Source organism: Streptomyces griseomycini (assembly GCF_014203535.1).
Taxonomy (GTDB): domain Bacteria; phylum Actinomycetota; class Actinomycetes; order Streptomycetales; family Streptomycetaceae; genus Streptomyces; species Streptomyces griseomycini.
Genome location: NZ_JACHJI010000003.1, coordinates 1 through 103608 on the forward strand (window position 1 = coordinate 1; position 103608 = coordinate 103608).

Here is a 103608-nt window from a genome sequence, read left to right on the forward strand (position 1 = left end):
ATCAGATCTTTCCGACCCGATTTCCTCGGTGCTTTCCAGGTTCCCGCTTCCGCGTTTCCCTTTCCGGCGCTTCCGACTCTATCAGATCCTTTCGGGCCTGACTCCCCGTCAGAGGGGGCTGCCTTCCCGGCCGTTGGGCCGTTCCGACGTTTCAAACCTTAGCGATCCGTTCGGCGCTTCTCAAATCGGAGCCACTCGGATCCGTTCGAGCCGCCGCGTCCCGTGCGAATGGAATTTCGGCATGCCGAAATCGACCCGTCCGGGAGATCGTGCTGGTGGTTTGAGTGCCGCTACCGCGGCGGAGGTGCTGTCGCAGAACCGTTACGGCTCCGCGGCAACCCGAAGAACCTTACGGATCGGGCAGGGGGGTGTCAAGCGCCCCCTGTCAAGATCTTTACGGCCGGTCGGGTCCCCGCCGTCAGTCCAGGTCGGAGAGGCGCCCGCCGGCGTCCGGCTGGGCGTGCTCCACCCTGCGCAGGAGACGGGTGAGCACCTCGCCCAGGGCCACCCGCTCCTCCGGGGAGAGGTCCTGGAGGAGGTCCGCCTCGAAGACGGTGGCCATGCGCATGGCCTCCAGCCACTTCTCGCGGCCGGCCGGGGTCAGCTCCACGATCACCCGAACGCGGTTGGTCTCGTCCCTCTCCCGGGTGACCAGGCCCTCGGTGACCATGCGGTCGATCCGGTGGGTCATGGCGGCCGGGGTCAGGCCGAGGCGCTTGGCCAGGTCGCTGGGGCCCATGCGGTAGGGGGCGCCGGAGAGGACGAGGGCCTTGAGGACCTCCCAGTCGGCGTTGGTGATGCCGAGGTCGGCCGTCTGGCGTCCGTAGGCGACGTTCATCCGGCGGTTCAGGCGGGACAGCGCGTTGACGATCTTCTCGACCTGGGGGTCGAGGTCCTGGAACTCGCGCTGGTAAGCGGCGATCTGCTCTTCGAGTGTCGGCTCGCTGAGGCCGGGGGTGTCACCCATGGCCGCAGTATGGCATGCCCCTTCTTTGCCTTGAAGTCCTTCGCTATGTACTCTTTAGCATCGAACTTTAGCTTCTAAGTCTTCACTCCTAACTACTGAGAGAGGTGAACGTGACCAGGGCGATGGGCGCTGCGATGCGCCGGATCCACGTGGGCAACGCACTCAGCGCTTTCGGGCTCGGCTTCACGGTCCCGTACCTGTACGTCTACGTGGCGCAGGTGCGGGGGCTGGGGGCCGTGACGGCGGGTCTCGTGCTCGCCGTCTTCGCTGTGGCCGCGCTGATCGTGCTGCCGTTCGCCGGGCGGGCGATCGTCCGGCGCGGCCCGCTGCCGGTCCTGCTCGCCGCCCTGGTCACGGCCGCGATCGGCGCGCTGAGCCTGGGACTGGCGAGTACTGCCGCGACCGTACTGCTGTCGGCGGCGACGCTCGGCGCCGGGCAGGCCGTGATGCAGCCGGCGCTCGCGACGATGATCGTCGACTGCTCCACCGCCGGAACCCGGTCGCGGGCGTTCGCCATGCAGTTCTTCCTGCAGAACCTCGGGCTCGGCGTCGGCGGTCTGATCGGCGGGCACCTCGTGGACACCACGGAAGCCGCGTCCTTCACTCTGCTGTTCTCGATCGAGGCGGCGATGTTCCTGCTGCTCGTCGTGGTGATGGCGACGGTGCGGATGCCGCGTGCGCCGCACGTCGAGGGCGCTCCGGCGCAGTCGGCCAGGGGCAGCTGGAAGGAGCTGCTGGGCAACCGGGCCATGGTGCAGCTGTGCGTGCTGGGCTTCGTGCTGTTCTTCGCCTGCTACGGGCAGTTCGAGTCGGGGCTGAGCGCGTACGGGGTCGAGGCCGCCGGGATCTCGACGTCCACGCTGGGGACGGCACTGGCGGCGAACACCCTGGTGATCGTGGTCGCGCAGTTCGCGGTGCTGCGGCTCGTCGAGCGGCGCAGGCGCACGCGCGTGATCGCGTCCGTGGGGCTGATCTGGGCCGTGGCGTGGGCCATCGCCGCGTACGCGGGGCTCGGGAACGGCAGCCAGGCGATGGCGACCGCCGCCTTCGTCTCCACGTACGCGCTGTTCGGGCTCGGGGAGGCGATGCTGTCGCCGACGCTCGCGCCGCTGGTCGCCGATCTCGCGCCGACCGGCATGGCCGGGCAGTACAACTCGGCGTTCGCCCTGGTGAAGCAGCTCGCGCTGGCCGTCGGTCCGGCGGTGGGCGGGCCGATGGGCGCCTCGCTGCACGGTCCGTACGTCGTGACCTTCCTGCTGGTCTCGCTGGGGATCAGCGTGCTGGCGGTCCGGCTGGGACGGCAGCTCACCGACGTGCAGGACCATCCGGCGGCGGTGCGGAGCCGCGTGGTGGCGCAGGGGGGCACGGCGGGCCAGGCACCGGCGCACGTCTGACGTACGCGCCGGGACCCCTCACGGTGAGCCGTGGGGGGTCTTCGGCTTCCGGGCACCGGGGTCCTTCGGCAGCGCGAACTCGCACCAGACCGCCTTGCCGCCGTCCTCGGTGCGTCTGCTGCCCCAGTGGGAGGCGATCGTCGCGACGATCGCGATGCCCCGGCCTGACTCGTCGCCGGGCTCCGCGCGGCGGCGCCTCGGCAGGTGGTCGTCCCCGTCGGTGACCTCGATGGTCAGTCGCCGGTCGGTGCGGCGCAGCCGCAGCCGCATGGGGGGTGTGCCGTGCTGGAGGGAGTTGGCGACCAGCTCGCTCGCGGCCAGGACGCCCAGGTCGTGCAGGTCGGGAGGGAAGCGCCAGCTGGTCAGCACGCCGGAGGCGAAGGCACGCGCGCGTGGGGCCGCTTCGACGCCGCCGAGGAGTTCCAGGGCGGCGTTGCGGAACAGTTCGCTCTCCGGGCCCCTGCGGGCGGGGTGCTGGAGGACCAGCACGGCGACGTCGTCGTCGTGGTCCGGGGTCACTCCGGCCGAGCGGACCAGGCGGTCGCAGACGACCTGGGGGGTGCCGGTGGCTCCGGCCAGGGCGCGCTCCAGGGCGGCGATGCCCTCGTCCAGGTCCTCGTTGCGGCGCTCGACCAGGCCGTCCGTGTAGAGGACGGCGGTGGAGCCGGGGCCGAGGGGGATCGAACCGGAGGAGTGCATCCAGCCGCCGGTGCCGAGCGGGGGGCCGGTCGGCTCGTCGGCGCGCCGGACGGTGCCGTTCTCGTCGCGGACCAGGATGGGCAGGTGGCCGGCGGAGGCGTACACCAGGTGGCCCTCGTTGGGATCGTGGACGGCGTACGCGCAGGTGGCGATCTGGTTGGCGTCGATCTCCGTGGCCAGGCCGTCGAGGAGCTGGAGGACCTCGTGCGGGGGGAGGTCGAGCCGGGCGTAGGCGCGGACGGCCGTGCGGAGCTGGCCCATGACCGCGGCGGCCCGCACGCCCCGGCCCATGACGTCGCCGATGACCAGGGCGGTGCGGCCGCCGCCGAGGGTGATCACGTCGTACCAGTCGCCACCGACGGCCGCCTCGGTGCCGCCGGGGTGGTAGGTGGCGGCGATGCGCAGGTCGTCGGGTTCCTCGAGCTCCTGGGGGAGGAGGGAGCGCTGGAGGGTGACGGCGGTCTCGCGCTGGCGGCGTTCGCTGGCGCGCAGGCGTGCGGCGGCCTCGGCGTGGTCGGTGACGTCGGTGGCGAAGACGAGCACGCCGCGGCCGCCGTCCTCCCCTTCGGTGACCGGGGTGCAGGTGAAGGTGTAGGAGCGGCCGTCGGGGGCCTTGCGGGACTTGACCGTGCGGGGCTTGCCGCTGCGCAGGACCTGGTCGAGGAGGGGCAGCAGGCCGAGTGCGTCGAGCTCCGGGAGGGCTTCGCGCGCGGGGGCGCCGGTCGGGCGGTCGCCGAAGGCCGCCGTGTAGGCGTCGTTGACGTAGGCGATGCGGTGGTCGGGGCCGTGGACCAGGGCGACGAGGGAGGGGACGTGGTCCAGGACCTCGCGCACCCTCAGCTCGTCGACGACCGGCACGGACCGCGTGTCGTCGGTGAGCTGCTCGGCACGGGCCGCGGGTACGGAGCTCTCTCCCCGCCGGTCCGGGGAGACCGCGTGCTCGGTCCGCGCTGCGGCGCGGCGCTGCGTTCCGGGGAGCCGGGCGCTCCAGCGCGTGAAGTTCACGAATCCTTGCCTCGTGTAGTTGTCGGCGGCCGGGAACCGGGACCGGCCGGGGTCCCGGGGCCGCACCGGGACGGGCTGCGGCCCGCCCGCGGTGGTGGACCAGTCTGGCAGGGTGCCGACCGGGCCGACATCCGTCAGACGTCGGGCAGGCGGACGGAGTTCCTGGGTCCGGTCAGGACGACCCCTTCGGGTCGTGCGGGGGGTCTTGAGGAGGCTTTCCCCCGGCCGCCAGTTCGAACTCCGCCCGCGGGTGTTCGAGTGATCCCAGGGAGACGATCTCCCGTTTGAAGAGCCCGGCGAGGGTCCATTCGGCGGCCACGCGCGCCTTGCGGTTGAAGGTGGGGACCCGGCTGAGGTGGTAGGTGCGGTGCATGAACCACGCGGGGTAACCCTTGAGCTTGCGCCCGTAGACCTGGGCGACGCCCTTGTGCAGGCCCAGGGAGGCGACGGACCCGGCGTACTTGTGGGCGTACGTCTCGAGGGGTTCGCCGCGCAGGGAGTGCGCGATGTTGTCGCCGAGGACCCTGGCCTGGCGCAGGGCGTGCTGGGCGTTGGGCGCGCACTCCCGGCCGGGCTCGTCCGCGGTGACGTCGGGGACGGCGGCGGCGTCTCCCGCCGCCCACGCGTGCGGGGCGCCCTCGACCGCCAGTTCGGCGGTGCACTTCAGCCGCCCGCGCCCGTTCAGCGGCAGGTCGGTGGCGGCGAGGACGGGATGCGGTTTGACGCCCGCCGTCCACACGACCGTGCGGGTGGGGAAGCGGGAGCCGTCGCTGAGCACGGCGAGCCGGTCCGCGCAGGACTCCAGACGGGTCTCGAGGCGTACGTCGATGTTGCGGCGGCGCAGTTCGGTGACCGTGTAGCGGCCCATCTCCTCGCCGACCTCGGGCAGGATGCGGTCCGAGGCCTCGACGAGGATCCACTTCATGTCCTCGGGCCGGAGGTTGTGGTAGTACCGCGTGGCGTAGCGGGCCATGTCCTCCAGCTCGCCGAGCGCCTCGACGCCGGCGTACCCGCCGCCGACGAAGACGAAGGTGAGGGCGGCGTCGCGGAGGGCCGGGTCGCGGGTGGAGGAGGCGATGTCCATCTGCTCGAGGACGTGGTTGCGCAGCCCGATGGCCTCCTCGACGGTCTTGAAGCCGATGCCGTGGTCGGCGAGGCCGGGGACCGGCAGCGTGCGCGACACGGAACCGGGCGCGAGCACCAGCTCGTCGTACGCGAGCCGCCGCCCCCCGGTGCCCTCCTCCTCGGTGGCGAGGGTCGTGATGGTCGCCGTGCGCTTCGCGTGGTCGACGGCGGTGGCCTCGCCGATGACGACGTGGCACCGGCCGAGGACACGGCGCAGCGGTACGACGACGTGCCGAGGGGAAATGGCACCGGCGGCCGCTTCGGGGAGGAAGGGCTGGTACGTCATGTACGGATCCGGGGTGACGACCGTGATCTCGGCCTCGCCCCGTCCGAGTTCGCGTTTGAGCTTCCGCTGCAGGCGCAGGGCCGTGTACATCCCGACGTAGCCGCCGCCGACAACGAGAATGCGCGCACGTTCCTTCACCATCCCATGACGCACCCGCCGCTTGCGTTTGTCCACAGCCCCGACGCATTGTGTGACCGGAGTTCCGGGCGCCCGGGGTCGGCCGATCCGCCGCCCGTGGACCGGATCCGGGCAGGTCAGAGAGGACGGGCCGGGCACCGTCCGCGGTCGCATAAGGGACGTATGCGACCCGTACTCCGATCGGGGGGCGCTCCGTGCGGAACGTACCTCTTCTGAATTGACCCCCTCTCAACTATGTTCGTGTCGACGGGGTGCAGGGGGATGCGCTCATCGAATCCGCGACGAGCGGGTTCGGCAGCCGGGTTCGTCCCGCACGCTCCGGCCATCGATGACGGGGAGAAGTCTCCGGGGGGAGACGTCATTACCGGGGGAACACACATGCATGTTCAGGACTCTCATTGGTCTTCCGCGTCCACTGTCGCGACCGGCGCCGCGATGAGCGCGCCCGCGGGCGACGGACGCACGGGCGGCGCGCGCACGACACCGCTGCGCGTGGACGCCCAGCGCAATCTGGAGCACGTGCTGCGTGCCGCGCGCGAGGTCTTCGGCGAGCTGGGCTACGGCGCGCCGATGGAGGACGTGGCACGCCGGGCACGGGTCGGCGTGGGCACGGTGTACCGGCGCTTCCCGAGCAAGGACGTCCTGGTCCGGCGGATCGCCGAGGAGGAGACCTCCCGGCTGACCGACCAGGCGCGCGCGGCGCTCGGCCAGGAGGACGAGCCGTGGTCGGCGCTGTCCCGCTTCCTGCGCACGTCGGTCGCCTCCGGCGCCGGGCGGCTGCTGCCGCCGCAGGTGCTGCGGGTGGGCGTGGCGGAGGAGCACGGTCTGCCGGACCACGCGCGCGTGCCGCAGCAGCGGGCCCAGCCGGCCGCGGGTGAGCTGCGGCTGGTCTCCGAGGAGCCGGCGGCCGCCGCGCCCGAGGACGACGCCGGCGCGGCGCAGCTCCTCGACGTGGTGGGCCAGCTGGTGGAGCGGGCCCGTGCCGCGGGTGAACTCCGTCCCGACGTGTCGGTGTCGGACGTCCTCCTGGTGATCGCCACGGCCGCGCCCTCCCTGCCGGACGCGGCCCAGCAGGCGGCGGCTTCGGCCCGCCTGCTGGACATCCTGCTGGAGGGGCTGCGCTCGCGGCCGGCGTAGGCCGGTTCCGCCTGGGCCGGTGCGGTGGCACAGGTGCGGCGAGGTGGGCGACCCGGCGTCGGCCGGTTGCCCGGGGCGGTGCGTGACCCGGCGTTCCCCCGGTACCCGGCGTTGGTGCGGGCCGGGGGCGGGTCGCGCAGCCCGGCGCCGACGGGTTGCCGCCGCGCCCACCCGTGCCGCTCCGGGCGGCACGAATGCCCCCGGCGGAACGGCAGCCCGCGGTTGAGCGACAGCCGCGCGCCATCCGGCACCCGACGGCGGCGGTGGGCGCGGGCCGGTCGCCCCGGGCGGCACGAATGCCCCCGGTGGAACGGCAGCCCGCGGTGGGGCGGCACGCGAAGGCGGCGGTGGGCGGTCGGCGCCCGCGCACGGCGGGAAGGGGACGGGGCGGGGGTGTCCGCCCGCAGCGGCCTTCGCGTCGGCACCGGCACCTCCACCGAGTCACCGATCCCGCGCCGGACCGGGGACGGACACCCCCGACGCGGCACCGGCCCACGACGCACCACAGGCTTCACGCACCCCCACCGGAGCCGCCCCCGAACCCCGCTGGCCCGCCGCGGGCGTCCGCTCAGCCCGCCTACGCCCGCCGTCCGCCCGCACCCGCTCCCAACGCCCCCCGCTGCGGCGCGATCCCTCCCGGCACCGCCCGCTGCCGGGCCGGCGTTCCCGTCCAGCACGTTCCCCTGCGCGCCAGCAAGCGTCGCAGCCACAGTTCCAGCGCGACCAGCTCCGCCAGTCCGTCCAGCGGCAGCGGTTCCCCTTCCGCCGCTCGCCGCAGCGCCTTCCGCACCACCCGTGCCTCGACCAGTCCCGCCTCCGCCAGCAGCGGCGTGTCGAACAAGGCCATCAGCCCGTCCGCCGCCACCCTCAGCCCCGTCCGCGCCGCGGCCGCCGCGGTGGCCCGGGGCGTCGGCGCCCCCCACCCGGCCGGCAGCTCCCGCACGCCCGCCCCCTCCAGCACCGACCGCAGGATCGACGCCCGCGCCCCCGGCTGCACCCGCAGCGCCTCCGGCAGCGCCCGGCACGCCCGCACGACCTGGTTGTCGAGGAACGGCGCGTGCAGCCGCTGGAACCGGATCTCGGCGGCCTGCTCCAGCACCCGCAGGTCCGCCGCGTGCCGGGCCAGCGCCGCCCGCGCCCGGAAGTCACCGGGCCGCTGCCCCGGCCCCACCTCGGACCGCCGCGTCGACGCCTGCAGGCGAACCGATACTTCAGCCAGCGCCTCACCGGTCAGCCACCGTGCCGCAGGCCCGGGTCTGCCCCAGGTCAGCGCGGCCAGCGAGGCGTCCCCCGCACCCCCGAGGCCGTCATCGTCCAGCCGCCGGCGCAGCAGCCGCTCCGCGAGGCTCTCCAGCCCCGTCCGGTACGGCGTGCGCGCCAGCCGACGGGCCGCCGCGTACACGCGCGCGGGAACCATCACGGAACCGTCCGCCTTGGCCAGCGCGGCGACCGGCCGCACGAGGTGCCGCCGCTTGCGGTCCATCAGCAGGTCGGCGAGGCGCGCCGGATGCGCGTCCAGCACCTGCCGCGCCCCGTACCCCGTGAAGTGGTCCGCACTGCCCGCCGCCAGCCGGGCCCGGTGCCGCGCGACCGACACCAGCGAGGGCCCCGGCTCGTCGGTCAGCGGACCGTCCAGATCGACGTAGGGGAGGGTCTCCTCCCCGCCCGTGACCACCACGTGGTGCAGCCGGGGGTTCGCCGCCAGCACCCCGGCCCGCTCCAGCTCGTCGTCGGCCCTGCCCCCGCCCGCGCCGCCCGCCGTCACGAGGTCGTTGAAGGTGACGGCCAGCAGCCGCTCCCCCGCCCCCGTGCCGTGTCCCAGCACGGTCCCCGGTCTCCCGGGCAGCCCCGCCGCCAGCAGCGCCAGCGTCCCGGACGCCGGTCCCCCGGACAGGTCGGCCCCGATCCCCGGCACCGGCATCCCGCGCGCCGCGCGCCGCTCGGCGGGTCCCATCCCCGGGACGGGCCCGGGGTCGATGTCCGCGCCCGGAACGTGCCGGGGCGCGGCCAGCCGTGTCCGCACGGCCTCGACCAGCGCGTCCCGCACCGCGTCCACCGCCCGGCCGGGGTCGGCGGGGGGCGCCGCGACCGCGAGCGAGGCGACGGGCTCGTACCCGGCGACCTCGCGCGCCCCCGCGCGCAGGATCAGCGCGTGTCCCGGGGGGATGCGCTTCACGCCGTCGTACGGGGTCGAGTCGTGCAGCGCGGCCGGTACGTCCGGCGCGGCGAGCAGCGCGGCGAGGTGCCCGAAGTCGAGGTTGGCCTCGACGAGGTCGGCGAGCGGCAGCGCGGCGGTCGCGTACGCCGTGCCGCCCTCCCAGGGGGTGTAGAACACCGGCCGGGCGCCCGCGAGGTCGCCGCAGACGGTGATGCGGCGGCCCACCTGGACGACGGCGGTGTAGCTGCCCGGCCAGGCGGTGAGGTGGCGCAGTGCTCCGCCGCGCGCGGCGAACAGCGCGACGCGCAGCTGCTCGTCGGAGGCGCCGCAGGTGCCGAGGACGGCGATCCTGGTGCGGTCGTCGGCCGTGACCACGCGGACCTCGTCGGGGCGCCAGTCGCCGACCGCCCACAGCGGGTCGGGGTCACCCCACAACGGCTGGGAGCCCACGGGCTGCAGGGTCTCGCCGTCGGTCCCGGTGGCGCCGGCGGAGCCGAACCCCACGGCTCCCGCGGCGGTGCTGCTCCATCCCACCAACCACCGCATCGACGCCTCCACGGGCTGTGGACAACCAGTGCACGGTACGAACCGGTTCCCCATGCTGCCATGAAGGAGGCGCTCACGAGGCGTGCCGGAGCCGTGTGTGCTCCGTCGAATGCGCCCCGGCGGATACACCACCCCGGGACGGGCGCCCGAACCGCCACGAAGAGATCGCCGGGCGCCGTCGAGCGTCGCCGTGCGATCACCCACACCGTTACGACGCGAATGCGCCCCCGCAGCGCGCCCCCAGAACCTCCAACGCGCCCCCAACTACCTTGGTAGATGCGGTGAAAACCCGGGAAGGAGGAGGTCGGGTTTCAGCCAAATCGGTGCACCGGGCGCCGCCCCGAACACGCTCCGTACAGGCTCTGCGCACCGCCGTGCGGTCGCGCGGTCCGGGAGGCGGGGCACGCCTCCCGGACCGTTCCGCCGCCCGCGGGGATGAAGGCGGCGGTGTCCCCCAGCCCGCTGGATCCAGTACAGCGGGCCGACCCACGCGGACCATGGAATCGCTCCCGCGGTGGCCGGAGAAGAGCGCACGCACGGGCGCACGGCCACACACCGGGAGCACGCCGCAACTGCGCGTATCGGACCCGCACTTCAGTACGGACCACAATCCCGCCATCCGGAAGAATGCCCCTTAACGCTTGGGATGCGGCGAACTACGCTGGGTTTACGAATGCCGCGTGGTTATGCCAGCGCGGCGGCCGTCTGTGTCGAGGGGTGGCTCATGTCCAGGGAGCAACGCGGGCCGAACGAAAAGCTCGGCGCCGTTCTCGCCCTCGCGGGAATCTCCAACGCGGGCCTCGCGCGACGCGTCAACGACCTCGGCGCGCAACGGGGACTGACGCTTCGCTACGACAAGACGTCGGTGGCGCGCTGGGTGTCGAAGGGGATGGTGCCGCAGGGCGCGGCTCCGCACCTGATCGCCGCCGCCATCGGCCAGAAGCTGGGCCGCCCGGTGCCGCTCCACGAGATCGGACTGGCCGACGCGGACCCCGCGCCCGAAGTGGGCCTCGCCTTCCCCCGGGACGTCGGACAGGCCGTGAAGTCCGCGACGGAGCTGTACCGGCTGGACCTCGCCGGCCGCAGAGCGGGATCCGGCGGCATCTGGCAGTCGCTGGCCGGTTCCTTCGCCGTCAGCGCGTACGCGACGCCCGCCTCGCGATGGCTGATAACCCCGGCCGACAGCTCGGTGGCGCGCGAGGTGAACCCGTCCGAGGGCCCCGGTGCACCGATCAAAGTCGGCCACAGCGACGTGCGGAAACTGCGGGAGGCCGCCGAGGACGCCCGCCGCTGGGACTCCAAGTACGGCGGCGGGGACTGGCGTTCGTCGATGGTCCCCGAATGCCTGCGGGTCGAGGCGGCCCCGCTGCTGCTCGGCTCCTACTCCGACGACGTCGGCCGCTCGCTCTTCGGCGCCGCCGCCGAACTCACCCGCCTCGCGGGCTGGATGGCCTTCGACACCGGCCAGCAGGAGGCCGCCCAGCGCTACTACATCCAGGCCCTGCGCCTGGCCCGCGCCGCGGCGGACGTGCCGCTGGGGGGCTACGTCCTGGCGTCCATGTCCCTCCAGGCGACCTACCGCGGCTTCGGCGACGAGGGCGTGGACCTCGCCCAGGCCGCACTGGAGCGCAACCGGGGCCTGGCCACCGCCCGCACCATGAGCTTCTTCCGCCTCGTCGAGGCACGCGCGCACGCACGCGCGGGAGACGCCCAGGCCGCCGGCGCCGCCCTGAAGGCGGCGGAGGGCTGGCTGGAACGTTCCCGCCCCGGCGACAGCGACCCGTCCTGGCTCGGCTTCTACGGCTACGACCGGTTCGCCGCCGACGCCGCCGAGTGCTACCGCGACCTCAAGGCACCCCGCCAGGTCCGCCGCTTCACCGAGCAGGCGCTGTCGAAGCCGACGGAGGAGTTCGTGCGCTCGCACGGCCTGCGGCTGGTCGTCTCGGCGGTCGCCGAACTGGAGTCGGGCAACCTGGACGCCGCCTGCGAACAGGGCGTGCGCGCGGTGGAGGTGGCCGGCCGCATCTCGTCGGCCCGCACCACCGAGTACGTCAGGGACCTCCTGCACCGTCTGGAGCCCTACGGCGACGAGCCCCGCGTGGTCGAGCTGCGCGAGCGCGCCCGGCCGCTCCTGATGGCCCCGGCCGGGTGACACCGCGGGTTTGAAGCCGTTGTCAGTGGCGCAGTGCACTATCGGAGCCGGGAGGTGGTGCAGGTGCGGCGGGCGTACGACTGCGACGTGCTGGTGATCGGTGGCGGGATCGTCGGGCTGTCGACGGCGTACGCGATCACCCGCGCGGCGCCGGGCACGCGGGTCACCGTGCTGGAGAAGGAACCCGGCCCCGCCCGGCACCAGACGGGCCGCAACAGCGGCGTCATCCACAGCGGCGTCTACTACCGCCCCGGCTCGCTCAAGGCCCGGTACGCGGTGCGCGGCGCCGCCGAGATGGTCAAGTTCTGCGCGGAGTACGACGTCCCGCACGCCGTGACGGGCAAGCTGATCGTCGCCACGACCCGCGACGAGCTGCCGCGCCTGCACGCCCTGGCCCAGCGCGGCCGGGAGAACGGCCTCGCGGTCCGCGAACTGGGCGCCGCGCAGATCGCGGAGCACGAGCCGGAGGCCGAGGGCCTGGCGGCCGTCCACGTGGGCACCACCGGCGTCTGCGACTTCACCGCCGTGGCCCGGCACCTGGCCGAGGCATCGGGCGCGGAGATCCGCTGTGCGGCGCGGGTCACCCGCGTCGACCGCCGGCCCGACCGCGGAGTCGCCGTCCGCACCGCCACCGGTGACGTCGTGCGCGGCCGGGTGCTGGTGAACTGCGCCGGGCTGCACTGCGACGAGATCGCCCGCCTCACGGGCGACGAGCCGGACGTGCGGATCGTGCCGTTCCGGGGCGAGTACTACGAGCTGGCCCGGCCGGAACTGGTCCGGGGCCTGGTCTACCCGGTGCCCGACCCGGCGTTCCCCTTCCTCGGCGTCCACCTCACGCGCGGCGTCGACGGCGGCGTCCACGTCGGCCCCAACGCGGTGCCGGCCCTGGCGCGCGAGGGCTACGACCGGCGCACGGTGCGTCCGCGCGAGCTGGCGGCGACCCTGGCCTGGCCGGGCTCCTGGCAGCTGGCCCGCCGCCACTGGCGGTACGGCGCCGGAGAACTGCACCGCTCCCTGTCCAAGGCCGCCTTCACCCGGGCGGTGCGCCGGCTCCTGCCCGCGGTGCGGGAGGAGGACCTGGTTCCGGCACCGGCCGGGGTGCGCGCCCAGGCGGTGCTGCGGGACGGCACCCTGGTCGACGACTTCCTGATCCAGGGGGCCCCACGGGCGGTCCACGTGCTCAACGCCCCCTCACCTGCGGCGACGGCTTCCCTGCCGATCGGGCGGGAGGTCGCGCGGCGGGCGCTGGCGGAGCTGGCGGAGCAGGGGCGGTGAAGCGCACGGCGGCCGCCCGCCGTGCGCCCGTAAAATCGACAGCACTGTGTCTGACTCCGTGAACACCCCCGAAGCCCCGCACTCCGCCGCCCCGCACCCCGCGCACGCGCCCGGTGCGTCGATCCGCCGTACCCGGGCCAAGGGGGAGCCGCGGTTCCCGGACGGGCCGAAGGCCGACCCCGCCGGGTCGCACTTCGAGCGCCGCATCCGGAGTTTCCAGCCGCGCCGCAGCCGGGTGACCGCCGGGCAGGCGGACGCGCTGCAGCGGCTGTGGCCCGAGTGGGGCTTCGACATCGACGGCCGGCGCCGGCTCGACCTCACGGAGTTCTTCGGCAACGACAACCCGGTGGTCCTGGAGATCGGCTTCGGCATGGGCGAGGCCACCGCGCAGATGGCCGCCGCGGACCCGGCCACCAACATCCTCGCCGTCGACGTCCACACCCCCGGCCAGGGCAACCTCCTCAACCTCGCCGACCAGCAGGGCCTGACCAACGTCCGCGTCGGCAACGGCGACGCGATCATCCTGCTGCGCGAGATGCTCGCCCCCGACTGTCTCGACGGGCTGCGCGTCTACTTCCCGGACCCGTGGCCCAAGAAGCGGCACCACAAGCGGCGGCTGATCCAGCCCGCGTTCCTCTCCCTGGCCGCGACCCGGCTGAGGCCGGGCGCGGTGCTGCACTGCGCCACCGACTGGGAGCCGTACGCCGAGCAGATGCTCGAGGTGCTGACCGCCCACCCCGACTTCGAGAACACCCGGGCCGACGGCGGTTTCGCGCCGCGTCCCGAGTTCCGGCCGCTGACCCGTTTCGAGGGCCAGGGACTGGACAAGGGCCATGTCGTGAACGACCTGCTCTTCCGCCGCGTACAGCACGACGACCGAACCGGAACACTCCCCTCCGATCAGCCCTCCACCGGCGCCTGAGTCCACTTCGCGCTCCTGTGGGCAGCGCCCCCGTCTCGTTAGGGTCCCTTCCGTGGCCAGCAGCCCTCCCTGCCCGACGTGTCCCGGCGGGCCCCCGGAGCCCGGTGCTGCGCTCCGGCACGCGCACTGGTGGCGGCGGCCCTGGGTGCGCTACGGAGCACCGGCCTCCCTGCTCGCGCTGTCGGGGCTGGTCATCCTCGCGCTGGTGCGCGAGGAGACCGGCACGGAGGGGTTCCTGGTCGGGCTGGGGCTCGCGGTGCTCCCCGTGCCGCTGCTCGTGGCCGCCTTCCGGTGGCTGGACCGGGTGGAGCCGGGGCCCTGGCGGAACCTGCTGTTCTCCTTCGCCTGGGGCGCCTGCGCGGCGGCGCTCATGGCGATCGTGGCCAACAGTTTCGCCACGCAGTGGATAGCGACGGCCACGGCCGACCCGTCGAGCGCGGACACGCTCGGCGCGACCGTCATAGCGCCCGTCGTGGAGGAGACCGCGAAGGCCGTCGCCGTGCTGCTGGTCTTCCTCTTCCGCAGACGCGACTTCACCGGGATCCTCGACGGCGTGGTGATAGCCGGGGTCACCGCCACCGGCTTCGCGTTCACGGAGAACATCCTCTACCTCGGCACCGCCTTCGGCACCGACCAGCTGACCGGTGACAGCGGCGTCGCCTCGGTCACCGCGGCGACCTTCTTCGTCCGCATCGTCATGTCGCCGTTCGCGCACCCGCTGTTCACCGTGCTCACCGGCATCGGGTTCGGGATCTCCGCGCTCTCCGCGCAGCGGCAGCGGGTCCGGCGGGTGCTGCTGCCGCTCGCCGGGCTGCTGCTCGCGATGGGCATGCACGCGCTGTGGAACGGCTCCACGGCGCTGGGCGACTACGGGTTCCTCGTCGTGTACCTGGCGTTCATGGTGCCTGCCTTCGGCGTGCTGACCTGGCTGGTGGTGTGGACGCGGCAGCGCGAGCTGCGGACGGTGCGGGCGGAGCTGCCGGCGTACGCCGTGGCCGGCTGGCTGACGCCGGTGGAGCCGTTCGCCCTGGGCTCGATGCGCGCCCGGCGCGTCGCCCGGCGGTACGCCCGCCGGCACGGGGGGAAGGAGGTGGCGCGGGCGGTGGCGCAGTACGAGGCGTACGCGACCTCGCTGGCGTTCCTGCGGCACCGGGGGCGTGCGGGGCGTGCGGGCGCGGACTTCGTGGTGCGGGAACGGGAACTGCTGGAGGAGCTGTGGTGCCGGCGGGCCGCGGCGCGGCCGGCCCTGGAGCACGCGGCCCGCGCCACCGCGCCCCCGCTGCCGGTGGCCGCGGCGCCCTGGCCGGTGCACGGCTACGGGCAGGGGCACGGCTACGGGTACGGGCAGGGGCACGGCTACGGGTACGGGCAGGGGCACGGTTATGGGCAGGGGTACGGCGGGCCCTACCCGGCCTACGGTCCGCAGCCGTATCCGTCCTCTCCGTACCCGTATCCCGGTGGGGGCGCGCGGTGACGCCCGCGGCGCCGGGGAGGCCGGCCCCGGGAACACCTGACCGGCAGCCCTGACGTCGGGGGGGGCGCCGTCGGGACTGCCGGGGTTCAGAGGGCGGCGGGTCTCAGGGGGTGAGGCCCTTGTCGCGCAGCCACGCCAGCGGGTCGACGCCGGAGGAGGAGCCGTCGGGGTGGACCTCCAGGTGGAGGTGGGCCCCGGTGGAGTTGCCGGTGGAGCCGACGCGGCCGATCACGTCGCCGGTGTTGACCTTCTGGCCGACGCTGACGCTGACGGAGGACTGGTGGGCGTACCAGATCTCGGTGCCGTCCTCGAGGGTCAGCACGGTCTTGTAGCCGTAGGAGCCGTCCCACCCGGCGAACGTGATCGTGCCGGTGTGGACCGCCTTGATCAGCGTGCCCGTGGGCGCGGCGAAGTCGAGGCCGGTGTGGTAGCCGGAGGACCAGTAGGCGCCGGCCTGGCCGAAGGTCGAGCTGAGGGTGTACGAGGAGGTCGGCAGCGCGTACTGCTTGGCCAGCTCGGCGAGGCGCTCGGCCTCGGCCTTCTTCCTGGCCTCCTCCTCCGCCTTCTTCTTCGCGGCCTCGGCCTTGGCCTTGGCCTCCTTCTCCGCCTTGGCGGCGGCCTCGGCGGCCGCCTTCTCGGCAGCGGCGGCGGCCTCCGCCGCGGCCTTGCTCTCGGCCTGGCCCTGCTGCTGCTCGACCTGCGCCATGATCCGGGCGCGCAGCGCCTCACCGGCGCCGGCGGTGCCCTGCTCGGCGTCGGCGGTGGTCACGCCGATGCCGCTGAGCGGGGTGGCGGAACCGGCGGGCTCCTCCTCGTCGGAGATGAGGGAGCCCACGTTGGGGAGGTCGGGCATGGAGATCGAGACCGGCGGCTTGCCGGTCTGGGCGCTGGCCATGCCGCCCGCGCCCACCGCGGCGATGACGCCGACGCCCAGGACCGTGGAGCTGCGGGCGAGCCCTCCGCCGCGCTGCTTGGCGACGCGGTGCCGGCCGCGCACCGGGCGGACGGACTCCGCGGTGGGGTTCCACTCCTCGAAGGGGCCCTCGTCGCCGCGGGCACCGCCGTAGACGAAGGTGTCGCCGTCGCGCTGGCTCGGCATGAAGGGGGCTTCGGGGGCAGGCCGGTTGGACGCCACGTGGGCGTACTCCTTTCCTTCCTTCACCGCCTACCGGGTTAGCTGACGGGTTCGGAGCAGGAAGGTCTCCTACGCGCGTATACGAGCCGTGCTTCCACGGCTGCATCCACGCGATTCACCCCATGGTGGTGGTTCCCCGGTTCCCTTGCGGGATTCGGCGCGTGCGCACGGAGCCGACTTCTGTGACGGCTGGGACGACCGCGCTGCGTTATCGAACGTTAATAGACGCGAGGGCCGGATTCCAAGCCGTTCCGCTTGATCATTCACGATTTCCGCATGGACTTAACCGCCAGGAGCGGTCGAAACCGGGCGAGTTGACCCGTCCTCAGGCACGCACCGTTTCCTGACGTTGTGTCAGTTGTTATGCGCAGAGAGGCGGACCGGTCACGTTCGGTGAAGGGGTGCGTGAAGAGGCGCGTGAGGGGAAAAGCACCGAGGGCCGGAACCCTTTCGGGTTCCGGCCCTCGGCCTTCAGTAGCGGGGACAGGATTTGAACCTGCGACCTCTGGGTTATGAGCCCAGCGAGCTACCGAGCTGCTCCACCCCGCGTCGGTATGACACCAGTGTACGCCATGCGCGGGGCCCGCAGCACACCCCTTCCCGCCGCCCCTCCTCAGCGGCCGATCAGGTGGCCGTTCGGCGCCTGGGCCCGCCCCTCGTGCTCCGGCAGGACGACGACGGTGGCGCCCCCGCCGGCCAGCACCCCGCTGCCGTCGGCGCCCGGCACGAAGGTGTCCGGCTCGCGCCAGGCCGTGACCACCCTCCGCACCCCCGCGTCCAGGATCAGCCGGGCACAGGGCGCCGGCCGGGACGCGCGCCGGGCGCAGGGCTCCAGGCTGGAGTACACGGTGGCGGTCGTGAGCCGGGGGTCCGTGGGGTCGACCTTGGCGAGCGCCGCCTCCTCCGCGTGCACCACCGGATCCCCGGCCTCCCGGGAGTGGCCCCGCGCCAGCTCCGTGCCGTCGGCCGCGACCACCACCGCGCCCACGCTGAACGCCGTCCCGGACGGCGGGCACAGGGCCGCGAGGTCGCAGGCGAGGGCCAGCCAGTGGTGGTCGGCGGCGGAGGGCAGCGCACCGGTGCCGGGCGCGGTGGGCTCGTAGCGCATCAGGACGACGTCGCCGACGGCGCGGGTCTCGAGCAGCCGCAGCCGGCCGCCCTGGTAGGTGCCGGGGCCGAAGAGGCGGGGGGCGTCCGGGTCGCCGACGAAGAGCGGGGCGAGGACCAGCTGGAGCTCGTCGGCGAGGCCCTGGGTGAGGAGCTGGGTGTGGATCCGGCCGCCGCCCTCGACCATGAGCCGCCGGACCCCGCGCACGGCGTGCAGGTGCTCCAGGAGCCGCCGCCAGTCGAGCTCGGGGCCGAGCGGGACGACGTCGGCCGCGAGACCGTGGGCACGGGCCCGCTCGGCGCCCTCGTCGGTCGTGTAGAGGACCTTCTCGCCGCCGGTGTGCCAGAACCGCGCCGCCGGGTCCAGGTCGCCGGAGCCGCTGACGGTGACCTTGAGCGGATACTCGGGCCTGCCCCGGGCGACGCGGCCGGCCCGCCGCTCGGGCGAGTTGACCAGCAGGCGCGGGTTGTCGGCACGGATCGTGCCGGCGCCGACCAGGATCGCGTCCGCCGATGCCCGCACCTCGTCGACCCGGTCGAAGTCGGCCGGGCCGGACAGCAGCAGCCGCTCGGGGCCGGTGTCGTCCAGGTAACCGTCCAGGGAGACTGCGGCGGACAGCAGGACGTACGGGTGGGGCATCGGCGTACTCCAAGCGGGGCGGGACGGTGGGGCGGGACGCGCGGTGTGCGGTCGGCTCAAGTCTGACAACAGGCCCGGCGTGCTCGGCGGCGGTGGGCGTCCGCGTGGGCCGGGGCGAGCCGTGCGCCATCCGGTGCGGTCCCCGTCTCCGGCCGCCGCACCGGGCGCCGCGGCGGTCCGCGTACGGCCCGGACCCCGCCCTGGATGGGTGTCGGGACCGATGGCCGAGGACAGCGGCGACGGACGATGCTGGGGCATTCGGACCGGTCGGGTGCCGACATCGGAATACGGGCAAACTCCCTTCGTACCGAGCCGAGTTCGGCAGTCCGGCGATGCGCCTCTCACACCCTCGTGCCACAGGAACGACACCGGCGTGCTGCCACCGGCCGGGAAGGAGGAGCCGTGCCCCAGTCCGACGACGAGCGTCTCGTCGACCTCGCGGCCCGACTCGAGCGGGAGGACCGCCGTTTCGCCCGCTCGCTGTCCGCCGGACGTCCCGCCCGCCCCCGCGAGTACCGGCGCTCGCGCGCCTGGTGGGTACTGGGGATCGGGGTCACCATGCTGATCGCGGGGGTGGTCGTCGCCGACGGACTGCTCATCGCGGCGGGACTGGTCCTGAGCGGAATCGCCGTCCAGCTGCTCGACCCGGACCGGCGGCGGACGCGCGGCCCCCGCCGCCGTCCCCCGCGCTGAACCCCCGTCACCGCGCCCGCAGCACCCCGTCACCGCTCCCCGGCCGCCGACCGCCGGTCGCCCGTCACCTGCCGCCCCCCTGGCCGGCACCCCGGGAACCGGCTCCCGAAGCCACGCGGAGCGGAAAATGGGACCATACGCTCGGCCCACGCCTCGCATGCCGGGACATCCGACCGCCTTCCCGCCGGTCTGCGGCGGGGAGACCGGAAGGGAAGCGTCAGCATGATCGAGTGGGTGACCCTCGGCACCGGACCGAAGCCGGTCCCCCGGCCCGTCGCCACGCCGCTGGTGTGGGCCGGCGCCTTCGCCGGCGCGCCGGCGCTGGTGGCGCTGCTCAACGCGATCGTGGGCACCGGCCGCCCCGGCCCCGCCCTGATCGCCCTGTCCCTGCTGGCCGCCGCCCTCGGCGTGTGCGCCCGGTTCGCCGCGGCCCCGGGCACGGCCGTGCTGTGCTGGCTGTTCCTCAACGGCTTCGCCGTCCCGCCCGCGGGCACCCTCTCCTGGGCCGGCCCCCGCGACACCTTCTGGCTCGCCTGCCTGCTCACCGCCGCCCTCGTCGGCACGGCCGTCTCCCGCCTGGCCCACGCCCGCGCGGCCCACCACCGCCTCACCCCGGCCGCCCGCACGCCGCTCGCGGAGCCGGACGAGTGGCCGCACGCCTCCTGACCGGAGCGGCGTGTCCTCCGCCGCCGAGCCGTCGACCGGGCGATTCCCCCCGCTCGCGGAGATGCGTCACGCCACCCCGCCCGACACGGCGACCACGGGACGACGACGTTCGCTTTCGCGCCGGGTGCCGTCCTGCTGCGGTACGCCGACGGACCGGTCGAACAGCGGGACACCGACGTCGACGACGCGGTACGGGGACTCACCGAGCTGGACCTTCCCACGGCCGAGCCCCTGGACCACCTGCTCGACACCGTCCTGGACCACCCCGTCCGGGGCGTCCGCGAGGACGACATCGCCCTCCTCGCCACCCGCCGGAGCTCCCCGGGGCGGCACGGCCGCACCCGCGCCCGGAACGGGTCGGCGCCCGGGCCGACCGAAGTCGGCCCGGGCGCCGCGTAGCGGGTCGGAGGGCACGAAGCCCGCCCGCTGTCCGTAGGCCCTGTGGGACTCGAACCCACAACCAATGGATTAAAAGTCCACTGCTCTGCCAATTGAGCTAAGGGCCCCTGGCGATGTCGCCTACCCGAGCATAGCCGGACGTGGCCGGGTCTCCGATCGGGTATCGGGGAGCCGGGCCCGGACGTGTCCCCGCGGGAACGCGGAAGGGCCCGCGCGACAGGTGTCGCGCGGGCCCTTCCGGTCGGTCGGTGAAACCGCGTCAGCCGTTGCGCTTCCAGCGCGGCTTGTCCTCGCGGCGGCCGAAGGAGCCGCCGCCGCGGTGGTCGTCACGACGGCCGTACGGGCGGTCGTGGCCGCTGGAGCGGAAGCCCGGGCGGTCGCCCTGACGGTCGCGGTTGAAGGGACGGTCGCTGCCCCGGTGGCCACCGCGCTCGTCCCGGCGGAAGCCGCCCCGGTCGCGGTCCCGGTCGCGGTTGAAGCCGCCCCGGTCGTCCCGGCGCTCGAAGGAACGCCCACCGCGCTCACGGTCACGGTCACGGTCGAAGGAACGCCCGCCCCGGTCACCCCGGTCGTCGCGGCGGAAGCCGCCCCGGTCGCCCCGGTCGTCCCGGCGGAAACCGCCCCGGTCGCCGTCACGGCGCTCGAAGCCGCGGTCACGGTCGAAGGAACGCCCGCCCCGGTCGCCCCGGTCACCCCGGTCGTCGCGGCGGAAGCCGCCCCGGTCGCGGTCCCGGTCGCGGTTGAAGCCGCCCCGGTCGTCCCGGCGCTCGAAGGAGCGCCCGCCGCGCTCACGGTCGCGGTCGCCCCGGTCGTCGCGACGGAAGCCGCCGCGGTCCCCGCGCTCGTCCCGGCGCTCGCGCCGCTCGTACGGCGCCGGAGCCTCCGCGCGCTCCACGCGCTCGGCCCGCTCGACGTCCCGCGCCGACGGCTGCTCCGGCAGCGAGACCTCGGCCTCGGCCGCCACCGCGGCGGCCGCCTCGGCCACCACCGCCTCGGGGTCGTCGCCCCGCTCGCGCGCCACCCGGGCCAGCAGCCGGTCCGCCTCCTCGCGCAGCTCGGCCGCACGGCGCTGCGCCCGCTCCAGCTCCTTGGTGAGCTGGGCGACCTCGCGCTCGGCCTGCTGCGCCGCGTTGCCCGCGGACTCGGCCTGCACCTCGGTCATCGACCGGGCGCCGGTGATCTCGGCGACCTCCGGGTCGAAGGCCGCCCCGCCCTGGATGATGTGGCGCGTGGCGTCGACGCCCGCGTCCTCCATCAGCCGGAAGATCTGGCGCCGCTGGTGCGGCAGGGAGAGGGAGACGACCGTGCCGGTGCGGCCCGCGCGCGCCGTGCGGCCGGCGCGGTGCAGGTAGTCCTTGTGGTCGCCGGCCGGGTCCACGTTCAGGACGAGGTCGATGCCGTCGACGTGGATGCCGCGGGCCGCGACGTCCGTCGCCACCAGGACGTTCACGTACCCGTCCTTGAAGTCCGCCAGCGTCCGGGTCCGGGCGCCCTGGGTCATGCCGCCGTGCAGCGCGTCGGCCTTCACCCCGGCGTCCCGCAGCTGCTCGGCGACGCGGTCGGCGCCCAGCTGGGTGCGGACGAAGATGATGGTGCGGCCCTTGCGGGAGGCGATGGCCGCCGTGACCGGCGCCTTGTCCTTGGGCTTCACGACGAGGATGTGGTGCGACATGGTCGTCACCGCGCCCTGCGCCGCGTCGACCTCGTGCGACACCGGGTCGTTCAGGTAGCGGTCGACGAGGGTCTTGATCTCGTTCTCCATCGTCGCGGAGAACAGCATCCGCTGGCCGCCCGCCGGAACCTGGTCCAGCAGCTCGGTGACCTCGGGCAGGAAGCCCAGGTCGGACATCTGGTCGGCCTCGTCGAGGACGGCGATCTCCACGTTCTCCAGGGAGCAGGCGCCGCGGTTGATGATGTCGCGCAGCCGGCCCGGCGTGGCGACCAGGACGTCGACGCCGCGCTCGAGGGCGTAGATCTGGTTGCCCATGGACGTGCCGCCGCAGACGACCTTCATCCTCAGGCCGAGGACGTCGCCGTACGGCTGGAGCGCGTCGGCGACCTGCATGGCGAGCTCGCGCGTCGGCGTCAGGATGACGGCGCGCGGCTTGTGCTTCTCGGTCCGGCCGCCGGCGAGCTGGGCCAGCGTCGGCAGACCGAAGGAGAGGGTCTTGCCGGAGCCGGTGCGGCCGCGGCCGAGGATGTCCTTGCCGGCCAGGGCGTCCGGGATGGTCGCCGCCTGGATCGGGAAGGGGGTGGTCACGCCGTTCTGCGCGAGCTTGCGCACGACGCCCTCGGGCAGGCCGAGGTCGGCGAAGGTGGTCTCGGGGGTCGCCTCGTGGGCGAGGTCGGCGTCCTCGGTGTTCTCGGGCACGACGACGTGATCAGTACTGGCGATGGGCATACGAATGCGAAACCTTCCGGAGTCTCTTCGGCACGCGCCCGTCAACTCCGTGATTCGCGATTCGCAATACGACCGCCTCGATGCGGTCCACCACGGCAAGGGAGAGAGTACGCGCCACACGGCGCGCTCTGCGATGGCGCCGGGCAAATAGGATCAAACGATCTGCCACCATACGCACCCCGACCCCCCGAAAGCAAACCGGTTCCTCACAGCGGGAACGATCCGCAGGTCAGAGCGGTGATCCCGGAACGAGCCGACCGCGACGGCGGGCGGGCGCGCAGGACGGCGGTGGAGAGTACCTAGACCGGCGCCCCCGCTTCCGGCGCCGGCTCCCGCTGTGCCAACTGCGGCTGGGGCGGCTCGTGCGCCGAGGAGGACGGCTCCGCCTCCGTCGGCTCCGGCGGCGCCGACGGCTCGGGCGGCGCCTGCGTGGGCTCCGGATCGGGCGACCGGCTGGGCGCCGGCGGCACGGGCCGGTCGTCCGGCACCGGCTCGGCGGGCTCGCCCGGTCCGTCGGCGGCCGGCGCGGACCGGCTCGCCCCCGCCGAGGGCGACTCCCCGGCGGGCGCCGGCTTCCCCGCCCCGCCCTTCTTCCCCCGGCCCTTGCGCCCCCCGGCCCGGTCGCCGCCGCGCTCGCCGTCGGCCGCCGCGGCACCGTGGCCCGCGCCGCCGCCGGACACCGCGGGTCCCCCGTCCGGCGCCTCACCGCCCGGCCGCGCCGCGGAGCGCGACGGCTCGGCGCTCCCGCCCGCGTCGCCCTCACCCACGCTCATGCAACCGGCGGCGGCGACGACGGCCACCACCGTGGCGGCCAGGCGGGCGGGTACGTACAAGGGGCGCACGGGGCCACCTCCGGTCGGAGTGCTGGGACGACATGCCCAACTCCCGTCAGCCGCAGGAGGACACGCGGACGGCCTATCCGTAGCCGAGAGCGTGCAGCCGGGCGTCGTCGATCCCGAAGTGGTGCGCGATCTCGTGCACCACCGTGATCTCCGTCTCCGCGACCACGTCCTCCCGCGACTCGCACATCCGCAGCGTCGGACCCCGGTAGATCGTGATCCGGTCCGGCAGCACCCCGGCGTACCACTCGCCCCGCTCCGTCAGCGGGGTCCCCTCGTACAACCCGAGCAGCTCCGGATCGTCCGCCGGCGGCTCGTCCTCCACGAACACCGCCACGTTGTCCATCAACCGCGTCAGCTCCGGCGGAATCCGGTCCAGCGCCTCGGCGACCAGCTCCTCGAACATCTCGCGCGTCATCTCCAGCACAGAGCCATTCTCGGGCACGAACCGTCCGTACGAGATGCGTCGGAGCGCCGCATATCCGGCCGCGCACCTGGGCATACGGGACCAATGGCCCGCGTCCCCTCCGCAGTCCTGACCGTCCCGCACCGCCTCCGAAGGGTCCTGCGCGCCTCCGCCCGCCGCCACCGCACCCGCCGCCGGCCCACCCCCGCGGCCCTCGCCCCCGCCCCGCGGTCCCGGCCCCTGACCCGCGCCCTCGGGCTCGTCACCGTGGTGGTCCTCGGCGCCTGGCTCGGTCTCCTCGTCGTCGGCGACGTCCGCGTCCCCGTCGGCCCCATGAACACCACCATGACCCTGCGCCCCTCCCTCACCGGCGGCACCAAGATCAACCTCTCCCCCCTGGGCGCCCTCCAGCTGGAGAGCCACACCGCCCCCGTCCGCCTGGACGTCAACATCGACCAGCTCGACCCCGACCGCTCCCAGGCCCTCGTCAACCACCCCGAACGGCTCTCCGGCCTCCAGGACGAAGTCGCCCGCGACATCGCCCACGGCACCGCGGACCTCGCCGTGCGCTCCGGCGTCGCCGTCGTCACCGGCGCCACCGCGCTCGGCCTCGCCGTCTACCGCCGCCCCCGCCGGGCCCTCGCCGCCGGCGGCCTCGCCCTCGCCCTCCTGGCCGCGTCCGGCGGCACCGCCTACGCCACCTGGAACCCGGACTCCGTCCTCGAGCCCAAGTTCTCCGGCCTGCTCTCCTCCGCCCCCTCGCTCGTCGGCAACGCCCGCAGCATCGTCACCGAGTTCGACGTCTACCAGAAGGAACTGGCACGCCTGGTCACCAACGTGACCAAGCTCTACGACGCCACCTCCACCCTCCCCGCCTACCAGCCCGACCCGACCACCATCCGGGTCCTGCACGTCTCCGACATCCACCTCAACCCGGCCAGCTGGAAGATCATCGCCTCGCTGGTGGAGCAGTACCGGGTGGACGTGATCGTCGACTCCGGCGACACCATGGACCACGGCACGGCCGCCGAGAACGGCTTCCTGGACCCCGTCGAGGACCTCGGCGCCCCCTACGTCTGGGTCCGCGGCAACCACGACTCCCTCGTCACCCAGCGCTATCTCGAACGCATGAAGAACGTCCACGTCCTGGACGACGGCCGGGCCGTCACCCTCGCCGGCCTGCGCTTCGCCGGCATCGGCGACCCCCAGTTCACCCCCGACCGCTCCAGGACGTCCGGCGCCGAACAGTCCCAGGAACTCGCGGGCGCCCGCCTCGCCTCCGCCCTGCGCGACCAGCGCGCCGCCGGCACCCCGGTCGACGTGGCCGTCGCCCACGAGCCGTCCGCGGCCCGCGAGGTCGACGGCACCGTGCCCCTGGTCCTGGCCGGACACCTCCACCACGAGGAGATGGAGGTCATGCGGTACGGCACCCGCCTCCGCGTCGAAGGCTCCACCGGCGGCAGCGGCCTGCGCGCCGTCGAAGGCGAGTACCCCGACCCGATCGAGACCTCGATCCTCTACTTCGACCGCGACACCCGCCGCCTCCAGGCCTGGGACTCCATCGAGCTCGGCGGCCTGGGCCTGACGACGGCGGAGGTCAGCCGCCACCTCCCGAAGGAGAACCAGCCCGGCGCGACCCCGTCCCCGGCCCCCTCGACCCCCTCCTCCGCCACCCCTTCGACGACCTCTCCGTAAACCGTTTTGGCGAACGCTCCCGACACCACGTATGCTTCTCACGTCCCCGACGCGCTGAGGAAGCGCCCAGGTGGGCCGATAGCCCTCATCGTCTAGCGGCCTAGGACGCCGCCCTTTCAAGGCGGTAGCACGGGTTCGAATCCCGTTGGGGGCACGCACCACCCTGTGCGACACTGTCGTACGACACGCTTGGTCCTGTGGAGCAGTTTGGAGTGCTCGCCACCCTGTCAAGGTGGAGGCCGCGGGTTCAAATCCCGTCAGGACCGCTGGTGTTTCACGTGAAACATCGCGGCTGGGTAGCTCAGTTGGTACGAGCGTCCGCCTGAAAAGCGGAAGGTCGCCGGTTCGACCCCGGCCCCAGCCACAGCAGAGGCCCCGATCCCTGGATCGGGGCCTTGTTGGTGTGTGGTGCCGGGCGGCGGTGCCGGTGACAAAAGCGTTCGCCAGAAATTTCTCGAGAATGAGATCCTGGATCCCGTATGTCCACACATCCCGCCCCCGCCCCCGCCCTCGGCGCCCTCGCCTCCCGCCTGGCCGAACTGTCGCTGCGTGACGCGCACCGGCTCGGGCGCAGGCTGGAGGGTGCGCGCAAGATCCGCAAGCCGGAGGCACGGGCCGCCGTGCTCGCCGAGATCGAGGCGGAGGCCGCCCGGGCCGAGGAGCGGATGGCCGAGCGGCGGATCCGTGTGCCCGAGGTCCGCTACCCCGAGCAGCTGCCGGTCAGCCAGAAGAAGGACGCGATCGCCGAGGCCATCCGTGATCACCAGGTGGTGATCGTCGCGGGTGAGACCGGTTCCGGCAAGACGACGCAGATCCCGAAGATCTGTCTGGAGCTGGGCCGGGGCGTCCGGGGCATGATCGGGCACACCCAGCCCCGCCGTATCGCCGCCCGTACGGTGGCCGAGCGGGTGGCGGAGGAGCTGGAGACGCCGCTGGGCGAGGCCGTCGGCTGGAAGGTCCGTTTCACCGACCAGGTGAACCCGGACGCCACCTTCATCAAGCTGATGACCGACGGCATCCTGCTCGCCGAGATCCAGACCGACCGCGAGCTGCGCGCCTACGACACGATCATCATCGACGAGGCGCACGAGCGGTCCCTGAACATCGACTTCCTGCTCGGCTACCTCGCGCAGCTGCTGCCGAAGCGCCCGGACCTGAAGGTCGTCATCACCTCGGCGACGATCGACCCGGAGCGCTTCTCCCGGCACTTCGGCGACGCCCCGATCATCGAGGTGAGCGGTCGTACGTACCCGGTGGAGGTCCGGTACCGCCCGCTGCTGGAGGAGGACTCGGAGGACGCCGACCGGGACCAGATCACCGCGATCACGGACGCCGTCGAGGAGCTGATGGCGGAGGGGCCCGGCGACATCCTGGTCTTCCTGTCCGGGGAGCGGGAGATCCGGGACACGGCGGACGCGCTGACGAAGAAGCAGTACAGGTCCACCGAGGTGCTGCCGCTGTACGCCCGGCTGTCGCACGCCGAGCAGCACCGGGTCTTCCAGCGGCACAGCGGCCGGCGGATCGTCCTGGCGACCAACGTCGCCGAGACCTCGCTGACGGTGCCGGGCATCAAGTACGTCATCGACCCCGGTTTCGCCCGCATCTCGCGCTACAGCCACCGCACGAAGGTGCAGCGCCTGCCGATCGAGCCGGTCTCGCAGGCGAGCGCGAACCAGCGCAAGGGCCGCTGCGGCCGTACGTCGGACGGCATCTGCATCCGTCTCTACAGCGAGGAGGACTTCCTCGCGCGGCCGGAGTTCACGGACGCGGAGATCCTGCGGACGAACCTGGCCTCCGTCATCCTGCAGATGACCGCGGCCGGCCTGGGCGACATCGAGAAGTTCCCGTTCATCGACCCGCCGGACCACCGCAACATCCGTGACGGCGTGCAGTTGCTGCAGGAGCTGGGCGCGCTCGACGCGACGCAGAAGGATCCCCGCAAGCGGCTGACGCAGACCGGCCGGAAGCTGGCCCAGCTGCCGGTGGACCCGCGGCTGGCCCGGATGGTGCTGGAGGCGGACCGGAACGGCTGTGTGCGCGAGGTCATGGTCATCGCCGCGGCGCTGTCCATCCAGGACCCGCGCGAGCGGCCCGCCGACAAGCAGACGCAGGCCGACCAGCAGCACGCCCGCTTCCGGGACGAGACGAGCGACTTCCTCGCCTACCTCAACCTGTGGCGCTACGTGCGGGAGCAGCAGAAGGAACGCGGCTCGTCCTCGTTCCGGCGCATGTGCAAGCAGGAGTACCTGAACTTCCTGCGCATCCGCGAGTGGCAGGACATCTACACGCAGCTGCGCACGGTCGCCAAGCAGATGGGGATCCACCTCAACGACCAGGACGCCCCCGCCGACCGCATCCACGTCTCCCTCCTGGCCGGTCTGCTGTCGCACATCGGCATGAAGGACGTGAAGGAGTCCAAGGACTCCGGTCCGGGCGGCCGCAAGGACGGCGGCCGGAACGAGTACCTGGGGGCCCGCAACGCCAAGTTCGCGATCTTCCCGGGTTCGGCGCTGTTCAAGAAGCCCCCGCGCTTCGTGATGTCGGCCGAGCTCGTCGAGACGTCCCGGCTGTGGGCCCGGGTCAACGCGAAGATCGAGCCGGAGTGGGTCGAGCCGCTCGCCGAGCACCTCCTGAAGCGCACGTACAGCGAGCCGCACTGGGAGAAGGACCAGGCGGCGGTGATGGCGTACGAGAAGGTGACGCTGTACGGCGTCCCGATCGTCGCGCAGCGCAAGGTGAACTACGGACGGATCGACCCGGAGGTCTCCCGGGAGCTGTTCATCCGCAACGCGCTGGTCGAGGGCGACTGGCGCACGCACCACAAGTTCTTCGCCGACAACCGCCGACTCCTCACCGAGGTGGAGGAGTTGGAGCACCGGGCCCGGCGCCGGGACATCCTCGTCGACGACGAGACGCTGTTCGACTTCTACGACCAGCGGATCCCGGAGCACGTGGTCTCGGGCGCCCACTTCGACTCCTGGTGGAAGCGCAAGCGGCACGAGCAGCCGGACTTCCTGGACTTCGAGCGGGAGATGCTGATCCGCGAGTCGGCGGAGGCGGTCACCAAGGCCGACTACCCCGACTCCTGGCGGCAGGGCCCGCTGAAGTTCCGGGTGACGTACCAGTTCGAGCCGGGGGCGGACGCCGACGGCGTGACCGTCCACATCCCGCTCCAGGTGCTCAACCAGGTCACCGACGAGGGCTTCGACTGGCAGATCCCGGGCCTGCGGGAGGAGGTCGTCACGGAGCTGATCCGCTCCCTGCCGAAGCCGATCCGCCGCAACTACGTGCCGGCGCCGAACTACGCGAAGGCGTTCCTGGAGAGGGCGGTGCCCCTTCAGGAGCCGCTGACCACGACGATGGCGCGTGAACTGAAGCGCATGGTGGGGGTTCCCTTCGAGGCGGAGGACTTCGACTGGTCGAAGGTCCCCGACCACCTGAAGATCACTTTCCGGATCGTCGACGAGCGGCGCCGCAAGCTCGCCGAGGACAAGGACCTCGAGGCGCTGAAGCTGCGGCTGAAGCCGAAGGCCCGCAAGGCCCTTTCGCAGGCGGCCGCCGCGACGGCGGAGCGCCGGGGCGGTGAGTCCCTGGAGCGCAGGGGCCTGACGGAGTGGACGATCGGCACGCTCACGCGCGTGTTCGAGACGCGCCGGGCCGGTCAGCCGGTGAAGGCGTACCCGGCGCTGGTCGACGACGGGGACACGGTCTCCGTGCGCCTCTTCGACACGGAGGCCGAGCAGGCGGAGGCGATGTGGAAGGGCACGCGCCGGCTGATCCTGCTGGGGATCCCGGTGAACCCCGCGAAGTTCGCGTCCGAGAAGTTGTCGAACGCGCAGAAGCTCGCGCTGTCCGCGAATCCGCACGGTTCCGTCCAGGCCCTGTTCGACGACTGCGCGACGGCCGCGGCGGACCGGCTGATCGCGGACTTCGGCGGGCCGGTGTGGGACGAGGAGTCGTACCGGAAGCTGTACGACAAGGTGCGCGCGGAGATCGTCGACACGACCGTCCGTGCGGTGGGCCAGGTGCAGCAGGTGCTGGCCGCCTGGCAGGCCTGTGAGCGCCGTCTGAAGGCCGTGCGCAGCCCGGCGCTGCTGCCGAACCTGCAGGACGTGCGGAAGCAGTTGGACGCGCTGGTGCGGCCGGGCTTCGTGACGGAGGCGGGCCTGCGCCGGCTGCCGGACCTGATGCGTTATCTGGTGGCCGCGGACCGCCGTCTGCAGCAGATGCCGACGAACGTCCAGCGGGACACGACCCGCATGGCGAAGGTCCACGAGATGCAGGACGAGTACGCGTGGCTGCTGGAGCAGCTGCCGCAGGGCCGGCCGGTCCCCTCGTCGGTGCGTGACATCCGCTGGATGATCGAGGAGCTGCGGGTCAGCTACTTCGCCCACGCGCTGGGGACGGCGTACCCGGTCTCGGACAAGCGGATCGTGAAGGCGATCGACGCGGCGGCGCCGTGACGGAAAAGGCACGGAGGGTGAGTTCGACCTGGCGGCCTCCCCTCCTGTACAGTCTCTTCTCGCAGCGCAACGCAGGAATCGCACTGCGAAACCTGGTCCTGTGGAGCAGTTTGGAGTGCTCGCCACCCTGTCAAGGTGGAGGCCGCGGGTTCAAATCCCGTCAGGACCGCAACAACCGGAAGACCCGCACCCGCAAGGGACCGCGGGTCTTCCGCGTCGAGGAGGCCCGTCCCTCAGGGGGCGGGCCTTCCGCATGTCCTGGGGCCTTCCGCGCCGCCGGGCTTCCCCCCGCGCGCTCCGGCGCGCCTCGAGGCGCCGTGCGCCCTTCCGGGGACCCTCCAGGCCCGCCGGGCCCCCTCCCGGGCCTCCGGGCGGTCTTGACGGGCTGACGTTCCGTCGGTACCCCAGGAACCAGGGTTCCTCTCCGTGTGGCCGTGGAGGTGGCGTGTGGGGGCATCGGCCAGGCACGAGACACGGGCGCTGCTCCGCGCGAACCTGTCGGCCGCGTCGTCGTACCGGCACCTGACCCGCCACTGTCCGATCTGCCATCACCTGCTGCGGCTGGCGCTGGACTCGGCGCCGCCCTCCGCCGCGCCCGTCGAGGACGGGTGCGCCACCGACCCCCCCTCGGACGAGCCCGGCCCCAAGGCGCGCTCCCTTTAGCGCATATGCCTCGGCGTCAACAAGCCGACTGGTATGTGACGGGTGTCACCGTATGAGTTTTGGGAAGTGCGGTACTTACGCCCTTCCTACAACAGGTCAATTTAATATGTGCAATTGCACTACCCGGAGGGGCCCGCGCCACCACCCGCGCAGGTGCCCCACAACGACCCCCCGGCGTACCCACGACCGGCGCACAAAAAGATCGCGCTGGACCCGGCGGAGTCCAGCGCGATCGACGACGCACCCTTGTTCAGTTGCCCGGAGAGCTCTGATCTGCTTGGGCGAGGGGCCTGTTGGGGCAGTCCCCGCGTCGCTTGGAGCTAGGGTTTCGGGCGTTCGGGCCAGTTGGGGGACCAGCCGGTTCGCCCGGATTGTTCAGTTGTTCAGGCCTCGCTGCGCTGCTGCGGGATGCCCGCGAGCAGTGCGCGGACTTCGGCCTCGCGGTAGCGGCGGTGCCCGCCGAGCGTGCGGATCGACGTGAGCTTGCCGGCCTTCGCCCAGCGCGTGACCGTCTTCGGGTCGACGCGGAACATGGTGGCGACCTCAGCCGGGGTCAGCAGCGGCTCGGCATCAGGGGTGCGAGCGGTCATGAGCGGCCTCCTCGGGAGAACCGAACCTTCTCGGTTCTTTCCTCTAAATTCTGCACCTTGACCCGCGTTGCCCGAAATGGCGGACGCGAGTCGAGTCGGTTATAGGACGAACGGCTTGTCCTCGGCACTACAACTACACCATCTGTCCAGCCGCGTCGGCCAAACCGATGGAATTGCCCTCCCAGGTGTTCATCAGCCGCGGAAGCCGATGGACCATGCCATAGCGGACAGTCACGCCGCTGTGACGATCAGTCACAGCGGCGATCAGGAGGCACCGGACCCCCCAAAGCGTGCAATGCTGAGATTCCGCCCACAATGGAGCACAGTAGGGCGGAGGAGTCCTCCCCGGACTCCTTGTCCTATTTTGGCATGAGGGTGGGCAAGGGGCGCAAGGGCCGCGTACGTGCGGTCCGTCACGCTTGACGCGCTTGGGGCATACGTGCAAATCGGCGCCTACGTCCGTTGTGGGGTCCGTGTTGACGGAACCTCAGGGCGAAGACAAAACCCCAAGAAGGGCGTTTGGTCAAACGTCAGTTCGCCGAGCGCAGGTCCCGCACCGACCGCCACCGCTCCACCAGCCGCAGGTACGCGGCGCCGGCTCCCTCGCCGTCGCCGCGGCGCAGCGCCGCGATCCCCTCGGCCACGTCCGCCGCCGAGTGGTCGTCCTCCAGCGCGCCGGTCGGCAGGGCGTGCACCAGGCCGCCGTAGTCCAGCTCGACCAGTGAGCGCGGGTGGAACTCCTCCAGCCAGCGCCCGACGTCGACGAGGCCGTCGATCAGCAGCCCCTCCGCCACGGCGTCGCGCAGCGCCCGCAGCCCCCGCGCGACCCGCCGCCGGGCCTGGACCATGGGCGTCCGGTAGCGCAGGACGGGCGCCTCGTCGACGGAGCCCTCGGCGTACTCGCGCTCCTCGTCCGCGAACAGCACGAACCAGTTGATCGGCACCTGCCAGGTGGCGGTGCGGATCCAGGGCCGGGCGTCGGGGTGGTCGGCCAGCCAGCGCTCGTAGTCCTGGGCCGCCTGGCCGCGCACGACCGGGGGCAGGAGCGCGTCGAGGACCGGCGGGGGGAAGTCCTCGGCGAGCTCGTCCAGCGCCTGCCAGCCGCGCAGCCGGGTGCGCCAGGGGCAAACGCACACCACGCCGTCGACCTCCAGCACGAACGCGTCGTCGCTCTCGTGCACCGGCACCGGTACGGGCGGCGTGGACGCCAGGTCGGCCAGGGCCCGGCGGAGTTCGTCCTGGTAGGAGGGGCGGTCGGGGCGGCGGGCGTAGCGGGCCCAGTGGTCGCGCTCCGGCTCGGGGAAGGCGGCCAGCGGTTCGTACACGCGCAGGTAGGTCGCGTAGGGGACGATCACCGAGGTCACCTTGGGCACGCCTGCTCCCTCCCCCGCGGACCGTCGGCAAAACCTGCGGGTCCCGCTCGCGGACACGCGGGAAAACCATGCAAATCGTCGCACGGCGGTACTCCGGTCGGAGGTGATCCTGGCCACGGTGCACCCTACGGGCGCGTCAGGCTCTAATCTCGTGCTCACAGTCCCCGCCACCCGTACGGGAGGCTGCTCCCACCCCGCCGCTACTTACTCAGGAGTCACCACAGTGACCGACGTATCTGACGGCGTCCTGCACACCCTGTTCCGCTCGGAGCAGGGGGGTCATGAGCAAGTCGTGCTCTGTCAGGACCGCGCCAGCGGCCTCAAGGCCGTGATCGCCATCCACTCCACCGCCCTGGGCCCCGCCCTCGGCGGTACGCGCTTCTACCCGTACGCGACCGAGGAGGAGGCCGTCGCCGACGCGCTGAACCTCGCGCGCGGGATGTCGTACAAGAACGCCATGGCCGGTCTCGACCACGGCGGCGGCAAGGCCGTGATCATCGGCGATCCGGAGCAGATCAAGACCGAGGAGCTGCTCCTCGCCTACGGCCGGTTCGTCGCCTCGCTCGGCGGCCGGTACGTCACCGCCTGCGACGTCGGCACCTACGTGGCCGACATGGACGTCGTGGCCCGCGAGTGCCGCTGGACCACCGGCCGCTCCCCCGAGAACGGCGGCGCCGGCGACTCCTCGGTGCTCACCTCCTTCGGCGTCTACCAGGGCATGCGGGCGGCCGCCCAGCACCTGTGGGGCGACCCGTCGCTGCGCGACCGCAGGGTCGGCGTCGCGGGTGTCGGCAAGGTCGGCCACCACCTGGTGGAGCACCTGCGGGCCGAGGGCGCCGAGGTCGTGATCACCGATGTGCGCGAGGACGCCGTGCGGCGGATCCTCGACCGGCACCCCGAGGGCGTCTCGGCGGTCGCCGACACCGAGGCGCTGATCCGGACCGAGGGCCTGGACGTCTACGCCCCGTGCGCGCTGGGCGGGGCGCTGAACGACGACACCGTGCCGGTGCTGACCGCCAAGGTGGTCTGCGGCGCCGCCAACAACCAGCTCGCCCACCCGGGCGTGGAGAAGGACCTCGCCGACCGCGGGATCCTCTACGCGCCGGACTACGTGGTGAACGCCGGCGGGGTCATCCAGGTCGCCGACGAGCTGCACGGCTTCGACTTCGACCGGTGCAAGGCGAAGGCGGCGAAGATCTTCGACACCACGCTCGCCATATTCGCACGTGCGAAGGTGGACGGGATCCCGCCGGCCGCCGCGGCCGACCGGATCGCCGAGCAGCGGATGGCGGAGGCGCGCCCTGTGGCATGACGCCCGGGCGGCAGGATGGTGTGCGCGGGCGCCCGGCACGGGCGCCCGCCCGCGTTCGGCCGGTACCGGCCGGGGGGCACTTGGAGAGAACTCTCACTTCTTCCGGCGGGTCGACCGCCGATAAGTGGTTAGAATCGCGTTTGACCAGCGAGGACGGGACGTCTCGAAGGTCTGGGCGCGGGCCCGTCATGCGGGCGACGTACCGTATGGGCGCGGGCTCAGGTACCGTGGAAGCTCTACGGACCGGACTCTCCTCGCAGAGTCCGTTCCGGACCATGAACGCGTGTCAAGACTCTGGGGCCGTCGAGCCCCGTCGTTGAGGGGGTCGAGCCATGGGGCGCGGCCGGGCCAAGGCCAAGCAGACGAAGGTCGCCCGCCAGCTGAAGTACAACAGCGGTGGGACGGACCTCGCACGCCTGGCCGAGGAGCTGGGCGCATCGACGTCGAACCAGTCGCCGAACGGCGACCACTTCGAGGCCGATGAGCAAGACGACGACCTGTACGCACGGTACGCCGACCTCTACGAGGACGACGACGAGGACGAGGACGGCCAGTCCTCGCAACAGCGTCGCGGCGCTTGACCTTGCACTGAAGCATCAGCCCGGTCGGTGACGGAAGTCCCCGACCGGGTTTCATGCTGCCCGCCCGTCCTGCGCGCGGGCAGCACGCCCCGGTGTCCGGTGCTCAGCTCGCGTAGTCGCCCACGAGGGCCGCGCCGGTCGTGTGCTCGCCGCGGGCGGTGACCTCGCCGGCCACCCAGGCGTCCACCCCGCGGTCGGCCAGCGTGGCCAGCGCCACGTCGGCGGACTCCTGCGGCACGATCGCGATCATGCCGACGCCCATGTTGAGGGTCTTCTCCAGCTCCAGGCGCTCGACCGAACCGGTCCTGCCGACGAGGTCGAAGACCGGTGCCGGGGTCCAGGTGGAGCGGTCGACGACCGCGTGCAGCCCGTCCGGGACGACCCGGGCCAGGTTGGCCGCGAGACCGCCGCCGGTGACGTGGCTGAAGGCGTGCACCTCGGTGGTGCGGATCAGGGCCAGGCAGTCCAGCGAGTAGATCTTGGTGGGCTCGAGCAGTTCCTCGCCGAGGGTGCGGCCCAGTTCGTCGATCCGGCCGTCGAGGGCGAGTCCGGCCCGCTCCAGCAGCACGTGCCGGACGAGGGAGTACCCGTTCGAGTGAAGACCGGAGGACGCCATGGCGATCACCGCGTCGCCCTCGCGGATGCGGTCCGCACCGAGCAGCCGGTCGGCCTCCACGACGCCCGTACCGGCGCCGGCGACGTCGAAGTCGTCCGGACCCAGCAGACCCGGGTGTTCGGCCGTCTCCCCGCCGACCAGGGCGCATCCGGCCAGCACACAGCCCTCGGCGATGCCCTTGACGATCGCGGCGACGCGCTCGGGGTGGACCTTGCCGACGCAGATGTAGTCGGTCATGAACAGCGGCTCGGCGCCGCACACCACGATGTCGTCCATGACCATGGCGACCAGGTCGTGGCCGATGGTGTCGTAGACGCCCATCTGCCGGGCGATGTCGACCTTGGTGCCGACGCCGTCCGTGGCGGAGGCGAGCAGCGGACGGTCGTAGTCCTTCAGGGCGGAGGCGTCGAAGAGGCCGGCGAAGCCGCCGAGGCCGCCGAGGACCTCGGGGCGCCGCGTCTTCCTCACCCACTCCTTCATGAGCTCGACGGCGCGGTCGCCCGCCTCGATGTCGACGCCCGCCGCTGCGTAGCTGGCACCAGTGTTCTGGGACATGACTGTGAGAGCCTTCGTGTCGTCCGTCAGGGCTTACGGGCGGCGGATCGCGTCGACCGCGGCCGGGGCGGCGGTGCCGGCGGCCAGTTCGGTCTCCAGGAGCTGCTTGCCGAGGAGCTCGGGGTCGGGCAGCTCCATCGGGTACTCGCCGTCGAAGCAGGCACGGCACAGGTTCGGCTTGGCGATGGTGGTCGCCTCGATCATGCCGTCGAGGGAGATGTACGCCAGGGAGTCGGCGCCCAGCGAGGTGCCGATCTCGTCGATGGTCATGCCGTTGGCGATGAGCTCGGCGCGGGTGGCGAAGTCGATGCCGAAGAAGCAGGGCCACTTCACGGGCGGCGAGGAGATCCGGATGTGGACCTCGGCGGCGCCCGCCTCGCGGAGCATGCGGACCAGGGCGCGCTGGGTGTTGCCGCGCACGATCGAGTCGTCGACGACGACCAGGCGCTTGCCCTTGATGACTTCCTTGAGCGGGTTCAGCTTCAGGCGGATGCCGAGCTGCCGGATGGTCTGCGAGGGCTGGATGAACGTCCGCCCGACGTACGCGTTCTTGACCAGGCCGGCGCCGAAGGGGATGCCGGACGCCTCCGCGTAGCCGATGGCGGCCGGGGTGCCGGACTCGGGGGTCGGTATGACCAGGTCGGCCTCGACCGGGGCCTCCTCGGCGAGGCGGCGGCCCATCTCGACGCGCGAGAGGTACACGTTCCGGCCGGCGATGTCGGTGTCCGGGCGGGCCAGGTACACGTACTCGAAGACACAGCCCTTGGGCTTCGCTTCCGCGAATCGGGAGGTGCGCAGCCCGTTCTCGTCGATGGCGACGAACTCGCCCGGCTCGATCTCGCGGACGAAGCTGGCGCCCGTGATGTCGAGTGCGGCGGTCTCGGAGGCGACCACCCAGCCGCGCTCCAGGCGGCCGAGGACCAGCGGGCGGATGCCCTGCGGGTCGCGGGCCGCGTAGAGGGTGTTCTCGTCCATGAAGACGAGGCTGAAGGCGCCCCTGACCTTCGGGAGGACGACGTGCGCGGCCTGCTCGACCGTCACCGGTTCGCCGTCGGCGGCGCGCTGGCCGGCCAGCAGGGCGGTGATCAGGTCGGTGTCGTTGGTGGCCGCCACCTTCGGGGCGCGGCCGTTCTCCTTGGGGAGCTCGGCGACCATCTCGGCGAGCTGCGCCGTGTTGACCAGGTTGCCGTTGTGGCCGAGCGCGATGGATCCGTGCGCGGTGGCGCGGAACGTCGGCTGGGCGTTCTCCCACACGGAGGCACCGGTGGTCGAGTAGCGGGCGTGTCCGACCGCGATGTGACCCTGGAGCGAACCGAGCGAGGTCTCGTCGAAGACCTGGGAAACGAGGCCCATGTCCTTGAAGACGAGGATCTGGGAGCCGTTGCTGACCGCGATACCCGCGGATTCCTGACCCCGATGCTGGAGGGCGTAGAGCCCGAAGTACGTGAGCTTGGCGACCTCTTCTCCCGGAGCCCAGACACCGAAGACGCCGCAGGCGTCCTGGGGGCCCTTCTCTCCGGGGAGCAGGTCGTGGTTGAGTCGTCCGTCACCACGTGGCACGTCATCGAGTGTAGGCGAGATCGCCCACTGGTCCGAATGCGGGATGGGGCTCCGGCCGTGGCTCAGTCCTCGGCGACGGCGCGGACCTCGGTCCCGTTTTCGCTGGTCAGCGTGAGCGTGCGGTGGTCGACGGAGTAGGTGAGCGTGCCGTCGAAGAGCTGCAGCAGGGCCTTCTCCGCGTCCATGAGTGAGTCTTCGCACATCATCCGGGTCGTCGAGGGCGTGCCGAGGGTGACGCGGCCGTCGCGCACGGTGGCTCCGGCGTTCACCTGGTTGCAGCCGAGGCTGCCGGAGACGGTGCCCTCCTCGTCGTCGAAGGTGAGGTGGGCGCGGCCGTCGACGGCGGGGGTGGTGACGGTCCACCTGGTGCCGGCCAGCGGGGTGTCCTCGGCCTTGCTGAGGCGGACGGTGTCGCCGGCGTCGGTGGTGAGGGTGAGGCGGTCGCCGTCGACCTCGGCCTTCAGGGCTCCGTCACCGAGGGTGCGGGCGAAGGCGCGTTCGAGGTCCATGACCTCCTCGGAGCAGGCCCTCAGGGTGGTGTCCCTGTCGCCGAGCCGGATCCGGTCGCCGTCGAAGGAGACACGGCCGCTGAACCGGTTGCAGCCGTAGCTGCCCTCGGCCCGGCCGCTGTCGTCGAGGGCGAGGTGCGCGCCGTCGGGCGCGCGGTGGGTGGTGCCGTCCGCGGTGACGCTGTCGACGCTCCAGCGGACGCCGGTGACCGGCTGCTCCGCCTCGGCCGACCCGCTGCCCGCACCCGCCTTCTCGCTGCCGCAGGCCGCCGCGAGCGGGACGAGCACGGCGACGGCCGCCAGGGTCGTCATGCGCTGCTTGTACCTCTGTGTGTACATGTCCGTTCGACGGGGAGGGGGAGCGATCGGTTCCCCCGGTTCCGGCTCGCCCCGTCAGGGGGCGGACGGCTCACCCCATCAGGGGCAGGTACGGCCCGAGGTCCGCCCGTTCCCCGCCGGCGCTGACCTTGGCGTCGGCCACGGCGTCCGGCCAGGCCACCCGTCCGGTGGCCAACCGGATCCAGGTCAGCGGGTCGGTCTCGACGACGTTGGGCGGGGTGCCGCGGGTGTGCCGCGGCCCCTGGACGCACTGCACGACCGCGTACGGCGGAACCCGCACCTCCGTCGAGCCGCCGGGCACCTTCGCGGCGAGGGCGTCGGCCAGCAGCCGGGTGCAGGCGGCGAGGGCCTGGCGGTCGTACGGGATGTCCAGGCCGGGCACGGCGGCGTTCAGGTCGTCGGTGTGGACGACGAGTTCGACGGTGCGGGTGACCAGGTAGTCGGCGAGGGCGACGGCGCCGGTCCGGGTGGCGAGGAGGCGGGTGCCGGGGGCGGAGGCCACGCGCTCGGTGAAGCGTTCGGCGGTGCGCGCGAACAGGGCGTCGAGGTCGGGGTGCGCGGCGGCCAGCTCGCGGGCGTCGTCGGCGATGCCGCTCGCGCGGGCGGCGGTGGCGAACGGCCAGTCGAGGAGGGCGAGCCCGGCCCCGGCCGGCTCGTCGCGCTCCAGGTTGCGGCTGACGGTCTCCACCGCCGTGGTCACGTGCGCGGCCAGTTCCCGGACCGTCCAGTCCCCGAGTCGGGTGGGGAGGGCGAGCTGCTCCGGTGTGAGGGTGCGGACGGCCGACCGCACGTTCCCGAACTGGGCCAGGACGGCGGCGCGGATCTTGGCGGGGTCGTAGGTGCGGGTGCGCTTCTTGGCCGGTGGCATGACGGCAGCCTATGCGGGAGTGGTCGGCGCCGGTTCCGGCACGTCGAACACCTCGCCGTTGCGCGGTACGCCGATGCCGCGCCAGGTGAACGGGACACCGCGCGCGGTGTCCGGGTCGGGGCCGTCCACCAGCTGGAAGTGCAGGTGCGGCTCGGTGGGGTTGCCGGAGTCGCCGACGCGGGCGATGACCTGGCCGGCACGCCGAAGGCCGGGCAGGAACCGCTGCGCCGGGCGAGCGGCCACAGCGGGCTGGACCCGGGGCGGGCACCCGGCTCGGGCTCGGCGACGACGTCGATGGCGAAGGTCTGGCCGTAGGCGTGGGTGCCGTGGCTCGGGGTGCGGTCGGCGGGGCTGTTCAGCGCGGACCAGCGGCCGGTGACGGGCGGGGCGACCCGCACGGGCTCCCGCGCCGTGCGGGGGCCGTCCGGGGCGCCGCCCCACCGGTGGGCCGCGACGAGCAGGGCGTAGGCCAGGACGACTCGAGGGCGGCGACCCGTTGCTCGAGTTCTTCCACCCCTCCGGGATCACGGAAGTACGTAATTACGTGCAACCCTCGGACCCGGAAACGACGGAGCCCCCGCCCGGCGGACCGGGCGGGGGCTCCGTGCGGAGGACGCCGGACGCTTACGCCAGCAGCGCCGGGATCGTCTCCTCGTGGGCCGTGCGGAGCTCCTCCAGGGTCAGCGCGAACTCGCCCTGGACCTCGACCACGTCTCCGTCGACGACGCCGATGCGGGTGGCCGGGAGGCCGCGCGCGCCGCACATGTCGGTGAAGCGGACCTCCTCCGAGCGCGGCACGGCGACGATCGCGCGGCCGGCCGACTCGGAGAACAGGAAGGTGAAGGCGTCGAGCCCGTCGGGGACGACCAGACGCGCGCCCTTCCCCCCGAGCAGCGCCGACTCGACGACCGCCTGGACCAGACCGCCGTCGGACAGGTCGTGCGCGGAGTCGATCATGCCGTCGCGGGAGGCGGAGATCAGGATCTCGGCCAGCAGCCGCTCGCGCTCCAGGTCGACCTCGGGCGGCAGCCCGCCGAGGTGGTCGTGGACGACCTGGGACCAGGCCGAGCCGCCGAACTCCTCGCGCGTGTCGCCGAGGAGGTAGAGCAGCTGGCCCTCCTCCTGGAAGGCGACCGGGGTGCGGCGGGCCACGTCGTCGATGACGCCGAGGACGGCCACGACCGGGGTGGGGTGGATGGCGGCCTCGCCCGTCTGGTTGTAGAGCGAGACGTTGCCGCCGGTCACCGGGGTGCCGAGCTGCTTGCAGCCGTCCGCCAGGCCGCGCACGGCTTCCGCGAACTGCCACATGACCGCCGGGTCCTCGGGCGAGCCGAAGTTCAGGCAGTCGGAGACGGCGAGCGGCTTGGCGCCGGTCGTCGCCACGTTCCGGTACGCCTCGGCGAGGGCCAGCTGCGCGCCCGCGTACGGGTCGAGCTTGGCGTACCGGCCGTTGCCGTCGGTGGCGATCGCGACGCCGAGGCCGGACGCCTCGTCGATGCGGATCATGCCGGAGTCCTCGGGCTGGGCGAGGACGGTGTTGCCCTGCACGAAGTGGTCGTACTGCTGGGTGATCCACCGCTTGGACGCCTGGTTGGGCGAGCCGACCAGCTTCAGGACCTGGTCCTTCAGCTCCTCGCCCGTCTCCGGGCGGGGCAGCTTGTTCGCGTCGTCCGCCTGGAGCTCGTCCTGCCAGGACGGGCGGGCGTACGGGCGCTCGTAGACCGGGCCGTCGTGGGCGACCGTGCGCGGGTCGACGTCGACGATCTTGCCGCCGTGCCAGTAGATCTCCAGGCGGTCGCCGTCGGTCACCTCGCCGATGACGGTGGCGATGACGTCCCACTTGTCGCAGATCTCGAGGAAGCGCTCGACCTTCTCCGGCTCCACGACCGCGCACATGCGCTCCTGCGACTCGCTCATGAGGATTTCCTCGGGAGAGAGGGTCGAGTCGCGCAGGGGGACGTCGTCCAGCGTCACGCGCATGCCGCCGGAGCCGTTGGAGGCCAGCTCGGAGGTGGCGCAGGACAGGCCGGCCGCGCCCAGGTCCTGGATGCCGACGACCAGCTTCTCCTTGAATGCCTCCAGGGTGCACTCGATGAGGAGCTTCTCCTGGAAGGGGTCGCCGACCTGGACGGCGGGGCGCTTGGAGGGCTTGGCGTCGTCGAAGGTCTCGGAGGCCAGGATCGAGGCGCCGCCGATGCCGTCGCCACCGGTCCGGGCCCCGTACAGGATGACCTTGTTGCCGGCGCCGGAGGCCTTGGCGAGGTGGATGTCCTCGTGCCGCATCACGCCGATGGCACCGGCGTTGACCAGCGGGTTGCCCTGGTAGCAGGCGTCGAAGACGACCTCGCCGCCGATGTTGGGCAGGCCCAGGCAGTTGCCGTAGCCGCCGATGCCGGCGACGACGCCGGGGAGCACCCGCTTGGTGTCGGGGTGGTCCGCGGCGCCGAAGCGGAGCGGGTCCACGACGGCGACCGGGCGGGCGCCCATGGCGATGATGTCGCGGACGATGCCGCCGACGCCGGTGGCCGCGCCCTGGTAGGGCTCGACGTACGACGGGTGGTTGTGCGACTCGACCTTGAAGGTGACCGCGTAGCCCTGGCCGACGTCGACCACACCGGCGTTCTCGCCGATGCCGACGAGCAGGGCGTCGGACTCGGGGGCCTTCTCGCCGAACTGGCGGAGGTGGACCTTGGAGGACTTGTACGAGCAGTGCTCGGACCACATCACCGAGTACATGGCGAGTTCGGCGCCGGTGGGGCGGCGGCCGAGGATCTCGACGATCCGCTCGTACTCGTCCTTCTTCAGGCCGAGTTCGGCCCAGGGCAGCTCGACGTCGGGGGTCGCGGCCGCGTGCTCGACCGTGTCCAGAGGCGTCCGGCTCATGCGTTGACCAGCTTCTTGAGGATCGAGGTGAAGAACGGCAGGCCGTCGGTACGGCCCGTACCGATCAGCGGCTCCACGGCGTGCTCGGGGTGCGGCATCAGGCCGACGACGTTGCCCGCCTCGTTGGTGATGCCGGCGATGTCGTTGAGCGAGCCGTTCGGGTTGAAGTCCAGGTAGCGGAAGGCGACGCGGCCCTCGGCCTCCAGTTCGTCCAGCGTGCGCCGGTCGGCGACGTAGCGGCCGTCCATGTTCTTCAGCGGGATGTGGATCTCCTGGCCGGCCGTGTAGTCGGTGGTCCAGGCGGTGTCCGCGTTCTCCACCCGCAGCTTCTGGTCGCGGCAGATGAAGTGCAGGTGGTCGTTGCCCAGCATGCCGCCGGGGAGCAGGTGCGCCTCGGTGAGGATCTGGAAGCCGTTGCAGATGCCGAGGACCGGCATGCCGGCCTTGGCCTGGTCGATGACGGTGTCCATCACCGGCGAGAAGCGGGCGATGGCCCCGGCGCGCAGGTAGTCGCCGTAGGAGAAACCGCCGCACAGCACCACGGCGTCGACCTGCTTGAGGTCCTTGTCCTTGTGCCAGAGCGCCACGGGTTCGGCGCCGGCGACGCGGATCGCGCGCTGGGTGTCCCGGTCGTCGAGACTGCCCGGGAAAGTGACGACGCCAATACGAGCGGTCACTTCACGGCCTCCGTGACTTCCGCCGCTTCCTCGACCCGGACGGTGAAGTCCTCGATCACGGTGTTGGCGAGGAAGGATTCCGCAAGATCATGGATGCGGGCGAGGGCGGCCTCGTCGACCGGCCCGTCAACTTCCAGTTCGAAACGCTTTCCCTGACGGACGTCCGAGATCCCCTCGAAACCGAGCCGCGGCAGTGCGCGCTGCACCGCCTGGCCCTGGGGGTCGAGGATCTCCGGCTTGAGCATGACGTCGACTACGACGCGTGCCACTGGCACTCCCGGTGTGTGGTGCTGAGCAGGTTCCTTCAGACTACCCGCACAAAATTTCTACGCGAGTAGAGTTGGAGGAATCTACGTGAGCCCGATCACGATGCGGTATCGCGGGGAGTCGTCAGGGAAAAGATCCGGGAAAGATCCGCGCCCACGCGCACATCCCTATTGCGCCGCGGACACGCGGACAGATTTAGTCGGTCTCCACATTGCATTGCCGGGCACTGTACAAATGAATTGCCAATAGCAGATACTTTGCCCGATTACAGGCGAACAGACGGCATCTCGGTGACGTCCCGGCACGTCATCACGGACGTCCGGACCGAAGATGCCGCACGAAGGGACCGATATTCGTGGCGCAGAAGGTCGTGGTCACTCTCTTTGACGACATCGACGGCTCGGAAGCGGCGGAGACGATCGCCTTCGGACTCGACGGCAAGTCGTACGAGATCGACCTGAATGAAGCCAATGCCAGCAGACTGCGGAAGGCGCTCGCGCCGTACGTGGAGGCCGGCCGCAAGCGGGCGCGCTCGGGCAGGGCGTACCGGCAGACGGAGGTCGCCCCCGACCCGGCGGCCGTGCGCGCCTGGGCCCAGGCGAACCGGATGGAGGTCCCGGCGCGCGGGCGGATCCCGAAGAGGGTGTACGAGGCGTTCGCCGCGGCGCGGTGAGGGCGGACGGCGAGCCGGACGGCCGGTCACCCGCCCCGCGGCACAACCGACTTGCGCGACACCCCGGGTGATCAGCTAAAGTCTGGAGCACGCCGCCGGGCGAGGCCGAAAGGCCCAGCTCGCGGAGGCATGCGGGTGTAGTTCAGTAGCAGAACATCCCCCTTCCAGGGGGAAGGCGCAGTGTGCAATTCCTGTCACCCGCTCTGCACCGTCGTACGGATCACTCGTGGGGGAGCCCCCTGCTCGAGCTTGTCGAGAGCTCGGGGGAGGATCAGGTAGGCTGGTGCTTGCACCGATCGGTGAGAGCCGGTCGGGGGCGATGCGGACGTAGCTCAGTTGGTAGAGCGCAACCTTGCCAAGGTTGAGGTCGCGAGTTCGAGCCTCGTCGTCCGCTCGGGAGGAAGGCCCCGGTCCATCGGACCGGGGCCTTCTCGTGTGTGCTCCGAGCGTCCGCTCCCGGCCGTCTGACATTTGTCATGTCCGGTGGTGACAGCGCGCACTGCCGCCCGGTCCGCGGTGCGGCGATGATCGGATCATGCAAGCAAACGGGCACGAGCACGTGATAGAGGTCACCGACCTGCGACGTGTGTACGGGGACGGGTTCGAGGCGGTGCGCGGGATCGACTTCTCCGTGCGCCAGGGGGAGATCTTCGCCCTGCTGGGCACCAACGGCGCCGGCAAGACGTCGACGGTCGAACTGCTGGAGGGCCTCGCCGCACCGTCCGGCGGACGGGTGCGCGTCCTCGGGCACGACCCGCACAACGAGCGGGCCGCCGTCCGCCCCCGCACCGGCGTGATGCTCCAGGAGGGTGGTTTCCCCTCCGAGCTGACCGTCGCGGAGACCGCGCGGATGTGGGCCGGATGCGTCAGCGGGGCGCGCCCGCCGCGGGAGGTGCTGGCGCTGGTCGGGCTGGAGAAGAAGTCCGACGTGCGGGTGAAGCAGCTCTCCGGGGGCGAACGGCGGCGCCTGGACCTTGCGCTCGCCCTGCTCGGCGACCCCGAGGTGCTCTTCCTGGACGAGCCCACCACCGGACTCGACGCCGAAGGGCGCCGGGACACGTGGGAGTTGGTGAGCGCGCTGCGCGACCGCGGTACGACGGTGCTGCTGACCACCCACTACCTGGAAGAGGCCGAGAACCTCGCCGACCGGCTCGCGATCCTGCACGAGGGACGCATCGCCGCCACCGGCACCCCGGCCGAGGTGACGGCCGCGCAGCCGTCCCGGATCAGCTTCGAACTGCCCGCGGGCTACTTCGTCGGCGACCTGCCGCCGCTCGACGAACTGGGCGTGTGCGAGCACGAGACGGACGGACGGCTGGTCCGGCTGCGGACCCGTGAGCTGCAGCGCGCGGCCACGAGGCTGCTGGTGTGGGCCGAGACGGCCGGAGTGGAACTGCGCGGACTGGACGTACGGTCCGCGTCGCTGGAGGAGGCGTTCCTGGGCATCGCCCGGGAGGCGTCCGCCGCCGAGGGACGGGAGTACGCGGCATGAGCGGGACGGTCACCACGTCGGAGGGGACGCGCGGCACGGGCACGGCGGCCACGACGCCCCTGGGCCGCATGGGGGCCCTCGCCCGGGCCGAGATGACGCTGCTGGGGCGGAGCCGGGGCACCCTCTTCGCCGCGCTGTTCGTGCCGCTGGTGCTGCCGGTCAGCGTGCGCTCGGCGGCCGGGGAGATGGACCTCGACGAGGCCGGGCTCACCATCGGCGCGGTGGTCCTGCCGTCCGCGGTCGGCTTCTCGCTGCTGTTCGCCGTCTACGCGTCGCTCATCGGCGTCTTCGTCGCCCGGCGCGAGGAACTCGTCCTCAAGCGGCTGCGTACCGGTGAGTTGAGGGACGCCGAGATCCTGGCCGGCTCGGCTCTGCCGGCCGCCGTGACCGGACTCGTGCAGTCGCTGCTGCTGGCCGTCGGCTGCGTGGTGCTGCTGGACATGGCGGCTCCGTCGGCGGTCCACCTGGCGGTGCTGGGGCTGCTGCTGGGGCTGGTGATGTGCACGGCGCTCGCCGCCGTCACCGCGAGCTTCACCCGGACCACCGAGAGCGCCCAGGTCACCTCGATGCCGCTGCTGCTGGTCTCCATGCTGGGCTCCGGGATGATGATCCCCCTGGAGGTCCTCCCCGACCGGCTCGCCTCCTTCTGCGAACTGCTGCCGCTCACCCCCGTCATGACCCTGGTGCGCGGTGGCTTCACCGGCGACCTGTCGGCGGGTGAGACGCTGGGGGCCGTGGCGACGGCGGTGGCCTGGACCCTGCTGTCGGTGTACGCCGTGCAGCGGTGGTTCCGCTGGGAGCCGAGGCGCTGACGCAGGGAAGGGCAGGGGGCTCGGGGACATGGGCAGACCGGGTGGCTGGTGGGGGCGCAAGAGCACGCCCGCGAAGGTCGAGACGTACACGCGGTGGTCGTTCCACTCACTCGCGCTGGTCGAGCTCCTGGTGGCCGGCGGGCCGGTGATCGGACAGGTGGGGCCGCGGCTGGCGGCCCTGCTGCTGCTCATGACGGCGGTGCACAGCGTGGTCTGCGGCGTGACCGCCTCACGCGCCCTGGACTGGCTGCGCGGACGGCGCGAGCAGCCCGTCCGGACGCTGTGGACGCTCGGCGCCACCACCGCTGCGGTGGCCGTCGCCTCGCTCGTCGTCGCCGAGCACGGACCGTCCGGCGAGGACGCCGACGGCGCGGCCGGCGGGGTCTTCTCGATCGTGGTGATCTTCGGCGTCGGCGCGGCCGTGCTCGGCGTCCGCGGCCGGCGCCGGGTGTTCGCCACCGTGGCGGGCTTCGCGGCGGGCGCGGGAGCGATCGCGGTCCCCCTCGGCCTGCCCTGGCCCGTCGCCCTGGTCACCGCCCTGTTCGTCCTGGCCGGCAGCGGGTTCTTCGCCTTCCTCTCCCTCTTCTCCGTCTGGCTGCTCAACGCCTTCTACGAGCTGGACGAGGCCCGCGAGACCCGCGCCCAGCTCGCCGTCGCCGAGGAACGGCTCAGGTTCGGACGGGACCTGCACGACGTGATGGGGCGCAACCTCGCCGTGATCGCGCTGAAGAGCGAGCTGGCCGTCCAACTCGCCCAGCGGGAACGGCCGGAGGCCGTGACGCAGATGGTCGAGGTGCAGCGGTTGGCGCACGAGGCGCAGCGGGAGGTGCGCGAGGTGGTGCGCGGCTACCGCGAGGCCGACCTCGCCGGCGAGCTCGCGGGCGCGCAGGGCGTGCTGACCGCCGCCGGCATCGACTGCACCGTCACCGGCCCCGTGGCCGGGCTGCCCGCGCCGGTGCAGTCCGCGCTCGGGTGGGTGGTGCGCGAGGCGGCCACGAACGTCCTGCGGCACGGGGACGCACAGCGGTGCACGGTGGGACTGCGGATGCGTGAGGGGCGTGTGGTGCTGACGGTGGAGAACGACGGGGTGCCGCAGACCGGTGGTCCGGGCCGGGGGGCCGGGCTCGTCGGGCTGCGCGAGCGGCTGGCGGAGATCGGGGGGACGCTGCGGGCCGGGCCCACCGGGGACGGGCGGTTCCTGCTGACCGCCGAGGTCCCGCTGCCGTCGCACTCCGGCGAGGCCCCTCCCGCCGCGCTCACGACCGCGCCCGCCCCCCTTCCCGTGAGTTCCCGTGAGTGAGGTCACACCATGACGACACCCCCGCCCGTGCGGCTGCTGCTGGCCGACGACGAGCACCTGATCCGGGGGGCGCTCGCCACGCTGCTGTCGCTGGAGGACGACCTGGTGGTCGTCGCCGAGGCCGCGACCGGGCCGGAGGCACTGGCGATGGCGCGGGCGCACACGCCCGACGTCGCCGTCCTGGACCTGCAGATGCCCGGCGCGGACGGTGTGAAGGTCGCCACGTCCCTGCGGGCCGAACTGCCCGGCTGCCGGGTGCTGATCGTGACCAGTCACGGGCGGCCGGGGCACCTGAAGCGGGCGCTCGCGGCGGGTGTGCGCGGGTTCGTCCCCAAGACCGTCAGCGCGCAGCGCCTCGCGGAGATCATCCGCACGGTGCATGCCGGAAACCGTTACGTGGACCCCGAGTTGGCCGCCGACGCGATCGCCGCCGGGGACTCCCCGCTGACCGCGCGCGAGGCCGAGGTGCTGGAACTCGCGGCGGACGGGGCGCCCGTGGCGGAGATCGCGGAGCGGGCCGCGCTGTCCCAGGGGACCGTGCGCAACTACCTCTCCTCGGCCGTCTCGAAGCTCGGCGCGGAGAACCGGCACGCCGCGGTGCGTCTCGCCCGCGAGCGAGGTTGGGTATAGTGGCTTCCGCGCCACGGCGCAACGCGGACGTAGCTCAGTTGGTAGAGCGCAACCTTGCCAAGGTTGAGGTCGCGAGTTCGAGCCTCGTCGTCCGCTCAGGATCAAGGCCCCGGTCATCGACCGGGGCCTTCGTCGTGTGGCCGCCGTACGACGGCCGCGCGGCCGTCGTGCGGCCACGCGGCGGGCGCTCAGCTCCAGGCGGTGCCCGTCAGCCGCTCGTACGCCTCCACGTACTTGGCCCGGGTCGCGTCCACGACCCGCTGCGGCAGCGGCGGCGGGGGCTGCTCGCCGCCCCGGTCCCAGCCGGACTCGGCGGACGTCAGCCAGTCCCGCACGTACTGCTTGTCGTACGACGGCTGCGCGCGGCCCGGCTGCCACTGCTCGGCCGGCCAGAAGCGGGAGGAGTCCGGGGTGAGCACCTCGTCCGCGATGACCAGGGCGTCACCGTCGAAGCCGAACTCGAACTTGGTGTCCGCGAGGATGATCCCCCGGTCCCGGGCGATGTCGCGGGCGCGGGAGTAGGCGGCGAGGGTCGCCTGGCGCAGCCGGGCCGCGGTGTCCGCGCCGACCTGGCGGGCGACCTCCTCGTAGGAGACGTTCTCGTCGTGCTCGCCGACGGCGGCCTTGGTGGCCGGGGTGAAGATCGGGGCGGGCAGCTCCGAGCCGTCCACCAGGCCCTCGGGGAGGGCGAGGCCGCAGACCGTGCGGGACTCCTGGTACTCGGCGAGGCCCGAGCCGGTGAGGTAGCCGCGGGCCACGCACTCCACCGGGACCATGTCCAGGGACTTGCAGACGAGGGTGCGGCCCGCCCAGTCGTCCGGGGCGCCGGCCGGGACGTCGGTGCTCAGGACGTGGTGCGGGAGCAGGTCGGCGAGCTGGTCGAACCACCACAGGGAGAGCTGGGTGAGGATCCGGCCCTTGTCGGGGATCTCGGTCGGCAGCACCCAGTCGTAGGCGGAGATGCGGTCGCTGGCGATCATCACGAGGTCGCCCGCCTCGTTCCGGTACAGCTCGCGCACCTTTCCGGTGTGCAGGTGCACCAGGCCCGGGACCTGGATCGGTTCGGGCTTTTCGACGAATCCGGACACGGTTCCTCCCCGTGGTTCTGTCCAATGACTCGATTCTCCCGTATGGGGCGAACGGTCTCGGCCAGGGGTCGGTGCGGGTGCGCCGTCCGGTTCAGTCCCTCTTGCAGATGCGGTCGAGGAGGTTGGCGGTGGCGCGCTGGACGCGGGGGTCGACGTGGCCGGGACGGTCCAGGGCCGGGGACCAGGCGAAGGTGCCGGAGGCGAACACCCAGGCGCCGGAGGGGGCCCGGTAGAGGGACGTCTCCTGGTGGCGCCGGGCGCCCCCGCGGTCGGTGTACCGGGAGTGGGCGAGCAGGACGCGCTCCTCGTGCTCGGGCAGCGGGGTGCGCGGGAAGTAGCGGTCGGCCTCGCCCGCGACCATGCCCTCGAGGGCGTCGCCCTCGTGCGCGCCGGTCCCCTCCCACATCCAGTGGTCGGCGTTGCGGACGATCAGCGGGTGCGGCTCGGGGACGTGGCCGCCGTACTGGATGCCGAGCAGCTGCTGCTCGGCGCGGTCGGTCTCCCGCCACAGCGCCGGCCTGCCCGGGCCCCGGCGCTTGCGGCAGGTCAGCAGGCGGTCGGGGCCGGACGGGGAGGGGGCGAGCTCGACCTGCCAGTACAGGGTGTTGGCGGAGAGGAAGACCAGGGACGTGCCGTGCTCGCGGGCGCGTTCCACGGCGTCGCGCATGGGCTTGGACCAGTACTCGTCGTGGCCCGGGAAGACCAGCCCCCGGTAGCGGGTGGGGTCGACGCGGCCGGCGTGCAGGTCGCGGGCGTCGGCGTAGGCGAGGTCGTAGCCGTAGTGCTCGGCCCAGCGGATGACGTCGTAGGCGTGCCCGACGTGCAGCGGGAGGCCGGCGCCGGCGTACGGGCGGTCGAAGGAGACGGTGGTGGCGGCGTCGGCCTCGCCGAGCAGGCGGCCCTCCTCGTCCCAGGCGTGGTACAGGCTGGCGCCGGTGCGGCCGTCCTCCGGGTAGAGGTTGTACGCCTGCCAGGTGATGTCGGGCAGCACCAGGAGCAGGTCGGCGGGGCGGTCGTCGCGGACCGTGAACGGGACGTGCGAGCGGTAGCCGTCGGCCGTGGTGAGGACGGCGACGTACGCGCCGACGCTCCAGTACGACGGGATCGGTAACCGCCAGGACAGCCACCAGTGGTGGCAGGAGACGGTGCGGTCGGCGGTGAGCGGCGGGGGCTGCACGATGCCGGAGAGGCGGGGGCTGGACGTGATCTTGGTGGCGCCGTCGCCGCCGTAGTGGCCGATGCGGTAGACGTCGACGCCGAACTCCTGGGGCGGGTCGACGGTGATGTGGAAGTCGAGGGACTCGCCGGGGGCGACGGCGCCGGCGGAGGCGAAGCCCTTGATCTGGCGGTGCACGTCGTCGGCGGCGCGGGGGCCGCCGGAGGAGCGCGGGGCGGGGACCCTGGGCGCGCCCTGCCTCGGGAGGCGGGCGGTGGACGCGGGCGGCTCCGGGTCCACGTACCAGGGGACGACCTGGCCGGTGTCGCCGAAGTACGTCTCGCTGCCGCGCAGCCACGGGAGGGGGCCCTGCCCGAAGGGATCGTTCACGGCGTGCGCCAGTGCTCCCGACTCCCAGCGACGGATCCGCTCCGAACCCATGATCGCTCCCCTCCCTCGTGCCCCCGTGGCGGTGCGGTGCGCGGTGCCGTTCGGCCGTCGTCCGACGGGTGGCGCCTGCCGCCAGTTATGTGCTTGTCGTATGTCACACGCCCTTGCCAGGCCATGCGAACGGTCCCAGCACATCACATTACGCACGCACTCCGTCACCGTTCGTCTGGAATTGACCGAAAGCGGAAGGGTGGGATCCGGGCGGGGCGGGCGGTGGGCGGGCGGCCGCCCGCTCAGACGAGCCGTACCGGCTTCTCCGGACGTATCCCCTGCCGGGCCAGCCACAGGCGCAGGGCCGTGGGGTCGCCGTCCTCGATCAGGGCCAGGACCTGGGGGGACAGGTCCGCGACCCGTTCACCGCCGACGAGCAGGGCCGGGCCGTCGAGCCAGTCCAGGCCGGGGACGGCGCCCGCCGTGTCCACCGCCGCGCAGCAGACCATCGCGGTGATGTGGTCGGCGAGAAGTTCACGGGCGGTCCGCGGGGGCTGGAGGGGGAAGAGGGGGAGGGCCCGGTCGTCCCAGAGGGGGACGGGGTCGTGGGCGCCGGGGGAGGCGGCGCTCCCGGAGGAGGCGGTGGCGGACGGGGCGGGGCGCGGGGCGGCCGCCGCCTCCTCCCGGGCCAGCTCGGCGCTCAGCCGGGCGGCCAGGGCGGCGCTGCGGGCGGTGGTGCCGGCCAGGTCCTCGTCCTCCGGGGTCGGTTCGTCCTCCGGGGTCGGTTCGCCCGCCGGAGCCGAGTCGGTCTCCGGGGCCGGTGCGGGATCGGTGCGTGGGGGTGGCGCCGTCGGCCGGGTCGGGTCGGTGGGGGCGGGCGGCGCGGCGGTCGGGGCCGGGGCCGTCAGGTGGTCGAGGACGCGGGAGAGGGTCGGACCGTCGGGACCCGAGGTGCCGCCGTCGGCGGCGGGGCGTACGCGCAGGGCGTCCAGGACCCGGTGGAGGCGGGCGGCGTCGGTGCGCCACTTGCGGTCCACGACCTCCTCCGGATAGTCGGCCCAGTGGACCGGCGACCAGTCCGGACCGGGCTCCGCGGGGCCGCCGTGGAAGAGGCGGGCGGCCAGGAGGGAGGCGGCCTCGTCCACCGCGCCGGGCTCTTCGAGCAGGTCGCAGGCGGGACGCTCGCCGAGGCGGGAGGTGAAGCCCTCGGCCAGCCGGTCCCGGCGGGAGAGCTCGGTGAGCGCCGCCACCACCCCGGCGTTGAGCCGCGAGGGCCAGCGGCCCATCCGCCAGGCGGGCAACGCCACCCGGGTGAGCAGCCGGTCCCAGCCCGCGTACGCCAGGCCCACCTGTTCCTGGGCGACGATGCGCAGCCCGTAGTCCACGGCCTGTGCGCGCTCGGCCGCGGCGGCGGCGACCCCGCGCTCCATCTCGGCGGCGTGCCCCCGGCAGCCGCGCAGCAGCGCCCGGGCGACCCAGCCGACGCCCGCGAGCACCCCGCGGAAGACCGGCCCCCGGCGGGACGCCGAGGCCACGGCCACCGCCGCGTCCAGGCCCCGCACGAAACGCCGGGCGGCCGCTATGTCCGGGTGCGCCGACGGTCCCGTACCGGCGACGACCGGGGCGAGGACCGCGCGCAGCTCGCCCACGCGCATCCACCACAGGAACGGGGAGCCGATCACCAGCACGGGCGCGGCGGTGCTCGGGTGCGGGTGCCGTCCCGCACCCGCTATGTCGCCGTGCTCCTCGACGGGCGGCGGACCGTGGGCCGGATGGGTGCGGTCCTCCAGCCAGCTGTCGCAGTCCGGGGTGAGCGCTATCGCGGACGGTGCGGGGACGTCGAGGCGGTCGGCGAGGTCGCGCACCATCCGGTACAGGTCCGGGGCCACCTCCTCGGTGATCTCCACCGTCGGACTCATCGCGGGCCGGGCCCGGGCGACGACCAGGGCGACACCGGCGGCGGCGAGCAGGACGAGCACCGCGACCGGGGTGAGGACCCAGCGGGCGAGGTCCCAGCCGGTGCCCGGGAGATGGCCGGTGGGACCGCCGACGAGCAGGATCACGGCACCGGCGGCCGGCAGCACGGCACCGGCCAGCGCCCGGCTGCGGAGGCGCAGCACCGCGAGCGCCCGTGACCGCGCGGCCTGCGCGCCCGCCTCCACTCCCGTTCCGCTTCCGCTCATGGCCCGACCCCACCCCCTCCCGGCGGTCCTGTCGCTGTCCTGGCGTTGCTCACTCCCCCACTGTGGCACCCGCCTCCGACATCGCAATGCCGGTGGGCCAAGTGCCGGAACGCTTGCGCGGCACCCTAGTTGGGGCCCCGGCCCCCGTCAGCCGGATGGCTCATCGCTCACTCGATGGAATGGCTTTGGGGAAAGGTGGATGACCGACGGCAAAGGTCAGGCCCCGGATCCTGAGACGGATCCGGGGCCTGCGGGGTTCATCGGCGCCGGGCGGCGGGCCGGACACGGCGCCCGCCGAGGTCACGCGTCCTGGGCCTCCCGGGCCGTCCGCGCCGCCTTCGCCGCGATGTCCGTGCGGTGCTGGGAGCCGTCGAGGCGGATGCGGGCCACCGAGCGGTAGGCGCGCTCGCGGGCCTCGGTGAGGTCCTCGCCGGTCGCCGTGACGGACAGCACGCGGCCGCCCGCGCTGACGACCGCGCCGCCCTCGTTCCTCGTCCCGGCGTGCAGCACGTACGCGTGCGGCGCGTCCTGTGCGGCGACCTCGTCGAGACCGGTGATCGGGTCGCCGGTGCGCGGGGTGCCCGGGTAGTTGTGCGAGGCGACGACCACGGTGACCGCGGCCTCCTCGCTCCAGCGCAGCGGCTCCAGGTGGGCGAGGTTCCCGGTGGCGGCGGCCATCAGCACGCCGGCCAGCGGCGTCTTCAGGCGGGCCAGGACCACCTGGGTCTCGGGGTCGCCGAAGCGGGCGTTGAACTCGATCACGCGGACACCGCGCGAGGTGATCGCGAGACCGGCGTAGAGCAGGCCGGAGAACGGGGTGCCGCGGCGCCGCATCTCGTCGACCGTCGGCTGGAGGACCGTCTGCACGACCTCGTCGACCAGCTTCGGGTCGGCCCACGGCAGCGGGGAGTACGCCCCCATGCCGCCGGTGTTCGGGCCCTCGTCGCCGTCCAGCGCGCGCTTGAAGTCCTGGGCGGGCTGGAGGGGCAGGACCGTCTCGCCGTCGGTGATCGCGAAGAGGGAGACCTCGGGACCGTCGAGGTACTCCTCGATCACCACCCTCCCCCGCTGGCCCGAGGGCGCGGGAGGTACCCCCAGGCAGGCACCGGCGTGCGCCCGGGCCGCCTCGACGTCGTCGGTGACGACGACGCCCTTGCCGGCGGCGAGCCCGTCGTCCTTGACGACGTACGGGGCGCCGAACGCGTCGAGGGCCGCGTCGACCTCCTCGGGCGTCGTGCAGACGTACGACCGGGCCGTGGGCACGCCCGCCTCCGCCATGACGTCCTTCGCGAAGGCCTTGGAGCCCTCGAGCCGCGCGGCCTCCCCGGAGGGGCCGAAGACCGCGATGCCCGCGTCGCGCACGGCGTCGGCGACACCGGCGACGAGGGGGGCCTCCGGGCCGACCACCACGAGGTCCGCGCCCAGCCGTGTGGCCAGCGCGGACACGGCCGCGCCGTCGAGGGCGTCGACCTGGTGCAACTCGGCGACCTCGGCGATGCCGGCGTTGCCGGGGGCGCAGTGCAGCGCGGTGACGTCGGGGTCGAGGGACAGGGAGCGGCACAGGGCGTGTTCGCGGGCGCCGCTTCCGATGACGAGGACCTTCACGGGGTCAGCCTAACGGGAGGCGGCGGATTCGCTTTGTGCGGGCTTCCGAAGGGGTGGACGGCGGGGCTTCGTGCGTTCCTCCAGGGATGCGGCACGCAGGGGCGGCGGTCGCGGCGGGACGCGGGGCGGCCCTACTCGTTGGCGATCTCCTCGACCACCGTCGCGCCGAGCTCCCGGACGAGCAGTTCCTGCCCGGAGAGGGCGGATTCGTCCAGGTCGGGGTCGTCGTCCTCGGGGATGTCGTCCTCGGGGGAGACGGGAGGCGGCGGCTCCGGGGCGGACGGCCGGGGTGCCGGGGCGGCCGGGCCGGGCGCGGACGCGGGTGCCGCCGGGGCGCCGGGCGCCGACGCGGAACCGGACGGGGAGGACGGCGCGGACCGCGCCGGCGGCTGGGCGGTGGCGGGGGCCGGGCGCTGACCGGCTCCGGCTCCGGTGCCGCCGTACCCGCCGCCGTGACGGCCGCCGGGAGGGCCGGCCGGGGCGGGTGCCACCGCACCGCCGCCGGACGGGTCGACGATCGCCTCGATCTTCCACTGGACGTTGAACTGCTCGGCCAGCGCCTGACGCAGGACGTCCTCGCTGCCGCTGCTGAGGAAGTTGTCCCGCGCGCCGGCGTTCACGAAGCCGAGCTGGAGGGTCGTGCCGTCGAACGCGGTCACCTGGGCGTTCTGGCTGAGCAGGATCCAGGTGAAGCGGCGGCGGTTCTTGACCGCTTCCAGGATGTTCGGCCAGAGCATGCGGGGGTCGAGGCCACCGCCGCCCGAGGGCGCGGGCGCGGACGGCGCGGGCGCGGACGGCGCGGGCGCGGACGGCGCGGGCGCGGACGGCGCGGGCGCGGACGGCGCGGGCGCGGACGGCGCGGGCGCGGAAGCCGTCTGGGGCGCGGGGGCGCCCGGCGCGGCCGGGGACGGCCCGCCGCCCGCCGGGGCGGCCGTGGGCCAGCCGCCGGGCCGACGGCCGCCGCTGCCGGCGGAGGCGGCGGTGGGCCAGGCGCCGGGGGCGGGTGGCGCGGGGGCGCTCGGCGCGGCCGCCGGGGGCGGAGCCTGCGCCGGAGCCGGAGCGGGCACGGGAGCGGGAGCGGACGGGGCGGGAGCGGACGGGGCGGAAGCCGCGGCCGGGGCCGGGGCGGGCGCGCCACCGGGTCCGCCCCCCGGAGTCCGCACCGCGGCCCGGGCGGCGGCGGGACCGCCTCCCGGCGGAACCGGGGCGTGGCCCTGCGCCGGACCGGCCGCCGCTCCCCCGTGGACGTCCGGTCCGGGCACGTACCCCATGGCGGGCATGCCCGCGCCGCCGCCCGCCGAGAAGTTCGCGCCGCGCTCGATCCGGTCCAGCCGGGCCATGACCGAGCGCTCGTCGCCGTAGGCGGCGGGGAGCAGCACGCGGGCGCAGATCAGCTCGAGCTGGAGGCGGGGCGAGGTGGCGCCGCGCATCTCGGTGAGCCCCTCGTTGACGAGGTCGGCGGCGCGGCTGAGCTCGGCGGCGCCGAAGGTGCCGGCCTGGGCCTGCATCCGCTCGATGACGTCGGCGGGGGCGTCGATGAGCCCCTTCTCGGCGGCGTCCGGGACGGCGGCGAGGATCACCAGGTCCCGCAGCCGCTCCAGCAGGTCGGCGACGAACCGCCGCGGGTCGTTGCCCCCCTCGATCACCCGGTCGACGACCTCGAAGGCGGCGGCCCCGTCACCGGTCGCGAAGGCCTCCACCACGGAGTCGAGCAGCGAGCCGTCCGTGTACCCGAGCAGGGAGGTGGCCATGGCGTACGTCACGCCCTCCTCCCCGGCGCCGGCGAGCAGCTGGTCCATGACGGACATCGAGTCACGCACGGACCCGGCGCCGGCCCGCACGACGAGCGGCAGCACGCCCTCCTCGACGGGGATGTCCTCCTTGTGGCACACCTCACCGAGGTAGTCCCGCAGGGTGCCGGGCGGGACGAGCCGGAACGGGTAGTGGTGGGTCCGCGACCGGATCGTCCCGATGACCTTCTCGGGCTCGGTGGTGGCGAAGATGAACTTCAGGTGCTCCGGGGGCTCCTCGACGACCTTGAGCAGCGCGTTGAAACCGGCCGACGTGACCATGTGGGCCTCGTCGATGATGTAGATCTTGTAACGGCTGCGGGCGGGTCCAAAGAACGCCTTCTCGCGCAGGTCACGGGCGTCGTCCACACCACCGTGGGAAGCGGCGTCGATCTCGATGACGTCGATCGAACCGGGGCCGTTGCGCGCGAGGTCCTGGCAGGACTGGCACTCGCCGCACGGCGTCGGCGTGGGGCCCTTCTCGCAGTTCAGGCAGCGGGCGAGGATCCGCGCGCTGGTCGTCTTGCCGCATCCGCGCGGGCCGCTGAACAGGTACGCGTGATTGACCCGGTTGTTCCGCAGCGCCTGCTGCAACGGGTCGGTGACATGCTCCTGCCCGATGACCTCGGCGAACGACTCCGGGCGATAGCGGCGGTACAGCGCGAGAGACGACACGCCTACGAGGTTATAGGCGCCCACCGACAGTCGGTCCCGCCCGCGGAGCCCCGCGCGCGGGCGGGGCGGGAACGCAAGCGCCCCCCACGCACCCGCCAGAGCCGACCTACCCTTGCTGCCTTCCGGCCCTGGGGGAGTTCAGTCAGATAGCGCCGCGTGAGGGGCTACGGAGAGGCTACCTCATACGGAGGGGAGGGAACGAGTTCGCGAGCACTCCTCTCGGTCATGTAATGTTTCCGGCGGAGGATTCGCCTAGAGGCCTAGGGCGCACGCTTGGAAAGCGTGTTGGGGGCAACCCCTCACGAGTTCGAATCTCGTATCCTCCGCCAGTGCCTCACCGGGCACGTTGTCGAAGGGCCCCACCGTTCGCGGTGGGGCCCTTCGACGTTGTCCGCCTCAGTTGGTCCCGGAACAGGTGCTGAGCTCGCGTCCAGGAGCTCCCCGGCTCCTGCTGACGGTCACCTCTGACGACCTCGGCGCACGCAGAGCGGTCTCTCCCGCGCCCAGCGAGTTCGATCACGTCCGCCTGTTACCAACAAGGGCTGGAGCATGGCCGGCCAACGCGCAGGCACGCCGCATTCGGATGCGGAAGGACGTCGACCCGAGGGTTGCGCACCTAACCGTCCGAGGGTGCAAGGCCCTGCGGATCGGTGCGGCTGAAGAACAAAGATGCAGCTCAGGCAGGGGTTGCGGCGCTAACCCCCACATCGTTCATTCTCGCCGTGCTGTCGGGGACCCCCGCAGTCCACGGAAGAGGTGGAGCACATGCGCTCCGCTTCGTGCGTGCGGGTCGCACGCCTACCCGAAGGATGTTTCCTGATGACCCTGATCGTGCTCGTGCTCGTCGTAGTGGTCGCCGTTCTGACGCTGCTCCTGGCCTCGGCGCTCGGTGTGCTGGTGTTCTCGCGTCCCACGCTGACGGCGCCGGTCCAAACCGCGGTGAGCAGCGTTGCGGCGATGGTGGCGCTGATGGCCGTGCTCGTGGCCGTCACCCGCTGACAGCCGCAGGGACACAGCTTTCGATCCTGTAGGCCCCACATCCGCTCGTCCGGGCAGCCGAAAGCCCCGGCCCGTGGTGGGTCGGGGCTTTCGGCTCGGCACGTCTCAGGGACGGATCCGTCGGACACGGTGAACGCGCGGCCGAGGACCCCGTCCTCGCGTGACAGAGACTTGATCAGTCCGCACAGCTCGGTCGCCGGGTCCATGAGGACCGTGCTCTCGGTGCGGTGGGGGCTGCTTCGTACGGCACGCGCCGGCCAAGGTGTCCGTGCCCCAGCCGTGCCCGATCGACCGGGGAACCGGCCGGCCTCGCACCACGCGCCGACACCGCTCAGCCGCAGGCCGGCCTCAGAGCAGGCCCCGGATGACCTGAGCTTCCCGGACCGAGGGCGCGAGTTCGGCTCCCGTCACCCGCTCCAGGAAACCCCGGGGCAGCAGCCCGCGGTTCGTTGTCGTCCGGACCGGTGTGAGGCGCTGATCGCGCTCGGCCTCAGGTGCCGCCCGTGCGCGAGGCAGCCGCCGTGCCTCCGTCCTGCGAGTCGGACCGGCGGCGCAGGTCGATGGTTCGCAAGGTGGCGGGGAGGTCTGCGCGGTAGGGGATCAGGCCGAAGCGGCGGTGCTGGACGGTGGCCGCCACCGTCAGGTGGGCCTGGGCGGGCGCGCCGGCGGCGGCCTTGACGATCACGGTGAAGGTCTCGTCGCCGATCAGGGGGTGCCGGCTGGTCGCCTTGACCCTCCACTCCGGGTCACTGTCCCTTTCGCCCATGCCGACGACGAAGAGTTCCTCCCGGCCCTGCGCCGGAGTGACTTCGAGCGTGGACTCGACGATCGCGAGCTTGGCGCTCAGTCCGATGGTGGTGGAACGCTCCACCGGGTGGGAGCGCTTCTTGGGGGAGATCGACCACGCGATCGGCTGTCGGTCCGCAGGCTCCCCCGGGGATTCCAGAAGCACGCCGACGGAGGCGTCGGCGAAGGGATCGCCGTTCGCCGGCGGGCGGAAGGCGCACGTGAGGCTGAGGAGGAGGTAGTCGCTGTGCGGCGCCTCGGCGGTCAGGAAGCCGAGCCACTCCGTTTCGTCTCCAGCCGCCTCCTCCGGCGTCAGCGGGTGGACGACGGCGGTGCTGAGCGACACCCGCCCCTCGATGCGCTGCCGCGGGGCGGGCGACTGCAGCCGGGGCACCTCCACCAGGTCGATCTCGTGCAGCGGTGTCAGGGGCAGTTCCAGATGGGTCACAAGGCAGCTCCGTGGTTCGTGTCCGGATGGCGCCAGTCGCCGATGAAGCAGAACGAGCCCCAGTCCCGGAGGGCCGGGTGGCGGGCGCGGACGGCCGACTGCGCGGCGCGGAAAGCGGCCCGCCGGTCCGGGCTCCGTGCAAGGAACCCGTAGAGCGTCCCGAAGAACTCCGTGGCCACCTGTGGGTGGACCGGCCACAGGCATCCGATGACGGCCGAGGCGCCGGCGGCCAGGAAGGCGGCGGGCAGACCGCGCAGGTTGTCATTGGCGTCGAACCGGCCCAGGGCGGATTCGCAGGAACTCATCGTGACGAGTTCGACGCCCCGCAGGTCGGCTTGAAGGACGTCATGGGCGAAGACACGGCCGTCGTTGTCCGCGTCCGGTGACAGGAACAGACACTGGTACCACGGTGCCCAGCTGTTGTGCGCGCCGTGCGCGGCCACATGGGCATACCGCGCGTCGGCGAGTTCGCCGAGCAGTCGCCGTGGGGTCGCCGCGGCTCCCAGCACCGCGTGACCCCCCATCGCCGTGGCGACCTGGGTGGCGTGCGTTTCCAGGGAGTTCTGAGCGACAAGGCCGTGCGGGACTCCGCCGGCCGCGGACGCGAAGGCCACCAGATTGCGCGAGGGCGGACGGTGCGCGCCGGGCGCCGGTGTCCGCAGGAAGCCCAGGCTGGGCACCTGGGTGACGGTCCAGTCATCGGCGAGGGAACGGCCGTCGACCTCCAGCAGGTGGTACGGGAGGTAGTGCAGCGGGCCGTTGGGCCAGATGCACAGGTGCCGCTTTCCCCGAGCCCGCCAGCTGTCCAGTGACTCGGTGAAGCCCGCCAGGTAGCGGACGCTGTCGCCCTTGAGCTGTCTTTCCGCGTCACGGCTCACCGGCCGGTGCAGCGGGTCCGCGACGACGGCCTGCCGCAGGTCGGCGACGTGAAAGGCCAGCGGGTGGGCGGAGAGACGGTGTCCGGCGCGCGTGAAGCGGATGAGTCCGGCTTCGAAGTCGGGCAGGAGCATGGTGTGGTGCGCCATGTCCTCGCGAGTCACCGCCATGCCGGACAGCGAGGTCACCGGCCCTTCGGTGCCGTCCCGGCGGGTGTGGCCCAGATACAGCGAGAGCAGCACCGTGTCCTCGGTCAGCAGCGCCTGCAACTCGTCGGGGAACATCATCGGAATGCCGCCCGCAGAGGCGGAGGCGAGGAGTTCCCGGCTGATCCACCGGTCCGCGGCGCGCTGCGTGTTGCGGTGCTTCGTCCCGATGTCGCTGCCGGGCTCCGACTCACCGGTGCCCACGTAGAAGAGCATCGCCTCGACAGGGGCCGGCAGTTCGGGCTCGCCCGGTGGTCCGGGCAGCCGCGACTCGTCCGCCCTGACACGGGCCAGCAGCCGCGCGAGGGGTGCGGAGGGGGTGAACGGGCCGGGACGTCCGGTGACGACCGTGAAGTCGCATCCCTTGGCGGCTTGATGCAGGGTCAGCATCAGGGCGTACGGGATGAGGGGGCCGGACACCGTGGTGGCCAGTTGCTGGTACAGGTCCCGCAGCTTCCAGCCGACGACCTCGTCGATGCCGCCGCGCAGCCGGACGGCGGCCGGGATCAGTGCCGCCGCGGCCTCCGCGGCGCTGCTCTCGTCGGCTGCGAGCACATCCTGCAGCGCGGCATCGAGGCTGTTCAGTGCCATGTCGGTCTGGCCGCACATGGCGTAGGCGGCGAGCGCGTCGGCGAAGTGGTGGGCGGCGGGGACATGTTGTTCCGCCGCCGACATGCGCAGTCCGGCCTTGTACGCCAGCGTGCCGCCGAGATAGTCGAGCGCCGGCTGGTGCCGCCCGCACAGCTCCGGAGCCAGCTCCCACGCCTGGGCCACGAGAGTGCGGCCGATCTGCTCCTCGCCGTTCTCGTGGGCGTGCGCCGCGAGATGGATGAAGGTCGCCGCGCGCTGCTCGGCGGACCAGCCGTCCCGGTCGGCGACGGTGCGGAGGTGTCCCGCGGTCTTCTCCACCGGAACCGGAAGTGGTTCCGGGGAGCAGCGCAGGCGGTTGTCCGTCAGGCAGTGCACCTCGCTGGTCCAGCGGCGCCGGCGGTAGGAGTCCCCCGGCAGGTCCGGCAGTTCGTGGTCGGCGCTCTCGATCAGCCGCAGCTCCAGGTCGGGCCGGCCGGCCTCTTCGGCGAGCGTGAGTGCCTCCGCGAAGATGCTCGCCGCCTCCCGCGTTCCCTGCCGGTCCCGGACGTCGGCCAGCGGCAGGGGCAGCACGTCCTGGAGGTCGGCGGGCAGCGAGAGCTCGCCCAGGCGACACAACACTCTCAGCAGGTACAGATGGGTGAGGGGGTCCGCGACCGGGTCCAGCACGTCGAACGCCTCACGGACGGCCGCCCGGATCTCCTCGTCGTGCGATTCCTGCCGGAGACCGGCCAGCACGGACAGGGCCTCGGCCAGCGCTTTGAGAACACGACCACGCCGGTGCCCCCGCGACAGGGCAACGGCCTCGCGCAGAAACAGGATCGCCTCCTCGACGGCGACCGCAGGCGGAGGCATCTCCGCGGTATCCGGTGCGGCGGAATCGTCGGGGTGGACCGAGCGGTGCCGAGCCCGGCGGTCGCGCCACAGGTCGTGGGCCGACTCGAAGGTCAGCCCTGACGTGTTCCCCACATACGGGCTGAGGCGCAGCAGTCCCGCGACGAACAGTGTCTCCGCCAGTTCGGCGACGTCCTCGGCCCGGCCGCTGTCGCGCAGCACGGCGATCTGTTCGTCCGCCACGGCGCAGGCGCGCCGGAAGAGCAGTCCGTCGGCCATGTCGACCAGTGCGAGCCGTCCTGCCTCGACGTAGGCGTCGGCCGCCCGCCACCAGGGCGTTCCCGGCCTGGCGGCCCAACGGGGGCGCGCGGCCTCCAGCGCGAGGGTCAGCGCCGGCACAGCGTCGCGCGGGCGGCCGTCCGCTACGTGGCGTAAGGCCTTTCCCACCACGGTCAGCAGGGCGGCCTCGGAGAGCACGAGGGACTGGTCCCGCACCCGGCGTACGGCTTCGTCCTCGGTCACGACCCGTGCCGTGAGCTGTGAGGCGAGACCGCCCAGAGCGCGCGCCTGTCGACGGACCTCGGGATCGTCCGGACCGGGCGCTGCGCCGCCTCCGGCTGCGACGGGGCCGCCGGGCTGCGCGTCCCCGTCGGCCCTGCCGGCCCTCCTGGCACGCGAAGTGCACTCGAGGAGAGCGCTCATCACGGTGCTCAGGTTGGCCAGGTGAACCTCGCCCCCGGCCCCGTCCGTCAGGTCGACCGCCTCACGCAGCCACCCCACCGCCTCGCGGAGCACGGCCATGACACCGTCCTCGTCCCCCGCCGCCTTCGCCCGCGCATCCGCGCGACGGCCGAGTGCCGCACCGAGTTTGCCTGCTGCACTCGCGTACACGGAGGTGTCCCCGGCGGCGTCCACGAGAGCCTGCCGGTACGTCCTCTCGGCCTGAACGAGATCTCCTTCGTCCCCCGCGACCTCGAAGCGCCGTACGAGGGCATCGGCGTAGGCCGTCAGGCGCTTCGCGCGCCCCCGGGCCGACGGCTCCGGATGCGCGGCGGTCCGCGCCAGCAACTCCACCGCTGCGTCGGCGTCGGCGTTCCGTTCCGCCGGGGGACGGCCGGGGAGAGCCGCTCGCTGTTGGAGCGCGAGGGCGTGCAGGACGTCCCGGTACGTGGTGTCAGAGCTGTCAGCAACGCCCCTGATCAGACCGACGGCCTGGTCGAGGGCGGCGGCGTCGCCTCTTTCCTCCCCGTCGGCGATCAGATCCGCCGCGTGCTCCAGCGGGTCGCTCCACGGGTCGTACCCGGTCTCTTTCACGAGCAGGGGCCACAGCGAACGCGGCACGCGCCGGCGATCGACCAGGAAGAGCAGGCCGTACGCCCTCATGGCTGTCTCGCGGTCCCCGGCCGCACGGGCGTCGTCCGTGTGCGCCGCGGAACGAGCCCGGTAGAACCGGGCAAGGGCGTGCAGGACGTCGGGACCGGCCTCCTCGGGATGCCCACCGAGCGGGTCGAAGAGCTCCACCGCGAGGGCCAGGGCATCGTCGCCGAGCACCCACCGCGGGTCGCCGGTTCCGGTGAACTTCCTCACGCGGGCGATCAGTTCACTGAGGCGCGCATCCTCCACGGTTCCCCCGATCCGTCAGACGACTCATCGTAGCGAGGGTGACACAGGCGGATCGGACGCACCGTCGATCCACACGGAGGCCCCGCCGAGGACGGAGGGCCTGACGCGGGACGTCGGACCGGCACCCGAGTCGATCTCCTCCGACCCGTCGACGGCCGGAAGGCGGACCGGTGGCGGCGGGCGCCGAAGGGCGCGATCGTCGACGCGGTCGAGCCGCGGATCCGCGTGCTGCCGGAACAGCGGCCGGACCCGCCGGGGCCGGTGATCGCCGAGCGGATCGGCCGGACTCGGAGCATGACCGCCGGCTCGGTCAGGTGGCTGGAGAACGCCGCGTCCGGCGGCCACGACCTCGCCGCGCTGCAGCAGCACCGGACAGCGGTCGCCGACGAGCCGGCACCGCTCGTGGCGGTCTCCCGCAGCGGGACCGGCCGTTCCGGCCTTCGGGCGGCGTACGGCCCCGGGGGACTGCTCGGAGCTCGGCGCAGGGGATGAGCGGGAACCGAGCCCCGGCGGTGCGGTTCCGGTCGCGCTCAGCGCCGCCCGCCGGCGTAGGGGGCCGGACCGGGTGGTGCACAGCGACGACGGGGCCCACCACTCTGGACACATACCCCTGGGGGGTATACATTGAGGACAGATGGAGCCCTCGGTGGGTCATGCCGGACGGGACAGGGGATGAAGGTCATGGAGCACACCGGTCATCACGGCGGGACCGCGCAGGACCACGCCGCCCACGGAAATCACGCAGGTCACGAGAGCCACGGTCACGCCGGCCACGCGGCGCATCACGGCACCCACGGCGCCCGCCCCGGGGCTTCGTGGTCCACGGCGGTGAAGGCGACCCTGCACTGCCTGACCGGCTGCGCCATCGGCGAGATCCTCGGCATGGTCATCGGCACCGCGCTGCTGTGGGGCAACGTGCCCACCATGGTCCTGGCGATCGCGCTGGCGTTCCTGTTCGGCTACTCGTTCACCCTGTTCGCGGTGGTCCGGGCGGGCCTGGACCTCAAGTCCGCGATCAAGGTGGCGCTGGCCGCCGACACCGTCTCGATCGCGGTGATGGAGTTCGTCGACAACGGCATCATCGCCCTCACCCCGGGCGCGATGGACGCCCACCTGTCCGACGGGCTGTTCTGGTCGGCCCTGCTCGGCGGGTTCGTGGTCGCCTTCCTGGTCACCACCCCGGTCAACAAGTGGATGATCGGCCGCGGCAAGGGCCACGCCGTCGTCCACGCCCACCACCACTGAGCACCGGACCGGACCTCGCGTCCGGGGCGCCGCGGAGGGATCCGGGGCGCCCCGGACGTGTTTGCGTTCCCCGGTCGGGCCAACCCGGGAGGGGTCGAGAGCCGAGAGCGGACGAGGCGCGGCCACCCCGGCCGCCCCGCCCCTCGGCGCCGGATCCGCCGATCCGAGGAGGCGACCGATGACGACGACCGTCAGGGACATGCTCGCGACCTACCCGGCCGACCTGGGGCAGGTGGACCGCGACAAACTCACCCGGTGCATCGAGGAGTGCGTCGCCTGCGCCCAGGCGTGCACGGCGTGCGCGGACGCCTGTCTGTCCGAGGGCATGGTCGGAGACCTCGCCAAGTGCATCCGCACCGACATGGACTGCGCCGACGTCTGCAACGCCACCGCCGCCGTCCTGTCCCGGCACACCGGCTACGACGCCAACGTCACCCGCGCGATCCTCACCGCGTGCGCCACCGCCTGCAGGGCCTGCGCCGACGAGTGCTCCCTGCACGCCGACCGGCACGAGCACTGCCGTCTGTGCGCCGAGGCCTGCCGCTCGTGCGAGCAGGCGTGCCACGAGCTCCTCCACGCCCTCGGCTGACGACGCCCCGTCTGCGGAGCGGCTCGGCGGGTAACCGCGTCCCATGGGCGACATCCTCGTGGGCACCTGTTCGTGGACCGACCGGGCCCTGGTCGGCAGCGGCTGGTACCCGGCGGGACGGCGGGACGCCGAGGGGCGGCTGCGGTACTACGCGGAACGGTTTCCCGTCGTGGAGGTCGACGCGTCGTACTACGCCCTGCCCTCCGAGCGGAACAGCCGGCTGTGGGTGGAGCGGACCCCCGACGGGTTCGTGTTCGACGTCAAGGCGTTCTCCCTGCTGACCGGGCATCCCACACGGAGTGCGGCGATGCCCGGCGGGCTGCCGCCCGACGCGCGCGACCCGGCGGTGCTGGACGAGGTGTGGGCGCGGTTCGCCGAGGGGATCGGGCCGCTGCGCCGGAGCGGGCGGCTGGGGAGCGTGCTGTTCCAGTTCCCGCCGTGGTTCAAGGCCGGCGCGCGGGCCGAGGAGGCCCTGGAGGAGTGCGCGCGGCGGGCCGCCGGCTGGCCCCTCGCCGTGGAGTTCCGGCACCCCTCGTGGTGGGAGGCGGGGCGCGCCGAGGCCACGTCCGCGCTGCTCGCCCGGTGCTCGATGGCCGCCGTCGGCGTCGACATGGTGCAGTCACTGCCCTCGTCCGTACCGCCGGTCACGCCCGTCACCTCGCCCCGCCTGTCCGTGGTGCGGTTCCACGGGCGCAGCGGCGCCTGGGGCACGGGCAGCAAGGAGGACCGGTTCCGGTACGCGTACGGGGCGGACGAACTCGGGTCGTGGGTGCCGAGGTTGCGCCGGCTGGCCGATCGGGTCGAGCAGGTGCACGTGCTGTTCAACACGTGCTGCGGGGACGCCTCCGTGCGGGCCGCCGAGCTCATGAGCGGACTGCTCGGGCGGCCCGTCGACGGGCGGCCCGTCGACGGGTGGTCCGCCGCCGGGCGGTCCGTCAGCGGGTGATCCGTCAGCGGGTGGTCCCTCAGCGGGTGATCCGCACCTGCCGCGACTCGCTCACCTGGTCCAGTTCGGACACCCTGATCGTCGCCTTCATCGTCCAGGTGCCCTCGAGGGGCAGGTCGAGGTCGCTGGTGGCCCAGTAGCCGCCCCGGTCGGTCAGCCCGGCGTCGATGGGCCCGATGTCCCTCGCGGCGAGGGTGAAGGACAGCCTCAGCTCCGGGATGATCCTCAGGCTGCCGTCGGCGCCGAAGACCACCGCCTGGACGCCGTTCTCGCCCACCCGGCCCGGGTCCAGCGTGATCTGCACCCGGCCCGTGCCGCCGGGGACGCCGACGTCGTAGGGGATCGTGACCACCGACGCCCCGGGGAGACCGGCCACCGGACCCGCCCCGGCGGCCTCGGCCTCGGCGCGGGCGGGGAGGGTGCCGGTCAGCACCGTCGTGACCAGCAACACCACGATGCCCACGGCCACTTCGACCAGCACGGACAGCCGCAGGGCCCGACGGCGGCGGTCCGGTCCGTCCGGGTCGTGCGGCCCGTCCGGCGGTGACGGCTGTTCACCGGGGTCCGTGTCCCGGCGCCCGGCCTCCGGGCCCCCTCCTGCCGCCCCCGCCGGTCCTGCCGGTCCCGCCGCTCCCACCGGCTCCGGCACCCGCTCCGCCACCGCCACCGGCGCCTCCGCCGTCACCAGGCGTGCCGTCCAGCGGCGGGAGAGCCCCGCCACCAGCAACAGGCCGGCCGTCACGACGAGTTTGACGGTCAGGGTCCTGCCGTACGACGTCTCCGTGAGCGCGGCCCAGGAGCCGAGGCCGCGCCAGGACTGGTAGACGCCGGTGACGACGAGGACGGTCACCGAGGCGAAGGCCAGGCGGGAGAAGCGGGCGACCGTGGTGGCGGGCGGCGGGGTCCTCGCCCGGTACAGGGTGAGGAGCAGGGCCGTCAGACCGCCGAGCCAGCACGCCGTCGCCAGCAGGTGCAGCACGGACGACGTCATCGCCAGCGGGACCTGGATCCCGGCGGAGGCGTGCTCGGCCGCCGCCCAGGTCAGGGCGAGGCCGACGGACAAGGCGGCGCCCGCCGCCAGGTGCGCGCGGGACACCCGGTCCGGTCCCGGCGCACGGCGGCGGGAGGCCCACAGGAGCGCCGCCGCCGTCAGCAGGAGCAGCGCCAGCCGGGTCAGCAGGGCGGTCCCCGGGCGGCCGGCGAGGGTGCGGGCGGCCGCGGAGGCGTCGAGGGCGGTGCCCGGTGCCGTCCCGGCCTCGTACGGGGCGCGCAGGACGAGGAGGACCACCGTGGCCGTCAGCAGCGTCCACCAGCCGGTGAGCAGCGGCAGCCGCAGCGGGGCCGGGTCCGGCGGCCGGCACAGGGCCGCGAACGCCGCCGTGCCGATGAGCAGGGCGGCGGCGATGTACGCGAGATGGCGGGCGGTGTCGTAGAGGCTCGTGGTGACCGGGTGCCCGGCCCGCTCCGCGGGCACCGCCGGCGCGGTGGGCGAGGGCTTGCCGACGGAGAAGGTGAAGGCTCCGGAGACCGGGTGGCTGTCGGCGGAGACCACCCGCCAGGCCACCGTGTAGGTGCCCTCGGCGAGCCCGCCGGGCAGGCCGACCCGGGCGGTGTCGGAGGCGCCGTCCGCGTGCCGCGGCTCGCCCAGGCTCACCCGGCGGTTGTCGGGGCCGTAGACGCGGAAGGAGTCCTCGAGCAGACCGACGGACTCCGTGAAGGTCAGGGTGACGTGCCGTGGGGCGGACGCGACGACGCTTCCGTCCTCGGGGTCGCTGCCGCGCAGCGCGGCGTGGGCGCTCGCCGGGGCCGCGCCGCCGAGGAGGAGCAGGACCAGCACGGCACCCAGCAGCACCAGCCGCCGGGCTCCGCGGCCCGTGACCCCGGCCCGCCGGCCCCCGTCCGCCGCCGCCCCGGCCCACCGGCCCCCGTCCGCCGCCGCCCCGCTGCGCCGTCGCTCCACGTCGTACCCGCCTCCCGGCAATCCGGCTCCGGGTTACGTACGGATGCGGGGCCCGGCGTGCTCACCGCGCGGCTCACCAGGTCGGCCGGGCCGAGACCCCTCCGTCCACCACCAGGTCGTGGCCCGTCACCCAGGACGCGAGCCGGGAGGCCAGGAACACGCAGGCGTCGCCGACGTCCTCCGGGCGGCCGAGCCGGCCCACGGCGGACGCCCGCCGCCAGCGGCGCACGCCCTCCGGCCAGGCGTCCTCCAGCCCCTCCCGCTCGATCAGGCCGGGCGAGACGGTGTTGACGCGGATCCCCCACGGGCCGTACTCCAGGGCCGCCGCGCGGGCGTGCATCACCACGGCCGCCTTGGACGCGCAGTAGTGGGCGTGGCCCGGCGCCGGACGGTGCGCCTCGACCGAGGCGATGTGGGTGATCGACCCGCCGCCCGCCGGCCGCATGAGCTCCGCCGCCGCCTGGGTGCAGGCGAAGACGCCGGTGAGGTTGGTGTCCACGACCGTGCGCCACTCGGCCGCCGTCATCCCGGCGAGCTCCCGGACCGGCTGCACCCCGGCGCAGTTGACCAGCGCGGTCAGCCGGCCCCCGCCCCACCGGGCCGCCTCCGACACCAGGCGGTGGCAGGCGTCCTCGTCGGTCAGGTCGGCGCGCAGGACGACGGCCTCGCCGCCCGCCTCCCGGACGCGGTCCGCCGCTTCCCGGGCGGCGTCGACCGCCGTACGGCAGTGCAGCGCGACCGCGGCGCCCTCCTCGGCGAACCGCAGGGCGATGCCCCGGCCGACGCCGCCGCCCGCCCCGGTGACCAGGGCGACCTGTCCTTCCAGCAGTCCCGGCCGGCCCGCCCGGCTCACGGGCGGCACAGTGCCACGATCCGGTCCACCTGGTCCGGGTGGCGCGCCGTCAGCTCCGCCGCGTCCCCGTGCTCGTAGCCCTCGTAGGTGAACCCGGGCGCCATGGTGCAGCCGAAGAGCGTCCAGGCGCCGCCCGCCGCCACCCGCGCACCCATCCAGGTGCCGGCGGGCACGGTGAGCTGGACGTGCTGGCCGCCGAGGACGTCCGGGCCCAGGACGGGGGTGCGGGCGGTGCCGTCGGGGGCGAGGAGGAGCATCTGGAGCGGGTCGCCGAGGTAGAAGTGCCAGACCTCGTCGGCGGGCAGGCGGTGCAGGGCGGAGAAGTCGTCCGGCCCGTCGGTGAGCAGGACCACGACGGCGGTGCCCTCGGGGCGGCCGTCGGGCCGCCCGGGACCCGCCCAGGTCTGCCGGAACCGCCCTCCCTCGCGGGGGAGCGGCTCCAGTCCGTAGTGGGCGACGAGGTCGTCGGGGGTCACCCGCCGCAGGCTACTCCCGCGGGCCCGGGGGGTCACCCGCCGAAGACCGCCTCGCGGGTGAGGAAGGCGAGCCGGGCCTTCTTCTCCGGGAGGTACACGTCGGGCAGGTCGACCTCCGGCAGCACGACCTCGGGACCGGCGGTGAAGCCCTGCCTCACGAAGCGGGCGACCGCCTTCTCGTTGGCCACGTCGGGGTCGACCACCACGCGCTCGCGGTCCAGGACCAGCAGGACGTACGTGACGATGGCGGCCGCCAGCCCGCCGGTCCAGCCGGAACGCTCCTCGCCGGGCGCGGCGGGGGCGATCAGCAGGTGGACGCCGATGTCACCGGGTTCCACGGGGTAGCACTCGCCGACCCGGTCGGCCCCCGGCTCGTAGGTCTGGAGCAGTGCGGCCGGTGTGCCGTCCTTGAGGACCAGGTACGCGTGGTGCGTGTCGAGCGTGTCCATGTGGGCGTAGATCTCGGCGACCCGCTCCTCGGTGAGGCCGTTCATGCCCCAGAAGGCGGCGCGTTCCTCGCTCACCCAGCGGTGCAGCAGGGGGGCGTCGGCCGCCGCGTCCAGCGGCAGGACGCGCACGGAACCGAAGCCGTCGACCACCTGCTCGTGGACGGACGGACGGGAGGCGTACGGGTCAGACATCGGTCTCCTCTGTTTCCTTGTGCAGCCGGTCCCAGTCGGTGACGACCGGGACCAGGTCCCCCGCGAGCCACAGGGGCTGCTGGTCGCGGTGGTGCGGTGATCCGGGGACGCCCGAGGCGCCGAACGGCACCACCCAGCGGCTGTCCTCGCGCCGGGCCAGGTCCCAGACGTACCGGGCGGCCGGGCCGCGCGCGGCGAGGTCGGTGAGGCCGGGCACGGGGGAGGTGCACAGCACGCAGTCGTGGTCGCCGGACAGCCCGGGTTCGTCGTACGGCGTCGTCGGGGGCAGGGCCCGCCAGGGGACCAGGCGGTGGGTGTCGCCCCAGGTCCCGGCGGGCGGCCGGGCGGCCACCTCCTCCAGGGCCGCGCGCACGGCCGCCGGGCGGTCGACGCCGAACAGCTCCTTCGCGGTGAGGAGGTGTTCGAGGGCGTATCCGATGCGCGGGACCAGAGCGAGCCAGGGCCGGAAGACCTCCGGGTACGCGGGCGGCGCGGCCGTCGCGGCGAACGCGGGGTGCGCCGCGAGGTGCCGTACGACCGCGCCGCGCACCGCCGCGAAGGCGGCCGCGTCGGCGCTGTCCGCGTCCATGCGGCGGTCCCAGCGCAGCAGGCGGTCGCGCAGGGCGGCGGCCGGGGCGCTCAGGTCCGGGCCGTCGAGGGCGGCGAGGTGGTCCAGGAGGGCGGCGGCGGAGGCGAGGTGGGTGTCCGTGTGGATCGCGGACATGTCGGCGGCGGACCAGCGGTGCCGCACCGCGAGCAGCTCGGCGATGCGGTCGGCGCGGTGCGGCGGGGCGAACTCGACGCCGAGCGGGGCCGCGGGGCCGCGCTGGTTCGCCATCACGGCGACCCCGTCGGTCAGTCCGGCGCGCGGCGGCTCGTGCCAGCCCCGCCACTCGTGACCGGGCTCCCAGGCCGGCACCAGGCGGGTCAGGTTGGCCGCGGAGCGCACCGGGACCCGGCCGGCCACCCGGTGCAGGGTGCCGCCCTCGGTGTCGGCGGCCATCACCACGTTGACCGGTTCGGCCCACCGGTCGACGGCCCGGTCCACGTCGGCGGCCCGGCGCGCCCGCAGCAGCGGCAGCAGGGCGGAGAAGCCGAGGTCGCCGGTGACGCGGGGCGGGTGGCGCAGGGCGACGGCGAGCGGGGGTTCGCCGGGCGCGGGCACGCCGTCGTCGAGGCCCTCGGGGCCGCCGATGACGACCGGGCCGCGGTCGGTCTCGACGACCTCGACCTCGACCGGTTCCCCGCCCGCCACCTCGACGGTCTCGGTGTGCCGGGCGGCCCGGTGCCACTCCCCGTCCGGGCCGAGCGCCTCCACGCCGTCCCCCAAGCTCCCGGCTCCGCTCGAGCAGGGGGTACCCCCACCGGTGCGCCGCAGCCGCTCCCGGTAGAGGTCCTGGTAGTCGGCCATGGCGTTGGTGATGGCCCAGGCGACCGTGCCGGTGTGGCCGAAGTGGGCGATGCCGGGGACGCCGGGCACGGCGAGGCCGACGACGTCGAACTCCGGGCAGGCCAGGCGGATCTGCTGGTAGACGCCGGGGTCCTCGATGAAGCGGTGCGGGTCCCCGGCGATGACCGCCCGACCGGTGACCGTGCGCTCCCCGGCGACCAGCCAGCCGTTGCTGCCCGAGGTGCCGGGGCCGTCGGTGGCGAACAGGCCGACGGCGTCCGCGCCGAGGTGGGCGGCGACGTGCTCGCGCCACAGCTTGGCGGGGAAGCCGGCGAAGAGGATGTGGGTGGAGAGCCAGACCGCGAGGGGGGTCCAGGGCTCCCAGCGGCCGGGGGCGAGGGCCGCGCGGGCGAACTCGGGGGCGGTGGCGGCGCTCAGCCCCTCGTTGACGCCCGCCGTGTAGGCCCGGACCCAGTCGGCCGTCTCCGGGTCCGTCCGCTCCAGTGCGTCCCAGCAGCGGCGGGCCGTGTCGGCCAGGCGGGCGCGGCGGGCGAAGCGGTCCCAGGGCAGGGCCCCGGAACCGAGGAAGGACGCCGAGGTGCCCTGCGCGCGGTGCCGTTCCACCTCCAGCTGCCAGGCCCGGTCGAGGGCGGTGACCCGGCCCTGGAGCCGTGCGAGCCCGTTCGCGTCGTCCGCGCGCAGGTGGGGGATCCCCCAGGCGTCCCGAAAGATCTCGCCGGCCACTGTGCCCTCATTTCCCTTTAGGTTAGGCTCCCCTAAGTAATCGTGGCGGAATCGTACGCGAAGGGTGAAGACGCGATGGGGCAGGGGCGGGGTTGGGAGGGCGCGGTCCTCAGACTGCTGCGCGCGAAGGACTTCGAGTTCACCGTGACGGGCGCCGAGGACGTCACCGCCGACTACCGCCGGGTGCACTTCACCGACGGCGGGCTGCTGGCGGCGACCGGCGTCCACCCGACGATGTGGGTGCGGCTGTGGTTCGACAACGCGGGCAGGCCGCACCAGCGGGCGTACACCCTGGTGGACCCGGACCCCGGGGCCGGCACCTTCAGTCTCGAGTTCGCGCTGCACGAGGGGTGCGCCAGCGACTGGGCGCGGGCGGCGGAGCCCGGGGACACCATCGAGGCGACCGTGCAGGGCACGGGGTTCGAGGAGCCCCGCCCCGCCCCCTCGCACGTCCTCGTGGTCGGCGACCCCGCCTCGCTGCCGGCGATCAACTCCCTGCTGGACGCGCTGGGGTCCGTTCCGGCGACCGTCTGGTTCGAGGGCACGCTCGACGGGCTGCCCTGGCGGGCCGATCCGGAGCGGCACGAGGTGCGCGAGGTGCCCCGCCGGGGCGCCGGGGCGGCGCTGGTCGAGCGGGTGCGGGCCGACCTGCCCGAGCTGCTGCGGGCCGGCCCCGACCCGTACGTCTGGATCGCCTGCGACACGGCGACCACGCGGGCGCTGTCGGCGTTCGTCCGCAAGGAGCTGGGCGTGCCCAAGCAGCGGATGCACGCGCTGGGGTACTGGCGCGCGAGCTGAGCCGCGACGCGGCGCCGGCGCGGCCGGGTGTTTTTTCGGCGTCGTACTCCGGCGCCACGGCTGCGCCCGGAACGTCTTGACCGGTAGGCTTTCCGTGTGATCTTCAAGCGCATCGGAAACGGCCGGCCGTACCCCGACCACGGCCGGGAAAGCACCCGGCAGTGGGCGGACGTCGCGCCGCGCCCGGTCCGCCTCGATCAGCTCGTGACGACCAAGCAGCAGCTCGACCTCGAGACGCTCCTCGCCGAGGACTCGACCTTCTACGGCGACCTCTTCGCGCACGTCGTGAAGTGGCAGGGCGACCTGTACCTGGAGGACGGGCTGCACCGCGCGGTGCGGGCGGCGCTCCAGCAGCGACAGGTGCTGCACGCCCGCGTCCTCGAGCTGGACTGACACCGCCCGGACGCCCCTCCGGCGTCCTCCCGGCGTTCCGCCCGCGCCCTGCCCCGGCCCGGTTTGACCCTTTCGGGTCGGACTGCACACAGTCGGATGATCATCCGGTAGGCACGGCCGTCCGGGCGCACTACGCTGCGCTCATGAGCATGCTCACTCCCCCTGGCATGGGCGGCCAGTACCGGATCACGGGTGACAGGTACCCGCGGATGCGCCGGCCCCGGCGGCGCGGCCGGCTCGTGGTCCTCACCGTCGCCTCCGTCGCCGTGCTCGGCGGAGCCGGCTGGGGCACGCTGCAGCTCATCGACGTGTTCACCGGAGGCGACGACCCCGCCTCCGTCTCCGCGACCGGCACCAAGGCGTCCTGCGCCGTCAGGGCGAGCCCCGCGGCCGCCCCGAAGGCCCTCCCCGAGCCCGGCACGATCACGGTCAACGTCCTCAACGCCACCACCCGCGGCGGTCTCGCCCAGAAGACCGCCGACGAGCTGAAGAAGCGCGGTTTCCGGATCGGCGAGGTCGCCAACGCGTCCGAGGACTACGACAAGAAGGTCAAGGGCACCGGTGTGCTGCTCGGGCCCGCCTCCGCCCTCGACACCTCGCTGCCGGTGCTCGGCGCCCAGCTCGCCGGCGCCGAACGCCGCACCGACGCCGCCCGCAAGGGGAACGAGGTCGACCTCATCATCGGCGACGGGTTCCGGAGCCTGACGAAGAAGGCGGACGCCGACCGGGCCCTGGCCGCACTGGCCGAGCCCGAGCCGGCGCCCGCCTCGAAGAAGGGCTGCTGAGCGGGAACGGGGGACGGGGCGTCCGGGACTACTCGGCCGCCCCGTACATCCGGTCCCCGGCGTCGCCGAGGCCCGGCACGATGTAGCCCTGCTCGTTGAGGCGCTCGTCGACCGACGCCGTCACGACCGTCACCGGGGTGCCGGCCAGCTCGCGCTCCATGACCTCGACGCCCTCCGGCGCGGCCAGCAGCACCACGGCGGTCACGTCGTCCGCGCCGCGCTCGATCAGCTCCCGGATCGCCGCGACCAGCGTGCCGCCGGTGGCGAGCATCGGGTCCAGGACGTACACCTGACGCCCGGAGAGGTCCTCCGGCATCCGGGTGGCGTACGTCGAGGCCTGCAGCGTCTCCTCGTTGCGGATCATGCCGAGGAAGCCCACCTCGGCGGTCGGCAGCAGCCGGACCATGCCGTCCAGCATGCCGAGACCGGCCCGCAGGATCGGCACCACCAGCGGGCGCGGGTGGGACAGCTTCACACCCGTGGTCCGCTCCACCGGCGTCCGGATGTCGACCTGCTCGGTGCGCACGTCACGCGTGGCCTCGTAGGCGAGCAGGGTGACCAGCTCGTCGGCGAGACGGCGGAAGGTCGCGGAGTCGGTGCGCTGGTCGCGCAGCGTGGTGAGCTTGTGGGCGACCAGGGGGTGGTCGACGACGTGGAGACGCATGTGCTCAACAGTAACCGGGCCCGGGAGGCCCGGCGTCCGCGCGCACGGCAAGCCGCAGAACCCACCGGTCACTCGTTCGCTGGCGTCAAACCGCCCGTCCGGGGGAAAGTGGGAGGGACGGACTGGGGTGGTGAACCGATGCCTGAGCAGGAGTACCGAGACGATCCGTCGCCGCGGGAGAGGCCCGGCCCGGCCGAGACGGAGGCCGAGCGGCGGCGGAGGCGCGCCCGGTTCCTGCGCGAACTCGCCGAGGCCCGTGCCCTGCGCGACCGGGTCCAGCCGCGCCGCGCCAAGGCGGCCCGGCTGCGCCACGCGATGCGCATGCGGACCTTCCGCTGGTAGGCGGCCCGGATGAACGCCGTGCCGGTGAACGCCGTGCCGACGGTCCGCGCCGGTGGTCCGTTCCGGTGGCCCTTACCGGCGGCGGGGACCGCCGGTGCGGGCCGGTGGTGCGGACCGCGCGTGCGCGGCGCGCGCACGGGAAGATCGCGGCGCGCCCGCGTGTTCCCGAAGTGGCCGCGCGGGAACGGCGGGTAAAGCCGCGTACGATCCGCACGTGGCGGCAACGAGTGCGCTGGTGAGTCCTTCACGGGCGCACTCGGCGACCTGCGGTCGAAACTGCCGGACACAGGGAGCCGAAGACGTCCCCTGATGGCCTTGTTTCTGCCACGATTCCGAGTGGGCGGGACTCTCCAGGAGCACTCCGCCCGCAGCCTCCGCCGGGGGGACCCCCAACCGGCACGCCTATGACCAGTGGGAGAGTCACGGTGTACTTCGCCGCACTGCTCGCGCGCACCGAAGACGGGTGGGAAGCGAGCGACACGGAGCTCGACGATGTGGAAACCCTGTCGGATCTGGCCGACCTGGCCCGGGAAGCCTCTCCCGACGAGGACACGGTGCTCGTGCTGATCGAGCAGGAGAACGGCTGGTTCGGCGTCGTCCGCGTGGACGGCGAGGAGGATCCCCGGATCTACGTCTCCGACGCCGCCGCCGCCGCTCGCAGCAGCTACGGCGAGATCCTGCTCACCGACGAGCTGCTGGGCCGTGAGCCCGGGGACGACGGCGCCGACCTGGACGCCCTGGACCTCGACGGCACGGAGGACGGCGATTCCGACGACGAGGACGCCGACGCCGGCGCGGCCGCCGGCTCCGCCGACGCCGTGCCGCACGGACCGGTCGGTGACGCGCAGGTCCTGGAGGACCTGGGCGTGAGCGAGAAGGAGTTGCGTTCGATGACCGAGGACGCCCTCAGCGAGATCGCGGAGGCCCTGGGCGCCTCCGAGGTCCTGGAGACCGTCCGCTGACCGTGCAGACCGCACCGGGGCCGCCGGATCCGGTGCGCGATCCCTGGCGGCCCGCGATGCGACTCGCCCTGGACGAGGCCGGACGGGCCGTCCGGGGCGGGGACGTTCCCGTCGGGGCCGTCGTCCTGGCCCCGGACGGCACCACCGTGCTGGCCCGCGGCCACAACGAGCGCGAGGCCGGCGGCGACCCCACGGCGCACGCCGAGGTGCTCGCCGTCCGGCGGGCCGCCGCGGAGCTCGGGGAGTGGCGGCTGGCGGGCTGCACCCTCGTGGTGACGCTGGAGCCGTGCACGATGTGCGCGGGCGCGATCCAGCAGGCGCGGGTGGACCGGGTCGTCTACGGCGCGCGCGACGAGAAGGCGGGCGCGGCCGGCTCCCTCTGGGACCTCCTGCGCGACCGGCGGCTCAACCACCGGCCCGAGGTGATCGAGGGCGTGCTCGCCGGGGAGTGCGCCCGGCTGCTCACGGAGTTCTTCCGCGAGCGGTGAATACCGATTTCGAACCACGCCCCCCCGTGCTGTAAGGTCTCCCTCGGTAGCGTGTCCGAGCGGCCGAAGGAGCTCGCCTCGAAAGCGAGTGTGGCGCAAGTCACCGAGGGTTCAAATCCCTCCGCTACCGCTGGTGAAGGGCCCCGTCGTCAGACGGGGCCCTTCGTGCGATCATGGGGCCCGCTCGATGCGCGTGTGACACCGGCGCACACCAGGGACAGGGGAGGGCCGCGATGGCGGTGAACGCGAAGAAGGCCGCCGTCTACGTCCTCGTGGTCTTCGCGCTGTACGTGATCATCACGGACCCGGCCAGGGCGGCCGACTACGTCCAGATAGGGTTCGAGGGCATATCGGACGCCGCGAAGGCCATCGGCGACTTCATGACCTGGCTCGCCAACGGAGGAGAGTGATGATCCGCCACCTGGTGCTCTTCAGGCTGAACGAGGGCGTCGAGCGGGACGACCCGCGGGTCGTCGAGGGCGTGGAGGCCTTCCGTTCGCTCGACGGCAAGATCCCGGAGATCCGCTTCTGGGAGTGCGCCTGGAACATCAGCGACCGTCCCATCGCCTACGACTTCGCCATCAACTCGGCGTTCGAGGACGCCGAGGCCCTGCGCCGGTACGTGGAGCACCCGGAGCACCAGGCGGGCGTCGGACTGTGGCGCGAGTTCGCCACGTGGGTGATCGCCGACTACGAATTCTGACTCTCCGCGCCCCGGAGCCCTCCGCCGCGACGGCGGGGGGCTTTCCTATGTCTTACGCACGTTTCGCACGCACCTTACGTCCCTGTTGTTCCTCAACACGGAATATGCGGTGCTTGCACACAGTGAGCATGTCTTGTGATGCTATGACCGCTTTTTGACGGACGAGTTGACGGACGAGTGGACCGATGAAGAGGTGGCGTTGACCGTGTCGGCCCGTACTGCGCCGCCCCAGGACCAGGAGTCCGGCCAGAACCCGGCCCCGGCTTCGCCCCCGGCCCGGTCACCGGAACCGGCGCGGGACGCGGTGCAGGACCCTGCCGCCGCCCGGCACCCGGACCCGCCCCCGACCCAGGCCAGGCGCCGCGGCGCCGACACCCGGGCCCTGACCCAGGTGCTCTTCGGCCAGCTCAAGGAGCTGGAGCCGGGCACGCCGGAGCACGCCCGCGTGCGCGCGGCCCTCATCGAGGCCAACCTCCCCCTGGTCCGCTACGCCGCCGCCCGCTTCCGCTCCCGCAACGAGCCGATGGAGGACGTCGTCCAGGTCGGCACCATCGGGCTCATCAACGCCATCGACCGGTTCGACCCGGACCGGGGCGTGCAGTTCCCGACGTTCGCGATGCCGACGGTGGTCGGCGAGATCAAGCGGTACTTCCGCGACAACGTCCGCACCGTCCACGTACCGCGCCGGCTGCACGAACTGTGGGTGCAGGTCAGCGGCGCGACCGAGGACCTGACGACCGCCTTCGGACGCTCCCCGTCGACCGCGGAGATCGCCGAGCGGCTGCGCATCACCGAGGAGGAGGTGCTGTCCTGCATCGAGGCCGGCCGCTCGTACCACGCCACCTCGCTGGAGGCCGCGCAGGAGGGCGACGGCATGCCGGGGCTGCTGGACCGGCTCGGCTACGAGGACCCCGCCCTGGACGGCGTCGAGCACCGCGACCTCGTCCGGCACCTGCTCGTCCAACTGCCCGAGCGGGAGCAGCGCATCCTGCTGCTGCGGTACTACAGCAACCTCACCCAGTCTCAGATCAGTGCGGAGCTCGGCGTCTCGCAGATGCACGTGTCCCGGCTACTGGCGCGTAGCTTCCAACGGCTGCGATCCGCAAACAGGATCGACGCGTAACCTGTACGAGCGTATCGCTCACCAGTGCTGTTCTGTGTGTTTCTGGGCTGAAAGGACGTCAGACCCCCTGTTTCCAGGGCTGATTCGCATCTCGGATGTCGACATGTCACTACAGCGCGTTGCCGACATGTGACATTCTGCGGGAAGCGCGTTTGCCGGAGCCCCGGCGCCGGTATTCCAGGTGATGGCTGCGTTCCTCAGACGGGGACGTCCGCCACGACCGTCCCGCGACCCAAAGGGGGTGGCATGTCCGCAGAACAGGGCAGCTCGAAGGTGCTCACGCTCGCGGAGAGCGAGACAGCTCCCCATGCTCTCGACGCACTCGGCCCCATCGACGAGGGCCCGGCCCTCCCGGCCACGCCCGCTCCGGAGCTTCCGGACACGGCGGCCCTCGACACCCGCACCCTGTCCCGCTCCCTGTTCCTGCGACTCGCCGTCCTCGACGAGGACAGCCCGGAGCGTGCCTACGTCCGGGACACCCTGATCGAACTCAACCTCCCGCTGGTGCGGTACGCGGCGGCCCGCTTCCGCTCCCGCAACGAGCCGATGGAGGACATCGTCCAGGTCGGCACCATCGGGCTGATCAAGGCGATCGACCGCTTCGACTGCGAACGGGGCGTGGAGTTCCCGACGTTCGCGATGCCGACGGTGGTCGGCGAGATCAAGCGGTTCTTCCGCGACACGTCGTGGTCGGTGCGGGTGCCGCGCCGGCTGCAGGAACTGCGCCTGGCGCTGACGAAGACCAGCGACGAGCTCTCCCAGAAGCTGGACCGCTCCCCCACGGTCACCGAACTGGCCGCCGCGTTGGGCGTGTCGGAGGAGGACGTGGTCGACGGCCTCGCGGTCGGCAACGCCTACACCGCCTCCTCGCTGGACTCCCCGGCACCCGAGGACGACGGCGGCGAGGGATCGCTCGCGGACCGGCTCGGCTACGAGGACACGGCGCTGGAGGGCGTGGAGTACCGGGAGTCGCTCAAGCCCCTGCTGGCCAAGCTGCCGCCCCGCGAGCGGCGGATCATCATGCTGCGCTTCTTCGCCAACATGACCCAGTCGCAGATCGGCGAGGAGGTCGGCATCTCCCAGATGCACGTCTCGCGGCTGCTGACCCGGACCCTGGCCCAGCTGCGGGAGGGCCTCATCTCGGACTGAGGCACGACCTCGGGAGCGGCATCGGGCCGCCGGGGCGCCTCCCCGTGTGGGCGCAACGGCGGCCGCCGTGTGTCGTCCGGTCGTTCCAGCGGTTACTTCAGCGCGAGCCAGGCCACCGCCGCGACGATCGCCACGGCGACGACGACGCCGACGATCAGGCCGAGCCGCGGCCCACCGCCCGAAGCGGCGGCCTGCCGGCCCTGCGGGGCCTCGTCGACGAACGCGCGGAACATCTGGGTGCTGCCGGCGGGGTCGTGGTTGCCCTGCGGGCCCTGGGTGTTAGCCATGCCCCGAGACCCTAGCGAATCCCCGACGGAGGGCCCAAGTGGGGGCGGGCACACGGGGTTGACGACCGGACGCGCCGGAGGGCGGGGGCGGTGCGGCGGACTCGCCGTGCGGGAACGGACACCTCCGGGAAGCACGGACACGTCCCCACGCCCCCGGAGCCGGACGGCCCGCCCGACGCCGCCACCCGGGGGTCCGGACAGCCGGCCTCCCGACACGGCGGAGCGGGTCGGCCACGACCCGACCCGGCGCCCCCCACACGGACGGCACCGTCCGCTCCGGTCCCGCACGGGCGAGACGGAGGGGCGGGCAGTCCCCGGCGGCGTGGGCCGGGAGCCCGGCAGGACGGCTCTCCTGCCGGGGGAACGCGGCTCACCTGCATGTTTACTCTTGCGATTACTTGCCTTTGCCAAGTTTTTGTTCCACACCGCCCTCTTTTTATTGCCTGTAGCAACCATCCACTTCTATCGTTGCCCTAAGCAACAAACAGGAGGTGCCATGGCCGAGCGGACGCAGTACGAGGAGTTGGTCCGGCAGCTCAGCGCGTTCGGCGTGGTGAAGCGGGAGATGAGCCGGATCATGCCGGCCGACTGCCACAGCGGCTCCGCCGCCGCGCTGGCCCTGCTCGGCCGCCACGGCGACATGCGCATGAGCAAGCTCGCCGAACTGCTCTCCGTGGATCTGTCGGTCACCAGCCGCCACGTCACCCACCTGGCCGAGCGCGGCTGGATCGAACGCTCCCCCGACCCCGCCGACAAGCGCTCCCGCATCCTGCGCCTCACCCCCGCCGGCCAGGAGCAGCTCGACGAGCTGTTCCGGCGGACCACGCAGCTGCTCGCCGAGCGCCTGGGCGACTGGCCGGACGAGGAGATCGGCCGGCTCACCCAGCTCATGGCCCGGCTCAGGGACAGCTTCGGCGAGGGCCGGGCCACGACCCGCCCGGCTCCCCCGCCGCCCCGCCCGGCGCCTCCCGCACTCGAACGGACCACCCGTACACCCGCAGACACGTAAGAGAAGGAAGTCCATGGCAACGACCACACCAGCCGGTGTGCGGGCTCATGCCAAGCACGGGGGAGGCTCCTCCGAAGGCCATGCTCCGATGACGCACCGGCAGATCATGGAGGCTCTGTCGGGCCTGCTGCTCGGCATGTTCGCCGCGATCCTGTCCTCCACCATCGTCACCAACGCCCTGCCCGAGATCGTCTCCGACCTCGGCGGCGGCCAGAGCGCCTACACCTGGGTCGTCACCGCCTCGCTGCTGGCGATGACGGCCTCCACCCCCCTGTGGGGCAAGCTCGCCGACCTGGTCAGCAAGAAGGCCCTGGTCCAGATAGCCCTGGTGGTCTTCGTCATCGGGTCCGTGGTGGCCGGCATGGCGCACAACCCCGGCACGCTGATCACGGCCCGGGTCATCCAGGGCCTGGGCGCCGGCGGTCTGTCCGCCCTGGCGCAGATCATCATGGCCGCGATGATCTCCCCGCGCGAGCGCGGGCGCTACTCCGGCTACCTGGGCGCGACCTTCGCCGTCGCGACCGTCGGCGGCCCGCTGCTCGGCGGCGTCATCACCGACACCAGCTGGCTCGGCTGGCGCTGGTGCCTCTACGTCGGCGTGCCGTTCGCGGTGATCGCGCTGGTCGTGCTGCAGAAGACGCTGGACCTGCCGGTGGTCAAGCGCAAGGTCAAGGTCGACTGGGCCGGTGCCTTCTTCGTCACCGCGGCCGTCTGCCTGCTGCTCGTCTGGGTGACCTTCGCCGACGACAAGTACGACTGGATGTCCTGGCAGACCGGCGCCATGGTCGGCGGCTCGGTCGTGCTGGCACTGGTCTTCGTCCTCGTCGAGACCAGGGCCGCCGAGCCGATCATCCCGCTGCGCCTGTTCCGCAACCGCACCATCACCCTGGCCTCGCTCGCCTCGCTGTTCGTCGGCATCGCGATGTTCGCGGGCACGGTCTACTTCAGCCAGTACTTCCAGCTGGCGCGGGGCCAGTCCCCGACCATGTCGGGCGTCATGACGATCCCGATGATCGGCGGCCTGTTCGTGTCGTCCACGGTCTCCGGCCTGGTCATCACCAAGACCGGGAGGTGGAAGAGCTGGCTGCTGGTCGGCGGCGTGCTGCTGACGGCCGGCCTGGGCCTGATGGGCACCATGCGCTACGACACCCCGTACTGGCGCATCGCGCTCTTCATGGCGCTGATGGGTCTCGGCGTCGGCATGATGATGCAGAACCTGGTGCTCTGCACGCAGAACCAGGTGGCCCCGAGCGACCTGGGCGCCGCGTCCTCCGTCGTGACCTTCTTCCGGTCGCTCGGCGGTGCGGTGGGCGTCTCGGTGCTCGGTTCCGTGATGTCCTCCCGGATCAGCCACTACGCCGCGGACACCATCGACACGCTCGGCCCGAAGGACCGGGCGGCGGCCGCCCAGGCCTCCGGCGGCGGTGCGATCCCCGACATGGACCTGCTGCCCCCGGCCATCCGCACCTGGCTGGAGAGCGCCTACGGGCACGGCATCGCCGACATCTTCCTGTACGTCGCGCCGATCGCCCTCCTCGGCTTCCTGGTGACCCTGTTCATCAAGGAGGTCCCGCTGCGCACCGCGGGCGCCCTGGCCCAGGCCACCGAGGCCCAGGCCACCGGGGCCCCGGCCGAGGCCCCGGCCGAGGCCCCGGCCGGAACACCGGCCGCGACTCCGGCCGCCGCCGCGGCCACCGCTCCGGCCGCCGAGGAGGCCCCGGACCGGTTCTCCCCCGGCGCGGACACCGAGGCCGCGGACCGGGAGACGGCCACCCGGCCGCTGTCCGCCGTCGCCACGCCCGCCCGCCCGGAGGGGTCCGCCGGCGGCGGCATCCCGGTGCGCGGCTTCGTCCGCGGCGCCGAGTCCGCCCCGGTCCCGCAGGCCGCCGTCACGCTGATCTCGCTGGCCGGGCGCCAGCTGGGCCGGTCGGTGGCGCAGGCCGACGGCTCCTACGCGGTGGACGCGCCCGGGACCGGGGCGTACGTCCTGATCGCCTCCGCCGACGGCCACCAGCCGCAGGCGTCCACGATCGTGGTGAACGACGAGCCCGTCTCCTACGACATCCTGCTCGGCGGGACCAGCGGCCTGACCGGCCTGGTCCGGGCCGCCGGCAGCGGGCTGCCGGTGCCGGACGCGATGGTGATCGTCACCGATGTGCGCGGGGACCTGCTGGCCACCGGGAACACCGGTGAGCAGGGCGAGTTCTCCTTCACCGAGCTGGTGCCGGGCGCGGTGACCGTCGCGGTGAACGCCCTCGGGTACCGGCCGCGCGCACTGCCCGTCGAGGTGGGCGGCGGCGGGGTGACCCGGCTCGAGGTCGAGCTGGAGACCGGCGCCCGGGTCCAGGGCGTGGTCCGCGCCCCGCACGGGCCGCTGGCCGACGCCCGGGTGACCCTGGTCGACGCGGCGGGCAACGTGGTCGGCACGGCGACGACCGGTGCGGACGGGGCGTACGCCTTCGCCGACCTGGACGGCGGCGAGTACACCGTCATCGCCACGGGCTACCCGCCGGTGGCCACCACGGTGACGCTCGCCGCGGGCGGAGCCGACGGCCACGACATCGAACTCGCCCACCCGGGCGAGTAGCCGGACCCCGGCCCGTGGCGGGCGAGCGCGTCCTGTAGCGGAGACGCGCCCCGCCGCGGGCCGGTCCCCATCCGACCGATCTGTAATCCTCTGCAGGGAGAAAACGGGATGCCACTGACCGCGAGGATCCGTACCCGGGACGGGTGGGCCGTGTCGCACGCGGTCGTCACGGTGACCGACGCGACCGGCACGCAGGTGCTGCGGGCCGGGACGGACACCGAGGGTGCCGTCCGGGACGCCACCGGGCTGGCGCCGGGGGCGTACACGGTCGTCGTCACCGCCGTCGGCTACGCGCCCGCCGCCGCCAGCGCGATCGTCACCGCGAGCGGGAAGGCCGAGATCGGGACGGTCACCCTGGCCCGGCAGGGCGGCACCGAACTGCCGCCGCCCGGGCCGTGGACCGTGGACCCCGCGCACTCGAGCGTGGCCGCCGTCGCCCGGCACCTGGGCATCTCCAGCGTGCGCGGCCGGTTCACCGACTTCTCCGCCGCGCTGGAGATCGCACCGGACGACGTCGCCGGGTCCCGGGTGGAGGCGGTGATCCGGGCGGCCTCCATCGACACCGGCAACGGCATGCGCGACGCCCACCTGCGGTCGGCGGACTTCCTGGACGTCGAGCGGTACCCCGAGATCACCTACCGGTCCACCGGCCTGACCGAGGCCGGCTCCGACCGCTGGACGGTCCGCGGCGAGCTGACGATGCGCGGTGTCGTCCGACCCGTCGACCTGGACCTGTCCTACCTCGGCACCGGACCCGACCCGTGGGGCGGCACGCGGGCCGCGTTCCGCGCCACGGCCGAACTGAGGCGCGAGGACTTCGCGATGAACTACAACCAGGTCCTCCAGGCGGGCATCGCGGCCATCGGCACGACGCTCAGGGTGGAGCTGGACGTCCAGGCGGTGCGGGGGGCGTCACTGCCGGCCGCGTGAGGGCCCGTTCGCGGTGCGCGCCACCACCTGGGCGCACAGATCCCGGAGTTTGACGTTCCGGTCCTGCGAGACGCGACGCAGCCGCTCCAGGGCCCGGCCCGCGTCGATCCGCTCGCGGGCCATGAGGATGCCGATCGCCTGGTCGATGACGCTGCGCGAGAGCAGGGCGGTGCGGACGTCGGCGGCGGACTGCCGGCGGCGCTCCATGTGCAGGGCGAGGGCGACGACGTCCGCCGCCCGGGCCGCGAAGGCGCGGGCCGCGTCCCGTCCGGCGGCGAGCGCACCGGGCCGCTCGCCGTAGAGGTTGAGCGCGGCGACCGGCTCGCCCGGCACGTCCAGCGGGACCGCCAGCACCGTGCGCACCCCGGTGGCCAGCGCGTACCGCGTGTACGCGGGCCAGCGGGTCTCGGCGGTCAGGTCGGGGGCGTACTGTTCGGTGCCGGTCTCGGCGGCCGCCACGCAGGGGCCCGAGCCGTTCTCGTACTGCCGCTGGTCGAGCCCGCTCGGCAGGCCCGCACTGCCCGCGAGGGTCAGCAGCCGGTCGGCGCGGCGCACCGTGACGCTGCACGCGGCGGCGCCGGGCACCTCCCGCACCGCACGGTCGGTCAGATCCCGCAGCAGCGTGTCGAGTCCCCTGCTGCGCACCATCGCCTGGTCGAGCGTGTCGGACGCCTCGGAAGTCATGCCCGTACGGATGTCCCGTCGGCGGCCGCCCACGCCCGCGGGCGGGTCACCGGGCGTCGGGGGGGCTGTGCGCGTCGACGATGCGGAGGGCGAGGTCGCGCAGCTTCACGTTCTCCCGCTGCGAGGCCTTCACCAGGCTGTCGAAGGCCCCGGCCGCGTCGATGTCCAGTCGCTCCATGAGGATGCCGGTGGCCTGGCCGATCAGGTCCCGGGTGCGCATGGCCTCGGTGAGCTGCTCGCGCACGGTGGCGGACTCCAGGGCTATGCCGACGTGCGCGGTGAACAGCCGGCCGATCCTGAGCGCGGTCTCGTCGAAGGCGCGCGGCTTGCGGGCGTAGGCGGTGAGCACGGTCAGCCGGCGGCGGTCGGCGCGCAGCCGCAGCGACAGCACGGACCGCAGGCCCAGCTCGGCCAGGGCCTCCTCGCCCTCGTCGCCCTCGCTGTCCGCGACCTCGGCCACCGGTGCGGTCCACAGACGCTGCCAGTACGGCCGGTGCTCCCCCGTGGGGTGGCCGTCCTCGGCGGCGCGCACGACCTCGTCGGTCCAGGCGAGCGTGCGGCGCCGGTCGTTCCGCTCGATGAGGGAGATGCCGGCGTGCTCGGCACCGGGCACGAGGTCCACCGCGAGGCGGACCGCGGTGTCCAGGGTGGAGTCCGGGGTGGGCGTCTCGTGGAGCCGCCGTGCCACGGCCGTCAGTGCTTCCGCCAGGTCGACACCGGCCGGAGAACCGGGCATATCAGGAAAATCAGACGCAGCCACCACGAACCTCTTCGGCGTGCACGGCCACACGGCCGTGCGCAGGAGAGCTCCGCAGCACATTCCTGACTGCGAGCACAGGACGTACAGAACTCTAACCGTTCGTTTGCCACGAGGTGACGCCCGGACCTGCGACGTGCGGTCTCGCGGTGGTCGTCCCCCGGGCCGCTCCCGCCGGGGACCGACGGGCGGGGACCGACGGGCGGGGGCGGCCCGGTTCCGCCCGGGTTCCGCCCCGATGTGCCTAGGCTGGCGTCATGGCACCGAACATCGCGACGAACACCCGTGTCTCCCTCGACGAGTTGCTGGACTTCGTGCGGCCCCGGCACCGCGCGATCCTGCTGACCCGGCGGGCCGACGGCGGTCCCCAGGGCTCGCCGCTGACCTGCGGGGTCGACGACTCGGGCCGGATCGTGGTGTCCACGTACCCGGAGCGCGCCAAGACCCGCAACGCGAAGAGGGACGCCCGGGTGAGCCTGATCGTCCTGAGCGACGAGTGGAACGGGCCCTGGGTGCAGGTCGACGGCACCGCCGAGGTCGTGGACGCGCCCGACTCGGTGGAACCCCTGGTGGAGTACTACCGGAACATCGCCGGGGAGCACCCCGACTGGGACGAGTACCGGGCCGCGATGGTCAGGCAGGGCAAGTCGATCATCCGGATCACCCCCGAGCGGTGGGGCCCGGTGGCGACCGGCGGGTTCCCGGCGCGGCTGGTGACCGGCTGACGCCTCATCCCCGCTCGACCATCGCCTCGATGCCCGCGACGAGCAGTTCCAGGGCGAAGTCGAAGTCCCGCTCCAGCATCTCCGACACGTTCTCCCCGCCCCGGGCCGCCATGATCCGCCGGGACTCGGCGAGGACCTCCGCGGCCTGCGGGTCCGGTGCCCGGGTCGCCTCCCGCATGGACTGCCGGAAGTACTCGTCCGCGCTCATCCCGGACGCGGCCACCCGGGCGAGGAAGTGGCCCTCGATCGTGCCGTAGCCGTAGACGAACTGGAAGACGGCGGCGATCGCGCTGGTCACCCGGTGCGCGGGCAGGTCCGACCTGCGGATGACGCGCTGGACGACCCGGGAGAACTCCAGCGCGTTGGGCCCGATGTTGAGGTAGGTGCCGGCCAGCGGCGACAGCCAGGCGTGCCGCACCAGCAGGGAGCGGTACTGCCGGGCCAGCGCCCCCAACTGGTCGCGCCAGTCCTCGTCGGCCTCCGGGTCGGGCAGCTCCAGCTCGCCGAAGGCCCGGTCCAGGGCGAGTTCGAGGAGGTCGTCCTTGGTGTCGACGTACCAGTAGACGGACATCGCCGTCACGTCGAGTTCGGCCGCGAGCCGCCGCATGGAGAACTTGGCCAGGCCCTCGGCGTCCAGCAGCCGGACGGTGACCTCGGTGATCCGCTCCCGGTCCAGTCCCGACGGCTGCCCGCCGCCGCGTCCGCCCCGGCGGGCCCTGTCCTCCAGCCAGACGCTGTGCCGCGCCGCCCCCTCGGACCGCTGGGCTGCCCTCACCATGGCGCACCTTCCTCGACTCGCCGACGCCGGTTCATGCTAGGCACTTCCGTCGGGGGCGCGCAGACGGCCCGCTTCCGTGCCCGGACGGTCCCGGCGTCAGGCCTTCCCCCCGGAGTCCGCCCGGTCCGCCCGGTGCAGCAACGCCGCCGCGATCAGCCCGCCGAGCAGCACGGCCGCCGACCCCACCAGCAGACTCGTCTCCAGCCCGGAGGAGAAGGCGTCGGTGATGCGCGTCCGCTCGCCCTCCGAGTCCGCCGCGGCCAGCGCCACCGGGAGCGAGGTCGCCGCCACCGGCACCAGCGCCGCGAACCGCGCGTTGAGCACCGCGCCCAGCACGGCGACCCCGAGCCCGTTGCCGAACTCGGCGAGGGTGCCGTTGATTCCGGCCCCGACGCCCGCCTTCTCGCGGGGGATGGAGCTCATGACCGCGTGCGCCATCACCGGGCTGCCGATCGCCGTGCCCGCCCCGATCAGGACCAGACCGAGCAGGGTGCCCGCGTAGCCGTGCTCGGTGAGGGTGGCGACCGACACCAGCCCGCCCGCCATCATCGCCATGCCGACGGCGATGGAGACCGGGGTGCCCATCCTCCGCGCCCACTTCGTGCCCACGCCCGTGAAGTTGAGGGCGACGACGGTCAGGGCCATCGGCGCGGTGCGCAGGCCCGCCTCCAGGGGGCCGTAGCCGAGGACGAACTGCAGGTACTGGGTGAGCAGGAAGAGCGCGCCGCCCATGCCGAAGGTGATCAGCACCAGGCCGCCGACCGCGCCCGTGAACCGGCGGTTGCGGAAGAACTGCAGGTCGAGCATCGGGTGGGGGACCCGGCTCTCCCAGTACGCGAAGGCACCGAGGACCGCCACGGCCGCGGCCGCCGTGGCCGGCACCCGGCCCGACGCCCAGCCGTGCTCGGGGCCCGAGATGATCGCGTAGACCAGTGCCGCCATGCCGATGGTGGAGAGCACGGCGCCGACCAGGTCGGGACGGTCGCCCCGCCGGTTCCCGGACTCGGGGACGCAGGCCACGACGGCGACCAGGGCGAGGGCCACGACCGGCAGGTTGATCAGGAAGATCGCGCCCCACCAGAAGTGGTTCAGCACGAAGCCGCCGACCAGCGGTCCGGCCGCGAAGCCGAGCGAGTTGACGGCGCTCCAGATGCCGATCGCCCTGGGCTGCTCCTCGGGCGTGAAGATCTGCATCACGACGGCGAGGGTCGTGGTCAGCAGCAGCGCGCCGCCGACGCCCATGCCGGCCCGCGCCGCGATCAGCTGACCGGACGACCCGGCCAGTCCGGCCACCAGCGACCCCGCGCCGAACAGGGCCAGGCCCACGATCAGCATCCTCTTGCGGCCGTAGCGGTCGGCGGCGTTGCCCGCGGTGAGCAGCAGACCCGACTGCACCAGGGAGTACGCGTTGATCATCCACTGGATGTCGGCGGTCGACGCGTCCATCTCCCGGGTGAGCGAGGGGATCGCCACGTTCAGGACGGTGTTGTCCAGCAGCACGGTGAGCTGGGCGAGGCAGATGACACCGAGGATCAGCCAGCGCCGGGCGTGGCCCGGGGGCTGCTGGGGCGACCGGGACCGCCGCTCGCGGTCCGGGGTCCGGTCGTGGGTGTGCTCCTGGGGGGACGTCGTCATGTTGTACACCGTAGAGCACTTCCTATACAGCGTACAACACAGTGGGGCCGGACACGGGTGAGGGCGGTGGCGCCGGATGCCACCGCCCTCGCCCGCCGTCGGCCTGCGGCCGTCAGCCGTCGTCCTTCTGCGTGAGGTCGTAGAAGGTGGCCGAACCGGTCGTCACCTCCTTGAAGTTCTCCTCCACCCAGGACGCGATCTGTGCGGGGGCGCCGGAGTCGCCGCCCCCGCCCATGCCGCCGCCGGCGACGAAGTAGTGGATCCTCCCCTCCTCCACGTACTCCTTGAACCGGGCGAGCGTCGGGGACGGGTCGGTGCCGTTGAAACCACCGATCGCCATCACGGGCTCGCCGGTCGCGAGCTGGTAGCTGGCGGCGTTCTGGGCGCCGACGGCCGCGGCGGCCCAGGTGTAGTCGTCGGCGTCGGCCTCCAGCAGTTCCCTCGCCTCGGAGTCGACGTCCGCGCCGCCGAGGAGACCGCCCGTGCCGCCGCCCCCACCGGGACCGCCGGGCATGCCGGCCTCGGCGTTGCCGCCGGAGGCGTTCCGCCGGTTCCCGTCCGGGGCCCGGCCGTCCTGGCCGTCCTGGCCGTCCTGGCCGTCCTGGCCGTCCTGTCCCATGGGTCCGCCGCCGGGGAGGCCACCGGTGCCGTCGCCGCCCGCGCCGGGCGGGGTCTGGCTCTGCCCGCCCTGCTGGCCCCGGCCCCCGCCGGGGAAGCCGCCGCCCCCACCGGGACCGCCGCCACCCGTGCCCGCCCCCGCCGGACCGGCGGTGACGATCGAACCGGTGTGCGCCTCCTGCACGGTGGTCAGGGTGTACGCCGTCGGACCGGCCAGCGCGGCCACCAGGCTCAGCCCCGCCGCCGCGAGGGCCGTCCGCCGCCCCACCCCGGCCACGAAGACCATCCCGAGGGCGCCGACCAGGCCGCCGGCCAGGACCGTCCACTTCAGCCACGGCAGGTAGTCGGGCGTGCGGTTCAGCAGCACGTAGCCCCAGGCCGCCGTCGCCGTGACGGCGGCGGCCAGGGTGAGCGCGGCCCCGGCCGCGTGCCGCCTCTCCCACAGGGCCGCCGCGCCCATGCCGACCACGGCCGCCAGGTAGGGAGCGAGGGCCACCGTGTAGTACTGGTGGAAGATGCCCGCCATGAAGCTGAAGACCACCATGGTCGTCAGCAGCGCGCCGCCCCACACCAGGAAGGAGGCGCGGGCGGGGTCGGTCCGCACGGCCCTGCGGGTGAGGACCAGGCCCGCGACGAGCAGGATCAGCGCGGCGGGCAGCAGCCAGGAGATCTGGCCGCCGATCTCGGAGCCGAACATCCGGTCCCAGCCGGTCTCGCCCCACCGCCCGCCGCCGCCCATGCCGCCACCGCCGCCGACGCTGCCGGTCTCCTCGCCGTTGAGCCGGCCGAGGCCGTTGTAGCCGAAGGTCAGCTCCAGGAAGCTGTTGTTCTGCGAACCGCCGACGTACGGGCGCGAGGACGCCGGCCACAGCTCGACGACCGCCACCCACCAGCCGCCGGAGACGACCAGCGCGACGGCCGCCAGCGCAAGCTGCGCCAGCCGCCTGCCCACCCTCACCGGGGCGCAGGCCCCGTAGGCGACCGCGAGGGCCGGGAGGACCAGGAAGGCCTGGAGCGTCTTGGCGAGGAAGGCGAAGCCGATCGCGACCCCGGCCCACACCAGCCACTTCGTCCGGCCGTCCTCCAGGGCCCGGACGACGAGGTGGCAGGCGAGGGACAGCAGCAGCGCCAGCATCGCGTCCGGGTTGTTGAACCGGAACATCAGCGCCGCGACCGGGGTGAGCGCGAGCACGCCCCCCGCGAGCAGGGCGGCGGCCGGGCCGGAACGGCGGCGCACCGCCGCGTGCACGACGGCGACCGTGCCGACGCCCATGAGCACCTCGGGCACGAGGATCGCCCAGGAGTTCAGGCCGAAGATCCTGACGGAGAGCCCCGTCGGCCACAGCGAGGCCGGGGGCTTGTCCACGGTGATGGCGTTCGCCGCGTCCAGCGAGCCGAAGAAGAACGCCTTCCAGGACTGGCTGCCCGCCTGGGCGGCCGCCGAGTAGAAGGAGTTGGCGTACCCGGAGGCGTTCAGGTCGTACAGGTAGAGCAGACCGGTCACCAGCAGCAGGCCGAGGAAGGACGGGCGCGCCCAGCGGGGGTCCTCGGGCCGGCCGCGCCACAGGGCGCGGACGGGGGACCGGCCGGGCCGGCCCGGCGCGGACGCGTCGGTGCGGTGGCGGGGTGCCGTCCGGGGCGGTCCCCAGGCGGCGGGATCCGCCGGGGAACTCGTCTGGTCGTGCTGCGCGGTCATCGGGGGTCCCCCGGATCGTTCGGATCGTTGTCGGAAGGGCGGAGCGGAGGGGCCGGACGGGTCGGGAGCGCCGGGCGGGCCGGCTCCGCGTCCGGCCGGAGGCGCGGGGTGGTGTCCCGCCAGGAGCTGCCGGGCGCGGGAGCGTGGAACGCCTCGGTCCCGTGGGGCCGGGCGTCCCGCGGCCGGTGCCACACCGTGGATGCCGTGGATGCCGTGGGAGCCGTGGGTGCGTACGCCTCGCCGGGTCCGCGCTCGGGGAACACCCACGCCCGGAAGAGCAGGAACCGCAGCACCGTCGCCGCGAGGTTGGCGGCGATCAGGACCGCCAGCTCGGTGGAGTGGGCGGGTTCGGCCGTCGCCGTGTTCAGCGCGGCGAGCGAGCCGCTGGTCAGGGCGAGGCCGATGCCGAGGACGACCAGCCCCTGCGCCTGGTGCCGCATCGCGCCGCCGCGCCCCCGCACCCGGAAGGTGAGCCGCCGGTTGGCGGCGGTGTTGGCGACCGCCGAGACCAGCAGGGCGAGCCCGTTGGCGGTCTGGGAGCCGGTGAAGGTCCTGAAGCCGCTGTAGAGCAGCAGGTAGAAGAGGGTGGACAGCGCCCCGACGACACAGAAGCCGGCCAACTGGCGGGCCAGTCCCTGCGGCACGTCCTCGATGTCCCGGTCGCGCGGGTCGTCGCCGAAGGGACGCGCGAGCCGGTCCAGCGGGAGCGAACCGGTGGCGAGGGCCCGGCCCACCCGCCACACGCCCTTGAGGTCGTCGGTCGCCGTCCGCACGATGTGCACGGTCGAGTCGGGGTCGTCGACCCAGTCGACCGGCACCTCGTGGATCCGCAGCCCGGCCCGCTCGGCGAGCACCAGCAGCTCGGTGTCGAAGAACCAGCCGCTGTCCTCCACCAGCGGCAGCAGCACCTGGGCGACGTCACGGCGGATCGCCTTGAACCCGCACTGCGCGTCGGAGAACCGCGCCTGGAGCGAACCGCGCAGGATCAGGTTGTAGGAACGGCTGATGAACTCCCGCTTGGCGCCGCGCACGACCCGGGAACTCCGGCTCAGCCGGGAGCCGATGGCGAGGTCCGAGTGGCCGGAGATCAGCGGGGCCACCAGGGGCAGCAGCGCGTTGAGGTCGGTGGACAGGTCCACGTCCATGTAGGCGAGGACGGGGGCGTCCGAGGCCGACCAGACGGTCCGCAGCGCCCGGCCGCGTCCCTTCTGCTCCAGCCGGACGGACCTGACCTCCGCCATCCCCTCCGCCAGCCGCCCGGCCACGTGCGGGGTGCCGTCCGTGGACGCGTTGTCGGCGACCGTGATGCGGAAGGCGTAGGGGAAGGTGCGGGTGAGGTGCTCGTGCAGCCGGCGGACGCACGGCCGGAGGTCCTTCTCCTCGTTGTGGACGGGGATCACTACGTCCAGGACCGGTGTGCCGGCTCCGGCGGCCGGGAGGTGCTCCCGTGCCGGCAGGGTGCCGGGAGAGGAATCGGTTCGCATGGAACCGACTCTCCTCAGGCGTCCTGTCGCGCCCGTGTGGTGAGGCTGTGCCGTGCCTGTGAGTGCGGCGGCGGGGGCGTCAGGAGCGCCGACGGGGGCTCCACGGCGGGCAGGTGGAGCGTGAACACGGTCCTGCCGGGCAGGCTGTCGACGGTCACGGCACCGCCGTGCGCGGTCGCCACGGCCTGCACGATGGCCAGGCCGAGACCGGTGGAGCCGGTGGCGCGGGTGCGCGCCGAGTCGCCGCGCGCGAACCGTTCGAAGACGTGCGGGAGCAGTTCGGGCGCGATGCCCGGCCCGTCGTCCGCCACGTCCACGCACAGCCAGGGACCGCTGCGGCGCACCCGGGCGGTGACGGTGGACCCCGGCGGGGTGTGGGTGCGGGCGTTGCCCAGCAGGTTGACCAGCACCTGCTGGAGCCGGGCGGCGTCCGCGCGCACCGGCGCGGGGTCGTCGGGCAGCTCCAGCCGCCAGACGTGGTCCTGACCGGCCGCGCGGGCGTCGCTGACGGTGTCCACGACGAGCGGCACGAGGTCCGTCTCCTCGAACCGCAGGGGCCGCCCGGCGTCCAGGCGGGCGAGCAGCAGCAGGTCCTCGACCAGCAGGGTCATCCGGCCCGCCTCGGACTCGATCCGCCGCAGCGCGTGCCGGGTGTCGGGGCCGACGTCCTCGCGTCCCCTGCGGGTGAGTTCGGCGTACCCCCGGATGGAGGCGAGCGGCGTGCGCAGCTCGTGGCTGGCGTCCGCGACGAACTGCCGCACCCGCGTCTCGCTCTCCTGGCGCGCGTGCAGCGCGCCGTGGACGTGGTCGAGCATCCGGTTCAGCGCGGCACCGACCCGGCCGACCTCGGTGTGCGGATCGCACTCGGACTCCGGGACCCGCTCCTCGAGGGTCACCTCGCCGCTGTGCAGGGGGATTTCGGAGACGCGGGCGGCGGTGGCGGCGACCTTGCGGAGGGGCCGGGTGGCGACGCCCACGATGACGGCCCCCGCCAGGGAGGCGGCGACGAGGCCGGCCGCGGTGACGCTGGCCTCCACGAGGACCAGGGTGCTGACGGTGCCGGTGACGTCGGAGGTCGGGACGGCGGCGTAGTAGCCGCCGGTGACGCCGGCGCGGTACTCCACGCGGTAGTCGCCCAGACCGGGCACCTCGACGGTGTGCGCCCGGCCGTCCCGGGGGGCGGAACCCAGCGCGGCCCGCTGCGTCGCGGTGAGGGGGACCGCCGTCATGCCGCTGATGTCGGTGCTCTCGTCGGACTCCTCGCCGATCCTGGCGTCGACGACGGCTCCGTCCCGCACCTCGGCGACGATCGTGCGGCGCGGTTGCGGTCCGTGGGTGACGAACTCGTCGAGGTCCGTCCGCCGGGGGCCCTCGCCCCCGCCGCCGGCCTCGGGGTCGCCCGGCGGCCCGAAGCCGGACACCCGGTCCGCGATCTCGTGCAGCTGCCCGTCCAGTTGCTCGTACAGGTGCGACCGCAGCGCCAGGGTCGTCACGGTGCCGATCACCGCGCACACCACGGCGATCAGCACCACGGACGTGACCACGAGCCGCGTCCGCAGGGTCTGCGGACGCCGCCTCCCCGTCCTCACGCCGCGGGCTTGATCATGTACCCGGCGCCGCGCCGGGTGTGGATCATCGGATCCCGTCCGGCGTCGATCTTCTTGCGCAGGTACGAGATGTACAGCTCGACGACGTTCGCCTGCCCGCCGAAGTCGTACGACCAGACCCGGTCGAGGATCTGCGCCTTGCTGAGCACGCGCCGCGGGTTGCGCATGAGGAAGCGCAGCAGCTCGAACTCGGTGGCGGTGAGGTGGATGTACTCCCCGGCCCGGGTGACCTCGTGGCTGTCCTCGTCGAGGGTGAGGTCGCCGACGACCAGCATCGACTCGGACCTCCGGTCGGCCGCCCCGGAGCGCCGGATCAGGCCGCGCAGCCGCGCGACGACCTCCTCCAGGCTGAACGGCTTGGTGACGTAGTCGTCCCCGCCGGCGGTCAGCCCCGCGATGCGGTCCTCGACGGCGTCCTTGGCGGTCAGGAACAGCACGGGCACGTCGGGCAGTTCGCGGCGCAGCCGCCCGAGGACGGACAGCCCGTCCATGTCCGGCAGCATCATGTCCAGGACGACGGCGTCGGGCCGGAACTCGCGCGCGGCCCGGAGGGCGTCCTGACCGTCCCCCGCGCTGCGGATCTGCCAGCCCTCGTACCGCAGGGCCATGGACAGCAGTTCGGTGATCGACTGCTCGTCGTCCACCACGAGCACCCGGACGGGGCTCCCGTCCGGCCTCAGCAGTTCGGTGCGCCCCCGGGGCGAGATCGTGGTCATACCGCACACGATGTCGGCGGCCTCTGAGAGCACTCTTTCGGCACTCTGTGTTTTTGCTGAGAAACGTGAGGGGCCTCAGTCGGGCAGGGCGAAGAGCCGGGCCGCGTTGTCGTGGCACACCGCCCTCAGCCACCCGTCCCCGAGCCCCAGCCGCTCCAGCGCGTGGAGCTGGTGGGCGTACGGGTACGGGATGTTGGGGAAGTCCGACCCGAGCAGCACCCGGTCGCCGAGGGCGGCCAGCCGGGGCAGGGCCCGCCGGGGGAACGGCATCATGCGCTCGCTGAAGTCGGTGAACGCCATCGTGGTGTCCAGCCGCACCTCCCCGTACCGCTCGGCGAGGTCCAGGAAGTCCTCGTACTCGGGCATCCCGAGATGCGCCACGATCAGCCGGAGCCGGGGGTGCCGGGCCAGCACCCGCGCGACCGGCCCGGGACCGGTGTGCTTGCCGGGCGCGGGCCCGGACCCGCAGTGGACCACCACCGGGACGCCCGCCTCGGCGAGCAGCCCCCAGGCCTCGTCCAGCGACGCGTCGGCCGGATCGTACGCCCCGACCTGCACATGCGCCTTGAACACCCGCGCCCCCGCCGCGACGGCGTCCCGGACGTAGTCCGCGACCCCCGGCTCGGGGAACAGCGTCGCGGTGTGCAGGCAGTCCGGCGTGCGGCGGGCGAAGTCGGCCGCCCAGCCGTTGAGCCACCGGGCCATGCCCGGCTTGTGCGGGTAGAGCATGGCGGTGAAGCCCCGCACCCCGAACTCCCGGAGCAGCGCGGCCCGCTCCCCCTCCTCCTTCCGGTACGTGATCGGCCACTCGACCCCGCCGGTCAGCGGTCCGAGCGCGTCGAAGTACGCCCACACCTTGCGCAGCACCCGCTCCGGCATGAAGTGCGTGTGCACGTCGACGAGCCCGGGCAGCCCGAGCCCTTCCCAGAAGCGCCGCACGTCGAGGGCTTCGGTCCGCGTGTCGGGGTGAGTGCTCATGCCGCCACGATCACCCCTGACCAAGCGCTCGGTCCAGCCCTTCGGAGGGGTGGTCCGGGGACCGGTCCGGTTCGTCCGGGAGCCGGGCCGGTTCAGAAGAGCCCGTCCTGCAGTCCCGCCCTCCCCCTGTACTCCTTGACCGGCACGTCGAGCTCCCGCCCCGGCCCTCCGGCCGGGACCAGCCCCCACCCGGCCAGCAACCGCGTGTCCAGCACCACCACTCCCCTCTCCGTCGCCAGGTGCAGGTCCGGCCCGGCGGCGGCCACCAGCTCCCCGCTCACCACGCCCCCCGCGACCAGCTCGCCCACCTCCCCCAGGGCGGCCGGCACCCCCGCCAGCCCGAACACCCCGACGTGGTCGACGGGCCGGAACGGCTCACGGCCGAGCGACTCCGGCCAGCCGCCCAGCGCCACCGCCCGCGCGTGCAGTCCGGCGATCTCCGCCGCCCGCTCCGCCCCTCCCGCCGGAAGCGCGGCCCGCACCGCCCGCTTGTCGGCGTAGGGGATCCGGTCGGGCACCCCGAGCGCGGCGCGCAGCAGCTCCTCGGTGCGCCGCGCCGCCATCAGCGGCCCGGTCCCCAGCCAGCTGAAGCAGACCGCCCCCTGCTCCAGCAGCCGCGCCGGGCCCCGCGCCACCGCGGTGATCCCCACCTTGGCCATCCCGGGCCCGAACCACGCCAGGTAGACGCGGTACGGCCGCGGATCGTCCGCGAGGGTGTCGGCGGCCACGGAGTGCGCCCGGTCCAGCCGCGCGCACTCCTCGCAGCGCGCCCCCGTGCTCCGCCCCGACACCACCGCCCCGAGCGGACACGGATGCCCCCGCGCCCCCACGCACGTCCGCACGCCCCCTTCCTCGACCCCGAAGGCCACCCGCTTCCCCCGGGTCAGCGCACTGCGCCGACCGCCGTCCCACGCCAGCACGGGACCGTCCGCGGACCACCGCAGCCCCGAGCACCTCCATGCCTGTGCCATCCCCGACGAGATTAGGGGCCCCCACTGACAGCGCGCGGGGCTCAGCGCACGGAGTCCCCGGCGCCCACGGGACCCATGTCCCCGGTGCCACCGGTACCGCTCCCGCCCGTCCTGCCCGCCGGGACGGACACGCGTCCCCGCTCCCGCCCCGCCGCGGCCGGACGCCGCCCCCGCCCCGCCAGCCGGCACCCCAGACACCCGGGATGCCCCTCACGGGCGCTCAGGTCCCGCACCCGCCAGTCCCACTGCTCCCTCGGCCGCGGCCCCGACGGCTTGCCCCACCCGGCCAGGTGCAGCGCCCAGGTGACGAGGAGGCCGACCACCGCGATCCCCAGCCCGCCGGCCAGCAGCGTCCGGGACACCGTGCACACCCCCAGCCCGAGAACGGCCGTGCCGACACTGGCGATTCCGACACCGGTCCATCCGGCGACCGTGTGCCCGTGGTCATATGGATGTGCGCTCACCTGTCTGCTCCTTCGCGCAGTCGGCAGGGCGTTACCTCTTACGAAGTAAGCAATTTACTAGAGAAACCTCTCACACGCTAAGGGAAATGGGGAACCCCGTCATGCGAGCCAAGCCGCGCCCGCCCGCCACCCAGGAGCGGGCGCTGTGGGCGATGGACCAGCTCATCGCGACCCACCTGGTGGGCCAGCACGAGATCGCCCAGCGGGTCGGCCTGAACGTCACCGACCTGACCTGCTTCGCCTTCGTCATCGAGGCCGGGGACGACCTGCTCACGGCCGGCGAGCTGGCGGAGCGCGTCCATGTCACGACCGGCGCGATGACCGGGATCCTCAACCGCCTGGAACGCGCGGGCTACATCGTCCGCCGCCCCGACCCGGCGGACCGCCGCCGCGTCCGCGTGGCCGCCCGGCCCGACGCCGTGGCCCGCATCCGCGAGATCTACGAGCCCTACTACGCCCGCCTCACCGCGCTCTTCGCCGACTACGCCCCCGAGGAGATCGCCGTCCTCCACGACTGGTTCCGGCGCGCGAGCGAGGTGGCGGCGGACTACCTGGAGGAGCGCTGCCGACCCGACTGACGCGGCGCGCGGAACCCGGCACCGAGATGCCGAAGGCCGTACGGGGTGCCAGCCTGGGGAGAGAAGTCGCACCGCTCGGGGACGGGTGAAAGGGCGAGCACATGGCCAGCAGCAATGTCACCGGTACGCGCCGCCACCGGGCCGGGTGGGAGGCGGAGAGCCCCTGGGCCACGAGCTGGACCGCCGCCGCGGCCGCCCTGATGACCTTCGGCGGCATCATGGCGATCTTCCAGGGCATCGCCGCCATCGCCCAGGACGACGTCTTCGTCGCCACTCCCGACTACACGTACCAGTTCAACCTGACCGGCTGGGGCTGGCTGCACCTGATCCTCGGCGCCCTGGTGACGGCGGCCGGCATCGCCCTGTTCCGGGGAGCCGCCTGGGCACGGGCGGTGGGAATCACGCTGGCCGGGCTGAGCATGATCGCCAACTTCGTGTGGCTGCCCTACTACCCGGTGTGGTCGACCGTCCTCATCGTCATCGACGGCTTCATCATCTGGGCCCTGTGCGCACCGCGCCGCGGGTCCTCCGCCACTTAGGGCCGCCGCTCACCGGCCCCGGCCGCCCCTCCCCCGGCCGGCACATGGCAGGCGACCGCGCGGCGCCCTCCTCGGCGTGGAGCGCCGCATGGCCCTGGCTCGCCCAGTTCGGCGGCGTGACGGCCATGGTCACCGCCTACTTCCTGCTGCCCCTGGACCGCCTCGGCCCCCGCCGCCCGGTCCTGAGCTGGGTCCTCCTCGGCCTCGCCCTCGCGCTGATCGCCCTCCTGCTGCTGAGGCAGGTCGTCCACGTCCTGCTCGACCGCCCGGACGTCCGCCCGGGACTGGTCGTCCCCCTGCTGATGTGCCTGTCCGTCCTGGTCTTCGCGACCGCCTACCAGGCCCTGGCCCAGCGCCCCGGCGAACTCGACGGCCTCACCACCCGCCTGGACGCCCTCTACTTCACGATGGTCACCCTCGCCACCATCGGCTACGGCGACATCACCCCCCACGGCCAGGCGGCCCGCCTGGTCACCGTCCTCCAGATCCTCTACACCTTCGTCTTCCTCACGGCGGCGGCCACCGCCCTGACCAACCACCTGCGCAACGCCCTGCGCCGCCGCGAGAGCGCCCGCCGGCACGACGCCCCCTGACCCCGTCCGCCCCGGTGAGGACGGAACGGCTCGTGCTCCGCGGGTCCGACCCGACGGAGACGATCGGCACGGTCCCGCCCGACCGGCGCGACGCAGGCGTCCGGAGCCGTCCGGGTCGCGCCCGTCCCGGTGCCGGGGAGGCCGGGCCCGGTCGCGTGTTCCTGCCGGACGCGTGCGGTCCCCGGTCACGCCGCCCGCCGAGCCGGGTAACGCCTCAGGACGTCGAGCCCGTCGGGCACGAACGTCCACCGCCGGAGCGCCTCCCGCAACCCGGCCTCGGTGACCCAGCCGTGCCAAGCGATCTCCGACGGGTCGGGGGCGACCGCTTCCCCGACCACGGCCTCGTGCACGCCGAGCCAGTACGGACCGATCTCCCCCCGGCACAGGAACTTGAAGACGAACCGCACCGGCGCCCGGACGCCCAGTTCCTCGGTCAGCTCGCGGGCCGCCGCCTCCTCGTACGTCTCGCCGACCTCCGCCGCCCCGCCGATCAGCCAGTTGTACCGCCCCGGAAACCGGGACACGTGCTCCGCCCTCCGATGCACCAGGACGCGGCCCTCCGGATCACGGCAGACGGTCGTCGAGACACGGTGCAGCCAGCCGTTCTCGATCGCTTCCCCCCTGTCCACCACGCCGAGCACCCGGTCCCGCTCGTCCACCCGCTCCACGAGTTCACCCATGCCGCCCACGATCACAGAGGGGGCCCGCTGCCGGTACCCCTGGAGGCGGTCACCGTCGGACACCGCCGTCGGCACAAAGACCGGAGGCCCCGTGGATCACTCCACGGGGCCTCCGGCTCACTGTGCACTCGGCAGGATTCGAACCTGCAACCTTCTGATCCGTAGTCAGATGCTCTATCCGTTAAGCTACGAGTGCTTGTTTCTTCAGTTTTCTCGCCGCTCCCGGCCCTTTCGGCCCGCTCGCGGCGACAGGAAGAACATTACATGACTGCCGCCGCCATGTGAAATCCGTTTGCCGCACCCCTTGTGACCTGCGAAAACACAAACAGAGCCCTCGATGTGAGCGGAAACCACGAAGCCCCGGTCGGGTGGACCGGGGCTTCGTGATCGGAGCGGAGGCGGAGGGATTTGAACCCTCGATGGGCTTTAAGGCCCAAACCGCATTAGCAGTGCGGCGCCATAGACCGGACTAGGCGACGCCTCCTCGCACGACCCTCCCGCGCGAGCGCGGGCGGAACAGTGCGTGCCGATGATGACACAGCCACGCGGGCCGTCACCAATCGACCCCCACGGTACTAGGCCGGGAGCCCGCAGGGCAAAGCCCTTCCGACCGGCAGGTCGCCGTGGCGCAACGTCCCGCGCCCTCGCGCGTTGGTCAGGTCATGCTCCAGGTCAACCTTCCGGACGTCCACGGACCCGCTTCCCGCTCCGCCGCCCGCCCCGCGCCGCGGCGGATCCTCACCGGCGCCGCCCTCTCCGTCGCCACCCTCGCCTCGCTGACCGCGGCGCCCCCGGCGTCGTACGCCCAGGAGCCGGCGCCGGCCGGCGACCACCTCACCGTCACCGTGCGTGACGCGGGCGGCGGGGCGGACGGGACGTACGAGCTGCGCTGCCGGCCCAGCGGCGGCAGCCACCCCGACCCCGCCGGGGCCTGTGCCGCCGTCGACCGGAGCACGCGGTGGGGGGAGGACGCCTTCGCCCCGGTGCCGCGGGACGCCGTCTGCACCCTGCAGTACGGCGGGCCGGCCACCGCCCGCGTCACCGGCACCTGGGCCGGGCGCCCCGTCGACGCGACGTTCGACCGCGGGGACGGGTGCGGGATCGCCCGCTGGGACCGGCTCGTCCCGCTGCTTCCCGAGGTGCGTTCCGCGGGGCGCCCGTGAGCGGGACGGGTCGTGCGCCGGGGCGCGCCCCGGCGGGGCGGGGCGCGGGGGACGTAAAGGTCCTGCGGAGGTTCGGGCGGCGTCGGCGCAGGCCGTCGCGCGTTTCGGGCGATCCGGACGTCACACCGCCGTCACTTCCTCGTGCGACCTCCGTCCCATCCGGCGTCGCGAGCGCAACCCCAGCCCTTAGACTCCCTCGCGTGACACGTTGCGGGCGGATTGGCAAGATGGCCCGAGCGGTCGGCACGTCGCGGTAACAGGGAGGAAGCGTCTCGTGAGCAGCAGGCCATCCCGAGGCGCTGCTCGCCTCGCAGCCATACTGGACGCGCTTCCCGACGCCCTGGTGCTGGTCAACGCCAACGGGACCGTCGTCAACGCGAACGCCATCGCCCTGGAGGCCTTCGAGACCCCGGGCACGGCTCTGGTGGGGCGGGGGCTGCTGGATCTGCTGCCGCAGTTCGACTCCAAGCTCATCCCGGGGTCCATGCGGCGGCCCGACCACATCGACCCCCGGGCGCGGACCAAGCCGACGCGGATGATCGCCCGGCGGACCGACGGGACCGAGTTCCCGGTCGAGGTCACCAGTGCGAATCTGGAGACCGGCCAGCAGGCCTACGACACCTACGGCTACACCGGCGACGAGCTGCTGATGCTCGTCGTCCGCGACCTCTCCGGCACCGTCGACACCGAGGCGGAGCTGGCGCGCTCGCAGCGGCAGACCGAGATGATCCTGCGGGCCGCGGCCGAGGGCGTCGTGGGGACCGACACCGACGGCCGGATCGTCCTCGTGAACCCGGCCGCCGCCCAGATACTGGGCTACCGGGCCGGCGAGCTCGGCGGGCGCGAGCTGCACACGCTCGTCCTGCACTCGCGCGCCGACGGCTCCCCCTTCCCCTACGACGAGTCCCCGCTCGCCGACACCCTGCGCTCCGGGCGCAAGCACCGGGTGCGCGGGCAGGTGCTGTACGCCAAGAGCGGCGACAAGATCCCGGTCGACCTGACGACCTCGCCGGTGCGCGACGGCGACCAGCTCGTCGGCGCCGTCATGACCTTCACCGACCGGCGCCCCTACGACGCGCTCGTCAAGGAGAAGGAGGCCGCCGAGCGGCAGCACGCCGAGGAGCTGGAGCGCCTCGCCGAGGAGCACGGCTCGGAGCTCACCGCCCTGCGCCAGAGCCACGTCACCGAGGTGGAGGAGCTGCGCGAGCAGCACGCGGAGGAGCTCGCCGCGCACGAGGAGCGGTACGCCGCCCTCGGTGAGCGCGAGAAGGACCGCTACGAGGCCCTCGCCGCCCGGCACGACCAGCTGCTCACCCTGCTCGGGCAGTCCCTGCGCGGACCACTGGAGGAACTGCGCCGCGAGCTGGCCGCGCTGGCCGCGGACGACGCCGGGCAGCTGTGGCCCGAGGCCAACCAGGTGCTCCACCACCTGTCGGCCGGCTACTCCCGCATCACCACCCTCATCGACAACGTCCTCGGCTACCAGCGCCTCGACACCGGGACCGAGGGCATCGCCCGGACGAAGGTGATGCTCGACGCCGTCGTCGCCGCCGGCGTGGACGGGGCGGTGGAGCTCATCGGTCCCGGGCGGGTGCAGTTCGCCGTGCACGCGCCGCCCATCGAGGCCGAGGTCGACTCCCGGCTGCTCGCGACCGCCCTCGCGCACCTCGTCGCGGACGTCGCGGGCGTCGACGCGACCGGCAACACCCCCGTCTCGGCGGGCGGTTACCTGGACAACACCGTCGTGGTCGCGGCGGCGCAGCGCGGCGAGGTCGTCCGCATCGAGGTGCGCGGCCCGTACGGCGGCGGCGACCCGGTGCACGAGCCGATCGTGCGCGGGATCGTCCGGGCGCACGGCGGCGTGCTGCAGACGCACGAGGTGCCGGGGATGAGCGGCAGCGCGTTCGTCCTGGAGGTGCCGATCGGCGGCGGGGCGGGAGCCGTCCCGGCCGCCGCGGTGCCCGTCGCACCGGTGGACGGGGAGACCGCTCCGGCCGGTGACGCCGCGCTGCCCTCCGGCGGCGGACGGCGACGGGCACGGCGTTCCTCCGTGGACGCCTTCCTGGAGAGCGAGGTGCCGGGCGCGCACGACGCCTCCGGGGCGGAGGGCGCGGCGCCCACCGGACGGCGCAGGCGCCGGGCGGCGGCCGCCGCCGACGAGTCCGCGCCGGCACAGCTTCCGGCCCCGGCGTCCGGCGAGGGCGCGGTGGTGTCCGGCGGCACCGGGCGGCGGCGTGGGCGGCCGGCCGAGGACGCGACGACCGCCGCCGCTGGTGCGGTCGAGGTCGCCGGTGCGGGTGCCGGTGGTGCCGGGGTCTCCGAGGGGGCCGTCGTCACCGCCGCCGAGCATGCGGCGGGGACCGCAGCGTCGAACACGGGGCTGGGCGGGACCGTACCGCCGCAGGGGGTGCCCGCGCCCTCCGGCCGACGTGCCCGGCGCGCGTCCGGCGAGCAGCACGCCCTGCCGCCGGCGCTGCCCGCGTCGTCCGACGCGTCCCGGGCCGCCCAGGTCCAGGAACAGTCGCAGCCGACGGGGCGGCGTCGGCGCGCGCTGGCCGCCGCCACCGAGCGCGCGGCGGCGCAGGAGGCCGCGCCCCGCACGGTGTTCGCGCTGCCGCCCGCCGAGGCGGACCAGGGGGAGCAGACCGGGCAGGCCGAGGTGCTCGACCGGGCCGCGGGCCCGCAGGAGGGCCGGGCGCCCCACGGGAACGGGACCGGGCTCGCCGCTCCCGGTGACGCCCGGGCCGACGACGGTCGCCACGACGCCGTTCCGCACGACCAGGCCGGCGACGACCACACCCCGCCGCAGCCGCATCCCACCAGTGCGCCGACGGGGCGCCGCCGACGGGCCGCCGCCCGGCCGGCGGAGGACGGCGGGGCGACCCCGCCCGCACCCTCGCCCGTGCAGCCCCCGGCCCAGGCGGGTGCGGTGCAGGGCGTTCCCGGGGAGGGTGTTCCGGCTCAGTGGGGGCCCGTGCCCCAGCAGACGGTGACAGCGGCTCCGCAGGGCGCACCGGTACCTCCGCAGGGCGTACCGGTTGCCCCGCAGGGCGCTCAGCTTCCCCCGCAGGGCGCACCGGTGCCTCCGCAAGACGTCGCCGCTCCCCCGAACGGGACGACCGTCCCCCCGCAGGGCACTCCCGTTCCGGCACCGGGCGCACCGGTGCCTCCGCAGAACCTCGCCGCTCCCCCGAACGGGACGACCGTCCCCCCGCAGG

The 103608-nt window shown here is 73.4% G+C and carries 87 protein-coding genes, 13 tRNA genes, 1 other RNA gene, 1 pseudogene and 1 riboswitch; of the genes and pseudogenes, 52 read left to right on the forward strand and 50 right to left on the reverse strand.

Annotation, left to right across the window (positions count from 1 at the left end):
* Positions 1–418: 418 nt before the first annotated feature.
* Positions 419–967, reverse strand: a complete 549-nt coding sequence (locus FHS37_RS08865; RefSeq protein ID WP_184818872.1) for a MarR family winged helix-turn-helix transcriptional regulator — start codon at positions 965–967, stop codon at positions 419–421.
* 122 nt (positions 968–1089) lie between these two features.
* On the opposite strand from FHS37_RS08865, the gene FHS37_RS08870 reads away from it, so the two are divergent.
* A complete protein-coding gene (locus tag FHS37_RS08870; protein WP_184819955.1) occupies positions 1090–2361 on the forward strand; it encodes an MFS transporter in 1272 nt (423 codons plus the stop codon).
* A gap of 18 nt (positions 2362–2379) precedes the next feature.
* Here FHS37_RS08870 and FHS37_RS08875 read toward each other — a convergent pair whose 3' ends face one another.
* On the reverse strand, positions 2380–4065 hold the full coding sequence (locus FHS37_RS08875) for an ATP-binding SpoIIE family protein phosphatase (RefSeq protein WP_184818874.1): 1686 nt from the start codon (positions 4063–4065) through the stop codon (positions 2380–2382).
* 172 nt (positions 4066–4237) lie between these two features.
* Positions 4238–5617 (reverse strand): NAD(P)/FAD-dependent oxidoreductase, encoded by a 1380-nt coding sequence (locus FHS37_RS08880; protein WP_184818876.1) that lies wholly within the window; start codon positions 5615–5617, stop codon positions 4238–4240.
* Positions 5618–5992: 375 nt separating this feature from the next.
* On the opposite strand from FHS37_RS08880, the gene FHS37_RS08885 reads away from it, so the two are divergent.
* Positions 5993–6751, forward strand: coding sequence for a TetR/AcrR family transcriptional regulator (locus FHS37_RS08885; RefSeq protein ID WP_184818878.1), 759 nt, complete (start codon positions 5993–5995; stop codon positions 6749–6751).
* Positions 6752–7328: 577 nt separating this feature from the next.
* Here FHS37_RS08885 and FHS37_RS08890 read toward each other — a convergent pair.
* Positions 7329–9455, reverse strand: coding sequence for an asparagine synthase-related protein (locus FHS37_RS08890; RefSeq protein WP_184818880.1), 2127 nt, complete (start codon positions 9453–9455; stop codon positions 7329–7331).
* Between the two features lie 724 nt (positions 9456–10179).
* Between FHS37_RS08890 and FHS37_RS08895 the strand changes: the two genes are divergently transcribed.
* Genes FHS37_RS08895 through FHS37_RS08910 form a run of 4 tightly spaced genes read left to right on the forward strand, consistent with a single transcriptional unit; the run spans position 10180 to position 15278 of the window.
* The gene (locus FHS37_RS08895) at positions 10180–11607 is read left to right on the forward strand and encodes an NsdA family TPR-like regulatory protein (RefSeq protein ID WP_184818882.1); all 1428 of its coding nucleotides are present in this window, start codon (positions 10180–10182) and stop codon (positions 11605–11607) included.
* A 33-nt stretch (positions 11608–11640) separates the two neighbouring features.
* Positions 11641–12882, forward strand: coding sequence for an L-2-hydroxyglutarate dehydrogenase (gene lhgD / locus FHS37_RS08900; protein ID WP_229890160.1), 1242 nt, complete (start codon positions 11641–11643; stop codon positions 12880–12882).
* Positions 12883–12928: 46 nt separating this feature from the next.
* Complete coding sequence (gene trmB / locus FHS37_RS08905; protein ID WP_184818884.1) at positions 12929–13804, forward strand: tRNA (guanosine(46)-N7)-methyltransferase TrmB; 876 nt, start codon at positions 12929–12931, stop codon at positions 13802–13804.
* Between the two features lie 52 nt (positions 13805–13856).
* Complete coding sequence (locus FHS37_RS08910) at positions 13857–15278, forward strand: PrsW family intramembrane metalloprotease (RefSeq protein WP_184818886.1); 1422 nt, start codon at positions 13857–13859, stop codon at positions 15276–15278.
* A 103-nt stretch (positions 15279–15381) separates the two neighbouring features.
* Here FHS37_RS08910 and FHS37_RS08915 read toward each other — a convergent pair whose 3' ends face one another.
* The 3 genes from FHS37_RS08915 to FHS37_RS08925 all read right to left on the reverse strand — a co-directional run bounded on the left by FHS37_RS08915 (position 15382) and on the right by FHS37_RS08925 (position 18160).
* Entirely contained in the window at positions 15382–16413 is a 1032-nt protein-coding gene (locus tag FHS37_RS08915) for a M23 family metallopeptidase (protein ID WP_184818888.1), read from the reverse strand.
* A 12-nt stretch (positions 16414–16425) separates the two neighbouring features.
* Positions 16426–16583, reverse strand: a riboswitch (cyclic di-AMP (ydaO/yuaA leader).
* 305 nt (positions 16584–16888) lie between these two features.
* A tRNA-Met gene (locus FHS37_RS08920) sits at positions 16889–16962 on the reverse strand.
* Positions 16963–17026: 64 nt separating this feature from the next.
* A complete protein-coding gene (locus FHS37_RS08925; RefSeq protein WP_184818890.1) occupies positions 17027–18160 on the reverse strand; it encodes a dihydrofolate reductase family protein in 1134 nt (377 codons plus the stop codon).
* Between the two features lie 402 nt (positions 18161–18562).
* On the opposite strand from FHS37_RS08925, the gene FHS37_RS08930 reads away from it, so the two are divergent.
* The 3 genes from FHS37_RS08930 to FHS37_RS40985 all read left to right on the forward strand — a co-directional run bounded on the left by FHS37_RS08930 (position 18563) and on the right by FHS37_RS40985 (position 19918).
* The gene (locus FHS37_RS08930; RefSeq protein WP_184818892.1) at positions 18563–18853 is read left to right on the forward strand and encodes a DUF3040 domain-containing protein; all 291 of its coding nucleotides are present in this window, start codon (positions 18563–18565) and stop codon (positions 18851–18853) included.
* A gap of 222 nt (positions 18854–19075) precedes the next feature.
* Positions 19076–19519, forward strand: coding sequence for a hypothetical protein (locus tag FHS37_RS08935; RefSeq protein ID WP_184818894.1), 444 nt, complete (start codon positions 19076–19078; stop codon positions 19517–19519).
* 135 nt (positions 19520–19654) lie between these two features.
* Positions 19655–19918 carry a hypothetical protein gene (locus FHS37_RS40985; RefSeq protein ID WP_375372298.1) on the forward strand — a complete coding sequence of 88 codons (264 nt, stop codon included), beginning with the start codon at positions 19655–19657 and terminating at the stop codon, positions 19916–19918.
* Between the two features lie 34 nt (positions 19919–19952).
* On the opposite strand, the gene FHS37_RS08945 is transcribed toward FHS37_RS40985, so the two are convergent.
* The 4 genes from FHS37_RS08945 to FHS37_RS08960 all read right to left on the reverse strand — a co-directional run bounded on the left by FHS37_RS08945 (position 19953) and on the right by FHS37_RS08960 (position 23585).
* Positions 19953–20025 (reverse strand) — tRNA-Lys (locus FHS37_RS08945).
* Positions 20026–20177: 152 nt separating this feature from the next.
* Entirely contained in the window at positions 20178–22319 is a 2142-nt protein-coding gene (locus tag FHS37_RS08950) for a DEAD/DEAH box helicase (protein ID WP_184818896.1), read from the reverse strand.
* Positions 22320–22618: 299 nt separating this feature from the next.
* Positions 22619–23161, reverse strand: a complete 543-nt coding sequence (locus FHS37_RS08955) for a hypothetical protein (protein WP_184818898.1) — start codon at positions 23159–23161, stop codon at positions 22619–22621.
* A gap of 73 nt (positions 23162–23234) precedes the next feature.
* Positions 23235–23585 (reverse strand): metallopeptidase family protein, encoded by a 351-nt coding sequence (locus FHS37_RS08960; protein WP_159534388.1) that lies wholly within the window; start codon positions 23583–23585, stop codon positions 23235–23237.
* 84 nt (positions 23586–23669) lie between these two features.
* Here FHS37_RS08960 and FHS37_RS08965 point away from each other — a divergent pair, with 84 nt between their 5' ends.
* The 7 genes from FHS37_RS08965 (at position 23670) to FHS37_RS08995 (ending at position 30385) form a co-directional block, all read left to right on the forward strand.
* A complete protein-coding gene (locus FHS37_RS08965) occupies positions 23670–25259 on the forward strand; it encodes a metallophosphoesterase family protein (RefSeq protein WP_184818900.1) in 1590 nt (529 codons plus the stop codon).
* A gap of 81 nt (positions 25260–25340) precedes the next feature.
* Positions 25341–25413, forward strand: a tRNA-Glu gene (locus FHS37_RS08970).
* Between the two features lie 37 nt (positions 25414–25450).
* Positions 25451–25525, forward strand: a tRNA-Asp gene (locus FHS37_RS08975).
* Positions 25526–25549: 24 nt separating this feature from the next.
* A tRNA-Phe gene (locus FHS37_RS08980) sits at positions 25550–25623 on the forward strand.
* A 115-nt stretch (positions 25624–25738) separates the two neighbouring features.
* Complete coding sequence (gene hrpA, locus FHS37_RS08985) at positions 25739–29722, forward strand: ATP-dependent RNA helicase HrpA (protein WP_184818902.1); 3984 nt, start codon at positions 25739–25741, stop codon at positions 29720–29722.
* A gap of 94 nt (positions 29723–29816) precedes the next feature.
* Positions 29817–29891 (forward strand) — tRNA-Asp (locus tag FHS37_RS08990).
* Between the two features lie 278 nt (positions 29892–30169).
* Positions 30170–30385 carry a DUF6274 family protein gene (locus tag FHS37_RS08995; RefSeq protein WP_184818904.1) on the forward strand — a complete coding sequence of 72 codons (216 nt, stop codon included), beginning with the start codon at positions 30170–30172 and terminating at the stop codon, positions 30383–30385.
* 383 nt (positions 30386–30768) lie between these two features.
* Here FHS37_RS08995 and bldC read toward each other — a convergent pair whose 3' ends face one another.
* On the reverse strand, positions 30769–30975 hold the full coding sequence (gene bldC, locus FHS37_RS09000; RefSeq protein WP_003949541.1) for a developmental transcriptional regulator BldC: 207 nt from the start codon (positions 30973–30975) through the stop codon (positions 30769–30771).
* A 530-nt stretch (positions 30976–31505) separates the two neighbouring features.
* A complete protein-coding gene (locus tag FHS37_RS09005; protein ID WP_184818905.1) occupies positions 31506–32348 on the reverse strand; it encodes a DUF8083 family protein in 843 nt (280 codons plus the stop codon).
* A gap of 223 nt (positions 32349–32571) precedes the next feature.
* Between FHS37_RS09005 and FHS37_RS09010 the strand changes: the two genes are divergently transcribed.
* Both FHS37_RS09010 and FHS37_RS09015 read left to right on the forward strand, forming a co-directional pair.
* A complete protein-coding gene (locus tag FHS37_RS09010) occupies positions 32572–33660 on the forward strand; it encodes a Leu/Phe/Val dehydrogenase (protein WP_184818907.1) in 1089 nt (362 codons plus the stop codon).
* A 332-nt stretch (positions 33661–33992) separates the two neighbouring features.
* Entirely contained in the window at positions 33993–34241 is a 249-nt protein-coding gene (locus FHS37_RS09015) for a DUF3073 domain-containing protein (protein WP_184818909.1), read from the forward strand.
* Positions 34242–34344: 103 nt separating this feature from the next.
* Here the strand turns inward: FHS37_RS09015 and purM are convergent, their stop codons facing one another.
* The 8 genes and pseudogenes from purM to purS form a co-directional block, all read right to left on the reverse strand.
* A complete protein-coding gene (gene purM, locus FHS37_RS09020) occupies positions 34345–35412 on the reverse strand; it encodes a phosphoribosylformylglycinamidine cyclo-ligase (protein WP_184818911.1) in 1068 nt (355 codons plus the stop codon).
* Between the two features lie 33 nt (positions 35413–35445).
* Positions 35446–36972 (reverse strand): amidophosphoribosyltransferase, encoded by a 1527-nt coding sequence (purF, locus tag FHS37_RS09025; protein ID WP_184818914.1) that lies wholly within the window; start codon positions 36970–36972, stop codon positions 35446–35448.
* Positions 36973–37034: 62 nt separating this feature from the next.
* On the reverse strand, positions 37035–37793 hold the full coding sequence (locus FHS37_RS09030; RefSeq protein ID WP_229890158.1) for an META domain-containing protein: 759 nt from the start codon (positions 37791–37793) through the stop codon (positions 37035–37037).
* Positions 37794–37890: 97 nt separating this feature from the next.
* Complete coding sequence (locus tag FHS37_RS09035) at positions 37891–38688, reverse strand: maleylpyruvate isomerase family mycothiol-dependent enzyme (protein WP_184818918.1); 798 nt, start codon at positions 38686–38688, stop codon at positions 37891–37893.
* Positions 38689–38697: 9 nt separating this feature from the next.
* A pseudogene (locus FHS37_RS09040) lies at positions 38698–39167 on the reverse strand (M23 family metallopeptidase); the annotation flags it as partial.
* A gap of 145 nt (positions 39168–39312) precedes the next feature.
* On the reverse strand, positions 39313–41571 hold the full coding sequence (gene purL, locus FHS37_RS09045) for a phosphoribosylformylglycinamidine synthase subunit PurL (protein WP_184818919.1): 2259 nt from the start codon (positions 41569–41571) through the stop codon (positions 39313–39315).
* Positions 41568–42248: a phosphoribosylformylglycinamidine synthase subunit PurQ gene (gene purQ, locus FHS37_RS09050; protein ID WP_184818921.1), complete on the reverse strand. Its 681-nt coding sequence runs from the start codon at positions 42246–42248 to the stop codon at positions 41568–41570. Before purQ ends, purL begins: the two co-directional genes overlap by 4 nt.
* A complete protein-coding gene (purS, locus tag FHS37_RS09055) occupies positions 42245–42517 on the reverse strand; it encodes a phosphoribosylformylglycinamidine synthase subunit PurS (RefSeq protein WP_184818923.1) in 273 nt (90 codons plus the stop codon). The genes purQ and purS overlap by 4 nt, the downstream gene beginning before the upstream one ends.
* A 353-nt stretch (positions 42518–42870) precedes the next feature.
* On the opposite strand from purS, the gene FHS37_RS09060 reads away from it, so the two are divergent.
* The 8 genes from FHS37_RS09060 to FHS37_RS09095 all read left to right on the forward strand — a co-directional run bounded on the left by FHS37_RS09060 (position 42871) and on the right by FHS37_RS09095 (position 47518).
* On the forward strand, positions 42871–43188 hold the full coding sequence (locus tag FHS37_RS09060; protein ID WP_184818925.1) for a histone-like nucleoid-structuring protein Lsr2: 318 nt from the start codon (positions 42871–42873) through the stop codon (positions 43186–43188).
* A gap of 131 nt (positions 43189–43319) precedes the next feature.
* A tRNA-Gly gene (locus FHS37_RS09065) sits at positions 43320–43391 on the forward strand.
* 118 nt (positions 43392–43509) lie between these two features.
* Positions 43510–43582, forward strand: a tRNA-Gly gene (locus FHS37_RS09070).
* Between the two features lie 141 nt (positions 43583–43723).
* Entirely contained in the window at positions 43724–44680 is a 957-nt protein-coding gene (locus FHS37_RS09075) for an ABC transporter ATP-binding protein (RefSeq protein ID WP_184818927.1), read from the forward strand.
* Complete coding sequence (locus FHS37_RS09080; protein WP_184818929.1) at positions 44677–45492, forward strand: ABC transporter permease; 816 nt, start codon at positions 44677–44679, stop codon at positions 45490–45492. The genes FHS37_RS09075 and FHS37_RS09080 overlap by 4 nt, the downstream gene beginning before the upstream one ends.
* Positions 45493–45520: 28 nt before the next feature.
* Positions 45521–46792, forward strand: a complete 1272-nt coding sequence (locus tag FHS37_RS09085) for a sensor histidine kinase (RefSeq protein WP_184818931.1) — start codon at positions 45521–45523, stop codon at positions 46790–46792.
* Between the two features lie 9 nt (positions 46793–46801).
* Complete coding sequence (locus FHS37_RS09090; RefSeq protein WP_184818933.1) at positions 46802–47422, forward strand: response regulator transcription factor; 621 nt, start codon at positions 46802–46804, stop codon at positions 47420–47422.
* Positions 47423–47445: 23 nt separating this feature from the next.
* A tRNA-Gly gene (locus tag FHS37_RS09095) sits at positions 47446–47518 on the forward strand.
* Positions 47519–47610: 92 nt separating this feature from the next.
* On the opposite strand, the gene FHS37_RS09100 is transcribed toward FHS37_RS09095, so the two are convergent.
* From FHS37_RS09100 to ffs, 6 genes are all read right to left on the reverse strand, one after another.
* Positions 47611–48510: a phosphoribosylaminoimidazolesuccinocarboxamide synthase gene (locus tag FHS37_RS09100; protein WP_184818935.1), complete on the reverse strand. Its 900-nt coding sequence runs from the start codon at positions 48508–48510 to the stop codon at positions 47611–47613.
* 91 nt (positions 48511–48601) lie between these two features.
* Positions 48602–50107, reverse strand: a complete 1506-nt coding sequence (locus tag FHS37_RS09105; RefSeq protein ID WP_184818936.1) for a N,N-dimethylformamidase beta subunit family domain-containing protein — start codon at positions 50105–50107, stop codon at positions 48602–48604.
* A gap of 242 nt (positions 50108–50349) precedes the next feature.
* Complete coding sequence (locus tag FHS37_RS09110; protein WP_184818938.1) at positions 50350–52230, reverse strand: hypothetical protein; 1881 nt, start codon at positions 52228–52230, stop codon at positions 50350–50352.
* Between the two features lie 300 nt (positions 52231–52530).
* On the reverse strand, positions 52531–53835 hold the full coding sequence (purD, locus tag FHS37_RS09115) for a phosphoribosylamine--glycine ligase (protein WP_184818940.1): 1305 nt from the start codon (positions 53833–53835) through the stop codon (positions 52531–52533).
* A gap of 131 nt (positions 53836–53966) precedes the next feature.
* On the reverse strand, positions 53967–56300 hold the full coding sequence (locus FHS37_RS09120; protein ID WP_184818942.1) for a DNA polymerase III subunit gamma and tau: 2334 nt from the start codon (positions 56298–56300) through the stop codon (positions 53967–53969).
* Positions 56301–56370: 70 nt separating this feature from the next.
* Positions 56371–56469, reverse strand: an RNA gene (ffs, locus tag FHS37_RS09125) — signal recognition particle sRNA small type.
* Between the two features lie 72 nt (positions 56470–56541).
* Between ffs and FHS37_RS09130 the strand changes: the two genes are divergently transcribed.
* Both FHS37_RS09130 and FHS37_RS09135 read left to right on the forward strand, forming a co-directional pair.
* Positions 56542–56629 (forward strand) — tRNA-Ser (locus FHS37_RS09130).
* 490 nt (positions 56630–57119) lie between these two features.
* On the forward strand, positions 57120–57299 hold the full coding sequence (locus FHS37_RS09135; protein ID WP_184818944.1) for a hypothetical protein: 180 nt from the start codon (positions 57120–57122) through the stop codon (positions 57297–57299).
* Between the two features lie 490 nt (positions 57300–57789).
* On the opposite strand, the gene FHS37_RS09140 is transcribed toward FHS37_RS09135, so the two are convergent.
* Positions 57790–58533: a hypothetical protein gene (locus FHS37_RS09140; RefSeq protein WP_184818946.1), complete on the reverse strand. Its 744-nt coding sequence runs from the start codon at positions 58531–58533 to the stop codon at positions 57790–57792.
* A complete protein-coding gene (locus FHS37_RS40745; protein WP_184818948.1) occupies positions 58530–62660 on the reverse strand; it encodes a CHAT domain-containing protein in 4131 nt (1376 codons plus the stop codon). The genes FHS37_RS09140 and FHS37_RS40745 overlap by 4 nt, the downstream gene beginning before the upstream one ends.
* A gap of 294 nt (positions 62661–62954) precedes the next feature.
* On the opposite strand from FHS37_RS40745, the gene FHS37_RS09150 reads away from it, so the two are divergent.
* The 4 genes from FHS37_RS09150 (at position 62955) to FHS37_RS09165 (ending at position 65440) form a co-directional block, all read left to right on the forward strand.
* Positions 62955–63152 (forward strand): hypothetical protein, encoded by a 198-nt coding sequence (locus tag FHS37_RS09150; RefSeq protein ID WP_375372294.1) that lies wholly within the window; start codon positions 62955–62957, stop codon positions 63150–63152.
* 189 nt (positions 63153–63341) lie between these two features.
* A complete protein-coding gene (locus FHS37_RS09155; RefSeq protein WP_373304305.1) occupies positions 63342–63905 on the forward strand; it encodes a DUF4396 domain-containing protein in 564 nt (187 codons plus the stop codon).
* 178 nt (positions 63906–64083) lie between these two features.
* A complete protein-coding gene (locus tag FHS37_RS09160) occupies positions 64084–64494 on the forward strand; it encodes a four-helix bundle copper-binding protein (RefSeq protein ID WP_184818952.1) in 411 nt (136 codons plus the stop codon).
* Positions 64495–64537: 43 nt separating this feature from the next.
* Complete coding sequence (locus tag FHS37_RS09165) at positions 64538–65440, forward strand: DUF72 domain-containing protein (RefSeq protein WP_184818954.1); 903 nt, start codon at positions 64538–64540, stop codon at positions 65438–65440.
* Between the two features lie 19 nt (positions 65441–65459).
* Here FHS37_RS09165 and FHS37_RS09170 read toward each other — a convergent pair whose 3' ends face one another.
* From FHS37_RS09170 to FHS37_RS09190, 5 genes are all read right to left on the reverse strand, one after another.
* Positions 65460–67292 carry a copper resistance CopC/CopD family protein gene (locus FHS37_RS09170; protein ID WP_184819958.1) on the reverse strand — a complete coding sequence of 611 codons (1833 nt, stop codon included), beginning with the start codon at positions 67290–67292 and terminating at the stop codon, positions 65460–65462.
* Positions 67293–67473: 181 nt separating this feature from the next.
* The gene (locus FHS37_RS09175) at positions 67474–68262 is read right to left on the reverse strand and encodes an SDR family NAD(P)-dependent oxidoreductase (RefSeq protein ID WP_184818956.1); all 789 of its coding nucleotides are present in this window, start codon (positions 68260–68262) and stop codon (positions 67474–67476) included.
* Positions 68250–68729 (reverse strand): cupin domain-containing protein, encoded by a 480-nt coding sequence (locus FHS37_RS09180; RefSeq protein WP_184818958.1) that lies wholly within the window; start codon positions 68727–68729, stop codon positions 68250–68252. Before FHS37_RS09180 ends, FHS37_RS09175 begins: the two co-directional genes overlap by 13 nt.
* A gap of 32 nt (positions 68730–68761) precedes the next feature.
* Positions 68762–69370 carry a GNAT family N-acetyltransferase gene (locus FHS37_RS09185; RefSeq protein ID WP_184818960.1) on the reverse strand — a complete coding sequence of 203 codons (609 nt, stop codon included), beginning with the start codon at positions 69368–69370 and terminating at the stop codon, positions 68762–68764.
* Complete coding sequence (locus FHS37_RS09190) at positions 69363–71504, reverse strand: penicillin acylase family protein (RefSeq protein WP_184818962.1); 2142 nt, start codon at positions 71502–71504, stop codon at positions 69363–69365. Before FHS37_RS09190 ends, FHS37_RS09185 begins: the two co-directional genes overlap by 8 nt.
* Before the next feature lie 75 nt (positions 71505–71579).
* On the opposite strand from FHS37_RS09190, the gene FHS37_RS09195 reads away from it, so the two are divergent.
* The 3 genes from FHS37_RS09195 to FHS37_RS09205 all read left to right on the forward strand — a co-directional run bounded on the left by FHS37_RS09195 (position 71580) and on the right by FHS37_RS09205 (position 73480).
* Positions 71580–72302, forward strand: coding sequence for a siderophore-interacting protein (locus tag FHS37_RS09195; protein WP_184818964.1), 723 nt, complete (start codon positions 71580–71582; stop codon positions 72300–72302).
* A 96-nt stretch (positions 72303–72398) separates the two neighbouring features.
* A complete protein-coding gene (locus tag FHS37_RS09200) occupies positions 72399–72695 on the forward strand; it encodes a type II toxin-antitoxin system VapB family antitoxin (RefSeq protein ID WP_004943146.1) in 297 nt (98 codons plus the stop codon).
* A gap of 167 nt (positions 72696–72862) precedes the next feature.
* Complete coding sequence (locus FHS37_RS09205) at positions 72863–73480, forward strand: LytR C-terminal domain-containing protein (RefSeq protein WP_184819960.1); 618 nt, start codon at positions 72863–72865, stop codon at positions 73478–73480.
* A 28-nt stretch (positions 73481–73508) separates the two neighbouring features.
* On the opposite strand, the gene upp is transcribed toward FHS37_RS09205, so the two are convergent.
* Positions 73509–74144 carry a uracil phosphoribosyltransferase gene (gene upp / locus FHS37_RS09210; RefSeq protein ID WP_184818966.1) on the reverse strand — a complete coding sequence of 212 codons (636 nt, stop codon included), beginning with the start codon at positions 74142–74144 and terminating at the stop codon, positions 73509–73511.
* Positions 74145–74282: 138 nt separating this feature from the next.
* Between upp and FHS37_RS09215 the strand changes: the two genes are divergently transcribed.
* The 8 genes from FHS37_RS09215 (at position 74283) to FHS37_RS09250 (ending at position 78911) form a co-directional block, all read left to right on the forward strand.
* Complete coding sequence (locus tag FHS37_RS09215) at positions 74283–74486, forward strand: hypothetical protein (RefSeq protein WP_184818968.1); 204 nt, start codon at positions 74283–74285, stop codon at positions 74484–74486.
* Positions 74487–74911: 425 nt separating this feature from the next.
* Entirely contained in the window at positions 74912–75448 is a 537-nt protein-coding gene (locus tag FHS37_RS09220; protein WP_184819962.1) for a tRNA adenosine deaminase-associated protein, read from the forward strand.
* A 56-nt stretch (positions 75449–75504) separates the two neighbouring features.
* Positions 75505–75936, forward strand: a complete 432-nt coding sequence (gene tadA / locus FHS37_RS09225) for a tRNA adenosine(34) deaminase TadA (protein WP_229890161.1) — start codon at positions 75505–75507, stop codon at positions 75934–75936.
* 45 nt (positions 75937–75981) lie between these two features.
* Positions 75982–76066: transfer RNA gene (locus tag FHS37_RS09230), tRNA-Ser, on the forward strand.
* Positions 76067–76169: 103 nt separating this feature from the next.
* Positions 76170–76346 (forward strand): hypothetical protein, encoded by a 177-nt coding sequence (locus FHS37_RS09235; RefSeq protein ID WP_184818972.1) that lies wholly within the window; start codon positions 76170–76172, stop codon positions 76344–76346.
* Positions 76346–76639, forward strand: a complete 294-nt coding sequence (locus tag FHS37_RS09240; protein ID WP_184818974.1) for a Dabb family protein — start codon at positions 76346–76348, stop codon at positions 76637–76639. The genes FHS37_RS09235 and FHS37_RS09240 overlap by 1 nt, the downstream gene beginning before the upstream one ends.
* A gap of 193 nt (positions 76640–76832) precedes the next feature.
* Complete coding sequence (locus FHS37_RS09245; RefSeq protein WP_373304307.1) at positions 76833–77762, forward strand: SigB/SigF/SigG family RNA polymerase sigma factor; 930 nt, start codon at positions 76833–76835, stop codon at positions 77760–77762.
* A gap of 246 nt (positions 77763–78008) precedes the next feature.
* Complete coding sequence (locus tag FHS37_RS09250; RefSeq protein WP_184818976.1) at positions 78009–78911, forward strand: RNA polymerase sigma factor SigF; 903 nt, start codon at positions 78009–78011, stop codon at positions 78909–78911.
* A 92-nt stretch (positions 78912–79003) separates the two neighbouring features.
* On the opposite strand, the gene FHS37_RS09255 is transcribed toward FHS37_RS09250, so the two are convergent.
* Positions 79004–79198, reverse strand: a complete 195-nt coding sequence (locus FHS37_RS09255; RefSeq protein WP_184818978.1) for a hypothetical protein — start codon at positions 79196–79198, stop codon at positions 79004–79006.
* Between the two features lie 496 nt (positions 79199–79694).
* Between FHS37_RS09255 and FHS37_RS09260 the strand changes: the two genes are divergently transcribed.
* From FHS37_RS09260 to FHS37_RS09270, 3 genes are all read left to right on the forward strand, one after another.
* Positions 79695–80207: a MarR family winged helix-turn-helix transcriptional regulator gene (locus FHS37_RS09260; RefSeq protein ID WP_184818980.1), complete on the forward strand. Its 513-nt coding sequence runs from the start codon at positions 79695–79697 to the stop codon at positions 80205–80207.
* A gap of 88 nt (positions 80208–80295) precedes the next feature.
* Complete coding sequence (locus tag FHS37_RS09265) at positions 80296–82794, forward strand: MFS transporter (protein WP_461791953.1); 2499 nt, start codon at positions 80296–80298, stop codon at positions 82792–82794.
* Positions 82795–82902: 108 nt separating this feature from the next.
* A complete protein-coding gene (locus FHS37_RS09270; protein ID WP_184818984.1) occupies positions 82903–83724 on the forward strand; it encodes a YceI family protein in 822 nt (273 codons plus the stop codon).
* Here FHS37_RS09270 and FHS37_RS09275 read toward each other — a convergent pair.
* Both FHS37_RS09275 and FHS37_RS09280 read right to left on the reverse strand, forming a co-directional pair.
* The gene (locus FHS37_RS09275; protein ID WP_184818986.1) at positions 83707–84408 is read right to left on the reverse strand and encodes a GAF and ANTAR domain-containing protein; all 702 of its coding nucleotides are present in this window, start codon (positions 84406–84408) and stop codon (positions 83707–83709) included. The two genes, FHS37_RS09270 and FHS37_RS09275, sit on opposite strands and share 18 nt — an antisense overlap.
* Positions 84409–84454: 46 nt before the next feature.
* The gene (locus FHS37_RS09280; protein ID WP_184818988.1) at positions 84455–85144 is read right to left on the reverse strand and encodes an ANTAR domain-containing protein; all 690 of its coding nucleotides are present in this window, start codon (positions 85142–85144) and stop codon (positions 84455–84457) included.
* A 278-nt stretch (positions 85145–85422) separates the two neighbouring features.
* Between FHS37_RS09280 and FHS37_RS09285 the strand changes: the two genes are divergently transcribed.
* Positions 85423–85890, forward strand: coding sequence for a PPOX class F420-dependent oxidoreductase (locus FHS37_RS09285; RefSeq protein WP_184818990.1), 468 nt, complete (start codon positions 85423–85425; stop codon positions 85888–85890).
* A gap of 4 nt (positions 85891–85894) precedes the next feature.
* Here the strand turns inward: FHS37_RS09285 and FHS37_RS09290 are convergent, their stop codons facing one another.
* The 9 genes from FHS37_RS09290 to FHS37_RS09330 form a co-directional block, all read right to left on the reverse strand.
* Positions 85895–86668 (reverse strand): TetR/AcrR family transcriptional regulator, encoded by a 774-nt coding sequence (locus FHS37_RS09290; protein WP_184818992.1) that lies wholly within the window; start codon positions 86666–86668, stop codon positions 85895–85897.
* Positions 86669–86764: 96 nt separating this feature from the next.
* Positions 86765–88303, reverse strand: a complete 1539-nt coding sequence (locus FHS37_RS09295) for an MFS transporter (protein WP_184818994.1) — start codon at positions 88301–88303, stop codon at positions 86765–86767.
* A 112-nt stretch (positions 88304–88415) separates the two neighbouring features.
* Complete coding sequence (locus FHS37_RS09300; RefSeq protein ID WP_184818996.1) at positions 88416–90617, reverse strand: ArnT family glycosyltransferase; 2202 nt, start codon at positions 90615–90617, stop codon at positions 88416–88418.
* A complete protein-coding gene (locus FHS37_RS09305) occupies positions 90614–92101 on the reverse strand; it encodes a bifunctional glycosyltransferase family 2/GtrA family protein (RefSeq protein ID WP_184818998.1) in 1488 nt (495 codons plus the stop codon). Before FHS37_RS09305 ends, FHS37_RS09300 begins: the two co-directional genes overlap by 4 nt.
* A gap of 14 nt (positions 92102–92115) precedes the next feature.
* A complete protein-coding gene (locus tag FHS37_RS09310) occupies positions 92116–93690 on the reverse strand; it encodes a sensor histidine kinase (RefSeq protein WP_184819000.1) in 1575 nt (524 codons plus the stop codon).
* Positions 93687–94424, reverse strand: a complete 738-nt coding sequence (locus tag FHS37_RS09315) for a response regulator transcription factor (RefSeq protein ID WP_184819002.1) — start codon at positions 94422–94424, stop codon at positions 93687–93689. The genes FHS37_RS09310 and FHS37_RS09315 overlap by 4 nt, the downstream gene beginning before the upstream one ends.
* Before the next feature lie 75 nt (positions 94425–94499).
* Positions 94500–95402, reverse strand: a complete 903-nt coding sequence (locus FHS37_RS09320; protein ID WP_184819004.1) for an amidohydrolase family protein — start codon at positions 95400–95402, stop codon at positions 94500–94502.
* A 92-nt stretch (positions 95403–95494) separates the two neighbouring features.
* A complete protein-coding gene (locus FHS37_RS09325) occupies positions 95495–96373 on the reverse strand; it encodes a DUF2797 domain-containing protein (RefSeq protein WP_184819006.1) in 879 nt (292 codons plus the stop codon).
* A gap of 41 nt (positions 96374–96414) precedes the next feature.
* Positions 96415–96837, reverse strand: a complete 423-nt coding sequence (locus FHS37_RS09330) for an HGxxPAAW family protein (RefSeq protein WP_184819008.1) — start codon at positions 96835–96837, stop codon at positions 96415–96417.
* Positions 96838–96938: 101 nt separating this feature from the next.
* Here FHS37_RS09330 and FHS37_RS09335 point away from each other — a divergent pair, with 101 nt between their 5' ends.
* From FHS37_RS09335 to FHS37_RS09345, 3 genes are all read left to right on the forward strand, one after another.
* Positions 96939–97415, forward strand: a complete 477-nt coding sequence (locus tag FHS37_RS09335; RefSeq protein ID WP_184819010.1) for a MarR family winged helix-turn-helix transcriptional regulator — start codon at positions 96939–96941, stop codon at positions 97413–97415.
* Positions 97416–97516: 101 nt separating this feature from the next.
* Positions 97517–97954 carry a DUF7144 family membrane protein gene (locus FHS37_RS09340; RefSeq protein WP_184819012.1) on the forward strand — a complete coding sequence of 146 codons (438 nt, stop codon included), beginning with the start codon at positions 97517–97519 and terminating at the stop codon, positions 97952–97954.
* 44 nt (positions 97955–97998) lie between these two features.
* Complete coding sequence (locus FHS37_RS09345) at positions 97999–98547, forward strand: potassium channel family protein (RefSeq protein WP_184819013.1); 549 nt, start codon at positions 97999–98001, stop codon at positions 98545–98547.
* A 185-nt stretch (positions 98548–98732) separates the two neighbouring features.
* Here the strand turns inward: FHS37_RS09345 and FHS37_RS09350 are convergent, their stop codons facing one another.
* From FHS37_RS09350 to FHS37_RS09360, 3 genes are all read right to left on the reverse strand, one after another.
* Complete coding sequence (locus FHS37_RS09350) at positions 98733–99227, reverse strand: NUDIX hydrolase (RefSeq protein WP_184819015.1); 495 nt, start codon at positions 99225–99227, stop codon at positions 98733–98735.
* A gap of 123 nt (positions 99228–99350) precedes the next feature.
* Positions 99351–99423 (reverse strand) — tRNA-Arg (locus FHS37_RS09355).
* A 197-nt stretch (positions 99424–99620) separates the two neighbouring features.
* Positions 99621–99711 (reverse strand) — tRNA-Ser (locus tag FHS37_RS09360).
* Between the two features lie 178 nt (positions 99712–99889).
* On the opposite strand from FHS37_RS09360, the gene FHS37_RS09365 reads away from it, so the two are divergent.
* Both FHS37_RS09365 and FHS37_RS09370 read left to right on the forward strand, forming a co-directional pair.
* A complete protein-coding gene (locus tag FHS37_RS09365) occupies positions 99890–100390 on the forward strand; it encodes an SSI family serine proteinase inhibitor (protein WP_184819017.1) in 501 nt (166 codons plus the stop codon).
* A 274-nt stretch (positions 100391–100664) separates the two neighbouring features.
* A partial coding sequence (locus FHS37_RS09370) for a PAS domain-containing protein (RefSeq protein WP_184819019.1) occupies positions 100665–103608 on the forward strand: 2944 nt, incomplete at its 3' end.

Coding starts and splice junctions, on each gene's coding strand:
- FHS37_RS08865 (WP_184818872.1), bottom strand. CDS start 967: ATGGGTGACACCCCCGGCCTCAGCGAGCCGACACTCGAAGAGCAGATC.
- FHS37_RS08870 (WP_184819955.1), top strand. CDS start 1,090: ATGGGCGCTGCGATGCGCCGGATCCACGTGGGCAACGCACTCAGCGCT.
- FHS37_RS08880 (WP_184818876.1), bottom strand. CDS start 5,617: ATGGTGAAGGAACGTGCGCGCATTCTCGTTGTCGGCGGCGGCTACGTC.
- FHS37_RS08885 (WP_184818878.1), top strand. CDS start 5,993: ATGCATGTTCAGGACTCTCATTGGTCTTCCGCGTCCACTGTCGCGACC.
- FHS37_RS08890 (WP_184818880.1), bottom strand. CDS start 9,455: ATGCGGTGGTTGGTGGGATGGAGCAGCACCGCCGCGGGAGCCGTGGGG.
- FHS37_RS08895 (WP_184818882.1), top strand. CDS start 10,180: ATGTCCAGGGAGCAACGCGGGCCGAACGAAAAGCTCGGCGCCGTTCTC.
- FHS37_RS08925 (WP_184818890.1), bottom strand. CDS start 18,160: ATGCCCCACCCGTACGTCCTGCTGTCCGCCGCAGTCTCCCTGGACGGT.
- FHS37_RS08935 (WP_184818894.1), top strand. CDS start 19,076: ATGATCGAGTGGGTGACCCTCGGCACCGGACCGAAGCCGGTCCCCCGG.
- FHS37_RS08950 (WP_184818896.1), bottom strand. CDS start 22,319: ATGCCCATCGCCAGTACTGATCACGTCGTCGTGCCCGAGAACACCGAG.
- FHS37_RS08965 (WP_184818900.1), top strand. CDS start 23,670: ATGGCCCGCGTCCCCTCCGCAGTCCTGACCGTCCCGCACCGCCTCCGA.
- hrpA (WP_184818902.1), top strand. CDS start 25,739: ATGTCCACACATCCCGCCCCCGCCCCCGCCCTCGGCGCCCTCGCCTCC.
- bldC (WP_003949541.1), bottom strand. CDS start 30,975: ATGACCGCTCGCACCCCTGATGCCGAGCCGCTGCTGACCCCGGCTGAG.
- FHS37_RS09015 (WP_184818909.1), top strand. CDS start 33,993: ATGGGGCGCGGCCGGGCCAAGGCCAAGCAGACGAAGGTCGCCCGCCAG.
- purM (WP_184818911.1), bottom strand. CDS start 35,412: ATGTCCCAGAACACTGGTGCCAGCTACGCAGCGGCGGGCGTCGACATC.
- FHS37_RS09030 (WP_229890158.1), bottom strand. CDS start 37,793: ATGACGACCCTGGCGGCCGTCGCCGTGCTCGTCCCGCTCGCGGCGGCC.
- FHS37_RS09035 (WP_184818918.1), bottom strand. CDS start 38,688: ATGCCACCGGCCAAGAAGCGCACCCGCACCTACGACCCCGCCAAGATC.
- purL (WP_184818919.1), bottom strand. CDS start 41,571: ATGAGCCGGACGCCTCTGGACACGGTCGAGCACGCGGCCGCGACCCCC.
- FHS37_RS09075 (WP_184818927.1), top strand. CDS start 43,724: ATGCAAGCAAACGGGCACGAGCACGTGATAGAGGTCACCGACCTGCGA.
- FHS37_RS09080 (WP_184818929.1), top strand. CDS start 44,677: ATGAGCGGGACGGTCACCACGTCGGAGGGGACGCGCGGCACGGGCACG.
- FHS37_RS09085 (WP_184818931.1), top strand. CDS start 45,521: ATGGGCAGACCGGGTGGCTGGTGGGGGCGCAAGAGCACGCCCGCGAAG.
- FHS37_RS09090 (WP_184818933.1), top strand. CDS start 46,802: ATGACGACACCCCCGCCCGTGCGGCTGCTGCTGGCCGACGACGAGCAC.
- FHS37_RS09105 (WP_184818936.1), bottom strand. CDS start 50,107: ATGGGTTCGGAGCGGATCCGTCGCTGGGAGTCGGGAGCACTGGCGCAC.
- FHS37_RS09110 (WP_184818938.1), bottom strand. CDS start 52,230: ATGAGCGGAAGCGGAACGGGAGTGGAGGCGGGCGCGCAGGCCGCGCGG.
- FHS37_RS09135 (WP_184818944.1), top strand. CDS start 57,120: ATGACCCTGATCGTGCTCGTGCTCGTCGTAGTGGTCGCCGTTCTGACG.
- FHS37_RS09150 (WP_375372294.1), top strand. CDS start 62,955: ATGACCGCCGGCTCGGTCAGGTGGCTGGAGAACGCCGCGTCCGGCGGC.
- FHS37_RS09155 (WP_373304305.1), top strand. CDS start 63,342: ATGGAGCACACCGGTCATCACGGCGGGACCGCGCAGGACCACGCCGCC.
- FHS37_RS09160 (WP_184818952.1), top strand. CDS start 64,084: ATGACGACGACCGTCAGGGACATGCTCGCGACCTACCCGGCCGACCTG.
- FHS37_RS09165 (WP_184818954.1), top strand. CDS start 64,538: ATGGGCGACATCCTCGTGGGCACCTGTTCGTGGACCGACCGGGCCCTG.
- FHS37_RS09185 (WP_184818960.1), bottom strand. CDS start 69,370: ATGTCTGACCCGTACGCCTCCCGTCCGTCCGTCCACGAGCAGGTGGTC.
- FHS37_RS09195 (WP_184818964.1), top strand. CDS start 71,580: ATGGGGCAGGGGCGGGGTTGGGAGGGCGCGGTCCTCAGACTGCTGCGC.
- FHS37_RS09205 (WP_184819960.1), top strand. CDS start 72,863: ATGGGCGGCCAGTACCGGATCACGGGTGACAGGTACCCGCGGATGCGC.
- upp (WP_184818966.1), bottom strand. CDS start 74,144: ATGCGTCTCCACGTCGTCGACCACCCCCTGGTCGCCCACAAGCTCACC.
- FHS37_RS09215 (WP_184818968.1), top strand. CDS start 74,283: ATGCCTGAGCAGGAGTACCGAGACGATCCGTCGCCGCGGGAGAGGCCC.
- tadA (WP_229890161.1), top strand. CDS start 75,505: ATGCGACTCGCCCTGGACGAGGCCGGACGGGCCGTCCGGGGCGGGGAC.
- FHS37_RS09235 (WP_184818972.1), top strand. CDS start 76,170: ATGGCGGTGAACGCGAAGAAGGCCGCCGTCTACGTCCTCGTGGTCTTC.
- FHS37_RS09240 (WP_184818974.1), top strand. CDS start 76,346: ATGATCCGCCACCTGGTGCTCTTCAGGCTGAACGAGGGCGTCGAGCGG.
- FHS37_RS09250 (WP_184818976.1), top strand. CDS start 78,009: ATGTCCGCAGAACAGGGCAGCTCGAAGGTGCTCACGCTCGCGGAGAGC.
- FHS37_RS09255 (WP_184818978.1), bottom strand. CDS start 79,198: ATGGCTAACACCCAGGGCCCGCAGGGCAACCACGACCCCGCCGGCAGC.
- FHS37_RS09260 (WP_184818980.1), top strand. CDS start 79,695: ATGGCCGAGCGGACGCAGTACGAGGAGTTGGTCCGGCAGCTCAGCGCG.
- FHS37_RS09265 (WP_461791953.1), top strand. CDS start 80,296: ATGACGCACCGGCAGATCATGGAGGCTCTGTCGGGCCTGCTGCTCGGC.
- FHS37_RS09270 (WP_184818984.1), top strand. CDS start 82,903: ATGCCACTGACCGCGAGGATCCGTACCCGGGACGGGTGGGCCGTGTCG.
- FHS37_RS09275 (WP_184818986.1), bottom strand. CDS start 84,408: ATGACTTCCGAGGCGTCCGACACGCTCGACCAGGCGATGGTGCGCAGC.
- FHS37_RS09280 (WP_184818988.1), bottom strand. CDS start 85,144: ATGCCCGGTTCTCCGGCCGGTGTCGACCTGGCGGAAGCACTGACGGCC.
- FHS37_RS09285 (WP_184818990.1), top strand. CDS start 85,423: ATGGCACCGAACATCGCGACGAACACCCGTGTCTCCCTCGACGAGTTG.
- FHS37_RS09290 (WP_184818992.1), bottom strand. CDS start 86,668: ATGGTGAGGGCAGCCCAGCGGTCCGAGGGGGCGGCGCGGCACAGCGTC.
- FHS37_RS09295 (WP_184818994.1), bottom strand. CDS start 88,303: ATGACGACGTCCCCCCAGGAGCACACCCACGACCGGACCCCGGACCGC.
- FHS37_RS09300 (WP_184818996.1), bottom strand. CDS start 90,617: ATGACCGCGCAGCACGACCAGACGAGTTCCCCGGCGGATCCCGCCGCC.
- FHS37_RS09305 (WP_184818998.1), bottom strand. CDS start 92,101: ATGCGAACCGATTCCTCTCCCGGCACCCTGCCGGCACGGGAGCACCTC.
- FHS37_RS09315 (WP_184819002.1), bottom strand. CDS start 94,424: ATGACCACGATCTCGCCCCGGGGGCGCACCGAACTGCTGAGGCCGGAC.
- FHS37_RS09320 (WP_184819004.1), bottom strand. CDS start 95,402: ATGAGCACTCACCCCGACACGCGGACCGAAGCCCTCGACGTGCGGCGC.
- FHS37_RS09325 (WP_184819006.1), bottom strand. CDS start 96,373: ATGGCACAGGCATGGAGGTGCTCGGGGCTGCGGTGGTCCGCGGACGGT.
- FHS37_RS09335 (WP_184819010.1), top strand. CDS start 96,939: ATGCGAGCCAAGCCGCGCCCGCCCGCCACCCAGGAGCGGGCGCTGTGG.
- FHS37_RS09340 (WP_184819012.1), top strand. CDS start 97,517: ATGGCCAGCAGCAATGTCACCGGTACGCGCCGCCACCGGGCCGGGTGG.
- FHS37_RS09345 (WP_184819013.1), top strand. CDS start 97,999: ATGGCAGGCGACCGCGCGGCGCCCTCCTCGGCGTGGAGCGCCGCATGG.
- FHS37_RS09350 (WP_184819015.1), bottom strand. CDS start 99,227: ATGGGTGAACTCGTGGAGCGGGTGGACGAGCGGGACCGGGTGCTCGGC.
- FHS37_RS09365 (WP_184819017.1), top strand. CDS start 99,890: ATGCTCCAGGTCAACCTTCCGGACGTCCACGGACCCGCTTCCCGCTCC.